This is a genomic window from Hirschia sp. (genome assembly GCF_058892565.1).
In genome coordinates, this window is record NZ_JBZXVU010000016.1 from 1 (window position 1) to 99,428 (window position 99,428).

A 99,428-nucleotide genomic window follows, 5' to 3' on the forward strand; every position below is an offset into this window, starting at 1 on the left:
AGCCCGCTTGGAAGCTCAAGCGCAGGCTGCGATTGCCGCACCTTCAGTCTCATCAGGAAGTGTTGACACAACGGCCAGTGCCGCACCTGTAGACCGTGCTGAAATTCTGACTGACACATCAAATGGTGGCCGCATTGATTTTGATGCTTCCAGTGTCGATGGTTCAATATCCCTAAAAGGTGCACGCTTGGATGATTTGTCCATGAAGCGCCACTTTGAAACAATTGAAAAAACAGAAGAAGTACACCTTCTATCACCTCAAGGATCCAAAGGCGCTTACTATGCTGCTTTAGGGTGGCGCGGTGATGCGGACCGCTTGCCTGGCGTTAGCACACTATGGAAGCAAACAGCTGGTTCCACACTAACACCTTCCACACCAATAACATTAAGCTATGAAACAGCTCAATTGTCGTTCTCTCGTAAGATAGAAGTCGATGACAATTATATGTTCACATACACAGACACTGTGACGAACAATAGCTCTGAAACACTTTCCATTCGTCCATTTGGTTTTATGCGTCAGTTTGGAATGCCAGACGACTGGAAACCATTCTACATCCTTCACGAAGGTGCTGTCGGAATGGCTGGCAACAAACTCAAGCTTCAAAAATACAAAAACCTTGATAAAGGCAAAGCCCTTGCTTACACGTCCCAAGGTGGCTGGATTGGATTAACCCAGAAATACTGGATGACAGCTTTCATTCCAGCCCAAACTGAAAACGTCGCAGTCCAGTCAAAGGTTGTTATGGATGGCCTGCGCCCAACATATGTCGCTTCAATTGAAGGAACAGACCGCGCGATTGAACCAGGTCAAACCGCAAGCTATTCTCAGCGTATATTTGCAGGCGCCAAGCGTGTTGAAGTGCTTGATGCCTACCAACAAGGCGCAACAGGTCAGGAAGCTATTCCACGCTTTACCGATGCCGTTGATTGGGGAAATTTCTGGTTTTTCACGAAGCCTTTTTTCTGGCTACTTAGCCATTTCAACAGTTGGTTTGGCAATTTTGGTTTAGCAATCCTCGCGCTGACGGTCATCGTCAAATTGGCCTTCTTCCCTATTCAAAACAAAGCATACGCTTCCATGGCGAAAATGCGTAAGCTTATGCCGCAAATGGAAGAGATCAAAAAGAAGTGGGCCGACGATAAAGAACGCCAACAAAAAGAAACAATGGAATTATACAAGCGGGAAAAAGCCAACCCATTCTCTGGTTGTTTGCCTCTCATCCCGCAAATGTTTGTGTTCTACGGCCTCTACAAAACCCTGTTTGTAACGCTAGAAATGCGCCACGAACCATTCTTTGGATGGATCAAGGACCTTTCAGCACCAGATCCAACCTCATTCTTAAATTTGTTTGGTGCGCTTCCATTTGATCCTTCCAGCCTTCCTCTTATTGGTGCTTTATCAATCGGTGTTTTACCAATCCTATATGGTTTCACCATGTGGCTCTTGCAAAACTTGAACGCACCGCCACCAGACCCAACACAGCGTATGATGATGCAATTCCTGCCAATCGTATTCACGTTTATTTTTGCAGGATTTGCAGCAGGCCTAGTTATTTACTGGACATGGTCAAACATTCTATCCATCGCGCAACAATACTACATCATGCGCAAAAATGGTGTGGAGACACAGTTTGATAAATTCATCAAAGCTAAATTCGGCAAAAGTGAAGAACCAGCCGAATAGCCCTAAAGAGTAGACGTACTCTAAAAAACAAGCCAATTTGAACGGGGCCATCTGGCCCCGTTCTCTTTTTCTAAACGACATAATCGAGCCACTAAATGACGAGCGATGAATACGAATACCCAGCCCTACAAATAGAAGATGGCCGCAAACTCTTTGCGTCTGAGGTCAATTTCGTCAAAGGTGTCGTAAACATGCAAGGGCTTCCCCCTGCTGATCGTCCCGAAATTGCATTTGCTGGCCGCTCAAATGTTGGAAAATCTTCTCTCATCAACGCATTGTTCAACCGCAAACAACTCGCACGCGCTTCTGGCCAACCGGGGCGCACACAAGAGATAAACTTCTTTACCATTCTTGAAGCTCTATATGTGGTGGACCTTCCCGGCTATGGTTTTGCAAAAGCACCCAAAGCCGTCGTCGATAAATGGACAAATTTCACCCAAACCTATCTGCGCGGACGCACAAATTTACAACGCGTATTTTTGCTCATTGATAGCCGTCGCGGTGTCGGCGATGTTGATAGAGGCATTATGAAAGTTCTCGATCGCGCTGCTTTAAACTATCAGATCGTTCTAACAAAAGCTGATAAGCTCAAGAAATCAGAGTTAGACAAAGTAATTGATGACGCTGTTGTTGCAATTAAAAAAAATCCAGCGGCCCACCCTCGCATCATGCTTACATCGGCAGAAAAAAACATCGGCCTCCCCGAACTCAAAGCTGAAATAGTCGCACTATTATAAACAATGCTGGCCTTTTCCAGACCACGAGCATTGTTCAAATATGGATGCGCGTTTTATCGCACTTATCATGAATGATTTAGGATGCTAGAGAGCGCCTCAACTCATTCTGAAAGTATGTGAAATCCAGCTAATCACAAAACATACGATCCGCTTCATCGCGTTATTGACGATGTGCTTTGTTGCCCTGAATGCAACAATAGCTGACGGCTATATGGTCGAGACAGACCCTGACAATCTCATTCGAGTAAAAATTTGTGGTGGCGGCCATAATGACCGTTTTGCAAACCTCGACATCTCAACTGGCAAATTTTTAGACTCGATCGAAGATCATCAAAATTCTGATGACAGCACTTCTTGTGAGTACGCATCCCTAACACACTGGACTCTTAACTCAGCTACCCTCAAACAAGATATAATTCTTCAAGTGATCCCACCTTCGGGTGGCATTCAGCCTAAAGATGTTGCTTTTATTTATTCAACGTCTCCACCGCTTCCTGCGCGTGGCCCACCAGCTCTGCTTTGGATTTAAACCTCACCGTAAAAATCTAACTCGCTCGATAATGCGAGAAAAGCATGAGAATTCAAATGACAACTATTTCAAGACTATCTGCAAGTGCAATCGCGCTTTGTGTTTCCATTTCAGCGCCTGCTTTCGCCCATGATGGTGATGGCGGTAAGGTAAATTACGCCACGGACCATGCCCCTATCGGTGTTATGGCGGACCATCGCCACAAAAAAGGTGAATGGATGACCTCCTACCGCTTTATGTACATGGATATGGAAGGCAATAGAAACGGCACAGACTCACTTTCCAATGAAGAAATAGTCACCACCATTCCCAATAAATTTGCTGGTATGCCTTCAATGCCGCCTACTTTGCGCGTTGTGCCAAACGATATGAGTATGAAAATGCACATGGTCGGTGGCATGTATGGTCTATCAGACCGCATCACACTGATGGCTATGGGTATGTATACAACAAATGACATGAACCACACCACGAATATGGGCGGAATAGGAACCAATATCCTTGGAGAATTCAACGTTGAGACATCCGGCTTCGGGGACACAACCATTGGTGCAATCATTGGCTTAGATGATGGTAAAACACCCCACCAACAATTCAATGTTGGTATAAGTCTTTCCTTGCCGACTGGTTCAATTGAAGAGTCAGCGCAAGTTCTCACACCTATGAATATGCAGCCCACGCTACGTTCACCGTATGCAATGCAATTGGGTTCAGGAACATTTGACCTAAAGCCATCCATCACAGCACGTACCCTCAAAGGACAATGGAGTTTAGGTGGTCAAGCAAGTGCCGTTATTCGGTTGAATGAAAATGATGAGAACTATTCATTGGGGAACAAATTTGAAGCAACAGCATGGGCTGCCTATGAATTTATTCCTTCGTTTTCAGTTTCTGGCAGAATCCGTGGTGAAACTTTAGGTGCAATTGACGGCCAAGACATCAATATAATGGCACCTGTTCAAACTGCTGATCCGGACAATTATGGTGGCGAAAAAATAGAAGCACTTATTGGCTTCAATTATGTTGGACAAACTGGGTTTCTCAAGAGTCAACGCATCGCTTTTGAAGCAGGTTTTCCCCTGTATCAGGACCTGAATGGCCCTCAAATGGAAACAGACTTAACGCTAAACCTTGGTTGGCAAAAAGCTTTCTAACTGGATAGTTCAGCGTAAAAATTAAAAGGGAGTATATCCACATATACTTCCTTTTTTTGACTGAAAAATCGAGCAAAAAGGAATTTTTATGAAATTGATAAAAATAAAATACTGAATATCCGCCTGATTGTGCAAATACCTACTTTTTACTTCTTCGCTTTGCAGTTAAACATATTCGCATGACACACGATACACTTTCAGAGGCTGGCGCATTGACAGTTAACACCTTGTCCGAAGCCCTTCCGTTTATTCAGCGCTATGACAAAAAAACGATTGTCATAAAATATGGCGGACATGCCATGGCAGACATCTCGCTCGCAAAAGGATTTGCTCGCGATGTCGTTTTGCTAAAACACATGGGTGTGAACCCTGTAATCGTGCATGGTGGCGGCCCTCAAATAGGTGATGCGTTAAAACGCTTGAATGTCACAAGTAAATTTGAAGACGGATTACGCGTCACAGATGCAGCAACGATGGAAATCGTTGAAATGGTATTGTCTGGATCTATCAATAAAACAATTGTACGCGCAATCAACATGGCAGGTGGTAACGCAGTCGGTCTTTCTGGTGCCGACTCAAATCTTATTCTCGCTGAGAAAGCCACAAAAACGCGTAAAGATCCCGACTCCAACATTGAAAAAATCTTGGACCTCGGATTTGTTGGCGAACCAAAACATGTTGATCCAACAATTTTAGAAACCCTCGCTTCACAAAACACAGACTTTATCCCTGTTGTTGCGCCTGTTGGATTCGGTCTTGAAGGCGAAAGCTACAATATCAACGCTGACACAGCAGCAGGTGCTATTGCCAGCGCATTGAAAGCGGAACGTCTACTCCTTCTCACAGATGTGAAGGGAGTACTTGATTCAGACAAAAACCTGATCCGAGAACTGGATCAGGAAATGGCTACACAATTAATCTTATCCGGCGCAATCAGCGGCGGCATGATCCCTAAAATCGAAACTGCACTCACTGCAGTTAAGAATGGCGTAAAAGCATCCGTTATCCTAGATGGACGCACCCCACACGCCCTTTTAACGGAGTTGTTCACTGACCATGGTGCTGGAACACTTATCTCTTAAATATTTTCGCACGGCTGTTTTTCTTGCATTTGCGACAACAATGTTCGCAATATTTTCACCGTTTGCTCAAGCACAGTCAAATGCCAATGGTTGGAGATTGTGTAACGAAACAAGTTTTGTTCTAGAGGCCTCAACCGGACGTCCAGAAAGTGCTGCAAGTGTTGTTGTAGAGGGCTGGACACGGCTACGCCCGGGTGAATGCCGAATAGCTATACCAGCACCACTTCGTGAAGGTTTACACTATGTTATGGCACGCTCATCCTCTGCGCATCATGGTGGACAACGCACTTGGGGCGGTGACGTACCACTTTGTGTCGATTCCACTGGATCATTTGCAGTTGAAAACCCACCATCATGTACCGCCATGGGGTTAGAAGAGCGTAGTTTTCGTACTGTAAAAATTGAGAACCGCAATAATTGGACAACTCGCCTAACCGAAACTGAACCTTATGGCATCAAAAGATCGGAAAGTGCAGGTCTTCAAAGGTTGCTAAAAGATGCTGGTGTCGCAAATACATCAATTGATGGTTATGTCGGAAGACGGACACGGGGAGCAATTGCCGCTTTCCTTAAAGCAAATAATCTAGACTCATCAACAAGTGATTCCACACTCATAGATATCCTAGAAGAAGTTGCGAATAACCGTTCCAGAGATGTCGGCATGACGATATGTAATCGCACACCTCATCGTATGTGGACAGCTATCGGACGTCGTCGTGGTAATGGTTGGGAGAGTCGCGGCTGGTGGTCACTCGATTCAGATGCCTGCGCTCGTACCATTGATGAAAGCCTCATCCCCACGCCGCACTATGTCTATGCTGAAATAGAAACAGACGAAGGCATGCGTCATCTGAAAGTTGCTGATCACATTTTCTGCATAGCAAGATCGAAGTTTGCAATTGTTGGACGCGAAGGGTGTGAAGTTCGCGCATATAAAGAAGCTGATTTCATTGTGACAGAATCACCCAAAGATGGAAAACTAATCTACGAATTCTTTGACCGCGATTTCAACGAAGAACCAACGGAGGCTTTCTAGCCCGCTATGACAAACACTCAACCTCTTCTGGTTTCCGCTGATTTTAATCACGTCGACAATTGGGTGTTTGACCTTGATAATACACTCTACCCTGCTGCTTGTGATCTATTTGCTGAAATTGACCAGCGCATGACCGCATTTGTGCAGAAAGAGCTAAATTTACCTCATGATGAAGCGCGGATCATTCAAAAAGACTATTACAAAAGATATGGCACAACGCTGCGGGGCATGATGATTGAGCACAAACTCGATCCTGCTATATTTATGAGCTATGTGCATGATATAGATCATAGTCCACTTGATGCTGCACCAGATTTAAAAGCACAGCTTTCTGCATTGCCCGGCAAGAAGTATATCTACACAAACGGCTCGACCTGCCATGCTGAAAAAGTGACGAAATACATGGGAATTGATCATCTTTTTCAGGATATCATTTGTATCGCAAAATCAGAATTTTTACCCAAACACGAAGACGGAGCTTTTGAACGCTTTATCGAGTTAACCAGCGTTGACCCCACAAAGTCTGCCATGTTTGAAGATCTACCGCGTAATCTCATACCTGCACACCAATTGGGATTCAAAACAGTATTGGTGACATCGGATAAGGATTGGAGCCATGAACCTGAAGGCGTCCGACCAGCTCATGCCAATGACATAAAGCCCGATCATGTTCACCATACAACTGATGATCTTCCCCGCTTTCTTGAAGAAATCGTCAAAGACATTGCACCGAACACTTAAGCGGGCTACCTCCTGCTGCTAAGCCTTATTAAAATTTAGACGAAAGCCTGACCCTATGACTGATATTTCCGCCCTTGAGCTTGCCATCAACTCTGCTTGGGATGCACGCGATACTGTATCCACAGCAACACAAGGTGACATTCGTGATGCTGTGACTGAAGCTCTTTTGCTAACAGACCAAGGTATACTTCGCGCTGCAGAACCAGACGGCAATGGCGGCTGGAAAGCCAATGAATGGGTTAAAAAAGCAGTTCTTCTATCATTCCGGTTAAACCCAAACGAAATCATTAAAGGTGGCCCAGGTGAAGCCACTTGGTTTGATAAAGTCCCGTCAAAATTTGATGGTTGGGGTGAGGCTGAATATAAAGAAGCTGGTTTCCGAGCAGTTCCCAATTGTACAGTGCGTCGCGGTTCATTCGTCGCAAAAAATGCTGTTTTGATGCCATCATTCATCAATATTGGTGCCTATGTAGACGAAGGCACAATGGTTGATACATGGGCAACTGTCGGTTCATGTGCGCAAATCGGTAAAAACGTGCACATATCCGGCGGTGCCGGCATTGGCGGCGTGCTAGAACCACTTCAAGCAACGCCTGTCATCATCGAAGATAATTGCTTCATTGGTGCCCGCGCTGAAGTCGCCGAAGGTGTTATCATTCGTGAAGGCTCCGTTTTGGCGATGGGTACTTTCATTTCTCAATCAACAAAAATCGTTGACCGTGCAACAGGTGAATTCACTTACGGCGAAGTGCCGCCATATTCTGTTGTCGTTCCAGGTGCCATGCCGGCGGCAAATGGTGGTCCATCCCTAGCGTGTGTTGTAATCGTTAAAACAGTGGATGCAAAAACTCGTTCTAAAACGGGCGTGAACGAATTGCTTCGCGACTAGACAAAAATCTATACCGGTGTCGCTTTAAGCAAACGAAACATCAACGTTTTGTTCGAGCATTTCAGCGGCACCAAAGATTGTCATAAAACTAATATCAGTTGCATCTCGGCCTACAGCCATGCGGGCCATATGATCAACCGGTGCCAATCCAGTTGGATCAACAAGAAACCACTCCCCATTCAACCAAACTTCAACAACAGCGTGAAAATCAGGTGGCATGACTTCGGGAGCATATACAGACACCATTCGCGCTGGAACACCAGCAGCGCGTACAAAAGCTATCAGTAAATGCGCAAAATCTCGACACACGCCACGACGTGAAAAGAATGTATCAGAGGCAGTCGTCGTTTCATTGCTTACACCATGCGCATAGGTCAGATTCTGATTTATCCATTGCGACATAGCATCAATTTTGTCACCAAGGCATTGTTGCGGAAATGTTGCCTGCACAAAAGCCACCATATTATCTGACTCGCAATACCGGCTGGCAAACAAATACGGGATCACATAGGGCGGTAATTCTTCATGCTCGCTACCATACACGCCTTGTGTGCTTTTAGCTTGGCGCAAAATATCGACTTCTGCTTGATAAGTTATCTCCAAAATACCTTCTGCATTGGTGATCCAAGTCCTGCGTCCAAGACCATCAACCCCTTCTGCCGTATGCAGACTTGGGCCAGAAGAAACATTCATCTGATCCTGTATTAAATGCTGGTCCGCCATAGGGATAACTTCTATCGCCAGCAGGACATCTGATGTCCCCGCGAAAGAGTATTTAAGATAATTATTGATTTTAATACGCATGACACCCATCCCGATATTGAACACCTACTCAGCCTTAAGGCTAAGTAACTACTATTCTTCACAGCCCATAAAGTTCCGCCTCTTTGGCCGAAACCGGAAAAGAAATATGTTAGTGAGTGAAGCTAAGCCGGAAAAAAACCGGAGCAAGAAAAGCTTGCTCCGGTTTCAACCAACATACCAGCTAAATAAAATTCTATTTTTCAAATTCAATTAATACATACCATCCTAAAAAGCGAACGCCTGGTATTTTAAAGAGTACTGAATCAAGCATTTCGCACGCACTCAATGCAATTTTATGGGCGGGTGTATTCCGTAAAGGTGTTGTACCAATAGTACTCAACCCATAAAACTTTGTATTTACCGTACTGAAGTGTTTTTTAAATATTTTCCAATCAGACACCAATAGTGGATGCTCATCAGGTGTACGCGCTTCAGGAGTGGCATTTCTGTACATATTGATGATTGGATTATGCCCAAGCGGCTCCATAAAAACAGCGCGACCATTTTCAGCTAACATACGGCCAATCTGGCTAATTGATTTTTCTAAATCCAAATGGTGAAGAATCCCAGCACCAAAAATAAAATCGAATGCTCCATCTTCAAAAGTTGGTTCTTCTGCATTCATGACGGACAGAGAAGCGTTGGTATAACCCAATTCATCTATTTTTCGTTGACCAATTACCACTGCATTGTCGGATATATCTATGCCCTTTATGTCAGAAGCGACGGGTGCGTATTTGGACACGTTGTCACCATAGCTACAACCATATTCCAATGATCTGCTATTTCTCACCGATGATTTTATCTGCGAGTAATAATCTCCAAAACATCCTCGAATTGAATCATAATATTTATCCTGGATGTCTCTTGCATCATGCTCTTCTGCAAAACGCTGATTATGAAAAGCTTTTTCTCGCGCAATTTTATCTAGAATATCAGTCATTGGCAATTTCCCCCTTGCAAAAGTGATTGTTTCATCACGATTGAAAAGCAGCAAAAATTATGCCAACTAGAAATTGCTATTCTGAGTGTACAAAAAATTTTGAACTTTGAATTGATGATTAATTTGGATAATCAACCTGACTTAAATACAGGCCATCTGGTGGTGCAACTGTTCCACAGCGAGACCTGTCAGCCGCCTCCAATATCTCCTGCATCCAAGAAATCGGCTTTTTACCGCGACCTATTTCCATCAAAGATCCAGTGATAGAACGCACTTGCCTATGCAGAAATGAAGGTGCTGATACATAGATATTAATCTCGTCGCCATCGCGCATCACTTCAATTTTAGAAAGCGTTTTTACAGGGCTTTCAGCCTGACATTGAGCATCTCTAAATGTAGAAAAATCATGTTTCCCAACAAGGCATTGTGCCGCTTCATGCATGGCATCAGCATCAACAGGTGACATGGCGCGCCAAGCGAGATTTCGATCGAATGTCAAATCTGCACGACGATCAACAATGCGGTAAATATAATGGCGCGCATACGCTGAAAAACGCGCATGAAATTCGTCACCCACTTCTTCAGCAAGCAGGATTGATACGGGTTCATCCTTCATGAAATGGTTCATCGCATCGCGAACCTTGTCTGTCGTAAATTCCTTACTTAGATCAATATGCGCAACTTGCCCCATTGCATGAACGCCGGCATCTGTACGCCCCGCGCCATGCACGGTCACCGTCTCACCCGCAAATTTGGGAATGGCTTCTTCTAGCACTTGCTGAACAGAACGATGTGTTTTTTGACGCTGCCACCCCACATAGGGCGAGCCATCATATTCGATTGTGAGTTTGAAACGCGCCATAAGATTTAAGCGATGATCGCACCTTCTGGTAAATCATTGCCGCGCAAGAAGTTTTCGGCATTCATAACAGGCTTACCTGCCCGCTGAAGACGCTTAATGCGGATAGCATCCTTACCGCAAGCCACTAGCAATTTGTCATCTAACACCTCACCAGCATCTCCCTCACCAAGACTATCAGCCACTTCGAGCACCTTTACGCGCACAGGCCCTTTAGGTGTTTGCATCTCAAACCACGCACCCGGAAAGGGTGAAAGCCCGTGGATATGCTGGCGAACCTTGCGTGCAGGTAGGGACCAATCTATGCGTGTTTCTTCATTTGTCAGCTTATGAGCATATTCAATGCCCTCTTCTGACTGAGAGATAAATTTAGCAGTTCCAGCCTCAAGCTGTGCAACGGCCTCAACCAGCAATTTAGCACCTGCTTCGCACAATTCATCATGCAAACTGCCAACCGTTGTTTCCGGCGTGATATCCACCGAGACAGATGCCATCACAGGCCCAGTATCGAGCCCCGCTTCCATCTGCATTATTTCAACGCCGGTCACATCATCCCCTGCCATAATCGCGCGTTGAATAGGCGCAGCTCCCCGCCATCGCGGTAACAAGCTCGCATGTGCATTAATACAACCAAGTCGCGGAGCATCGAGCAATGCTTGTGGCAAAATCAAGCCATAAGCCACGACCACAGCCAGATCAGCTTCCAATGCTGCAAATTCATTCAGCGCTTCTTCCGATTTAACTGATTTAGGTGTGCGCACTTCAATGCCCAACTCTACAGCGGCATCATGAACCGGTGTATTGCGTTCATTTTTGCCTCGTCCTGCACGGCGAGGCGGCTGTGAATACACGCACACAACATTATGCCCAGCATCAACCAATGCTTTTAGGCAAGGCACGGAAAAATCAGGAGATCCCATAAAAACCAGTCTAAGGCTCATTCTTAGATCCCCTTTTTATATCATTCCATCTACAATCTAATGGTTGCAGTTAGGCCCGTGCACGTGTGGCACTGGTGCAAATTTCTTTGCTTTTTTCACTTTATCAACCGCACGCGTACGCTTTAGGCGCGATAGATAATCAATGAAAAGCTTGCCTTCAAGGTGATCCATCTCGTGCTGAATACAAGTGGCGTATAAGCCTTCAGCCCATTCAATCACTTCCTCACCTTTATAGTTGAGGTATTTGATCTGAACACGCTCAGGACGCTCAATCGTTTCATAAATCTCTGGCACAGAAAGACATCCCTCATCATAAGGAACAGTTGCCTCGACCTTTTCCAGAATTTCTGGATTTACAAAATACTGAGGATTTGGTTCTTCATCCTTATCAGCAATATCCATCACGATGACGCGCACAGGCTCACCGATTTGAATCGCCGCAAGGCCAATGCCAGGTGCATCATACATTGTTTCAAGCATGTCATCCATGAGCGCACGGATTTCATCGGTCACAGCATCAACCGGCTTGGAAACCTCTTTAAGTAGAGGGTTTGGAACTGTTAAAATAGGTCGTATTGTCATGTGTTTTAGCTAAGTGTGCAGGCCTAATTCGTCAAGCTATAGTCAACACAAAACCTATCAGTTTCTAGTTTTTGGTTGATATTTGCTTAGGCGGTGAAGGCATTTCATTCAAGTTAAAGAGCAAATCTCGTCCCCGACGTGGTTCGCGCATATGATCTTCTATTTCTTCAAGGTCAGGAATTTCTTTACCATCAGCACTCACGCCCAATGCATCGAATTTGCGTGCTTGGGGCAGCACTTTTGTTTCCAAAGTACCGACTAATTCGTTATATGCTGCGGATGCAGTGTTCAATCCGCGTCCCATTTTGACGACTTTGTCGCCCATCACTGCTATTCTGCTGTATAGTTCGCGTGCGAGTTCTGTGACTTCTTTGGTGTTTTGCGCCGCATTTTCTTGACGCCATCCAAACGCCACAGCTTTGGCCAAAGCCACCAAAGTTGACGGGGTCACAATGATCACTTTATTACGCGCTGCATAATCAAACAAATCACGATCTGCGCTCAACGCGGCTGCATAGAAATTTTCACCGGGCACAAACATCGCAACGAAATCCACAGTGTCGGGCAATTGTGCCCAATAGGCTTTACGCGCCAAAACCGTGACATGATCTTTCATTTTGCGAGCATGGGTTTGCAACAATAAATTCTGACGTTGTGGATCACTCTCTTCAGAGGCTTGAAGGAAATCATCAACACTGACTTTTGAGTCAATCACCAAATGGCGTCCACCCGGCATACGCACGACAACATCGGGCCGGATATTCTGCCCATCTTCAACATTGGCATGTACTTGTTCGGAAAAATCAGCGTGTTCAGATAGCCCTGCCATCTCCAGCACATTACGGAGTGTTTCCTCCCCCCAACGCCCACCCGATTTGGGTGCAGATAATGCGTTGGCGAGCTTACCCGTCACATTCTGGGTGTCCGCCATGGTCTGAGAGAGTTTTTCTATCTCGGTTCTTAATGATGCACGATCTTCACTGCGCACTTGCTCAAGGTTTTCAACCTTCTTGCTAAATTGCGAAAAGCTCTCTTTTATCGGTCCAATCATGCTGGATAGGTCGGCCTTGGAAACTTCCTTATGCTGGCGCATTTGTTCGTTGGCGATTTCCAGAAATTGCTTTTGCGATTGGCGAAGCGCATTATCGGCTAGGTGCTGAAATTTCTGATGAATTTCTGCATTGAGCGATTTCATCGTTGCCCGCTCAACCTCGAATGCCTTCTCTCGCTCTTCCTGTCCTGCTTCAAGTCCAGCAAGCTTGCGTGATAAAGCTTCGGCATGCGTACGATATTTTTCTAGTTGCGTTTGATATTGCTCAGCCTTTTCCTGCTGCGCATTGAAGTTTTGCTCAAACCGGAGTTTTTCATTGGCCCAAATATCTATTTCACGCTGATAAGTTTCTTGCAGATTTTTCAATCGTAACGCGCCAACCTCAACCTCACCTTTAAGAAAATGGCTCTCTGCTTCAAAATGCTCTTGCATCGATTTTCTTACACGCGATACGCGAAACCCAAGGATTAAGCATAAAATTAACGCAACTACCGCAACAGCGAAGAAACAAACATGATACAAATCAAATACGAGCGCGGTTTCGCCAAAAGAGAATGAGAACATAACGAGACCATATATCGTTTTTTATTCACCTACAAGGCGATATTTAACCAAAAACGAATCACTTATTCACAGATTGCAAGCAATCAGCGCCTTGAAGAGAAAGCCGCCGCTATCGTCCCATCATCAAGAGATCCGAGCTCGCCGCCGACAGGCACACCATGAGCCAGTCTGGAAACAATCACGCCACTATTTTCCAGTTGATCTGCCACATAATGCGCAGTTGTCTGGCCATCCACTGTTGCATTCAGCGCCAAAATGACTTCTTTGACCTGATCTTGGCCAGCTCGCGATATCAAGCTCGCAATATTGAGATCATCAGGCCCGATCCCATCCAGCGCTGACAGACACCCCCCAAGCACATGATAGCGCCCGCGAAAAACACCAGACCGCTCCATCGCCCAAAGATCACCAACGTCCGCCAGCACGCAGAGCACAGCCTCATCACGCCCTGTTGCCTGACACACAGCGCAGGGGTTTAAGGTATCGAAATTTCCACACACATCACATGCCGACACTTTTTGAGCCGCATCTGCCATAGCGCGCGCCATAGGAGCAAGCAATTGCTCCGGCTTTTTCAATAAATGCAGTGCAGCTCGTCTGGCAGAACGCGGCCCCATACCAGGCAGTTTAGACATCATCTCAATGAGACGTGTAATTTCAGGGCCAACAGATCTATTCGACATTTAGTTCAGCTTATGCTCGGGCCAATAAAAAACGTTTCAGAGCAGTTCTGATCAATAAAAGCAAAGCACCGCCACCAACAAATACGACAAGCCCCAAAAATAAATCTGCCATGAAGAACGCCGTCACAATGGAAAGGCCAACAGCACCACACCACATAAAGAAGAACACAACATCCAACCAGAATGGAATTGGCGTGTTGGACGGCAAAAAGCCCTCTTTTTTCTCGTCGCTCGGTTTAATCTTTTGGGATTTTTCCGGCTTTAACTTCTTCGCGAAAGGGTCATGATCTCTCTTAAATCCATCCAGTGGAATATCGTCAAAATCGCTTCTGCGTGTTGTGTCATTCATATTGAGCGTCCTATCCAAAGTGGCTCTAGCATATCGTAGACTTAGAAAGGCATTTTAAAACCAGGCAACATTCCCATGCCTGATGTTGCATCCTTCATCGCTTCTGCATGTGCTGCATCCAGCTTGCGGCGCGCATCATCATGAGCTGCTTTAACAAGGTCTTCAATAATTTCAGGATCATTTGGATCAATCAGGCTCGGGTCGATAGACATGCTCGCCATCTCGCCTTTGCCCTTAAGCGTCACCTTCACCATGCCACCACCAGATGTGCCTATAGCTTCGATCAGCTCAAGTTTTTCTTGGGCTTCTGCCAATTTGCCCTGCATTTCTTGGGCTTGGCGCATTATATCTTTCATATCCATGAGGTTTGTCCTCTAAAATCTAATTGTCATCTAACTTGGTGAAATCTCTACGCCGATTAAAGTCCACTCTGACCACATTTCCTTCAGTATCTGTGTCGAGTTTCTCAATCTTTACAACTTTTGCACCGGGCAAAAGCTCCAGCGCTTCGGCAATACGGGGTATTGCTGAAACTTCAGCAACACGTTCTTTTTCTTGACGCACACGGATTTCTTCAAGGCTCTCTTTTGTGGAATGCCCTAAATCTACGTTCCATTCTACGCCTGTTTTATCTTCCAACCAGTTTTTCATCCGCATTTGGAAATCAACCGGAATGCCCGGTGCGGCTGCATATGTGAATAATCCGTAGCGCACTTCAGCAGGTCTCACATAATGCTCCACATCATATAACAGATGGATTTGTTTATCCCCCTGCAATGCGGCACAAATTTGATTAAGCGAACCTAAAACAGGGCCCGGCGCTGCTTCTGCATATTTATCTGGTACAGCACGCGCCACAACAGATTGCACACCAGATTGTGCTCGCGCACCGCCGCCGCCATTTGCTTGATAGCTTTGCGCACCCGGCCCCGGATCACCATTAGAATACCCACCTCCACCAGATGGGCCGCCGCCGTTTGGATTATTCCCGGTGGGACCATTTTGCAGCATACGTGCTGCATCTTCCGGCGATGGCAAGGCCGCTGCCGCAGCCAGCCTCAACACAGCCATCTCAGCGGCCACATTAGGGTCTGGCGCACGCGTGCAATCTTCATAGCCTTGAAGGAGTAATTTCCAATACCGTGCAGATTGCGCATTGCTAATGCTGCTTGCTAGCTTTTTAGTACGCTGCGTCCACTCAACAGGGCCAGCAAAAACATAGGATTCGCCCATAGCCTGAGCACGCGCAATTTCAGCCATAGCATCAAGCAAATCCTTCATCAGAATTTGCGCCTCAGCACCTTCTTGCAATTGAGCATTTGTTTCTTCAAGCGCAACTTTGTGCTCGCCCGCAATTGCAGCATCAAGCAAATCAAACACACGCGCCCGATCGGCAAGCCCAAGCATATCCCGTACAGCATCCACGGACACTTCATCGCCGGTTGATTGGACAATCGCTTGATCCAGCACAGACAAAGCATCACGCGCTGACCCTTCCGCCGCACGTGATATTAGGGCCAAACCTTCTTCAGAAACTTTTGCACCTTCTTTCTCGCATATCCTGCCAAGGTGTGCGGCGAGCGCATCTGTCGTTAAGCGCGCCAGATTAAAGCGCTGACACCGTGACAGCACTGTCACAGGCACTTTACGAATTTCAGTCGTTGCAAAGATGAACTTCACATGCGGGGGTGGCTCTTCAAGAGTTTTTAGCAACGCATTAAACGCCGCTGTCGAGAGCATATGCACCTCGTCTATAATATAGACTTTATACCGTGCATTCACTGGCGAATAGCGCACGCCATCCAGCAGCTCGCGCATATCAGCCACACCCGTGCGCGATGCCGCATCTAGCTCTAAAACATCAGGGTGGCGACTTTCCATAATCGCCTGACAATGGCGTCCGACAGGGGATAATTGAACACTTGGTTCATCCACATCATCCCGCGAATAATTCAGCGCACGCGCAAGCAATCGCGCTGTCGTCGTTTTCCCGACGCCGCGAACACCTGTCAGCATAAAAGCGTGTGCAATACGTCCCGTTTTAAAGGCATTGGTGAGTGTGCGCACCATCGCTTCTTGGCCGACCATATCATCAAATGTGGTTGGTCGATATTTACGGGCTAAGACCTGATAGGCCCCCTCACCGCCAGAATTCTGGCCAGCATTGAGGTTTTCATCACCAAACATCGAAGATGTATTCGGGTCTGGGCCTTCATCGTGCATGTCATTTGAGTCGCTCATGCGCGGCAATCTATAGTGAGAGCTCGCGCTTGCCTATAGGTGTTAGGCGGAATTTGTCGGGAAGATACAATCCGTCAGTTAGAGACAAATATTGTTTGTGGATAAAAACACCATTCTGATAACAGTTTGGTCTTCACCAAGCCGTCAATATTGCAACACATCCTGCCTCCAGCGCCCCAAAGTCACAGGGGTATTGATAGACGTCAATCAAAACCCTAAGCAAGTTTTGCAGAAGATGCTTTGAGGCTGTAGGTCGCTTTTTCGATAAGCTCACTTGCATTCGCCATTTCGGCAATCGCTCGTCCGGTTGCTTCTACACCGCTCGCGACCTCTTGCACATTGGCAGTTACTTCCGCAGTTACGCTTGATTGCTCTTCGACTGCGCCTGCTGTAGCTGTCGCCACTTCACTTATCTGCATTATAGAATTGATTATCTCTTCAATCGCTTCAGCCGTTTGAGTAGAAACAGTCTGGATCTGCTCAACCTGTGCAGAAATATCTTCTGTCGCTTTACCTGATTGTAAAGCAAGTTGCTTAACTTCATTTGCAACCACCGCAAAACCCCGCCCTGCCTCACCAGCGCGCGCTGCTTCAATTGTTGCGTTCAGCGCAAGTAGATTAGTTTGGGCAGCAATATCGCTAATTAATTTCACAACACTCGTAATGCGTTCAGCCGACGTAGTTAAACCACTCACGACTTTGTCTGTCGATTTTGCCCTAATAACAGCTTGCTCTGTGCTCTCTCGAGATTGAGATATCTGATGACTGATTTCTAACGCGGATGCAGAAAGTTCTTCAACAGCAGCAGCAACGGACTGCATGGACGCAGACGATTTTTCTGAAGACGCAGCAATTACCAATGAATTGGCTGCTGATTGAGAAGCACTAGCAGCGACTTCTGTAAGATCATTATCTATTTGCCGCTGGATAATTTGACGCTCTTGGCGCAATCGCACTTGCTCCGTGATGTCGACTGCATATTTGACGACACGGTAAACATTCCCAGAAAAATCAAAAATTGGGTTGTAAGTGGCTTGAATCCAAACCTCGCGTCCGCCTTTACCAAGACGTCTATATTCCGCTGATTTAAAATTCCCTTTGCGCAACTCACTCCAGAACAATTGATAAGCTTCACTGCCTTTTTCATCCACTGCAATGAACAAAGAATGATGTTTGCCTTGCACCTCTTCTAACGTGTAACCAAGCGCGCTTAAAAAGTTCTCATTTGCATCTACGATGGTGCCATCGGGTTGAAACGAAATCATAGCTTGAGATTTTGAAATCGCTGCAATTTGACCTTCAGCATAAGCGGCTTCAAGTTTTCGAGACGTAATATCTGTTGCGATTTTTACGATTTTCTCGACTTTGCCGTTTTTGTGAAGAACAGGGTTATATGTCGCCTGAATCCAAACCTCACGTCCACCTTTAGCAATGCGCTTATATTCGGCGGAACTAAAATTCCCTTTGCGCAGCTCATCCCAGAACAAACGATACGCTTCGCTGCGCTGCTCATTAGGATCGATAAACAAAGAGTGGTGTTTACCTTGTATTTCCTGAAGTGTGTAACCGAGAGTTTTTAGGAAATTTTCATTTGCATTTATGATTTTACCGTCTGGGGTAAATTCAATAATTGCCATTGAGCGATCAAATGCATCAAAGGTTGCTTTAGCAAAAGAATTTCTCTTCATCACGGGTGTCACAGACTTACTCTAATTTTACTTTTTATCAAAAACCCTCAACGGATCTCACCCCATAAACTACGCATAGACACATTAATTAATAACTAAATGAATAACTTAGATCTTTAGGTTCTGGCCTCACAAATAGTTAAAGACTTTTTTGATGCCGGCCTAAATGCGCCCTCACAGACTAAAATTAAATTCAACAAATGCGTAAAATTACGCATAGAAAATGCTGCTTCAATGTCATAACATATACATTCATTTCATTATAAGCATCAAAATTAAAGATGCCGGAGTAATCTATTTTGTATATTTCTAAATTTCTCCAATTGGGGATTTCTAGCCTAATTTTTTTTACGCCGACCGCTTTGGCTTATGATGCAAATTCTTTAAAACTAGACACAGTGAAGATTTTTGGCCGAGCAGAAGGTCTCATAGGCAAAGCAAACTCAGCATCTGAAGGCATAGTTGGATACGCTGATTTCGAGAACCACCCTCTATCGCGCTCAGGCGAGCTTGTCGAAGTTATTCCGGGTGCCGTAGCAACTCAGCATTCAGGAGAAGGCAAAGCTAATCAATATTATTTACGCGGGTTCAATCTCGACCACGGAACAGATTTTTCTGTCTCCGTCGATGGTGTTCCTGTCAATTTGCGAACCCACGGCCATGGACAAGGCTATTTGGACATAAATTTCCTTATCCCTGAACTTGTTGAAAAAGTTGCCTATGATAAAGGCCCTTTCAATGCCTCCAATGGTGATTTTTCTACGGCTGGTTCAGCACGATATTTCACGAAATACGACCTTGCTCAAAATTTTGTAAAAATCGGCGCAGGTGAACACGGATATCTACGCGGCTTAGCCGCCGGCTCCACACATCCAACAGACAATTCCACCTTATTTGGTGCGCTTGAACTTCAAACCTATGATGGCCCGTGGGAATTGGAGCAGAATATCAAAAAAATAAACGGGCTCGGAAAGTATGTATATCAGGGGTTTGATACAAAATACGATCTGACCGCTTCAATCTATGACAACAAATGGACAGCGACCGATCAAATACCATCGCGCGCAGTTGAAAATGGTGATGTTGACCGTTTTGGTTATATAGACCCAGACCTTGGCGGTGAAACACATCGCTATTCAATCGCTGGAAATATGCAAATCCATCATGGGTTAGGTTCCAATACAAAACTCTCCGCCTATGCAGTGGATTACAGCCTCTCCCTCTTTTCAAACTTCACTTATTTTCTGGATGATCCAGTCAATGGAGATGAATTTGAGCAAGAAGATGAACGCACCTATTACGGTGCCTCCATTTCACATGCGCATAATCTGTCTGATAAATGGAATGTGTTAGCTGGCTTAGAGACACGCTATGACGATATCAAAAAACTCGGCCTTTATAAGACAACAGCGCGTGAACGCCTTTCAACAACGCGGCAAGATCAAGTATCTGAATTTAGCTATGCTGGGTGGGTGAAACTGCAAAATGATATAACACCTTCGCTTAGAGCCAGCTTTGGCTTGCGCGCCGATGGATATAACGCTGATGTCACCGCTCTATCTTTACCTCAAAATAGCGGCACCGCATCAGATAGCATACTTTCTCCAAGCCTATCTTTCGCATGGCAGGCTGCATCAAACTTGGAATTCTATGCCAATTATGGACAAGGGTTTCATTCAAATGATGTGCGTGGTGCAACGATACAAATTGATCCCGCAACGAATGAGACAGCCCAACAAGTGCCTATTCTTGTCAAAACGGATGGTGTTGAACTTGGTGCTCGCTATCAAATAAGCAATTTCAGCACGGCTATCTCAGTCTTCCAACTGGATGTAGATTCAGAGCTGGTTTTCGTCGGAGATGCAGGTACAACAGAGCCAAGTGATGCCTCGACACGAACAGGCATGGAAGCCAATCTATTTTGGCAACCCAATGACTGGCTCACGCTTGATATGTCAGGTGCGGTCACAGATGCTAATCTTGACATTGATGGGCCAGATAATGCGATTGCCGGAGCTGTCAAAAATGTATTTGCTGCTGGTGCGCTTGCTGAGATTGACAATTTCACACTATCTGCACGCGTAAGATATCTGGGGGAAGCGCCTTTAAATGATGATGCCTCCATTTCATCTAAATCAACAACTCTCGTAAATATCGGTGGTTGGTATGACTGGAAGAATATGGAATTTGCGTTAGAACTTTTAAATGCTTTTGACGCAGAAGATGCAGATATCACTTATCTTTTTGAATCTCAGCTTGCGGGAGAAACTTCCCCTGTTGAGGACTTTCACATCCACCCAGCAGAACCACGACAAATACGTGCAAGCATAAGCTTCCTGTTTTAAAACCCATTTCTTATAATTGGAAAGATTATTTACGCACTTCATTTGTCACCCGAAAGTGCTAAGGTTAATTGAAAACCGAATACGCGAGGGTGGGAATTGTGGACTACGATATTTTCTTAAGTTATCGGCGTGTCGATCAAGAACTGGCGCGAGCTTTAGTTACTGCACTTGAAGCTCGTGGTGTCGGAGTCTGGTGGGATCAAAAAATCGAAGGCGGAGTCGATTGGCGTGATGCCATCGTTGAAAACCTGATTTCATCGGACATGTTGGTGATTCTGTTTTCTGAGGAATGCAACAATTCCAAACAGCTCAAAAAAGAACTCGCCCTTGCTGATGATATGGATAAGGATGTTATCCCTGTTCTAATTGAAGACACAAAACCCAAAGGTCATTTCCTGTATGAAATGGCGGCAAGAAATTGGATACAAATCCATCCCAATCCTGAAAATAAAATCAATGAGCTTGCTGATCGCCTGACTTTATTGGCAGAGGCAAGCCCCGGCGGTTTAGCAGGCACCAAGCCAGAACCAATTCCTGAGGCCGCTCCGGTTGAGGCAGCAGCACAACCGGCCCTTTCACAACAAGACGCTGTCGACACCAACCAGCCCGACATACCTCAACAAACAGTCACAACGCCGCCGCCTAAGACAGCCGCCTCAACGCCTCCTGCCTCACCTTTTGCTGGTATTGATCCCAACGACCTCGTCGCACGCCGAGAAGCGCTAAAGCGCGAGGAAGCTTTATTAGAGATTGCTGAAAAGAAAGCCAAATTAAAGGCGGGTGGGGCAAAACCTGTCGCAAAAAAAGAAGCTGCATCACCGCAATCTAAAACAAGTCGGGGAAAGGTAAAAAAACAATATCGAAATTTCCTGCCCTTCAAATGGATTGATCTGATTTTACTAAGTCCTATCTTATATTTTATTGTCGAAGAAACAGGCGGTGGGTTTGATCGCCTAGATTTTACAGACATTTCAGAAATGACTGAATTTATGGCTATGATCTCAGTCAGTCTTGCAGGCGTCGGTGCGCTTGTGTTTCCGATTCGATATTACATGCGAAACCTCCGCATGAAAGAAGCCGCCAAAGAATACGCTAAATCCAGCCTAGCCCTTTATGCTCTGCTTTGGTTATCGGGGCTTACATTTGCGATAAATGAAGGCGAAATTGGCGAGGTCGTAGGCGTTTGCCTTGGTTTTGGCGGTCTCTGGGTCGCATTTGGTGTTGGCGCATTCGCACTTTATGGCCTGATGCACTTCCAGCGTTCCGTACGAAACTTCAAATCAAATGTAGATAAGATATAGTTTTCTGATGAAAATAAACTAGCAGCTCAATGTTGCTGAATTTCTCAAATGTATAGAGAAAGGTGAAACTGGCGACGACCCGAACGAAACCCGTTGCGGCTGCTTCCTTCCGGACCTGACCGAGTTCGCGAGCGGCTCGTCCGCCACCAGCTTCGGGTTGATATATCGCAATGCTCACGCCATTTAGCAAGAGTATGCTAGACTTTAATCACAAAGAATCTCAGAAAAATTATTCCTTATGCTGCTAAATCCAACCATTACATTTGCAAATGCCCCATTTGAGCGTAGCGCCCACCGCCGCACAGATACAGATTGGCTGGAACAAGCTAAGAAATCTCCGGACACACGTTTTTTGCCATTTTACAATGGAAAAATATTATGCATCGATAATGGTATCCCTGCCCATGAAGTCATTCCCGGCATTCCCATATCCAAAGAGCCCCGAAAAATAGCATGGCTATTTTCTGATGAAATACCACACTTCAATCATTGCAAATTCATATTCCTAAGCGAAGAAAATGGCGTTGCACGATTTGGCGTTCATATCCCCCCTTCTTTCCAGATAGAAACCTCTATACTTTCTGACCTAGTGTTGGGCGAACTGCGAGCCATTTCCGGCGGTATTAGCGCTGAAGATGCGCAATATGTTTCAACATGTGCAGCTGTGTTTAACTGGCATAGACGGCATCGCTTTTGTTCAAATTGCGGTACAGAAACTCACATATCAGAAGCAGGCTGGAAACGTGTGTGTGATGCATGTGAAGCCGAACATTTCCCCCGCATTGATCCCGTCGCCATTATGCTGGCAGTCAAAGGGGATAAATGCTTGATGGGCCGACAAGCCAGCTGGCACCCGAGCATGTATTCCTGTCTAGCAGGTTTTGTAGAACCTGGCGAAACCATTGCACAAGCAGGTGCAAGAGAACTTTTTGAAGAAGCCGGTGTCGTCGCAAGTGGTCGAATAGAATATCTATTTGAACAACCATGGCCATTCCCTTCATCTTTGATGATTGGCATGATTATGGAAGTTCAATCCAAAGAATTGAATATCGACAAAACCGAAATAGAAACAGCGCGCTGGTTTACCAAAGAAGAAGCGCGGCAAATACTTCAAGGTGAACACCCTGATATTTCCGCGCCAACTGATATTGCGATCGCTCATCACATTCTAAAAGCATGGGCCTATTCAGAAACTTGGTAAGATTACTTATTTAAAACTGCCGGCCATTGCTCATCAGCGGCACGAATGAAGCCCTCAATATCTGCTTCCCATTTTGATTTGATGGATTTGTTATAGTTGAGATATAATTTTCCATCGACGATGGACCAATATTTTGGGTCGCCTTTGGCAAATTTGCCATCGGCCATCGCCCAAGCACAATATCCGCCATATTGCGGCAGATACGCTTCTGGCGAAGATGTAAATTTATCTAGGTTTTCTGGAGAAGAAAACAAAAAGTCCGCTCCAAGATGTTGAGCGCTATAGGACTTATCGCCCTTTACTGGCTCCCCAGCTTCAAAAAACGACACAACATCATATCCATCAGCTCCCAAATTACTGAAAGCTTTTGTATAAATGGGTGCTTTGTCTGCATAAGCCGGCGCAACACTCAAAGCAGCAATAGACATAGCAATGGCAGTTATTAGGCGTTTCATGACAAGGCTCCATTTATCAATTTAATCTACAAAATAGCGCCTTGCCATATCACTCACCATACACGATTTCGCGATCTCGATACAAACGTCCTAACTTATATGAACACCTGTTTTGCGATACTGATCAGCATGAAACACCCCCAAAACATCCAAGCGCGTTGAAAAGAAACTCATTTCCTCCAGCGCCAATTGAACATTGCGGTCATCTGGGTGCCCTTCAATTTCAGCGTAAAATAAAGTCGCCGTGAATGACCCCTCAATGAGATAGCTTTCCAACTTTGTCATGTTAACATTATTCGTCGCAAAACCGCCCATCACTTTATAAAGCGCCGCTGGCACATTTCGAACTCTGAAAACAAAAGCTGTAATAAAGCTCTCATCTTCTGATTTTCGTTCAAGAACCGCAGGCTCTTTCGCCATAATCACAAAGCGAGTTGTGTTGTGTGCATGGTCCTCAATATTTGATGCAACAATATCAAGGCCATAAACTTCAGCGGCAAGCTCTGGTGCAATAGCAGCTAGATTTTCATCAACTGATTCGGAAACTTCGCGGGCTGCTCCTGCCGTATCAGCTGATGTGACTGCCTCTATTTGATGTTTTCTTAAAAAATTTCGACATTGCCCAAGCCCCATAATATGGGAACGCGCACGTTTTATCTGCTCTAACTTAACACCTTTTTTTGCCATCATGAAAAAACGAATCGGCTGAAAATACTCTGCATTTATGTGCAGACCAGACTCTGGTAAAAGGTGATGAATATCCGCTACGCGCCCCGCAATTGAGTTTTCCACGGGGATCATCGCTTCAGCTACATCCCCTTGTTTAACAGCACTAAACACGTCCTCGAACGTTTTGCATGGCACTGGCTCCAGATCAGGACGAGCTTGAGAACAGGCAATATGTGAATTCGCACCGGGTTCACCTTGATATGCAATTCGTTTAGTCATTTTGGCTTCTTTCATTGGGGTCAATCTTAGGCATATTCCACCCAAAACAGCTTGATTTTGAGTGCGACGGTTCGCCGCTTCTAAAAACGGGTCGATATTCCTGCAATACCCGCTATGTTGCAGTCTAAGCAATAGCGTGGCAAAAGGCCCGCGCATACCAATATATGAATCTACGACAAGGGCGTTTCATGAGCGACTTGGGCTTAAACAAAATTATGGCTGCGGCATTCTCAACGGGTCTTGCGATCCTTGGTCTAAACGCGGCAAGTGATGCTTTTTTCGAGCATGACGGACCAGAACAACCAGGATACCTCGTTGAGGTGGCAGCAACAGACGCTGGTCACGGCGATGACGAACCGAAATGGATTCCACCAACAGATTATGGTGTCCTTCTCGCGGAAGCTGACATTGCTAAAGGTCAGAAAAAAGTAGCTGCTTGTGCAAGCTGTCACAATTTCGAACCGAACGGACCAAATGGCACTGGACCGGGCCTATATGACGTTGTTATGCGTGATAAAGCCTCTCACGGTGGGTTTGGATATTCAGACGCCTTGATTAGCCTCGGCGGTCAATGGGATTACGCTTCTCTAGATGGCTTCCTGAAAAACCCGAAAAAATACGCTTCTGGTACAGCTATGAATTATGCTGGTCTTTCTAAGGAAACCGACCGCATGAACGTCATTGCATACCTGCACTCACTTTCCGCTTCGCCTGCTCCGCTTCCTGCTCCATTACCACCTGAAGCGTTCATCGAGCCAACAAGTGGTGAAGAAGCACATGGCGATGTTGTCGACGCTGCCCACGAAACAGCCGAAGACGCTGGACACGCTGTAGATGCTGCTCACGAAGAAGTAGAGAATGTAAGCGCTGATGCTGAAGCTGGGGTCGATGCACTCACAGATGCTGCTGAAGGTGCTCAATCGGATGTCGCAGATGCCGTCGAAGAAGCAACAGAGACAGCTTCTGACACAGCAAGCTCAATTGTAGACGATGTCACTGAAGCTGTAGAGTCAGCTACTGATGAAGTTGAAGAAGCTGCTGAAGAGGTTGGGGAGGAAGTTGATACAGAACACGGTCCTCACAACTAAAAAGCTTTAAACCTGAAATAATTGAGACGGCCGTTTGATTGTTCGAACGGCCGTTTCTTTTTGAGCAATACGTTCTATCGCCTCAACGACTGGCTCACTTGCACACATCATGTGATGTGCGTTCGCGTGAAGCATGAACTCATTATTCTGCATAATGCCGACATGCCCGGGCCAAAAAACCAAATCTCCACGCTGCAAATGATCAATACCATCCTCAAAGGGAATAGACTGCCCGAGGATATCTGCCGTCTCTTGCATGCTCGCATCTCTTGGAACACTTATGCCGACCGCCGCCATAGATGTTTGGACAAGCCCAGAGCAATCTAATCCGAAGCTATCTTTTCCGCCCCAAAGATATGGTGCATCTTGAAACATTTCGGCCACCGACACAAAGTCATCATAGGTTTCACCAATATTGAACAAATGGTCGCTAAAAACCCACCCTCCATTCACAATTTTACTGAACAAACCCTGCACTTCTTCAACAGCAACACGTGAATTTATGCTCAACATGTATAGAGGTTTTGTCTTCAAATCAGGCTTGGAAAATACGATTGTTCGCAAAACACCAACTTTGTGCGTCACACCATAATGCACATCCGATAAATCACGAGATTGAATCCATCCCACATATTTATCGTCTTGCAACTGCCCCCAAGACCAATCGCCAATTTTGTCGTAAACGATAAAACTCTCACCCATAAGCGCTTGAGTATCAAGCATAGCTTCATCGGCAGCATCTCGGTAAACACCTGTTATTGGTGCATTTATTTGAAAATGAGCGCCTTCAACAAAATTATCAGCTTCAACTTTTCCCTTTAAGTGTGCTGCTGCAATCCCGTCTTTGTAAGGGTTGAGTCTTGGATTAAGTGGAATATTCGCCAATGTCACAGCCCTGCTTTATTATTTGAACGAAGGTCACGACTAAACGTTAACATCAAAACTCAACTAATAAAACAAAGCACAACACGTTTTAAGCGGCATCTTTAGTCTCATTTGGCAATTGATGTTGAATAGCCTGAAACGCCTCACTAATCGTATCACCATACTCCGTTAGAAAGACAGACCCAGCGACAGTTCTTTGCACAAGTACATTGCGCAAATCATCAGCATCCTTGCGCCGTTTTAGCAAATTATGCCCTGAAAGCGTGTCCAATGCGCGCGTCACTGCAGGCTTACCCATATTTAAACTTAAGGCCAACCCGCGCACTGTATGCGGTGGCGGTGTCAAATACACCGCCATCAAAATCGCCATTTGGCGAGCAGATAAATCAGGCGAATCCGAGCGCACGGATTGCGCGAGCACATCCCGCCATAATTGAAGCGCTGTCGTCCGATCTAATTCCATCTCCAATAACTCTCCTACAAAGCGAATATGCCAGTAGAGAATCACCTAATTCGATTCGCGAATCAATGCCTTTTCGTTGTATTAATTCAAAATTCTCTCTTTAAATGATTAAATACAGCTCTCAGCGCAAATGCCGCTCCACCTTCAGGACGTCCATATTTGCTCAAACGCCATCCCCAAACATCAAAGTGAGTCCATGACGGTGCATCGACAAATTTTTGTAGGAATAACGCCGCTGTAATTGTTCCCGCAAACGGACTACTCGCGCCATTCACAATATCTGCAACAGAACTGTTTAACATTGAAAGATATGGCTTCCACAAAGGAAGGCGCCAGATGGGATCACCCATATCTACTCCACTTTGATAGATGCCAATTGCTAGCGCTTCGTCATTTGTAAAAAATGGAGCAACATCAGCGCCCATTGCAACTCTCGCTGCACCAGTCAACGTTGCAAAGTCCATCAAAATATCAGGCTTCAATTCACACGCACGCGTCAATGCATCTCCCAACACTAAACGCCCTTCGGCATCTGTATTGTCGATTTCTACAGTCAAACCCTTACGGCTATTTAATACATCGCCGGGTCGAAAAGCTGCGCGTCCGATAGCATTCTCAACGGCAGGTATGTGCAATGTCAAACGTACGTTTAAATTTGCTGCCATAATCATCCGCGCCAAACCAATAGCATGCGCAGCACCGCCCATATCTTTTTTCATAATGCGCATATAATTGCCGGTTTTGATATTCAGACCACCCGTATCAAAAGCAACACCTTTGCCTACCAATGCGATATGAGGTGCTTTTTTATTTCCCCAACTCAATTCAATATATCTAGGCGCTTGCACAGCAGCCCGCCCAACAGCATGAATCATTGGGTAATTTTCTTTGAGCAGGTCATCTCCAACAATCTGAGACACTTCAGCACCAAACTCTTTGCCTAGCTCTTCTATTTTTTCGGCTATTTGCGTTGGCCCCATATCTTCAGCTGGCGTATTTATCAAATCACGCACAAGATTAATGGAAGCCTCCTCTATTTGGGCAGCTTCTCTTTCTTCCTGCTTGGAAATCACCAATATAGCCGGCTCAGTAGCATCTTTTTTATAGCGATTGAAGCGATATGCCCCATCAGCCCATCCTGCCGCGATTTGCTCATCACTAAGAAATGGTACGGACGTAGCTATCTTGTACACCCCACTTGGCAGACTAGAAGATGCGCCAGCCAGCACCATCGGATCATCGCCCTCACCCACACCAAATATTACGTCCGCAACAACACCATCACTGTTTGGAATGAGCAGAAATTTTCCTGCTTGGCCTTTAAACCCAGCCGCTTCAGCAAAAGTTGAGAACCGCTTCTCTTGTGCTTGCATCCAGTCGTTTAAGGACTCCTTAGATAGAAGGTGAAGGCGAATGGCTTTTTTCGAAGACGCAATAAAAACAGAACTCATAAATTCATCCAAATTCAAACGCTGAACGTAGGGAAGCGTTAACTAATAATTGACTTGAAACCACGATAGTAAGGGCTTGAAACTATATCAACGCCCTTTCTCAAACTCTTAGGGGTCATGTCATGGCTACCAGCTCAATATCTCGTTTTATTCTACTATCAAGTAGCGCTCTTTTCCTTGCTTCTGCATGTACAAAACCGCCGACAAGCAAAGAAGAAGAGATGATGGAGCAAGTCGCCAATGAAAAGCAAATTCTTGCGGCATCCAAAGTTGAACGCCAAAAAATTAAAAACCACGACATGATCACTCAAGCCAAGTTTTGGGGTGATCAATTTGACCTAAACCCAAGCGATTACGAAGCCGCCGCTGAGTTTGCAAACGCACTTCGCGCCATCGGAAGCGCAGAACGTGCCGTTGACGTGGCCACACAAGCGCTTGCATTACACCCTGGCGATGTTGAACTTTCCAAAACGCTAGCAAAAGCACATATGGATACTGGACGCCCAGACCGTGCAACTAACGCACTCTATAATGCTGTCCCCGACGGAGAAGATTGGGTGTTATACTCCTTGTATGGAATTGCACTAGACCAATTAGGGGACCATAAAAAAGCTCAGCTTCGTTACACAAAAGCGCTCGATATATCTCCTGATAATCAAGTCATCCTCGCAAATTATGCGCTTTCTTTAGCTCTTGAGGGCAAACCTGAAGAAGCAGAAGCAAAATTGCGTCATGCCATTGCATCAAATGAATTTGTTGACCCCCGCGTGCGATTAAATTTAGCACTCATCTTGGGTGTGCAAGGTAAATTCAAGGAAGCGGAAGAAATATCAACCGCAGATTTACCGCCGCATATGGTGCAGGCGAATTCTGAATACTTCAAAAGACTTCTTACACCATCTTCGAGAAGCTGGAATGCATTGCGACACACGCAACAAGATTAACAAAATCAACAGCTTATAAAAGCTGCATATCGAATCTGTCGATATTTCAAATTCAGCTCACACATTAAAGCCGACACTATCAATCTGATATGTCGGCCTTTTCTATGATATTGTTTTATTACTATTTTTCAGAATTTACTGCACGGATTGAGCCACAGGATTCACACCTTCACCGCTTTGTTCAGCGTCTTGTTTCTTTATCTGAATATATGCAGGCGTTCCAATTACGATAAAGAGAACTGGAAGGAAAAACACAATCATAGGCACTGTAAGTTTGGCCGGCAAAGCGGCTGCTTTCTTTTCCGCTTCCAGCACGCGAATTTCACGATTTTCTTTCGCCATTGTTCTCAATGCTGTCCCCATGGGTGTCCCGTATTTCTCTGCCTGCACCAAAGCTGTAGCAACAGATTTTATACCTGGGTGATTGGTTCTATCAGCGAGATTCAAATAGGCTTGGCGGCGCTCCTGAAGATAAGACAATTCCGCAGTCGTCAAGCCAAGTTCCTCAGCAAGCTCAACAGAAGCAGTTCCAACCTCTTCTCCAACTTTGGCGAAAGCGGATTCAATGGACATTCCTGACTCAACACAAATCAACATCATATCCAAGCTATCGGGAAACGCCTTCATGATAGATGCTTTGCGTTTATCTGCCCTATTCGTCAAATACATGTTGGGCGCGTAGAAACCAGCGGCAGCCCCAAACATCACAGCACACATTTGCAATTGAAAATTCAAATCGAAATCATTCACGAAATGTAGATACAGAAACGTCAAAAGCCCGAGTAAAAATGGAAGCGCAAACCGCGCAAAATAGAAAGCAGATACGGGGCGCGGTCCGCGAAGACCTGCTTGAACAAGCGCTTTCTCAAGATTGTCGTCACGCAACAGCGATTGAAGATCAAGCTTATCAACGACATTGCGCATCATCCCCTCATCCTTACGGCGAAGAGATTTATCTTTAAGTTGTTCTCGGCTTTTCCGGCGTAGTTCTTCTCGGCGGTTGGATACCGATTTTAGCCGAGTCTCTAACTTATTGCCTTTGAGTGCTGGCGCAGCAATTGTCAAAATGGTGGCAAAGCTTGCAAGCCCAGCCAACAATGCAGCAAGAAATCCGGGATCTGTAAATGACTCAATCATTTTAACAACATTCTTTCTTGAGCTTGTTTTAAACGTCCAACTTCATCATCTGTTTCATCACGAAAATACCGGCCCCCATGAGCCCCGCTCCCACCATCAGCATGAAATGTCCTGTCGGATGGGTAAATAAGAGCGTGATATAGTCGGGTGAAGAAAAATAGACCAAAATCATAACGGCAATCGGCAAGGCACCAATAATCATTGCGGATGCTTTGGCTTCTGATGAAAGTGCTTTGACCTTTTCAGCCAACATTTTACGAGATCGAAGCACTTCAGACAAATTGCCCAACGCTTCGGATAGATTACCACCAGATTGCTGTTGAATGCCGATCACAATCCCGAAAAAATTCACTTCTGGCAGAGGCATCCGATTATACATATTGGATAAAGATTTCTCGACGGTCGTTCCCATTTGAATAGCATCAATGACACGCTTGAACTCAGTGCCTAACGGCGCAGGCGATTCAGAAGCAATAATCCTCAAACATTCAATAAGTGGTAATCCAGATTTCACACCGCGAACGATAACATCGATTCCATCAGAAAATTGCTGCGTGAACTTCTTTTGGCGTGCACTAATGCCCATGCCAACGACCCAACGAGGCAGCCCCAATGCGCCAGCAAAACCCGCACCAGCAATAATAAGTGGGGTCTGCCCCAGAACAAAAGTTATTCCGGCAACAACAACACCTGTAACAGCAGACAAAACCCAAAACATAGCTGGCTCAATCGTCCATCCAGCCTGTGCGAGCTTATCTTTTATCGTACGTCCTCGCGTATCCTTACGGCGTTTATTTTCACGTTCGCGCAAGGTCTTCATCGAATCTTGCATCTGCTTGCGACGCATCAGGGTCGCATCAACAGAAGAGTTTTTCTTACCACCGGATCCAGCACCGACGGCCACTTGCTTAAAGCGCTTTTGCTGGGCTTTGGTCGTGCCGCCACCAGTAAACGCAAATCCAACGCCGACTACACTCACAAAAGCCAAACCTGCAATGAGGTAGACTATCATCGTCTGATCCATCACGCTGTCTCCAACTGATCCAGTGCAAGCCCGAGCTCTGCTTCCAAATTATAATATTTGGCACGTTCCCAAAAACGAGGGCGACCAACACCGGTTCCACGGTGACGACCAATAAGCTTGCCGTTTTTATCTTCACCATCAATTTCATAGCGAAGAACATCTTGAGTCACGATGACGTCACCCTCGAGCCCCATCACCTCTGAAATAGATACAATCTTTCTTGACCCATCACGAAGACGGGTCGCCTGAATAACAACATCAATCGAACCAACAATCATTTCACGTATCGTGCGCTGAGGAAGAGCAAAACCACCCATCGTGATCATGGATTCCACACGTGATAAACCTTCACGCGGCGTGTTAGCGTGGAGTGTTCCCATTGAACCATCGTGACCTGTGTTCATCGCTTGAAGCAAGTCAAACGCTTCAGGTCCACGCACCTCACCCACAATGATACGGTCTGGACGCATACGCAGACAGTTTTTTACAAGGTCGGTCATTGTTACCTTACCCTGTCCCTCGATATTTGGAGGGCGTGTCTCTAGGCGAACAACGTGGGGCTGCTGAAGCTGAAGTTCCGCGGCATCTTCACACGTAATCACGCGCTCGCCCGGCTCAATAAAGGCAGTCAAACAGTTGAGAAGAGTTGTCTTACCAGAACCCGTACCGCCTGAGATCAACACATTGCAACGTGACGTCCCGATGATACGCAATATCTCTGCACCTGCAGGAGAAATCGCGCCAAATTCGACAAGGTTTTGAATAGTCAGCTTGTCTTTTCTAAACTTACGAATGGTCAGTGTTGGACCATCAATCGCGAGCGGCGGCGCAATAACGTTTACACGTGAACCATCTGCCAAACGCGCATCACAAATAGGGCTGGATTCATCCACACGACGACCAACCTGCGACACGATCCGCTGACAGATATTCATCAACTGGCCGTTATCACGGAAACGGATATTCGTGCGCTCAATCTTTCCGTTGACCTCAATGTAGGTACAATTTGCACCATTCACCATGATATCAGCGATATCATCACGCGCTAAAAGCGGCTCAAGCGGACCATACCCAAGAACATCATTACAGATATCTTCAAGCAGCACTTCCTGCTCGGCTAAAGACATCACCACATTTTTAATTGAAATGATCTCGATAACGATATCGCGAATTTCTTCGCGTGCGCTCTCTTGATCCAATTGCGCCAGTTGAGACAAATCAATTGTATCTATCAAAGCATTGAATATCTCTGTTTTTACCAGATAATATTCCTCAGAACGCCCTTCATCCTCAGATTTGGCAGGTTTGGCTTTTTCCTTTTTCACAAGCGGCGGCGCAGACTTTGCCTTCACCGGCGGAGGTGTAGGAGATGGCGAAGCTTGAGGCGCAGGAATTGGTGCAGAAGCCTCCTGCTTTTCAGAAACAACAGGTTTCGGCGGCTCAACACTTTCGGGCTTTACCGGCGGTGCTGCGGGTCTAGGAGGAGCCGTTTGGCCAGCACCAAATGATCCTGTTTTTTTTCCAAACATTCTCTACCCCTAACGCTTGAACAATTTGTTCAATAAGCTACCGCGCTCAACTTTGATTTCGCGGCCAGTCACCAATGAAGCCAAGTAATCTATGCCTTGCGAACACTTAGAATCTTCAGCAACATCGGCAATCATTTGCCCATTATTGGCAGCTGTTCCAAATAGTTGAGGATCAAATGGCAAAACAAGATCTGGCTCTAAATCCATTGCTTGCGCAAAATCTTTCACCGGTATCTCAGGCCGCTTAGGCACACCAACTTGGTTGATAACCAATCTTGGTTTGCTATCATTTGGACGAGCAGCTTTGAGGAAATCTATTAAATTCTTACCATTGCGAAGTGATGCCAAATCAGGCTGCACGACAACAACGATTTCATCTGCAGACACGACCGTACCTTTAAACCAATCTGTCCAGATATGTGGAAGATCGAGAACAACAAACGGCACAGTTTCACGCACTTTATTCAAAACAGTGCTGTATGTTTCTTCATCCACATCATAGGTGCGGTCCAGACTTGCTGGCGCAGTAAACAAGGATAGATTATCCGTTGCTTGCGTCAGCAAGCGGTTCATAACAGCATCGTCAAATCTGTCTGGTGCCATCAAAGCATCAGCTATTGTCTGGTTTGACTCACTGTTGAAATCGAGACCAGTCGTCCCAAAATTCAAATCAAGGTCGATAAGGGTCGTAGCTTGCTTCAATCGTTCAGAAATCGCCCACGCTAAGTTATGAGCGATGGTCGATGAACCCACGCCCCCCTTCACGCCAGTTACGGCAAGTGTTTTTCCAACAAATGGTTGCTCTGGATCAGCAAACTGACTTGAAATTGCGCGAATTAACTGCACCGTTTCAAGCGGAGGAACGATGTATTCAGACACACCTCTAGCCATCAATTCACGATACAAACGGATGTCATTTGCAGCACCAATGACAACCACTTTTACAGTCTCATCACATAATTGAGCGAGTTCATCTAGCTCAGCCAACAATTTTGCGGACTTTGCTGTAGACTCCACAACAATCATATGTGGCAAATCATGTTCTTGATAATAATTGATTGCTGCAACAACACCGCCTTCAACAATATCCGCAGTGACATTCACCATTCGGCGGTCTTGCATGGATTTGTTGAGCATTTGCTGACACATCTGAGTCTGACAAAAAGCATGGATAGTGATGCGAGGAATAACACGATCCCCACCTTCTGCATGGGTCAGAGCAAAATCAACATCCTCATCATCATCATCCATTGAAGCAGCATCTGTTTCTATGGATGGGATATATTCTTCGTTTTGAGCCGACGAAGTTAAGCCTAAATCAGATCTTGGCAGCACAGTTGAAGGCTGAACCGCTTTGGTCGGCGTTTCGAGGCTTTGGCTCACTTCCTCGCCAAAGTCATCAGCAAAATCTTCTAAACTAAAATGATTATCATCTGCATCAAAATCATCTTCAAATGCCGGCATTTCAGTTTCAACTGGACTAGAATGGCTTCTTGAAGAAGGAGAAGTTTCAGGCTCTTCAAATGCTTCAAAATCAGCACCAGTTGAAGACGTATCAGGTACTTCCAATTCGCTAAAATCTGGAGCAGGTGTAGAAGATATGTTTGATTGACTCAAACGGTCTGTATACTGGTCTGCATCGTCCAATGGCGGTTCAAAATCTTTTGATAGTGCATTTTCCAGAATACTGTCTAAATCTGAAAAACTGGACGAGACTTTATCTGACGCTGTATCAGATACCCATTCATCTTCGTTTTCAGTTTCGGGCTCAATGTCGAGTTCAAACTCGTCTGGCTCTCTGGACAAAGCTTCTTCTGATAGGTCAAGCCCGTCGAAAACGGAAACCTCTTCCTCATCATTCAAGTCTTCAAAATCATTTTCATCATCGAGATCAACCGCTTCGATGTCATGAGTTTTTTCATCTTTGACGACATGCCCCATCATTGCCGCAGCAAGGTCTACCGGTTTTGCATCACTAACTTCTCGGGACACTTGAATTGGATCTTCGGCAAACGTGGCCTCTTCGTTAAACTCAGAAGGAGTCAGCTCACTTCCACCAATGACACTTTGAAGTTCAGCCAATAAATCAGCCGAAATTTCAACACCATTTTCATCATCTCGAGGAGATGTGTCCACATCATTTTGAAACAGAATATCGCTACCATCTGCTTCACCTGCAGAAGAATGCAATTCATCTTTCTCAAACTGGCCAATTGGCTCATCAATGTCCAAATCGAGTCCTAGTTCTTCGATTAGAGACTCATATGTTTCATCATCAAGCGTGTCGTTGGGATCTGTCATATGAGCCCTCCTAAAATCTTCTACGGTCTATTGTTGCGTACTGCTACCATCGGCTTCTTGAGATGAAGCGGTACTCTGACCCAATCGGTATTTTTCATATACGGTTAGTTGGCGGGATGAATCTCCAGGACCAATTTCTCTTTCGCCCAACAGGTCTCCCGGCTTGGCAATCATCATCGCAATATTCTCATTCACCGCACAGCCAAAACTGCCTACCGAAGAATTACTTCTCAGGTCAGTCCAATCATGTTCATTCACAGTCGAACATCCGGGCACATGAGCTTGATAAGATTTATAAGCGAGAACAAGAGGTGCAGCATTACCCGCCGCCGGCTGATAGCCACCAACGGTTATATTGTCAGGCAGCACACCTGCTCTTGATAGTATGGAACGAATAGACGTAATGGCTCTAACAGCTTCACGTGAGCCATCTGGCGCACTTAGTACGATTGGGCCATATCCGTCATCAGCGAAATTTTCGACAAAGAGTTCAACACGTCTTCGATCTGCCGGTGTGAGATGTCCCACTCCAAGTTCGGTCAATTCCAAATAATGCGTTTGTTCTTTAACTTCGATTTCACGATGGTTACCCGTCGCAATATCAATATTTTCCTGAGACTGACTACATGCAGAAACAGCGATTATTGATGCGCCAAGAAGCGCGAGTGTTTTCCAGTTGCTCATATTCGCCCCTTTATCAATCAAAGATGAAACCAGCACCGTTAATGCCGGCAGTTTCTTCTACATCAGCGCCCTCGACTGCGTAGACTTCATTCATTTTACCGAAGAAAATAGCTTTCGCGTCTTTCGCAGCAACATATCCATCATCAGGAGAACGTAATTTTTTCGGATCTGTCGGGTCCACCAGATATGGTGTTACGATCACAACCAATTCGGTTTCGTTGTTCTGAAATTCCCGCGACCGAAACAAAGAACCGATAACTGGTAAATTTCCAACACCAGGAACCTTATCCATTGCTTGGCTCGTTTGTTCTTGAATCAACCCAGCAATAACAAGAGAACCACCAGAAGGCATTTCAACTGTTGTATCTGCACGTCTAACTTTCAATGCAGGAATAACAACGGCGGGCGTGGAAACAGTATTTCCCGCACCATCAACATAAGTTGTTCCACCAATTTGGTATCCGCCCGTACTGGTCAGCTCTGATACTTCCGTAGAAATACGCATGGAAATACGGCTTTCAGAAAGCACAACTGGCGTAAACCCTAGTCCCACACCGAAAGGTTTAAATTCTAGAACGACTTCACCATCGCTATCGACTTCAGAAGGGACAGGAAATTCACCACCAGCAAGGAATTTAGCACTTTCACCCGATAGAGCTGTCAGATTGGGTTCTGCTAAAGTTCGCACCAATCCGATACGCTCTAGCATATCCACAGAGAAGCCAGCCGAACTTTGTAATTTGTCTCCAACATAATTGTTGTAACTTGGGCTAAGGCTCATTCCACCAAGAGATTCACCAGATATACCCAATGAATTGGATGTTCCAAAACTGACAGACTGATCCCAAGGCGCTGCCGGAGCAAGAACTTGCAAAGCCTCTCCGGCGGCATCTAATAAGACTTCACCCGTCACAGCGTCATATGCTGTTTGAACACTTTTATTGGCCAATTCACCAATATTCATAGAGCCTGAAAGGTTTACACCCAACTGCTTTATTACGGACCGCTGCATCTCAACGATACGCACTTTAAGCAAAACTTGGTCTTTGCCCTCAATAGAAATCATATTGATAACAGGGCTATCATCGACAACAAATTGCTGCGCCAATTGAATGGCCATATCCGCATCTGAAAGACTTGGCGATTTTCCAGCCAAAACAATGGCACCATTCACAAATTCAGCTTTGATCGCTGAACGTGGAACATATTGCTCAATCAACGCTTGTAATTCACTGACGCCCTGACCAGCGACAATGACATCCAGTGATAAAATTTCTTTACCCTGAGCGTTTGTAAAGATGATACTGCTTTCGCCTTTTCCCTTGGCAAGAACAGCTATGCGGCGCTTGGAGCGGGCAAGTACGTCTGCTATCTCAGGATTAGCAACCAAAATGTCATCAACATCTTCTTCAAACTCAAGCACAGCCGTTTTGTTTTGAGAAAGGTTCAATGTTCGTGAAGTGGCACTTTGGCCCGGCTCAGTCACACGTACTCGGATAGTTTCACTGACACCGCCTGCAAGACTGTTCTGTGCAAACGCACTTTCACTGCCAAAACCGATGGCAGCAACACACGCAGATAATAGAATTTTTTTAATCATAGCTGTCATTCCCATAGCCACACTTACGCGCCATCCTCGGTATATTGAGGGCTAGGTAATTCGCTCCCACCCATACTTTTAAATTCACTATTTTCTGATGATTGTTGGTTTTGATTGCGCTGTACGACGCCAGCGGGTGCACTCATCGGTGATACACTCACGCCTTTTTGAAAAACTCTCACGCCATCAGAACCAGCACCACGGCGAGACGCCATAGCTAGACCATTAGCCGTCGCACCAGAAGGACCACTCAATTCACTAATAGATCTCAACACTAAAGAAAGGTCGCCCCGTTCTTGAGCGGCCATCAAAACCATAGCGTCCTGTTTACTGAGCTCCAAAGTCGCGCGATGTCCAACAACGGCGTCACCAGCTTCTTCTTCAACAGGTCTGTAATATCCATCAATTGCCAAAACACGTACATTGTTGAGTATTGTATCTATGGCGGTTTCTTCAGTGATACCAGTTGGGCGCTCTACATCCACTTCAAAAGTGAGAAGCACATCAACATGATCATTTGGAAAGATGAACCCACCTGCTGCTGTTTCAGCTGAGATCTCAACCGCAACAGCACGCATACCTGGCGTCAAAACAGCAGCCATAAAGCCTGCCTCACCTGGGTGCACAACTTTTTCAGAGGTCAAAGGCTCACCAGCCATCATATTTGTGCGTACAACCGCCCCCTGCATAGCCTCGATAGCATCAGGACTCATTTCTTCCGTAAAGAAGGAGGATGTATTAGATTCCTCGGGCCAAGACTGCCAACTTAACTGACCCTCTTTTACAAACTGGCCAACTTTTAAATCAGTTGTTGCAACAAGAACTTTTAAGACAGGAATTTGTTCTGCTTGCCCAACTTCACTCAAAGTCGCTGTTTGGATTGGAATAACAGCAGGCGTAGAGGAACTCTGCATCCCGTTAACGAGAAAAGCTGCAGACACTGCTGCAGCAGCTGCAATAAGCAATATAACGAGGCGCATTACTGGCATTTTATTCTCCTAAAGTCCCACGGACTCCATTTTTCTTCTCTACAATTCCACATATGTCCTAAACGCATCGTTAATTCTTGAGACTATTGAGACGCCCCAATAGAGTTAATTGCTTGCATAAGAACAAAAGATTGAGGCGCGGCCCAAAACGCTCCGGCCGCAATAGCAACTCCGTAAGGGACTTTTTTTGTATCAAGCATCTTCGCTAATCGGTCATTTTTGGGTTCAAATTTCATGCGGCGAATAATGATGAGGGGCAGAGCGATTAAACCGCCTGCGATCGCGAAGGCTGCTAAAAATGTAGGCTCGGCCTGTAGCCCCATCCACAAAGATACAGCCGCCACGAGTTTTGCATCACCGCCGCCCCAAATCCGCAAGTAAAATAGAGCAATACCAATGATTAAGGCGATTGCACCAACAAGCGCATGCCACCCAAATTGCTCCAAAGACAGTTCAGCAAAATAGGCAGTTGGCAGAAACAAAATTGCAATTAAGATCGAAACCCAATTGGGAATGGTGCGATCAAACACATCATGACAGGCCGCATAAACAAGCAATGCCGCGAATATTCCTGCAGATATTGGGATAATCATACGCCTTCTCACTTCCCCTATTGGTGCGACGACCAATTCATGAGCAAGGGCTTAAATAATTTTGGTGAATTTTAGGTTACTTCGCCTCTTAGCCAAGAGCAAACCAGAAGATCAGAACTTCGAACACAAAAAAGCCGCCGGAATAAACCGACGGCTTCAATGTCAGAACCCTAAAGAGTCCTATAAATTCATTATGTAGATGGAGCTTCAACCAATTTTTCAGAAACAGCATCAAACGTTGCACTTGTTTTTGTACCAACAGTAGAAACACCACCGATGATAGCAACAGAGATAAGAGCAGCAATTAGACCGTACTCGATAGCAGTTGCACCAGACTCGTCTTTAAAGAATTTTTTCATAAGGTTTTTCATTTTGTATTCTCCGCATTTTGTTTACATGGCATATGTTTTCCCACCCCGTTATTTATGTCTTCTCGGTGGCGGTTGAGTTGTTTATAGAATAGATTGATGAAATCGACGTTTATCTATACAAAAACTTGTCTGGTAAATGAGTAATTACTTGTTTACCATAAGATTATTGGCCAATTGAGTAAGGTTTGGTTTACCCTTTACTTATGGTTAACTTATTCATACTCCAAACAGTCGAATGTCATATTTTCGGTAGAATGTATGAGTAGATAAAAGACAGTCACGTTTATCACCCTCCCCCAAAGCTCTGTCCTATATAAGGGGGTCAAAAAGTGATTGAAAAACTCTCATGTCCCAATTCCTTAGGTTTTGATTCAATTTTAGGGGATATGATGCTTGTAAATTCGCTTTATGTGGCGAAAACAGGAGTTATTATGGCTTTCAATTTTTTTAAAATCGCCGCTATCGCTGCACTTGCCTCATCTATGACCATGGTGTCAGAAGCTGCAAATCCAGCCCAAGAAAATGAGATTGATGTATATATCGACCAAACTCAGCTTCTTCATTTAGGCACACCAATGGGAAGCATTATTGTCGGAAACCCAGATGTCGCGACGGTCGCTGTTCACGACAATCACACTTTGCTTCTGACCGGTTTGTCATTTGGCACAACAAATTTGATCGTATTGGACTCAGTAGGGCGCCCGATACACAAGAGCCAATTAATGGTTTCAGAACGTGCAGGCTCAGGCACTCTAACAGTCGCACGTGGCCAAGAAACAAACACGTACGCATGTAGCAATAAATGCCGCCCTGTAAATTCAGGCATGTAACTAATATAATGACTTTTCTTATGTTAATAAGAAAAGTCTAAATTCCACACACCCAAACAAGAATTACTTCATCTATTTTTGATATTCTGAAATACATATTGCAATTCTAAGGTGACGTGACGCCCCATGTGCACAAAACACATAAAAAAACCTCAACTGCGTCTTTGGCGAAATCGACTAAACGATTTTGCTAAAAACAAAGAAGGGATTGTTGCTGTTGAGTTTGCGCTGATTGCAGCTCCATTTTTTCTACTCGTCTTTGGTCTACTTGAAATAGCATTGATCTTTTTCATGACCACGACACTAGATTATGGGGTTACTCAAGCGTCTCGCCAAATTAGAACAGGCGAATTGCAAAGCAAAGCTGCTGTTAAAAGCGATTTTGCAACACTGGTCTGCGGAAATCTTTTTGATTTGCTGGATTGTAGCAACCGACTTCACATTGATGTTCAAAGATATGAAGATTTCGTCGCGAGCAATGCCGGAGACACCCTTCCCCTAAATGAGGACGGAACACTCCAAAATAATTTCAATTACAACCCAGGTGGCCCAAGTGAAATTGTGCTTGTTCAAGTCTATTATGAGTGGAGCCTAATCACTCCAATTATGTCGTCCGCTTTAAAGAATATGAACGACGGCAAGCGCTTGCTCCATTCAACAGCTGTTTTCAGAAATGAACCATTCTAATGTTGATTAACTTTATAAAACATTTCTGGAAAAATGACGAAGGTGTTGCAGCACTTGAGTTTGCACTATGTCTGCCTTTGCTGACCGTGTTATTTTTTGGCACAATCGAAATATCTTTACTTGTCGAAGCTGATCGCCGCGTTACATCCACAGCAAGCACAATTGCAGATTTGGTCGCAAGAACCAGTGAAGTAAATTATTGCGAAGTTGAAGACATTTTTTATGCATCCAGTCGCATAATCCGGCCTAAAAACGCTTCAACAGTCAAAATGAGACTTTCAAGCGTTGTAGAAGACAGTAAATCTGGAAAAGCCGTCGTGGAATGGAGCCAAGGCCGCAATGGTATGGCAGCTTACGCTTCGGGGAAAGAATTGACCGTCGATTCTGGTATTATGCCAAGCAATGGATCTGTAATATTCGCCGAGATAGAATATGACTATGACACACCTTTCCAATACGTCATTTCATCCGTTTCGAAACTCTCGCAACATTTCTATTTACGCCCACGTCAATCAGATAAAGTGGCTTGGATAGGCTCAAAATCCAATCCGGGAAATTGCTAATCAAAGCAATTAGCAATCTTCACCCCAACAATACTGCATTCATTATAGGCATTCGTACATTATCCACTGATGCGACAGGACGTACCCCCCACAGACTATTCAATCCAAAAATGTGATATTTAGCAGACAAAATGTCATCTATTGAAACAGAACGTTCCGTCACTTTTAGCGCCTGCTTATTCGCTTGCTGCAACACACGGGTACGCATATACCCCGCCCTTACCCCATCTTTGATAGGCGGCGTTATAATTTCATCTTGATGCACCAAAACAATATTTCCCATGGCGAGCCCCGCCACATTGTCTTTAGTGTTCAGCATCAACGCCTCATCGCCTCCATTGTCTTTGGCAAAACGCAATGCAGCCAGATGATCTCCATAACATCCAGCCTTAATGAAAGTGAGCGGAGAGGTTTCATTGCGACGAATGGGAGAAGTTATTAGCTTCAACGCGGAAAACGGGCGACCCGCGCCAATCTCAAACATTTGCAACACCATATTCGGTTTGCCGAGAACTTCAGCACCTCGTCCCAAACCACGGCTTAGAGTCAATCTCACACTCGCCTCTGTGATTTTCTCGTCTTTCAAGATGGTCTCAGCTGCCTCCAATGCTTTGAAGACAACATCATCCGCAAGAACATTCTCTATTTTAAGCACCTCAATAGATTTCTTCAAAAGCTGCAAATGTTCAGCTTTACCTTCAATTTCCCGCCCATTGAAATACAGAGTCTCAAAGCAGCTATCACCAAGTAGGAAACCTCTGTCATATGTCGAGATCTTAGCAATTTCAGGTGCTAGCCACTCACCATTTAGCCAGACTTGATCAATCATTGCGCTCTTCCTGTGCAGACATATCTGTTAGCGCGTAAACAAGAGCACGCCCCTTATCAATCGTCTCCAGATATTCCTCAGTAGGATCAGAATCCGCAACGATTCCACCGCCAACCCGAAATTCTCCGCGCCACCCACCTTCTTCTTCAACAAATGCAGTCGAACGAATGAGAATTGATGAATCCATACATCCATCTGGAGATATCCAAAGCAGTGATCCACAATAAGGCCCGCGCGCGGCATCTTCCAGCTCGGCTATAATCTGCATTGCCCTGATCTTTGGGGCCCCAGTTATCGATCCCCCCGGAAATGCGGCACGCAATAAATCGACCACACCTTTATCGGCCTGAACCCGCCCAACCACCGTTGAAACAAGGTGATGGACATTTGCGAAACTTTCCAATGCGCTCAATTTGGGCACTTTTACAGATCCCGGCACGCAGACTTTCGACAGGTCATTACGCATGAGATCAACAATCATGAGATTTTCCGCAAGATCTTTTTCGGACGCCAACAATTGGGACGCCAAAGCCACATCCTTGTCTGGGGTGTCACCGCGCGGCCGCGTGCCTTTTATAGGCTTGGTAGAGACATACAGCTCACCATCAATTCCGCGCCTCGTTTTCAAAAATCGTTCCGGCGAATTGGAAGCCAATGCCAAATTCTCTAGCCTAAAATAAGATGAAAATGGCGCAGCACTGCTTTGATTTAGCCGTTTGATCAAATGATAGGGATGAGCATCGCTTTTAAGCCTAAAATCAAATGCTTGTGAAATGTTGGACTGAAAACAATCACCCGCATGAATATATGCAACTGTTCTAGCTATCTTATTTTCATAATCTTGAATTTTCTCTCTTGGCTCTGGCGGCCTCTGACTTAAAGGCCCGCACCAATTATCCAACCCCGCCATCCCCGCCTGCAATACATCATGTAGAGACACGTCTCTTGCATTGACGCTCTCTCTTTGAGCCCAATCCCAGACATACAAAGTGGCCTTCTGCTCTTCATGATCAAAAGCAAGAACTTGGTCATACAGCGCCAACGCAAGATCAGGCCATTGACTGTGTTCTGGACCATTTTCAAGCTTTGGTAAAAGCTGACGCCCGTATTCATAACTTACCAAGCCGGCCCAACCACCACAAAATGGTGGTGCGCTCAATGGACGTTCAAAATCCAATTCTTTTAGACTGGCTTCCAATGTTTCTAGCGCGCAAACCTCCTGCACATCAGCACATTGAAAAATGATGGTTTGCAATGGCTGCGCACAAATATAACTCCACCTCTTACCCTTGCCATGCATCAACATTGCAAATGGCAGATCTCTCAAAGGTGCAAACACCTCGATCGGGTCAGCATATTGAAAGTCATATGTTGTAAAGTGCTTGTTCGCAGTATTTTGCATCAGGGATTCTAGCTTACAAACTTTCTAATCCAGCAATTTCGATTTCAAGCGCTCAATTTTTTGATCGTCAACTTTGAGCACATCGTTAGCGTATGATAATATAGAACCATGTTTTGATTTTATTTCATCCCATGCGCATTGAAGATATTCTGTACGCACAGCAATGAAAGGATAAAGTGCTTCATCTTCGATCACCAGTCCCAAGCGGCTTTCCCATTTTTCACGCGCCAACGGCAATATCTCTTCAATATTGATTGTTTCATTGGTAAGGACGTAATCTTCAAAAATCGTTTTTTCCGGCACACCCAATAATGACAATGTCACAGCGCACCCCAAGCCTGTACGATCCTTACCTGCTGCACAATTTATAAGGCCAGCTCCATCTGTTTCGGCCAAGCGCTGAAACCATCTCGTATAAAGATCGACATGTGCCTCCACCCAAGGGGCAACCTTATAATAGGCAAGCATGAAATTATGGGCCTCATCGCCTGTCAAATTTCCCTTATCCATAAACTCAAGGTGAGAGGCTTTATACGCATTGAGGTCATTAAAGGTGTGCACTTCATGTGGACCCCACAGATTTGGATCCTCCACACGTTCAGACTGGCGGCGCAGATCAACTTGAAACCCAATATCAAGCTTATTTAGAAAATCCAGATCAGCTGCTTGTGCTTTGTTTAAGGCTGCCGTGCGATAAAGTTTGCCCGTTTTGACGCGGCGTCCACACACTGTCTCATACCCGCCAAAGTCACGAAAATTCTTGACACCAAGCAATGGTTTGATCCGGTCCTGCATTTTATTCACCTCACGTTTTAAACGGTAAGATGCATGGTTAAGACCGGATCATCTATTGGTCTAGTATGAATGTTGTTTTCTACGCAGGATGCAGCATCACATTCATGCTTTTATAGCCTTTAACAAAGCTATTGGGCAGGCGTTCTGGTTCTTGCAACACTTCAATATAGCTATAGCGCTTGAGTATTTCTTCCCACAGAATGCTCATCTGCATTTCCGCAAGACGATTACCGACACAACGATGAATTCCAAAACCAAATGCAAGATGACGGCGCACATTTGGTCGATCAATCCAAATTTCATCTGGTCGCTCAATGGCGCGCTCGTCTCTATTTCCAGAGACATACCACATTAGGACTTTGTCACCCTTTTTTATCAACTTGCCGTGCATCTCAACATCTTCCACAGCCGTGCGGCGCATATAAGCAAGGGATGTTTGCCAACGCAGCGTCTCTGCTGCAAGGTTGGGAACAAGACTGCGGTCAGCTTTGACTTTTTCAAACTCTTTGGGAAATAAATTCCAAGCATAAACAGAGCCTGTCATGCTGTTGCGCGTGGTATCATTGCCGCCAACAATCAACAGGATCAAATTCCCTAACAATTCTTGCGGCGTCATATTCTTGGTGTTTGCATCATGCGCCAAAGCAGAGAGCAAATCATGTCCCGGCTCTTCGCGCTGTCCGCGCTCCTGCCAAAGCGTCATGAAATACATAAGACATTCGGTAAGCTCTTTTTGCCATTGCGCTTCACCGCCAGGGCAAATTTCAGGATTATATTTATTCGTCGCTATATCTGACCAGCGCGATAGCTTTCGGCGGTCTTTTTGTGGAAAACCAAACAATGTTGCTAACATCATCGTTGTTAATTCGACGGAAACTTTGTGCACAAAATCAAAAGGTTCGTGAATGGGTAAACTATCGAGTGTTTGAATAGTGCGCTCACGAATAAGATGCTCAAAATTTTTCAGACTTGCCGCATCCATGACAGGCTGCACTGCTTTGCGATATCTTGTGTGCTCGGGCCGATCCATTGCAATAAACATCGGCAATTGAAATCCTTGATTCAGATCAGCAATAGTGATCCCACCATATTTCGAATCAGATGAAAATTGCTGATGATTTTTATCCACTGCCACGATGTCTTCATATCGCGTGATCGACCAAAACGGCCCTTCAGGTGACTCAGCGGTGTAATGCACAGGCGAATTATCTCTGAGCCATTTAAAATATGGAAAATATTCTCCACGACGCCAAAGTTCTGGATGTAATAAAAAGACTTTATCCATGTCCAACTGGTCTGGGCCGGCAATAACGCCACCGGTATTGAAGCGTCCTCGCGAAACTGCTTCAAGAATTTCATTCCCACCACGCGATGCGCCAATATCAGGACCAATTACACAAGAACTATCAGGCATTTACAGCCTCCTATAACAACAAACTGGCACGCAATCATTTGCGGGTGAGCAAACAAATTCGCCGTTTTCTATCGTCAAAGATAGAATTTGTCAGCCAACGCATGCGTGTATTCACCACCCAACAAACAGTCAAACCAAAACACCTCAGATATAATCATAACAAAATTACAACTTCAACGTGTTTATTTATCAATCGCGTATTTTAATTTGCAGCGCTATAGCTTTTCAAGAAACCTATGGACGTCGATTCAATTCTTGGCGATACATTTTTCACAATTCACAAGCTCAAATTAAAATGTGAGAATGATACAATGTTGACGAGAGACGAAGCTGAAGCTTTCGCAAGAAGCTGGGTACAAGCATGGAATGACAGAGACATAGAAGCTGTCGCCAGTCATTACACTGAAGACATTGTCTATCACTCTCCCAAACTAGCGAGCGTCATAGAATATGATGGCCCCTTTCTTGAGGGGAAATCAGCATTGGTTGAATATTGGAATGCCGCCATGGAGGGGGCAAATACACTGTATTTTGAGATAAATTCTATTTTTCTATCATCAGATGCCATGACTTTGTTTTTTACAAACCATCGCGGACAAGACGTTGCCGAAACATTCATTTTCGATAAAAATTCCAAAATCAAAGAGTGCATTGCAGCGTATAATTAGGCACTTCAGAATTTCTGTTTTTAGCATTTTTCGTCCATATTGAGCAAAAAAAAAACAGCGCCGTATTTTCATCATTCAACAGAAATTCATTACAGCATAGTAATTCACTAAATAGGCGATCTGAATTGACCTTGCACATAAGTATACATGATAAAAGAGAAAACAAAGACCACAAGGTGATGAAATGAAATTGAAATTTACATTGAGCGCAATTGCTGCCGCTGTATTTGCATCAGCATGTCAATCCACTCTTCCAAGCGATATGCGTGTTGCTGAATACTGTGCAGCCGAAGAAAATGCAGCCAAAGGACTTTGTCAAATTAGTTTCGAAGTTGATGGTCAAAAAACGGCCCTTTCGGACACAAATCTACGTGTGAGTGAAGCGCGCACAATTGCAGATCAAGCCCTTATGATTTCACGCGAAGCACGCGAAGAAGCCAAATCAGCTCGCTCTTTGGCATCTGCTGCCCTCAACAAACAATCAGAACTCGCTTGTAAAACTGTAACCATTCAAAAATCAGACACAGGTAGCTGTGAAGCTGGCTATACGCTAATGGGCTGCACACAAACACGCTACACAACCCGCGCCGGCGGTTTGTCATTCCTGCGTGAAGTCAACAACAAGTCTTGCCGCTTCAACTCTCGTGTTCTTGAAATGCAAGTCCGCTGCTGCGCTGCTGGCGTTGAAACACAACAATATTCTTCAAACTACTAGTTTGTTCAGACTTCCGAATCAAAAAAGCCCGTATTGAGATAATCAATGCGGGCTTTTCTTTGATAGATTTCTTGCATTTCTATCTAAATGGCGGCTCATCAAACGCACGTAATTTACGTGAATGTAGCTTGGCATCGCCGCTAGCCAATCGCTCAAGCGTGTCAATTCCGATACGGATATGTTCACCAATTGCGCGCTCATAAAATTTGTTCGCTGCACCCGGCAATTTTAATTCGCCATGGAATGGTTTATCCGACACACACAGCAATGTTCCATACGGCACACGCATACGATAGCCATTCGCCGCAATCGTCGCACTCTCCATATCAACAGCAATCGCGCGAGACTGATTGATACGTTTCGCACTCTCAGTGTAACGAAGTTCCCAGTTACGGTCATCTGTCGTAAATACCGTGCCGGTTCTAAGACGCTTTTTAAGTGCCTCAGGCGTATCACCTGTCACAATCTCAGCTGACTCAGACAGAGCTTGTTGAATTTCTGCAATTGGCGGAACCGGAATATCAGCTGGCAATACAGAATCCAGCACATGGTCATCACGCAGATAAGCATGCCCAAGCACATAATCACCAATACGTTGAGATTGACGAAGTCCGCCGCAATGGCCAACCATAATCCAACATTCAGGCCTCAATACAGCCAAATGATCAGTGATTGTTTTCGCATTGGAGGGCCCAACACCAATATTGACCAATGTTATACCAGACGCATTATCGGGCCCCAGAATATGATAGGCTGGCATTTGATGCCGTCGCCATGGTCCGTCAGATACTTTCTTCGCAGCATTCTTCGTCTTCGCATCTACGCGAATCCCACCTGGCGCGACAAGCTCTTTATAAAGGCCATTTTCGTTTTTAATTTCTTCTACCGCCCAATCAACGAACGCATCAACATAACGATGATAATTGGTAAAGAGGATGTAGCGCTGAAAACTCTCAATCGGTGTACCCGTATAGTGGGCTAAACGCTTGAGTGAAAAATCAACACGGGCTGCATCAAATAATGCAAGTGGCTTTTCATAATCATCAATCCACGGCGTTCCATCGGGAACTTCATCTCCAATTTGAGATAATTTAGGTGTGGGAAAATAACTTGCGAAATCAGCGGGTGAAATAACATCCGCATCCACACCCTCAGCCCCATCCAGCACATAAGGATAAGGGATATTGGAATCAGACAGTCCGACTTCAAATTCCACCTTATGATCGTTTGTAATCATGGTGAGCTGAGAGATGAGATAAGCTCGGAAAAAATGCGGCTGCGTTATCGTTGTCACATACACGCCCGGCTCTGACAGCTTTCCAAAAGCTCGAGATACAACAGGCGGTGGACCATCTGGCCGATATATGACTTTAACTTGAGGATAAGAAAAGCGGCCATCTGTACGCCATGCAGGGTCTGGCTTTTTCCCTTTAGTGATGAAGTCATTGAGTGCAGATTGTAGAGATGCCACGGAGGCATCGTATAATTGTGTGACGCGGTCTACGACTTCTACGGGTGTCATTGCAAACTCCAAACATTCAAATCTAATTTAGATAGAGGTAATCACTATTTGAAATATCGAAAAGCAAAATCCGACAAATTTTCAAATAAACTCAATTCTATATTCTAGGACCAGAAAGAGAACCAACGCCAACGTAACCATTCATCTCCTTCAAACGGCATTGCAGTTAGCACGGGATAGAAGAATACAAAGAAACCAGCGGCGACCAAACCCCATATAAGCAAAGCGATATTTTGCAGATCTCGCTTTACGAACCGAGACACAAAAGCTGCAATTCCCATCCCCAACATAAAGGAAGACTGCTCATAATAATAAAAGAACATCAAATCTCTTGGAATAACCGCATAGACCAACCAAAACCCCAAAAATGCAGACGATATTGCCAACAAAGCTCCGTCCTGACGCAAAATTCCGTACACAAAGCACGCAATAATTGCCGGCAACCCCGCCCAATAAATTGCAGGGTTACCAATCAGAAAAATAGCAGTTGTATTTGGTAGGGTTTGCTTTTCAAAATAATACCAAACAGGCTCCAACATGAGTGGCCATTCCCACCATTGGCTCTGATAAGGGTGATTTTTCAGCTCACCCGTCACATCTGCGAGCATACGATTGTGAAGATCCACAATCGACCAATCTCCATCTATCAATAAAAATGGTGCAAATGTGAGCACATATATAATGAGTGCCGGAATTCCTTGACGAAACAGCGTGCCCATGAAGGAAAAACGTCTCCAGCTAGCAAAACCGCTTCCAAAGAAGCGCGGCAAGACCATGCCTTTTGGACTAGATTCCGTGCAGCGCCAGATAAAAATTCCAGCCCAGACCAGCACCATATATATGCCGCCGGACCATTTTGAAGACGCAGCAAGCCCTAGAAAAACTCCAGATATAATAAGGCCCGCACTTGCCCCAATTCTAGAGCGAATTCTTTTTCCAGACCAAACCAAGAATAATGCAGATAAAACGAAAAAGCCAAGACTATGAATATCTAGCATTGCAGTACGTGCCTGCACGAGCAAAGTCTGGTTCAGCAATGTCATCAATGCCGCAAACAGCGCCACAACAACTCTAAAGCCAAACATGCGCATGACTGCAAAGACACTGCACACACTCAAAGTTGCTAGGATCGCCCCCGGCAATCTCCAGCCCCATGCGGCGTTATTGGTCAAATATGAGCTGAGGCCAATCAGCCATTTTGCAAAGGGCGGATGAGAATTATTGCTCCACCCTTCAGCCCAAAAAAACTGCTGGCCAGCCGGCACATAGTGCACTTCGTCAAAAACCAGAGCATTGGGCACACCCAAACGCCAACAAATAAGAGTGCTGGCTATGACTGCAATCAATATCCCAACAAGCCAATCCGTTTTGCTTATGGAATGCGGTTTAGAGTTCACCATTACCTATGCCTTGACGAGAGAATAGCCATCCTATGTAGCGTTTAGTTGCTCAAAGAATTTTATTCAATCATCAAGGCACAATATAAAAGGTCGTTGGCTGCAATTCATTTTACCGCCTACGCTAAAATTTAGATTAAGCGCCCTGAGCTTCTTTTCGTGAGGCTACGCTCTGGTCAAATTTAGACCAAACACCAGAATCACCATGCCAATCGCCAGCCGTCGCACCTTTTGAATATTCCGTCGCACGCGCCTCAAAGAAATTCGCATGCTCCACACCATTTAGTATCTCTGTCAGCCATGGAATCGGGTGTTCATCAACGCCGTAAACAGGGTCCAGCTTAAGCTGTTTCAATCGCCAATCCGCAATGTAACGAATGTAATTCTTGATATCTTCCGGCGTCATTCCCTCAACTTCACCGGCTTCAAACGCAAGGTCGATAAATTTATCTTCAAGTTTGACCACAGTCTGACAACAATCGGTGATGTCATCCTTCACTGTTTTCGTCAGTGCACCCGTTTCTTCCGCATAAGTGTGGAACATTTTCATCATCCCTTCACAATGCAGACTTTCATCCCGCACCGACCAAGAAACAATTTGCCCCATACCCTTCATTTTATTGAAGCGCGGGAAGTTCATCAACATTGCAAATGAAGCAAACAATTGCAGACCTTCAGTAAAGCCACCAAAGACCGCCATTGAAGTTAGGATATCTGCTTCAGTATCAACGGAAAACTTACCAAGGTAATCATGCTTGGCAGCCATTTCTTCGTATTCCATGAAAGCAGAAAACTCTGAATCCGGCATACCAATTGTTTCAAGCAACAGAGCATAAGCTGCAATGTGAACAGTTTCCATGTTTGAAAATGCAGCCAACATCATGCGAACTTCTACCGGCTTAAACAGCGGCATATAGTTTTCCATGTAGTTGGCACCAACTTCCACGTCAGACTGCGTAAAGAAGCGGAAAATCTGCGTCAGCAAATTACGTTCTTTATCGTTTAGCTTGCCTGCCCAATCTTTACAGTCCTCACCGAGAGGCACTTCTTCCGGCACCCAGTGAACTTGCTGCTGGATTTTCCAAAAATCATATGCCCACGGATAACGAAATGGCTTGTACGACAAAGATGGCGTCATAAGGCCGGGTTTTTCAGGGAGAATTATCTTAGACATGACGTTAACCTGCTCGAATATGCGGTGTATATATTTTTGAATATGGGCGCGACTCGCCTCAACACAATATGTAGTGCTTTCCATACAATTGAAAGCAACATTTGGTGCCTAACTGAGTTTTATTGTATATCAAATGCTATCACAAAACTCGAAAAAACTCGACGTTTTACTTGTGAATAAAAAGCACAATGCCAATTTTTAAAGCATCTTCAATGGCTTGTGTATATTCTGATTTCAGAAGAAAAGTTTACACACCTCACAACAAAAGAAGCAGCATATTGCAAGCTGCTGTTTTTCTTTTTTGTGAGTAAAATGATGGCGAATAAAGATGATATAATTTATTCGCTAAATCGTCTCTAACCGATAGTTAGATATGATGTTCAAGCGTTCAAAAATTGCTTGATATGCTTATCGACGCATAGTGAAGGAAATAGCAGCAATATCGCTTGTCGTCTTAAAGTCCTCAAAGCGTGTCTCACGACGCGTTAGACCGATAGACAATTCTCCGCCCGCTTTGTGAAATGCGATTCCAGCTTGCCAATCACCAACAGTCACCTGATCACGTAAAGCGACACCTTTAAAGTTGGCTCCGTTATCACCGACATCCCAACACAATGCTTCATTGTCAGTACCAACAAACATATACCAACTATCGACACGCACGGCTTTTCCACGCTGATCTACACGGTCCGCGATTTGACCCAGGCGCACTTCCGCACCGGCTTGTCTAGATTCGTGAACTGCAGTTTTTTCAACGCGTGCATGTGGACTGACAGAAAGATCCAAATCAAATCCGGCCTTGTCCAAAGGCGCGCTAAATTCCCACGCACCCGCATAAACTTCCTCAGTTGCTCTTTTCAAAGTGGCTGGAGAAAGGTCCAAGCGCGATTTATAGCGAAGCACGTCATTGCTAACAGCCCAATTTGCTGAAGTAGAAACTAATTTAGAATGAGAATGCAGGCTTTGTTCTAATTGCGCAGCAACTATCTGAACTGGCGCTTCAGTCGAAATGTATTCAACAGGACCAGCATGAACAGATGTGCTTAAGGCTTCCGTTGACACTGTCGACGAACCACAACCGATACAAGAAAATGCGACAAACAGGCTCGCAACCATTGCTAACATCCTATTTTTCCCTGCAATATTTCATACACTATGGTAAGAATATCACACCCACTATTACTGATAGTATAATACTAAAACATAAAATATATCCATTCATGTTAACAAAAAAAAGTTAGTTTAATTTACAAACACAAACAAAAACAAATGGTTGCATAAAAAAATCATTTTTTTTGTTAATTAACATCACAAAAAAAACGCGCCACATCCGAAAATGTGACGCATTTTTTATAATTTTGATTCTTGAAATGCCCGTTCTAAATTCCTACTGACAAGCAAGACATTCATCATAATCAGTATCAGGTGTGTCCATTCCTTCAACTTTCACCTTGTCTTCGGCTCCAGCAAATGATGCACGCTGCACTGATTTGGAACGACAGTAATAAAGGGATTTCAACCCCTTCTCCCACGCACTCCAGTGAAGCATGTGCAAGTCCCACTTATCGATATCAGCCGGCAAGAACAGATTCAACGACTGAGCCTGACAAATATATGGCGTACGATCAGCAGCCAATTCAATCAACCAACGCTGATCAATTTCAAATGCTGTTCTAAAAGTTGCTTTCTCGTGCTCATCAAGGAAATCCAAGCCTTGAACAGAGCCCTCTGCTTCCAGAATAATAGCCCAGATTCCATCTGTATTTTTGCCCTTCGCCTCAAGAACCTTTTCAAGGTGCGGGTTTTTCACGGTAAACGAACCTGATAAAGTTTTGTGCGTGTAAACATTTGCTGGAATTGGTTCAATACCCGCAGATGTTCCTCCACATATAATCGAAATCGAAGCTGTCGGTGCAATTGCCATCTTGTGAGAGAAGCGCGCCATGACACCGCATTCTTCCGCATCAGGACACGGCCCACGCTCTTTAGCTAATTTCACAGACGCTGCATCCGACCCACGACGAATGTGCTTGAAAATCATATTATTCCAGCTTTTCGCTGTCGCAGATTCCATCGGCACATTCATGGATTGCAAGAAAGAATGCATTCCCATCAACCCAAGACCAACAGAGCGCTCACGCGTCGCAGAATATGCCGCGCGTGCCATTTCTGGCGGTGCACGATCAATAAAGTCTTGAAGAACATTATCCAAAAAGCGGAAGATATCTTCTAGGAAGTTCTCGTCATTTTTCCACTCAAGGAATTTCTCTGCATTCACAGATGACAAACAACATACAGCTGTACGATCATTACCAAGGTGATCTAGCCCAGTGTGCAGCATAATTTCTGAACACAGATTAGATTGCTTCACCTTCATACCAAGCTGGCGCTGGTGAGCTGGCATCGCGTTATTCACAGTGTCTGAGTAAATCAGATATGGTTCACCCGTTTGAATACGGACTTCCAGAATTTTCTGCCAAAGCTTACGCGCATTGATCTTTTTAACTTCTTCGCCCGTTTTCGGACTGATCAGACCAAATTCCTCGTCATTCTTCACAGCTTCCATGAAAGCATCAGAGATATTCAAACCATGGTGAAGATTTAAAGACTTACGGTTAAAGTCTCCAGACGGCTTACGAATCTCTAGGAATTCTTCAATTTCAGGGTGGTGAATATCCAAGTAACATGCTGCAGATCCACGACGTAGAGACCCTTGGGAAATCGCAAGTGTAAGCGAATCCATCACCCGAATGAATGGAATGATTCCCGATGTCTTACCGGCATTACCAATTGTCTCACCGATTGAGCGCACATTCCCCCAATAAGTTCCAATTCCACCACCATTGGAAGCAAGCCAGACATTCTCATTCCAAGTCTCCACAATACCATCCAGAGAATCGTTTACATCGTTTAGGAAACAAGAAATCGGGAGACCACGACCAGCTCCACCATTAGATAACACAGGCGTTGCAGGCATGAACCAGAGGCGCGACATGTAGTCGTAAATGCGTTGTGCATGCTCTGCATCATCAGCATAAGCCTCAGCAACACGCGCAAACATTTCCTGATAGCCTTCACCAGGTAGAATATAGCGATCTGTAAGTGTCTTTTTACCAAACTCAGTCAAAAGCTCATCGCGGCTCTCGTCGATCTTAACCTGCTGGACTACGCGCAATTCCGCTGTCTTTTGAGGCTTACCTCTACCGATTTTCTCGTTATTTTCTTTTGAAATTGCAGCATTTTCTACAGACATTAACCCAGGCTCCGCGATGTATATTAAACAGTCGGTTTTGCATTTGCTCATCATAATATATGGTGGCTAACACACTCCATGACCCCATATATAGTGGCTTAAGGGTTAATGAGACGTCAACACTTAGTTATTCAGAACGGTGATATTTCGGTGAATAACTCAGTCATCAGAGCAATATTCAATTAACCATAACATTCATTTTCCCGTTAAGTATGTGCATTCACTCGCTTTTCTGGAGAAAAGCACCAACTGCATAAATCTTAATCAAAAAAAACAGCGTTTCAAACGATCAACACCGATACGCTATTTCTACACAGCTTATCCACAGGCCCAGCCACGCAAATCTCCCTTTTGGGGTAAAATCGGCACAAAAAATCCAAACAGGCAGCCACTATATATAGTGGCTGCCTGCACAAATAGAATCTAGATTCGAGATAGATTTAGACTATATATTCATTTCAGCGCGAATTCTGGCACTCACACGAGAATCAATTTCGAGCTTATCGGCAAGTTCTGTTAAAAACACATTCTCTTCATCTGAAACCTGACACGCGCCTGCGCAAGCAGCCGCATATAGCTGAACAGCATGATTAGGTGTGATTGCTGCCTTGGAAATACGATTGAGAATATCTGCGCGGCTTATCGTTTCATCCAAAACTGTCTCGTTCAGTCCGCCATCTTTCAATGCTACCTTAATAGCTTCCGCTTCATCAGCATCGAGTTGACCATCAGCATGCGCAGCAGCGGCCATTGATTCAACAACAGCAATGGAAAAAGCAGGATCTTCTGAATCATTCCCGGCAAAACCATAGCTTGCAGCATCATTGTGAGAATCAGCGGTCGCACCATCTCGCTTTTGCCATGCATTCCAAGCCATCGCCCCCATTGCTGCGACAGCGCCTGTCTTGGCGACATTGCCGACCAATTTTCGTCCGCCACTCGATGCCATCAATACAGCAAGCAATGCACCGCCGCCTATTGCAGCATTGCGCGCATTTTCATCTGTTTCGATTCTATCTTGTACCTTTTTCGCCATTTCTTTGGCGCTTTCAACTGATGCATCCACATCAATTTCATCTGCGATCTGCGTGGCTTTTTCTTGTACTTGTTTTAGAATTTTTTCGATATCAAACATAGCCAAATCCCCAATAAATAGATTTCGTTAGCAACAATATCGACATGACTTATGTCAACTATGTGACTGACACTGCCAAAAATATTTAGCTATTTTTGTATTACTCGAAGGAAAACATAGACAAATTCACATCAGGCAAAGTATGCAAGTGCTCTAAGCATTTGAAACGACCCAAAAGGATTCCTCATGCGCATCATGTTAGTTACCGACGCTTGGGAGCCTCAGGTAAACGGCGTTGTCCGAACAATGAAACGCGTTATCGCGGAATGTGAGGCAATGGGACATGATTGGGATATCGTTTCTCCAAATGATGGTTTCAGGACAATCCCCCTCCCAACATATCCTGAGATCAAACTCGCTTTTGGGGCAAAGCCACAAATTGAAGAACGCTTGCTAGAATTTGAACCAGATGCTGTTCACATTGCAACAGAAGGTCCACTCGGATGGGCGGCACGTAGCATTTGCCTCAAGCATAAAATGCCATTTACGTCCTCTTACCACACGCGCTTCCCAGAATATTTAAATGCCAGATTACCAATCCCTCTTTGGGCTGGCTATAAATATGTTCGTCAATTTCATCGCTATTCTGGGCGGGTAATGGTTGCAACAGTCTCCATGATTGAAGAACTCCAAACACGCGGTTTCAAAAATATTGCAGCCTGGTCTCGCGGTGTCGATACTGACCTTTTCCACCCAAGTAAAAGAACAGAGGATCGTGGCCCATATAAAGGCATGAAAGGTCCTATATTCCTCAACGTAGGACGTGTCGCCGTTGAGAAAAACATAGAATCCTTCTTAAAACTGGATCTTCCCGGCACAAAAGTGGTTGTAGGTGACGGGCCAGCTCGCGAAGAATTAATGCAAAAATACCCTGATGCAATATTTCCGGGTTCTAAATTTGGAGATGAATTAGGCACCTATTTTGCCAATGCTGATGTATTTTGTTTTCCAAGCCTCACAGACACTTTTGGATTGGTGATCTTAGAAGCAATGGCTGCTGGCACGCCTGTAGCTGGCTTTAACGTTTCGGGCCCAAAAGATCTAATTCCGGGCACCAATGCAGGCGCTATCAATGATGACCTTGCTCAAGCCTGCTTAGACTGTCTCGAGCTGGACCGAGAAACCGCCCACAAACATGCGCAAGCTTTCTCTTGGACAGCATGTGCAGAGCAATTTCTAGAAAATCTTGATCCACTGCCCGTTCCAGAGCGCAAACGTTTCTGGCAGCGCTTCCGTCGCTTACGTCGCAAAAAACCTGTAGAATAGCACTATCAATCTAACATTTCAGTGTAAGCGTCAGACCAGAAATCACACATTTTTGTATCAAAAAATGTGATGAGATAACTCGCATTTATCGCCAATGGTCAAACTTTCTCGGAACTTTTTCTTCCCTTCCCCGTTGTTTAAGCAACTACAACACGAAAGGAAAATCCGATGAATATCTTGAAAGTGCTATTAGCCATCCTTCTTCCACCATTGGGTGTGTTTCTTCAAGTTGGTATTGGTGTACAATTCTGGATCAACCTTGTTCTAACATTGTTTGGTTACATTCCAGGTATCGTGCACGCAATCTGGATTATTGCACGTCGCAGCGATCCTGTAACAACACCATAAATACAGTTGAAAAAACGATTTTTTATCGAGCAGCGAATTTTTTAACTTTACACGAACGCATATACATTTTATGTGGCTGGCTCCGGCGGACATCGGCTCGAGGCTTTGCCGCCCTGATTCCACGTGGCGTCTGAACTTCCCTAACAGGGGTTTGGATGACGTGTGCGGGTTGAGGGGCAGACTTAACGAGACGAAAGCCCGTACTAACGCCGGATTGGGTTTAATTTAATACAGAGGGGACAGTGAGATGATCACTTTCCAAACACCTCTGGACCTAGTCCGTGTGCTTCACCCTGAATCTCCAGTCGCTTGTGTGCGACCAGAGAGGGTGTCAACAGCTGCTGCTTGGTTCCAGAACCACTTTCCGGGCGACGTGCTATATGCCGTCAAAGCAAACCCATCACCATGGGCGCTTGATGCTATGTATGAAGCTGGCATGCGCTGGTTTGATGTTGCGTCTCTGGAAGAAATCGAGCTTGTAGCAAACCGCTTCGACGATGCGGTATTGGCATACATGCACCCAATCAAAAGCCGCAATTCAATTGAGCGCGCCTATTTTGACTATGGTGTCAGAATCTTTGTGCTCGACTGTGAAGCTGAGCTACAAAAAATTCTTGAAGCAACTGACTTTGCCAAAGACCTAACATTGGTCGTGCGTATGGCTGTATCCAATGATGGTGCATCCATGCCCCTATCTGGCAAATTTGGCTGTTTTGGCGATGATGCTGCACACCTATTGCAAGCTGCACGTTCATACGCAGATGAACTAGGCGTGAGCTTTCACGTTGGGTCTCAATGTATGGACCCGGGCGCATACCGCATTGCTATGGACACTGTCTCAAACACAATCGTGCAAGCGGCTGTGACTGTGGATATCGTTGATGTTGGCGGCGGCTTCCCAGCCCTATACCCCGGCATGCAACCACCAGAGCTTCAGTCATACATTGATGTGATCAACCAAGTGTTTGAAGAAATGCCAGTTTTGTTCAACGCAGACCTATGGTGCGAGCCAGGCCGTGCGCTTGTGGCCGATTCAACATCTATCGTCGCTAAAGTAGAATTAGTGCGCGATGGCCGTGTCTACCTCAATGATGGTGCATATGGTAACTTGTTTGATGCTGCCCACTGCAAATGGCCTTTCCCTATGGAAGTCCACCGCGGATCTGGCAAAACAAGTATTCACAGCAAACCCTTCACCATTTACGGGCCAACATGTGATTCCATTGATGTGCTTGATGGCGTTTTCGATCTACCCGCCGACATTCAAGAAGGCGACTATATAGAATTTGGCATGATGGGCGCATACGGCACAGCTATGTCAACACGCTTTAACGGTTTTGGAGACACCAAAACCTACCGCGTACGCAATAGCATCAGCCAAACAATGTACGAAACACAAGCAGAAGAACAACGTCGTTACGAAAACAATGTTATCTTCTTGCCGCGCCGTGAAGCTTAGTCGTGAAGCATAGCGGCTGCTTTCAGCATTATTCCGCTTAAAATTTTCTAGATTTCTGTACCGAATAGACCTTCGGTACAGAGCTTTTTCCTGTTAAACATAATTATCACGCCGTGAACGCGCATGCCTGCGCTTTGGCATTAGAGGATATATTCTCATGACAAAAGTTCTTCAAATAGGTGCCGGCGGCGTCGGCACAGTGGTTGCTCACAAGCTTGCTATGAGCCCGGTCTTCACAGACATCATGCTCGCCAGCCGCACAGTTTCTAAATGTGACGATATCGCAGCATCCGTAAAAGAAAAAACCGGCGTCACAATCGCAACAGCTTCCGTTGATGCAGACAATGTCGCGCAAACAGTTGAGCTGATTAAAAGCTTTGGACCAGACCTCGTCATTAACGTCGCGCTTCCATATCAAGACCTCACATTAATGGAGGCTTGTTTGCAGGCCGGTGTCCACTATCTGGACACAGCCAATTATGAGCACCCAGACACAGCAAAATTTGAATATAAAGAGCAATGGGCTTTTCAAGAGCGCTTCAAAGAAGCTGGCCTAACTGCCCTGCTTGGCTCTGGTTTTGATCCGGGCGTCACCAACATGTTCTGTGCCCACGCGCAGAAAAACCTATTCGACACAATCGAAACAATCGACATTCTTGACTGTAATGGCGGCGATCACGGCCACCCATTCGCGACCAATTTCAACCCTGAAATCAACATTCGCGAGATCACAGCAAATGGCCGTTATTGGGAAAATGGCGAGTGGATCGAAACAGAACCATTAGAACAATCCATGATGTTTGATTTCCCCGGCGTGGGAGAGCGCAAAGCCTTTCTTCTTTACCACGAAGAAATGGAAAGCCTGTGCCAAAACATTAAAGGCCTAAAGCGCATTCGTTTCTGGATGACATTTGGTGAAGCCTATCTCAAACACCTAGACGTTATCCAAAACCTTGGCCTCGACAGCATCAAACCGATTGAGTTCCAAGGCCAGCAAATTGTGCCAATCCAATTTTTGCAAGCTCTATTGCCAGACCCTGCCAGCCTTGCGCCAAACTATACAGGTAAAACCTCTATCGGGTGTCTGGTAAAAGGCACAAAAGACGGCAAAGAGCGCACAAGCTTCATTTACAATATTTGTGACCATGAAGAGACTTACAAAGAAGTTGGCGCACAAGCTGTTTCCTACACAACAGGTGTCCCTGCTGTTGTAGGCGCTGAAATGATCGCGACTGGCAAATGGCGCCAGCCCGGCGTGTGGAATATGGAACAAAACGACCCTGACCCATTCCTAGAACGCCTCGGCCCATCTGGCCTACCATGGCACGTCATGGACATGTAAAAATTATAGAGGGCAGCTTACAGGCTGCCCTTTTTGTTTGGTGGAAAAAAAATCGTCAAAACATCCCTCTCATTCCGATTTTCCTGCGTAGGCAGAAATCCAGTCTAAGAATACGGACGGCAACTATTCGCCAAAAGCAAACACTTATAGATATGGCATCCACATAGAGTTGATCGTTCCGAAAACTCCAAGGCCGGTAAACACTATTGCAATACACACCAATATGGTCGTTGCTATTTTGACCCCAATTGATGGAATTTGTCTAGAAATTCGGTAAAGCTCATACAGCGCTAAAGGTATAAGATAACAACCAAATGCCATCACATGATTAGCCGGACCTGACATATCTTGGTTCATCCCAACGGGTCCACCCGCAATGATCATCCACGCCATAATTGAGACGCGCATAAACCACACACCATTTGCAACCATAAACAGGCGCATTGCCCAGCGCTGATGCGTTTTTATATCTCTACGAATAGCATTTTTTACCGTGTTATATGCACACACTAAGATCAGAATCGCATTTAATGTGATCGCATATGCACCAATAATGTTTAGATGAGTCCCTCTGATCCATGTCATCCAAAGTCCGCCAACAGCCAAAAAGCAAGCTGTGACGAGATAGATCCGACCAGAAATTCGATGAATATGAGGGGCACGTTTACGGATTTGGGGTGTAAGTTGTATTAACCCCGACAAAATCATAACAGCCGCTATAAGCACGTGAATAGCAAACATCAAATTGCCTGCCAAATCACCTTCAATATAGCCGTCAATCAGATTTTTATCATTCCAAGCGGCAATGTTCCTAGAAAAAATGCGGGTGCCGTAGAAACCGATGATAAAGACGATAAAACCCAACTGACCAATCGCGGCGGTTATAAACCAAGCACTTTCCGACCAATCTAAGAGATTTTGAAATACACGCGATTGCTTTAAAGTTGAAGGCTTTGTCATGTTACGTCCCTAGTGTAAGATTGCAAAATTGAACCTAGGGACTAATTGTTGTTTTTAGGCGATTGAGTCTTACTGATTTCGAAATCGGCTATTAAAAAACTAATTTAGTACGAGAAATTACCATCAGACTACCATTTACCCACTCTGAGAAGCGGATACTGAAATCGACAGCTTGGGAAAAGCGGCCCCTCGATATTGTTGCCATTGCATTTTTTATATCGATAAGCTCGTATATTCTTTCCACCACATTTAATTGGGGAAGTTGGGGTATACTCATTGGCGCTGCCGGAACTGCTAGCTGTGGTTTTTCCTGGTTGCTAGCCAGAGCTTTATTCAAGCCCGATTTCCAAAAAGACGCATGGCCAATCTGTGTGGTTGCCTTGCTCGTGACAACTGGGATTTTAATCGATGCATTTGCCACGAAACGAGCTGAAACTGGAATCCTTTTTACTGGGATTAGAATGGCGGCTAGCCTACATACTCTCTTAAGCTCGGCAGTATTACTACTCGCTCCACTGGAAGCTTGGTCTAATTATAGTAAAGATTTTCCTCTTAGTGAAAAACGGTTCCGGTTAGTTTACTCATCAATTTATGCGGGATTAATGGCTATTTCCGTCATATGGCTGAACGGTGTATCGGATAATTCTTGGGCTGATAGATCAAGTGATACGATAAAATTACTTTGTGCGGGAATTGTTATTCTTCTAAATGTGTGGGGGTGGAGATATCGCAACAAACACCATCACCCAAAAGCTAAGCGAAAACAACGCGTCCTAACGGATGTGACCGAAGAGGAGCAAGTCCTATCTCAACGTATCCTAGAGCAACTGAATACAGAGAAATTATTCCTCAATCATGATTTAAAGCTTTCAGGCTTGGCCAACGCACTCGGTGAAAGTGATCATAATGTAAGGAATTGTATAACTGGCTTGCTTGGTTTTCGAAACTTCAACCACATGATCAACCATTACCGTATAGAAGCAGCGAAAAGCATGCTGGAATCAGAGGGTAGCAAAGATGTCTCTATTCTAGTGATCGCATTTGAATGTGGTTTTTCCTCAATTGGACCTTTTAATAGAGCCTTTAAAGAGGAGACTGGGGAAAGTCCAACTTCATACCGTAACAAGAGGTCGCCAGACAAAAATTAGACCCAAAACACCTGATGACAGCATCTGTCAAAACGGCATGTAGTTCCCAAAATTGTTCTGTTCATCCGTCGCCTTTGGGCAAACACCACCTCTCGCATTTGTGACTGGACTAAATACAAAACACCCTTATTTTAGGCATTATGAAATTTCTGATCGCCCTTGCGTTTTTAGTCTCTGGCCTGCTTGGAACAAGCAGTGCTTGCGCGCATGCAATGGGTGTTAAATCAGCATCTCCTCATTCAACCACACGTGATGAGCAAACAAGCCGCACGCATGCAGCACACCCTGATCAGCATGATGGCCACAATGCAGCACCAACAGCCCAACATGATATGCATGGAAAATCACATGGAAGCTGTCCTGAAGATTGTGATGGCGGACCTGATTGTGCTGGCTGTTCAGCTATTCCCGTCAGTGTCACTGTCGGTGATTTCGCCCTCTACATCCCCTTAATATCCGCTCATTTCAGCTTGAGCGATGAGGCTGGTTTTGAAAAAACCTACGCCCTAGAACCTCCCCCACCGCGAACCATTTGAACCCGTTCAATTCACAGGCGGACTCTGTCCGCCATTCTGAATAAACTTGTTCAAAAGGAAATATCATATTGCGAACACTCGCGACGATGACAGCTTTGGGAACGGCTTTAAGTGTTTACGCAGCCTCACCCGCATTTGCACGCCCCGTCTCCTATGAAGGCGGCTGGACAGTCATCGAAGAAACGGACCGGCAAAGCACATCGCTTTTAGTCCATTACACACCAAACGCTTCATACTCTATTGGGTGGAAAAGCGAATGGGACCGTCAGGAAGATATCGCCCTGCATGGCCCTCAACTTACCTATCTTGCTAAACGTTGGTTTGGTGAAGATTACCAAGCCAATCTCTATGCCTTTGCGGGAGCAGGCTGGGCAGAAGGTGTCAACAACAATCCAATCGACCAAGACGAGATGGCCTATGTCGGCCTGTTGGCAGATTGGGAAACACGCACATTATTTGCCTCTTATAAAGCACGCTATCTAGAGGGTGGACAAATTGATGGATCAGTCATGCAAGCCGCACGCGCCGGATGGGCACCCTATGAGGGTGACACCGGCGATCTGCACACATGGCTGATGGTCGAAGTCGATCATCGTCCCGATAATGAAGAAGAAGTCGGCGTCACACCTTTAGTGCGCTTGTTTAAAGGCGCTGCCCTTTTTGAACTTGGCTGGAGCGTCACAGACGACGAGCCGCTTATCAATTTTACCTACAGATTTTAGATCGGAACCAGATCAATGAAATATTCAATTATCACTTGCGCAATGCTTCTCTCAATTTCGCCAGCTTTGGCTCAGGAACAATCGCATAAAATGCATTCAGAGCATGAAAATGCCGCTCACGACATGCATGAAGACCATAATCACAGCGACCACGCACATGATGCACATCAGGACGACACGCACACCACAGAAAGTGAGCACACAGCACACACTAAATTGGTAAAATCACCTGAAATACTGGCAGCTTTATCACAAGGCGGAGACGCTGCAGTGGTCAATGTTTTAGGTGTTGTGTGTGATTTTTGCGCAAAAGCCATGAACAAAACGTTCGGCAAAAAAGACGAAGTCGCTGCTGTACATGTCGATCTTGATACAAAAACACTCAATCTTGTGTTTGCTCCAAATCAATCATTATCAGATGAAGCCATTGAAAAGCTTGTAAAAAAAGCAGGATACCGCACTTCCAACATCACTCATATCGCATCAGAAAAAGTTGAATCAACGCAATGAAACTCTGGTTACGAGAAGCAACAGCGCCGTCTTTAGCGCTATTTGCAAGCGCCTCAACATTGGTATGCTGCGCCCTGCCAGCCCTTCTCATCACACTCGGTGCAGGCGCTGTCATGGCTGGCTTAACCGCTAATATTCCAGGACTTATATGGTTAACAGCTCATAAAAAAGAATTGTTCATCATATCGGGAATAATGCTTTTGCTGGCAGCTTTAGTGAAATGGCTCAACCGGAATGCTCCATGTCCAATTGATCCCAAACTCGCAAAAACCTGCACTTTCTGGCGACGTGCAGGAACCATCATATTAAGCGTCGCAGCAATTTGTTATCTCGTCGGAGGCTTTTTCGCCTTCTTCGCAGCTGACCTTTTGCTCTAAGCTGAAATGAATGACTTGGAGAAAGTCTAATTCTTAGATAAAAGCCAATCTGATATAAACAACGGATTGGCTTTTATGTCCCTTTATCCCAACCGCCCATTTGAATTCGATATCTCAAACATCGAAACGCCAGTTTTTATTGTAGATAAAGGCGCACTAGAAGGAAATCTTGCCATTCTAAAAGACGTGCAAGACCGCTCAGGCGCAAAGATATTGCTGGCCTTAAAAGGCTTTGCGATGTGGGCATTTGCTCCCACAATCATGAAATACCTCCCCGGCGTCACATCCTCCTCTACCGCCGAAGCCCGCCTTGGCGCAGAAGAATTTGGCGGCGAAGTCCACGCATGCGCCCCCGCCTATTCAGAGGCTGATTTTCGTGAACTCCTAACCCTATGTGACCACATCGTTTTCAACTCGGTGAATCAAGCCAAACGTTTCCTGCCAATTTACGAAGAAGCCAAAGCAAATGGGGGACGCAAAGTGTCATTCGGCTTGCGCGTCAATCACGGACACCGTGAAACGGAAGTTGAACTGTATGATCCAGCCGCCCCCAAATCGCGCCTTGGTGCACCGCGCGACCAAATTCCTGCTGACGGTTTAGAAGGACTAGAAGGCTTACACTTTCACACATTGTGCGAACTAGATTCGGATTCACTTGAACGTTCCTTAGAAGTGTTCGAACGTGATTTTGGTGATCTCATCCCCGGTTTAAAATGGCTGAATTTTGGCGGCGGTCACCATATTACACGCCCAGATTATGATGTGGAACGCCTCGTTCACCTTGTAAAACGCATCAAAGAAAAATACGGCGTTGAAGTGTATTTAGAACCAGGTGAAGCGATTGCGATCCGTACAGGTGTCCTCGTCACAGAAGTGATGGATATCATGCACAATGCAATGGATATCGCTATCCTAGACACAAGCGCCACAGCCCACATGCCTGATATTTTGGAAATGCCATACCGACCCGATATTGTCGGCGGCGACGAACCCAATGAGAAAGTACACACATACCGATTGGGCGGCTTATCATGTTTAGCCGGCGATGTTGTAGGTGATTATTCATTCGATAAGCCGCTAGAAATTGGCCAAAAGCTGATTTTTCTAGATATGGGCCACTATACGATGGTTAAAACATCCACCTTTAATGGTGTGCGCCTTCCTTCTATAGCGATTGCGGACCCTGCCACTGGAAAAATCGAGATTGTTCGGCGTTTTGGGTATGAAGACTATAAGAATAGGCTGAGCTAAAATTATAGCTGTCACAAAGACTTACTTTGACGCAAAGTCTTTATTGCGTCTTAATACTGTCTGAATTCAAGGTCAGGCTTGGATCAAATCAATCTTGAGAGGGACACTCATGAAAAAAGTTCTATTATTTTCAGCAGCTTTGATCGCACTGTCTGCATGTGGTGGTAGCGATGAAAAAGCCAGCGGTGCCATGAATATGGAATATTCTGAAGCTGACTTTGCTCCAGCTGCAATGGTTCAGGCATCAGAAGACATGATGGAACGAAAAATGGCGTCTCCTTCGCCAGTACCCGTTCCAACTGACGGAGCAACAGCTTCCACTGGACCAATGCTAGCGTACACGCATAATCGCTCAATCGAGTCACCAGCAAAAGACGTTGAACGCGTGGTCACATCTCACCAAAAGATGTGTGAACAAGCTGGCTTTCAAAAATGTATGGTGGTCAACTCAAATCAAAATGGAATTGGCGAAGAATGGGCAAGTGCAAACCTGCACATTCGTGCGACACCTGAATGGATTACTGAATTTTTTCAGGACCTTCCAAAAGATCTCAAGAAAACCGACTCTAAAATCACAAGCGCCAGCACAAGTGCACAAGATTTATCAACGCAAATTGTGGACACAGATGCACGCCTAAAAGCGCAACTCACTTTACGTGACCGCCTACAGGCATTGCTCACAGATCGTCCAAGCGAGTTGGGTGACCTTATTGAATTAGAACGTGAGTTATCACGCGTGCAGTCAGATATTGATGCAAATGCAAGCATATTGGCGGCCTTACGTCAGCGTGTAGCAATGTCAAATCTTCACATGAATTATTCAGCAAAATCAACGGTTACATCACGTTCTGTCTGGGCACCTCTCGCGGATGCTTTTGGCAATTTCTTTAAGAATTTTGCGGGCGCACTTGGAGCGGTCGTTACAGCAATTGCCGTGATTATACCTTGGTTACCCGTCATAGGTGGATTGTTGTGGTTTGGCCGTTGGGTCTATCGCAAAGTCTGGCGTAAAAACAAACAAGAAAAAGCTGTATTGGTAGACAATGCCAGCCCAGCACCGACACCACCAGAAGCAAACTCATAATCCTCTAGTCAAATCACCCCTTCATTCCTATTTGAGAATGAAGGGGAACTACATACTGTTTTCAATAGCAGTAAAAAGGCCGCTCAATTGCTTGAGCGGCCTTTTTTAAAACTGATAAACTCTCGGTTTATTAATTTCCAGCGATTTCAGCTTGTTGTTCAGCCAATGTATCAAGAGCAGAACGCGCTTCTTCATCTGGTTTAGATTCAGTTGCTTCAACAGGTTTACGACGCGGACGACGCACACGCTTCTTAGGAGGTGCTTTTTCTGCTTCTTCAGCTTCATCATTGGACAATTCATTATCAGAATCACCACTAGCATCAACAACTTGAAGCGGATCTTCCACAGCTTCATTCGTTGTCGTGGATACAGCAACTGCTTCAGTCGTTTCTTCTGCATCTGAAGATTGCTCTGCATCATCACGATTATTCTGATGCTGAGGCCGATCTTTTGGCATATTTGCCTGCATGATACGGTAATAGTGCTCAGCGTGCTGAAATAAATTTTCAGCCTTCACACGATCCCCCGCAGTTTGCGCATCTCGCGCATACTGAACATACTTTTCATAAATTTGGCTGGCTGAGCCACGGATCTTAACTTCAGGTCCGTTGCTTTCGAGCGAACGATTGCCCGAATTATTGGGCTTCCGCCCGCGCCCACGCTGACGCTTCATATATCCATATCCTAATCTAGTTAAAGCTGGCCCGATTAGAGGCCCTTTGCGCGATAGTCGTATTCTGATGTTGCGCCGTCAAAGCGAGAAATCCAGTGATTCGCTTACTGACTGTTAGGAGCCTAGCGTGCGATAGTTCGCTTTCCAAGCCCCGCTTGCATATATTTGTATTACACGCTTGAAGCGTAGCCGTAAACACATCTTTTCACGCCAGATAGGTCCTTACGCACATTTATATGGATAAACTTCTCATTTTCGAGGAGTTCGCATACTTTTTCAGCTTGATTAAAGCCAACCTCAAACGCAATCAGCCCATTTTTATTCAAGTGCACTTTGGCTTTTGAAATTATATGCCTGTAATCATCATACCCATCTTCGCCGCCATCAAGCGCGGATAGCGGATCGTATTTTTTTACGTCGATATCTAACACTTCAATATCAGCAGACGGGATATAAGGAGGATTTGACACGATAACATCGAACTTTTGTTCAGGCGTTAGCGCATCAAACCAATTTGAATTCTGAAAGCGAGCACATTGCTTAAGTTCTAATTTTTCAGCATTTTTAGTTGCAACTCCCAAAGCTTTTTCGCTTTGATCCAAACCCAAGCCTTGCGCACTTAATTTTTCGCTGAGTATGGATAAAAGAATACATCCGCTGCCCGTTCCCAGATCAAGAACATTCTTATAATCGCTTTTCCATTCACTCAGCACTAGCTCGACGAGCGTTTCAGTGTCTGGGCGCGGATCTAAAACGTCAGATGTTATGACAAATTCTAATCCCCAAAACTCTCGTCTACCCGCAATTCGAGAAACAGGTTCCCCCTCAAGACGCCGTTGGATAAAAGCGCTGAACTTAGCACTGATTTGAGGCGGTATTTGGGTATTTTCTTCTGCTATGAGGTCCGTTGTAGACATCCCAGCAGCAAGCTCCATCAACCGCCGTGCATCCCTGAGAGGCCCCTCAACATCCGCACTTGCAAGCTTTTGAGCAGCTAATCTCAAAGCATCAGAATAAGTCTGCACAGTTTCATTCATTTATTCGAGAACTTCCAATTTATCTCCAATAGCGACAAAACCAGTCTTCACTATTTGTGCATAAATTCCCATTGTTCTGCGTTTAAAGTGTTGCATGAGTAACGAAACAGTGTCGACATCGTATCGAGCTGTTTCAGGGTTGGCATGCGTGGCCTTACAGCGCACAGTTGGTGCTAAAATTTCCAATTCCGTACCACCAATTTTTAGCCTTTGCCCTTTGCTCCAATGATCTTCCATCCAAACATCTGCACTAAAAACGATGTTCGGACGAAAACGTTGAAAACCAATTTCAGTTTGTGATGCAGCGGCCAAAGCCTCAACCGAATTTGAATTTATGAGCGATACAAATCCAGCAGTAAAATGATCAATAAAACGATGGTCATTAGGTGCAGCAATTACTTTCAAAGGACCGTTAAATTCATCCCCCAACCTGTTTGTTAGCCAGTCAGATAAATCCTCAAAGCCTTCATCAGACGACATGTCAAAACGGCAAATGCAGTTTTCGTCTCGTTCAAAAATTTCTAACTCTTGGCGGTCATCAAGATACATTGTTTCAAAATTAGCAATTTTGGCAGACCGCGCCAAAACCGCGAAACGCATTTTAGAAATATGTTTGGGTTCGTCAGGATCAAAACCGGATGGACCATCTTCAATGGCAAACATCCGATCATTGGGAAAATATCCACCTGCTTCGAGAAAAACCTGTTTTAAAGATTCTGGTGTAAACCCTTTAATTGGGTGACGCCACAAACTCTCAACATGTGCTGTAGAAGAAGTCATAACTCATCTCCAGTCAGGTGACTTTAGAATCAACCTTCTTCCATAGCGGCAAGTCTAGCGGCCTGATCTTCTGCAATTAATGCATCAATGACTTCAGAAATCGAGTCGCCCGCTAAAATTTGTTCTAATTTGTAGAGTGTCAGCTTGATACGGTGGTCTGACACACGATTTTCAGGAAAATTGTAAGTCCTGATTTTTTCAGACCGGTCCCCTGAGCCAACTTGGGTTTTACGCGCATCTGCCATAGCGGCATCTTTTTCAGCACGCTCTTTTTCATAGAGGCGAATTTTCAACATTTCCATCGCGCGGGCGCGGTTGGCATGTTGAGATTTCTCGGAAGATGTCACCATTATATTCGTGGGCAAGTGAATAATACGCACAGCAGAGTCGGTTGTATTGACGTGTTGTCCACCCGCACCAGAAGACCGCATCGTATCAATACGAATTTCTTCGGGTTTAATCTCAATATTCACCTGTTCAGGAGCTGGCAAAACAGCGACACTTGCAGCAGATGTGTGAATGCGCCCAGCACTTTCAGTTTTGGGAACGCGCTGAACTCGGTGAACACCCGATTCAAACTTCATTTTACCAAACACACCCTTACCGGTAACGGATGCGATAATCTCTTTATATCCACCAGCATCACCTTCAGACTGGCTTTCTATGTCCAGCTTCCAACCTTGAATCTGGGCATAGCGCTGATACATACGGAATAAATCACCAGCAAACAAAGCAGCTTCATCGCCACCTGTTCCAGCCCGCACCTCAAGCATGGCGTTTGCTTCGTCATCTTCATCTTTGGGCAATAGCAATAGCTGCAAAGATTGCTCAAGTTCGGGCAAACTTGATTTTAATTCTTCGCGCTCTTCTTGCGCTAGTTCTTTCATGTCAGCGTCAGAATCTTTATCGCTTAAAATAGCATCCGCTTCAGCCAATGCTTCACGCGCATCCATAAGCTCTCGTGCTTTATCAGCAACAAGCTTTAGCTCAGCATGATCTTTAGAAAGCTGGACAATTTCTGTGGGGTCTGTCGCAACAGACATCCGTGCCTCAGTTTGTTCAAATCTATCAATTACCTGCGTTAGGCGCTCTGCAGAAACTGCTGCCATGAATTACGTCTTTCTAATAGCTAATCGCGAAGGTTTATATCGACTAACGGCCTACGTCACTCCCCTTGGACAAATTGTATGCGCAAATAAATCCGGCTAAGCGCAAATGCTAATCAATTCATATAATTGCAGTCGAAGATTATTAACTAAACGCAAGTAACAATTTATGATGAATTGATATTTTGATGAGGCAGACGCTTGGCTAGCTTAATTGCAGATATAAAAAGTAAATTTCAAGCTGCCGCACCGGACAAGATGCGTGAAGTACCGATGAAATCCCTTCTGATTCTAGTCGGAATATCAATCAGTCTTATTTTCGTGGTATTATGGCTCGTCAGTTTTAAAGGCGATGAGATCGCTCAAAAAAGGCAAAACGTTTTATTTGGCGCTATTTTAGAATCACAGACCAGCATAACCCAAGACATGACGGAATCTCTGTTAGCGCTTCCTGGAACAACAGATATGTTCTTTGATTCTCTGAGTAAAAGAGAAATTCATACAAAACTAACACAACGCTTTGCCGATAGACTCGGAACCACGGATATTCTCATTTCCGATATAGAAGGCCATATTCTATTTCGTGATGCATCCGACATCTCAATTTATCCTACAGACTTACAAATTTTATCCCCGAGCCTCAAGCGCCTAAGAGATAAAATCCAATTGTCTCCAAATCAAAATTTTGCGTCTGATAAACTCATTCTCAATGACGAAGTCTATCATGTATCAGCACGCGAAATCTCTATGTTTGACCGAGTCAGATATCTATACATTGCGACACCGGTCGAAAGCATATTCTCACATTCTTTTTTAATCCCACTAAATCTAAAAGTTATCGCTGGAACTCATCCACCAAAGCAGCGTGCTGACCTTTATGTTTTAGACTTAAAATCCTCCGACGGTAAAATTGTTGGCTGGTTGTCATGGCAAAGACATTTACCTGGAATTACTGCCATCAAGCATTTCCTTCCGACCATACTTTTAGTGGCCGTGATCATTGGTATTATTTCATTTCTTGCTTGGAAACGGGCAACAGCTTTATCAAATGACATTATATTCAGCCATCAAGAAGCTCAAAAACTTGCCCTTCACGACCCGTTGACGGGCCTCGCCAACAGAATGCTGCTGAAAAAACAAATCGAAACAGCCAAGGCTGATGTAAAACGCGGTAGAGAAGGGTTTGCGCTGCATCTCATTGATTTGGATAAATTCAAAGATATCAATGACACGATGGGCCATCCGGCAGGTGATGAATTAATCCGTCAAGCAGCAACCCGCTTGAAAGATGCATGCCGCGCCAATGATACCGTCGCCAGAATTGGTGGAGATGAATTTGCCGTTATCCAGATTGAAGCCACATCAACCAATACAGTATCCAGATTAGCGCGGCGCATAAACGAACAAATGGCCCGCGCATTCGTCATCAACAATACTGAAGTTTATGTCTCGGCCTCAATCGGTATCGCAATAGATGCAACCGGAGAATCTCAACAAGAAGAAATTCATCGTCGCGCGGACATAGCCCTCTATAAGGCTAAAGAAGCCGGACGCGATCAATATTGCTTCTTTGAAGACGAAATGGATGCTGAATTAAAGCACAAACACAAAATTGAGCGCGATCTACGGCAAGCTTTGCAAGAGCCAGATAAAAATGGACTAAGAGTTGTCTATCAGCCTCAAGTTTCTGCCAATGGTCGGCACATACGTGGATTTGAAGCCCTGATACGCTGGGAACATCCGGTACGTGGCAATGTATCTCCAGTTGATTTTATACCCGTCGCTGAAGAAACCAATCTGGTTATTGCACTTGATGAATTTGTGATGAAAGAAGCCTTTAAAACAGCGCTTAAATGGCCAGAAGTCACAATGGCCGTGAATGTATCTGCCAAAGAGCTTCATCAAGACAATTATCCACATAAAATTATCGCACTTGCATCTGAGTATAACATTCGTCCAGATCAGATTGAGTTGGAAATCACTGAATCTGTTTTACTAGAGGATTCACCTCGCGTCGCTAAAACGCTCAAAATTCTCAAAGCTGCAGGCTTCAAAATCGCGCTGGATGATTTTGGTACTGGGTATTCTTCCCTCTCCTATTTGCGCCGTCATCAAGTTGATAAGCTGAAAATAGATCAGAGTTTCGTGGCGTCTATTGGTGTGAGAGAAGATGCTTCAGCAGTCGTTCAGGCCATTCTCAGCCTCGGAGAAAGCCTTGGACTGTCCGTGACTGCAGAAGGCGTGGAAACCATCGAGCAACGCGATTCCTTGCGAAAACGTGGATGTGCTTATCTGCAGGGCTATCTCTTCTCCAAACCGCTTGAAGAAAAATCTATCGTGCAGATTATGAAAAAATTCAAAGATCGCAATGATCAACAAAGGCTGCAAAAAATCTCTTAAACGAGATATCCTGCAAATAACGCCCATACATTTCTAAGTGCGATAATCATTAAAATGGCCGTGCCCGTCATAAATACCCGGAAACGCCAGATTATATTGTTTGTGCTTGTTTGGATTATCGAGTGGATCACACGCAAAACAACATAAGCAAACGCCAAGCCTATATTGATATTATCTGCGACACCAACGAGATGAGAATACAAACATAGCGCATAAAAAAGCGTTGGTTGCTCATGCAGGTGAGTGTGATTATCGGACGTCCAAATTGATTTCTCTGGCAGGCCCGCTAATTCCTGAGTTCGCTTAGACGGATATATACCTTTTTTGGCATTGGCTATAATGGAAGGAAGCCGCCTAGAAGCCAACAACACAAGGATGATTAGCGTCCAAACGATTAGCAGCAAGACAGGCGTTAACATCGTCATTTTCAAACTCCCCAGATATAATGATTCTTTTTATGACATCACATTAGCTGGTTTGAGCGATCTGCCTAGTTCTCGCTAAGTAAGAAGTGCGCATCTAGGAAGCTTAGAAAGTCTGTCCAATCCTGTGCACGAATACCGTGTCGACCTTTAGATATCTGAAAGACCAGCTCACCTGAGGTGATATCTGTATCCTGCAAGCCTGTTTGCACCAGCCCGTTCTTTCCCAACAATTTATAAGCAGGGTCAGCACCTTGCGCAGCTCTGAATGCACCGTTTGGATCAGACCAGACATCATTCCAACTATTGCCTAAAAACACAGGCCTTGGCGCTGCTAAAGCAATTAGAAAATGCTGATCAATAGGGCTTTCCTCTTCACGCTCGGAATATGATGCAAACCTGTCATTAAACCAATATGGATAGCTATCGGTGATTTTTTTAACAGATTCGCCATTCAAACTCTTGGTGAGCGTCGCTCCGCCAGTGCCAGATTGGTGCGCAATAACAGCCTCTAAACGCGCATCATTTGCTGCTGCCCACAAAACAGCTTTGCCCTGTCTTGAATGTCCCCAACCCACAGTTCGATTTGCATCTAGCCGTAAGTCTTGATCAAGCACATCCAGCGCCCAACCAAAACCAGCAGCCCAGACAGACAACACACCAACAGGTGCGTTTTCTGAACTTGTCTCTGCAGCAATCTTCTCTATCCCGATATATGCGCTCGTTTCACTGTCTGCCGCGATTTCAGTTGAATATATCGTTGCGTACGCATACCCACGATCGAGCACATCATTAATAGGCGGACCTTCAATATATTCGCCAAACACCCATTTAATAATGGATGCCATAATGCCACCGCCACCGCATACGCCGCCATTTTCTGGATCGTGTAGACGTTCATCATGTAGAGCTGCAGAATTTTGGCAGAAACTTTGAGCCACAATCATAGGTGCCGGCTGCTCTTTTGATGCCGCATTAGGTATTGCCAGCCCAATCCAGAATTTAGGGCCGTTTTCACCAACTTGCACTTGATATTCTTCTAAGCGTCCACGCCCATCAGCAAATGCTTCGTCGATAACATTATGCGCAACAAGCTTGCCTTTTAGCCCATGCGGATACGGCCCATAAACATTTTCTATAAGCGCCTTTTTTAACAACTCGCGACGCTGTGGCCAGTCTTGGGCATCTTCCACCGACGATTGACCAAACATAGCAGACAAGATAGGTGGCTCGGCAATTGGAGGACCGCTCAAATCAGTATCAGCTTTTTTAAGGCCCAGCTGAACAGCACATGATGATGTGACCAACATCATGCCGATACCCATTGCACCTATAAACCCCAAGCCTAAGCGCTTTTTCCAACTCATTTGCTCTGCCATGGGAATTTCCTCGTATTTAGAATCTATTCTCTATACTCATCCGTTTTATTGGTAAAATTGCGAGCAAATAATAGTCAACTCATTGTGAAGCGATTGAAAACTTCAAATCAGGTGCGAGGCCACAAAACCATTTGAGTGCAGGAAAAATGAGCGATTACTTTATCAGTCTCTATATGAATAACTTTCGCTTCCCACAATTGCGTTGTTTTTCCGCTATGTAACACTTTCGCTATAGCTCGAATTCTGCCGTCTCGCGCCGTACCTGTAAAATTGGATTTCAACTCAATAGTCGTAAACCCTGTCGCGCCTTCAGGAAGATTTCGTACGCACGCATATCCGCATGCCGTATCTGCCAAGGATACAACTGTTCCGGCGTGTAAAAAACCATTGGGAGCCATCAGTTTCTCACAGACATCAGCTTCAGCTTCCATCCAGCCATCTCCGGCCTTGGTAACTTTAACCCCAATTAGCCCGGGCAAGTTTTTGCTACCAAATGCATTTAAACTATCGACATCAATTTCCATGATTTATCCATCTCAAAAGCAAAGCTTAAAAGTGTGTTTGACATTACACTAAATCAAGGTGCCTCTAGGGAACGTAAATATTCAGCACGTTTTTCAACTTGTTCCACAATATGCTCGACCATATCCGCGTTTGAAAGTTTGTGATCTGGCCTGCCGCCAACATACATCATGCCAGCATCCTTACCGCCACCAGTGAACCCCAAATCAGTTCCTGCCGCTTCACCCGGACCATTCACAACGCACCCAATAATGGACAAGGTAATAGATTCGCGAATGTGCTCTAAACGCTGTTCCAGTTTCTCAACTGTGGCGATCACATCAAACCCCTGACGCGCGCACGATGGACACGCGATGATATTCACACCGCGCGTTCTTAAGTTTAGGGATTTAAGCATATCAAAGCCGACTTTGATTTCTTCAACTGGGTCAGCAGACAAAGAGACACGGATCGTGTCACCTATTCCTGCCCATAATAAATTACCCATGCCTATCGCCGATTTAATACCGCCTGTGCGTAGCGGACCAGCTTCAGTCACTCCCAAATGCAGAGGCGCATCCGTGGCTTCTGCAAGGCCTTGATAAGCTGCGACGGTAAGGAAGACGTCGGAAGCTTTGACGGAAATCTTATATTCATGAAAATCATGATCGTCGAGAATACGGGCATGATCGAGTGCACTTTCAACCATGGCTTCAGGACAAGGCTCACCGTATTTTTCTAAGAGATGTTTTTCTAACGACCCGCCATTCACCCCGATACGAATGCAAGCGCCATTATTTTTAGCGGCATTCACAACTTCACGTACACGGTCTGGAGAACCAATATTACCCGGGTTAATCCGCAAACATGCAGCACCAGCTTCAGCCGCTTCAATTCCACGCTTATAATGGAAATGAATGTCCGCCACGATTGGTACTTTTGCAGCTTTGACAATTTCTTTGAGTGCAGCAGTGGATTCTTCATCAGGGCAAGACACGCGCACAATATCTGCACCCGCATCTTCCAAACGCCGGATCTGATCAATCGTTGCGCGTGCATCAGAGGTTGGGGTATTGGTCATGGACTGAACACTGATTGGTGCATCACCACCAATTTCTAGATCACCCATTTTGATTTTGCGGGATTTGCGGCGCTCAATTGTACGCCACGGTCTGATTTGATCAATATTCATGAACCACTCTCCGCTCTTAAATATTTGCCACTGGTATAAAGTCTAACTGGCAAATTTTCATACCATCTGGCGCGAAGAGTGCCAGTGGTAAAGAGCAAAAGAAAAATAACACTTATTTTTAAATGGAACGCATCGTCTCAACGACGCATATCAATCCGTCAATTCATTCCCAATTATAGGCTGGCGGTCCATTGCCTCATCAACTGCTGCTGAATAAACAGGCAAGCCAGTTTCAGCCAATGTTCCAAGAGATTGACCTGACAAATACCATTCAAATGCACCGCCATCTCTGGCAGTAATTGTCCAACCTGCACCAACACGAGGCACATAAACGTCTCCAGGAGCTAATTCTCTGGAAAGGTAAACTGTGCCATCTGATCCGCGAACTTCTATCCATGCACGCGATACGGCACGTAAAGTCAAATCTGAAGCAGATGCAGGCGCGAGAATTTCTGAATTTGAATAAACAGTGTTGTCTTGAGCGGCAGGACTTGCAGCTGCTGTCCGAACATCTTCATCGGCTTGCCAAGGCTTAAGCACATATGCCCCACCTGCGGCACAAGCTATCAGCGTGGCCACAACAGACATGACGACAGGAGCGACCCAACCACGTTTTTTGCGATCTTCCGTTTTTTTAGCTTTTTGTGCTAGCTCTTCTTTTGTCGGCTCCATCGCCAACAAACCACATTCATTGAGATAGCGTTGAACGACATCTTGCGGGTCTGGCAAGCCAAGTGAGCGTGCATAATTGTTCAAATAGCCACGTAAGTATGATTGTGATTTTGGCATGCCCGGCAAAAGGTTTGGCATCATATCTTCGATAGCACCGAGATAATCTTTATGAATACGCGTTTCTTTTGCGGCGGCTTCCAATGTCCAGCCTCTAGCTTCGCGCGCGGCGCGCAAACGCGGCCCCATGCGTTCTGCATTTAAAGCATCAGGTGAAACGACGACAAGATGAGGCGCTTTGGTCGGCTGAGTATCCGGTTTGCTGGCAGGCGTTTCTGACACAGCATCTTTGGTTCCTTTAGCAGCATCTGCTAAAGTTTTCTTTGTTTCATCCGAGATCGAATTCAAAACAGCTAGTGACTCCGACTTTTCTCCGTTTTTATTCGCAGCATTACTCATAAAACGTTCCGTTCCGGGAAATGACCCATTATTCGTGGCTCACCCTCAACCCACAATACTAGTTAACAATTCAAAGCGTCTAAAGCAACGCTTTAAGCTTGTATGTCAGATTGCTGAATGATCTTTAATAATTCTTTACGAAGATCGACACTTCCCGAATCAATCAACAAATTGACCTTTTGACTGACTTTCGCAAAATCCATGCCGCGTAAAAGTCGCTTCATCGGGCCGATTCTGGCACCTTGCATAGATAAGCGTCGATATCCAAGACAGGCCAATGCTAAAGCCTCCACAGGTCTCCCTGCAGCTTCCCCACAAATAGAGATTGGAATTTCTGCCCGATTTGCACTGTCGACAATGTTCTTCATTAACCTTAACGCAGGCGGGCTAAGAAGATCGTAACGTTCTGAGACAAGCTTGTTTTCACGATCCGCCGCAAAGAAAAATTGCATGAGATCATTTGTTCCCACAGACAGAAAATCTACTTTGCCTTTCAATGCCTCGATAGAAAAAGCAAATGACGGTGTTTCAACCATCGCACCAACGCGCAATTGGGATGGGGTTTCACGATTAAACTTCTTAGCCCAAGCAATTTCAGCATCAACAAGCTCGCGTGCTTGCACAAACTCTTCAACGGAACACACCATAGGGAACATTAAACGCAATGGATTGCTCTTTGATGCCCTTATCAACGCACGCAATTGGCGACGGAAGAAATAAGGACGATCCAAAGCCAAACGCAAAGCACGCCATCCAAGGGCTGGATTTTCTTCGCGATCCCCGCCCATAAACGGAGCAACTTTATCGCCACCAAGATCTAAAGTGCGAAATACCATCGGCTTTGTACCAGCACGACGCATTGCATCTTCATAAAATGCAGCCTGCTCATCAAGTGTGGGAACAGTTTGCGAAGACATAAACTGAAACTCAGTACGGAAAAGCCCGACACCTTCAGCGCCAGTTGCGTCTAAATGGTCCAAATCGAAAGACAGACCTGCATTCAAGAATAAATTGAATTTTACACCATCTTTTGTCGTTGCAGGCAGATCTGTTAGCTTGGCGTATTCAGCACGCTCATCGCTGGAAATCAAAATACGTTGACGATATGTCTCGACAACATCATTCGTCGGACGAATGAGAATAAGCCCCCAATCAGCGTCGACAATGACTTGATCGCCTTGCTCGATGCGGCTGACGATACCTTCAGCATCCCCGATGGCCGGAATACCTATTGCCCTTGCAACAATAGCTGCATGAGATCCTGCACCACCTTCTTCAAGGATAACACCAGCAAGCTCACAATCGCGATATTCTAGTAATTCAGCTGGCCCCAACCGACTTGCGACAAGAATAGACCCAGGAACAGGCTTGTGGTCGGATGCAACTTCTCCCGATAAGTGGCGCAATAGCCGGTTTTCCAAATCTTCAAAATCGTGCAGGCGTTCCCGCAAATAGGCATCACGCGCATTTTGCAGTCTCGCACGATGCTCGCGCCGTGTGCGATCAACCGCCGCTTCTGCGGATAACCCAGATTGTATCGCATCATGCAGACGCGTCTCCCAAGAAGGATCATGCGCGAATAACCGGTATGTTTCCAAAACATCCCGGCTTTCACCAAATAAGACAGGTGTCGCCCGATTGAGCATTGTGTCGATAGATTTGCGTAAATCAGCCAAAGCGGCGTCCAAACGCTCGCCTTCAGCCTCAGGATCTTGAGAGAAAAACCGCGCTGCTGAAACGATTGGGTCATGGAGATGGACTGTCCCCAAACCAACACCTTCATTTAGCGTGCGTCCTTTGAGTTCTCCGGGAGGAAGCTCCCGAATGTCTAAATCATTGCCTTCATCCAAAGCCGATGCGACGATTTCAGCCAGAACCATCGCAATTGTCTGCAATGACTCCATCTCTTCATCATCATAATTTCGTTCGGTTCTGTTTTGAACGACCAACACGCCAAGGACGCGGCCACCCCTTAATATCGGGACACCAAGAAAACCGTGATAAGGGTCTTCACCTGTTTCTGGCCGATATGAGAAACGTGGGTGTTTGGGGGCATTACTAAGACGTTTTGCTCGCGCAGAGGATGCGATAAGCCCCACAAGACCTTCATTTTCAGCAAGACGGGTGCGTCCAATTGCTTCAGGCAATAAGCCTTCAGTTGCCATCAATACAAGGCTATTGTCACCAGAACGAACATAAATAGAGCACACATCAGCAACCATCGTTGTCGCAATCAACTGAACGACGCGCTCAAGTCTCTCTTGTTGCTGTGCTTCGCTGGCCATAAGCTCACGAAGACGGCTCATCAAAAGGCGTGCAGTTCCTGCGGCAACAAATGTCCTGTTGTGGCTCATATAGTGCGCTTCCCTAAATAACCGATCACAACAGCCTACACCAAAAAAGTGCGTGCTGATTGTATATAGTAGATGATATCACGCAAACCACGTTAAACGGGTCTGCGTGACACGGGACCCAGTATTATTCTGTATCTAAACCATATGCAGTGTGCAAAGTACGCACAGCAAGTTCAGTATATGCATCATCAATAAGCACTGAAATCTTGATTTCAGATGTCGAGATTACCTCGATATTGATAGATTTTTCAGACAACGCCTTAAACATAAGTGTTGCGACACCAGTGTGACTACGCATACCGACACCCACAACTGAGACTTTCGCCACATTGCGGTTTACTTCCAATTTATCAAAACCAAGACGCTCTTGTTCATTTTCCAATGTCTGGCGCGCGAGTTCTGCATCACGGTCAGCTGTGGTAAAAACCATGTTCTGCTCGCCGTGCGTTCTTGAATTTGCCTGAACGATCATGTCAACATTCACGCCTGCATCTGAAAGTTTTTGAAACAATTCAGCCGCGACACCCGGATTGTCGGGTAGACCTAAAAGCGTAAATTTTGCTTCATCACGAGAATACGCAATTCCGCTAACAACTTGTTTTTCCACGATCTCTTCCTCATTACAGACCAATGTACCCGGGAATTCATCACCATCTTTAGTGAAACTTGTGCGGACACGGATTGGAACATTGTGATTCATACCAAGTTCTACACAGCGCGTCTGTAGAACTTTGGCACCAAGAGAGGCCAATTCGAGCATCTCTTCATAAGATATTTTTTCCATACGGCGCGCTTTGGGCACAATGCGAGGATCAGTTGTGTAAACACCATCTACATCGGTGTAGATATCACAAACCTCAGCATTCAAAGCCGCAGCTGCTGCAACAGCGCTTGTGTCTGAGCCACCACGCCCAAGTGTTGCAATCCGGCCTTCACCGCTCACACCTTGGAAACCAGCGATCACAGCGATTTCACCGCTGTCGACGCTGTCGCAGAATTCATCACCCTCAAAGCCCAAAATGCGAGCTTTTCCGTGTGCTTCGTCTGTGCGCATTGCCAATTGCCATCCAAGCCACGAACGCGCCTTGAAGCCGCGTTTGCGTAGAGCCAATGCAAGCAAGCCTGATGTGACTTGTTCTCCTGATGCAACAACAACATCATATTCATCATCAAACTGATCACCAACTAGCTTACCGCCAGCGGCTTCATCAGCATATCCAACGAGCTTGTTTGTCTCGCCGGACATTGCGGATACAACAACAGCGAAACCGCCGCCATCATCTTTCACACGTTGCGATACAATATCTGCAACATGCTCAATCCGCTCCATATTGGCGACAGAAGTGCCGCCGAATTTTAAAACTGTACGTTTCATGGGGTCGGGTTATTCCAAAGTAGTATTGATTGCCAAAGCAATTTTATTCTTATCTAATGATCCACTCATCAAAGCCAAAACAATCGGCTTTTCAAAGTTAGCTTGCTGGTCTTTTATGCCGCAGATCGCAAACACGCAAATGTTGATATTTCTGGAACACGAAAATGAAAGTGGATTTTATAAAGGCTAAGGCAGAAACGTACAGCTTTTGTACAAAATTTTCTTATTTTGTTTCAATATATTCTCCGATAAGAGGCAAAAAATGACCTTGAAAAGCCCTAGTATTGACGAAAATGAAATTGAAAAATTTCGTGCCATGGCCTCAGAATGGTGGGACCCTAAAGGAAAATTCAAGCCACTTCACAAATTCAACCCTGTTCGGCTAGCATTTCTTAGAGATAAAATTGTTTCTCATTTCAATCTAAACAACACCTCACATACGCCTCTTGAAGGCCTTAGAATTCTCGACATTGGATGCGGTGGCGGATTGGTGTCCGAACCTATTGCACGGCTGGGCGCAAAGATGACGTCTGTTGATGCAGGTGAAGCCAACATAAAAACGGCAATGACGCATGCGCAAGAAACGGGCGTTAAAATAGATTATCGCGTTGGCACTGTTGAAGAACTTATTGAAAATGGCGAACCACCATTTGATGTCGTGTTAAATCTTGAAGTGATCGAACATGTTGCCGATCCTCATCAATTTATCAAAGATACTGCCAGCTTGGTAAAACCCGGCGGAATGATATTTGTGGCGAGTATAAACCGGACTTCCAAAGCATTCGCACTGGCTATTGTGGGAGCCGAATACATTATGGGCTGGCTGCCCAAAGGCACACATGAATTTCACAAGCTTGTTAAACCAACCGAAGCCAAACAAGCATTAAAAGCGGGCGGTATCAGCATTCAAGAAACCACTGGGGTGAGCTACAATCCCCTATCAGGAGAATGGTCCTTGTCTTCTGATACAATGGTCAATTACATGTGTGTCGGAACGCGATCAGAATAACACATATCATGTGTTTTATTTTAGCGCATTCGATCCTATAAGCTATGAAGCTGAACAGCCGATTTGAGCGCTAATATACGATACATAACCGGAAGAAAAAGGACTGAACGACCATGTACACAGATAACGCAGCTATTGGTCGCGACTTGATCGAGAAAAAACGTTCAACACGTCCGCTTCAAACACCCGGTGATGTATTGAATTTCTGGTTTGATGATGCTGCAAGTGATCCAGAAAAACTTGAAGGTCGCAATCAACTTTGGTGGTCTGGAGACGAAGAAATTGACAGGCTGGTCGCGACACGCGGTGTCACGCTTCTTGCGCGCCTTGCATCTGGGCTCGCTCAAGATTGGGCCAAGCGCGGCGCAGCTGAGAGACTTGCAGCCATTGTCGCGATTGATCAATTCACTCGCAATATTTTCCGTGACACAGAATTCGCATTTGAAAATGATGCGCTAGCTTTAAAACTTTGCAAGGATGGATTGCTCAAAGAAGAAGACAAAGTTCTTGCTCCGGTGAAGCGCTGGTTTTTCTATCTTCCGCTGATGCATTCAGAAAACCTTGCTGATCAAGATCGCTGTGTTGAGTTGTTCGAAAATCTACTCGAAGACACAGACGACGCATATTATAGCACCATCAAAAATGCGCTTGAGTTTGCGATCAAACACCGTGACGTCATTCAAAAATATGGTCGTTTCCCGCACAGAAATGCAGTGTTGGAACGCAAATCAACACCTGCCGAACTTGATTACCTAGCACAGCCGGGTGCTGGTTTTTAATGCAGCCTGATCTGACAATTTATATCGACGCGGATGCATGTCCCGTCAAAAACGAAATTTTCAAAGTCGGTGAACGCCACAACGCTCTAATTTGGGTTGTCTCCAACTCGTTCCTGCAAGTACCTCGCATGCCTTTTATCAAACAAATGGTTGTGGATGCAGGGCCAGACGAAGCTGACAACTGGATCGCTGATAATTGTGATGAAAAATCAATAGCGATCACAGCAGACATTTTGTTGGCTGAACGCGCATTGGAAAATAACGCTGTCGTTCTCAAGCCTGATGGGAAAGCTTTCACCAAGGAAATGATAGGTGCCGCCGTGGCAACACGCGCCCTGATGGAGCAATTGCGGTCCACTGGCGAGCAAATGGGCGGAGCAGCTCCATTTTCTCAAGCAGACCGGTCGCGCTTCCTTCAAGCCCTACATGAAGCATGCGTCAAAATGAAAGCTAGCTAGTTTAGTTTTTTCACATCTTTAGGTGCCGGCTCTGGCGGTGCGAATGTATCTGGAATAGGCACAGCAGATACACCTTCTTCAATCAGTGCTTTTGCTTCTTCTGGTGTTGCTCGTCCCCATACAGATCGCGTTTCTTGATCCCCATAATGCATGGCGCGCGCTTCATTGGCGAATTTATCACCGACATATTCATGCGTTTTTCCAATATGTTCTCGCACTTTGGAAGCAACGCGCTCAATTTCATCTGGTGTCGGCATGGAATCAGATTTCGGCATTTTCAATTTACCCGATTTGCTGCCCGAATCCCGAATCATAGGAGCCATAATCTGTTTATTGATTTTCGTAGATCCACAGACTGGACACTCTACCAAGCCACGCTCTGACTGATCATCATAAGCAGTAGAGGACGCAAACCATGCTTCAAACTCATGATCTCCCGGACAGCAAAGCGCATACTTTATCATTTATTGGCCTATGTATATTCCATTCAACGAATTGCTTTGTCTCCCCTCCTGAACAAAGCCGTCCCATTCATATTACCCTAGCATAACATCCAGAGCACCTTTGCTCTCTAAAGCCATCATATCATCACAACCGCCAATGTGTTCATTACCTATGAAAATCTGAGGAAATGTCGCACCGCCATTTGAGCGTTTTATCATTTCCTGCTTTTTTGCGGCATCCATACCAGCATCAATTTCTTCGAAGTCTACACCTTTTTTCTTAAGTAGCGAAACTGCTCGCGTACAATAGGGACACATCATGCGGGTATAGATAGTAACTTTGGCCATATAACTCTCCTTGGAGTTTTAATTGAACAGCAATTTCATATAGTAGGATCTGTAGGACTTACAACGCGAGAAAGTGTAATGACATCTACACTTGTCGCACCAGAACGCTTCAAAGCACGGCAACATGCCTCCACTGTTGCTCCTGTTGTATAAACATCATCAACTAATAGAATACGTTTTCCAGCTATTTTTTTATGATGTCTTTTAGCAATGTGAAAAGCGCCTTCTACATTCTTTTGTCGCCCGACTGCACTACGCCCCGCTTGAGATGGTGTATTTCTCCGGCGTTTCAAAATATGATGCGCGAGTTTCAAATCACGCCTTCGGGCAATAGCAGCTGCCAACCACAATGATTGATTATACCCGCGAGACCTCAATCGACTCGCATGCAATGGCACCGCCATCACAAAGTCGGCATCACGCACTAAATCCCCCGCAACGTCCACACACCATTGCGACATCAACTTTAGTCCATTGCGATCTGCACCATTCTTGAACCGCAAAATAATGCGACTGGTCAAATCATCGTAAATAAAGACGGCTCGCGCGCGATCAAATGCAGGTTTGCGAGCGATACAGGCTGCGCATTCCACCAATTCATAGGCGTCGCCAACATCATGCATCGCCTCAAAAGGTGCACCGCACCGACAACAAACGGGCATATTCAGAAATTTAATATCAAGCCAATATTCCACTTCGATCAAACCGGGGCCTGCTATCTGATCTCCCGTCACAAGAGAGCGCGGCGGCCAGATAAGTTGATCAATATTACGTAATACTCTTCGAGAGTGATTGCCTAGTGCTCGGAAAAAAGCATATTGGCCCAATGACGCTTTCATCTGATAAACACTCTTCCCCAGCAAACCAGCAAATTGGCTCTTCAAACAATTCGGGTGCCCCAATTGTTTTTGACCGCCTCTCTGTCAAAAAGCACAGAAATCGCGCTGCGCAAAATTTTGGTGACCATTCTTTTCTAAAGACCAGAGCTGCTGAAGATATCGCCGACCGACTCGAAGTCATTCCACGTCCATTTAAGAAAATTCTCGATATAGGCAGCCATACGGGTGAAGTAGAGGTAGAATTGCGATCGCGTCCATCCATCGCAGAGCGCCTTGGTGTCGTCATCAAGAGTGACCTTTCTCCAAAATTCGCAACACAATCGGGAGAGCTGTCTGTCGCTGCTGATGAAGAGTTTCTGCCATTTAAACCAGCCAGCTTTGATGCCGCCCTATCTAGCTTAGCATTGCATTGGGTCAATGATCTGCCTGGCGCACTTGTTCAGATAAGAAACGCGCTCATTCCAGATGGGCTGTTTATCGCACAACTACTGGGCGGTAGAACTCTCCATGAATTACGAACGAGCCTGATCGAAGCTGAAACGGAGATTCGCGGCGGTGCGGCAATGCGCATATCTCCATTTGCAGACGTGCAAGATATGTCAACGCTGTTGCAACGCGCAGGTTTTGTGATGCCAGTCGCCGACACAGAAACAATTACTGTGCGTTATTCAAACCCGATAAAGCTATTTCAAGATTTGCGCGGAATGGGTGAAACAGCAGCTTCAGCTCGCAGACCAAACGAAACAAGACAACCCAATCTAACGCGCTCAATCCTTTTTAAAGCGCTAGAAATATATGCGAATAAATTTTCAGATAAGGATGGGAAATTTATAGCAACATTTGAAATCGTCACAGCATCAGGCTGGTCACCCGGACCAGATCAACCCAAACCGCTTGCACGAGGTTCCGCCAAGGTTAGCTTAAAGGACGCATTGAATAACGTAAAAAACGACGACGAATAGAAAAATAACGCAGTGAAGTAACTAGTTTGCTTGAGAGGCAACAGCCTCGTCCCATTTGGTGGAGACATTATCAAAGTTTTTGCTGTTTTCAGTTCCAACAACTTCAACACTCGTGATTATAGCAACCGCTATCAAAGAGGCGATCAAACCATACTCTATCGCAGTCGCACCGGATTTATCCGCGCAAAATTTTTGCAGAAGAGTTTTGATTTTTATTCCCCACATTTGCGGCTTCCTATCCATCTTCTATAATCATCCATAAGCCTCACATCAGCCGGAGGCGTTGGATATTTCGCTAATTCGTCTACGGATACCCAAGCCAAATCTTGGCCTTCGCACCCTTCCGGTTCACCTTCCCAAGTTTGGCAAAGATAAACTGGCATTAGAAGATGAAAATCTTTGTAGGCATGGGATGCAAAAGTGAATGGCAAGAAATCTCGCTCATCAACTTTTATTCCCAATTCCTCTTTTAATTCCCGGACCAAAGCAGCTTCAGGATTTTCGCCTTCTTCTACCTTGCCACCTGGAAATTCCCAGAGACCCGCTAAACTCTTCCCTTCTGGACGCTGTGCCAATAACAATCTGTCTTCTTGATCTACAAGTGCGACAGCTGAAACCAACACCAACTTTTTGTCTGTCATATGCTTAGAACACTTTTTTCAAGATCAAATTAGGATAACCGGTTAAGTTCGATATGCCCCGTTAATATCCACGTAACCATGAGTGAGATCACACGTCCAAACCTGAGCCTGTGCATCGCCAACACCAACATCCACACGAATGCTTATTTCCTGAGCCTGACACGCTTTGCTTGCAGCGTCTTCGGAATAATCAGGCACACGCATACCATTGCGCGCAACTTCAACATCTCCAAAAGAAATACTCAACGCATCGCGATTAACTGGCTGATCTGTTTTCCCAACAGCCATTACGATACGCCCCCAATTCGCATCCGAAGCAGCTAAAGCTGTTTTTACCAATGGTGAATTGGCAATACTCGTTGCAATGATTTTAGCAGAAGAAACCGAGGCAGCACCCGTTACAGTGATGTCGACAAGCTTAGTCGCCCCCTCACCATCTCGGACAATCTGGATCGCCAAATCATGCATAACTTTATGAAAAGCAACTGAAAAATCTGCGATTCGTTCGTCATCTACATCTTCTATGAGCGGGCCAACTTTTCTGGTCGCAAATAACATGAATGTATCTGATGTGGATGTGTCACCATCCACTGTGATGCAATTAAACGTGCTATCAGTATAGCGCGCCAAAAGTGCCTGACATACAGACGGGGATAAATTAGCATCTGTAAAAACATATCCAAGCATGGTTGCCATATTAGGCATGATCATACCAGAGCCTTTGGCAATACCGCCGATCTGAACTTCCACCCCATCAATGCTGGCACTTGCCGTACTAGCCTTTGGAAAAGTGTCAGTCGTCATGAATGCTTCACCAGCATCATTCAAACTAGCCGTTCCCAGCTTTGGCCAGATTTCTCGCACTTTATCAGCAATAAATTCTGGCTCTAACGGTTCACCGATAACACCAGTGGCCGCCAGAAAAACACTGCTAGATTTACTATTATTCAATTGGGTAACGGCCGCGATCGTCGCATTATTTTTTGCAACACCAGCCGCACCAGTAAACGCATTGGAATTTCCAGCATTTACAACGAGCGCACTCGCCTCACCTTGGCCTGCACTTAATGCTTCACGGCACCAATCCACATCAGCAGAACAAGTTGATGAACGCGTGAAAACACCAGCTGCTGATGCTGGTTGTTCAAACCGCGCAATAAATACATCATTTCGGTTTCCATAGAAACCATTGCTGCCAACCGCAAATTCTACACCTGCTATTTGGGGTAAAATCGGCGTCGTTTCTGGAGCCAATGGCGATTTCGTCAGTTTCATACCGGCCATGCAACTATTCTTTCAAAGGTAAACTAGTCTGTAATTTCTTCATCTGGCAGAATAGGGCTGTTCTGCTCATCTATTTCCAACGCATTTGAAAAGGCATCATTAATTGGGCCTTCCACCTCTTCAAAAGAACGAATAATAGCCGAATCTTTATGAAGTTTCTTCAATAATCGTTCTAATTCGCTCGCAATCAGGAAATCCCATATTTGAGGTCTCAAATCCTGTAATGTCGGCAAGGGTTCGGGGCGCTTTTCTACGACCTTGATGACAACCCAACCTTTGCGCGTTTCAAATGGTTTGGATACGCCGCCCATCGCAGTATTCTGGATAGCATTGGCCAGCGGCAAAGGTGCTGTTTCAGGGTTTATAAATCCTAGATCACCACCTTCTAAACGTGTTTCTTCATCAATAGAGCGATTTGACGCTAGCACTGAAAAATCAGTTTCCGCTGTCATTTGTTTTATCATCGCGTTTGCAGCTTCAAGTGTGGGCAATACAATTTGGCGAACGCGATATTCCTCACCAAGCTGAAGCTGTTTTAAGTTGATAGATGTCTCATAATATTTCTGAATTGATGCTTCATCGACACCTTGAGAAAGCAACATATTTCCCAGCAACCGTTCTCTAATCACTTTCAAGCGATGCTGCACGTATGGGTCAGTATGCAAATTCTGTTTTTCAGCTTCTTTCGCCAACAAATGATCGTCGATGAGCGAATTGAGAATACGGGTAAATTCTGGCGTACTGGGATCAAGCGTACGCCCAGCTAAGAGGATACCTTGTGACTCCGCTTCCATTTCAATATCAGCGACATAAATAGGATATCCATCCACCGTTGCAGCAATTACCGCATCATCGGCTGCGGTCGGTGTGGGTTGAATCAATATGGCCTGCTCATCTTCACAAGCTGAAAGAACAATCAACGCCCCTAATAAACCAAGCATTCCCCGCACAGTTTTTAACACTGGAGACGGCTTCATTTCTTTGACTTGCATGATTCTGTTTCCCTGTATGGCACCCGAAAAATAAGGTTATTTGTAATATCGCATAGTCATCACGAACACCATTTGAACGCACTCAATACGAAGAGCTGTCGCTTTAGTCGAGATAAATTCGTCTAAAACACCCTTCAAGTGGGATAAAAAAGTCATAAAGCAGTGCAATGCTGTACCTAAGCGCCTTCGCCGCATTGACACACTAAGGGGGGCTGCTTACCTCTGCCTAACTGGTTTGACATATATCAACCTTTTTCAGGTAGTCATAACCGCGTCTTTACACGGTTTTGCAGTCGATTATTTTGTAGAACCATCTTTATTAGTTATCTATGCCCTTTGTGGCAGTCGAACGGTAGTATATTTATGTTTGGGATCGCCCAGAAACTTTTTGGTTCCGTCAACGACCGCAAATTAAAGCCTTTTCGTGCGCGTGTGCAGCAGATCAACGCACTAGAGCCCGTAACGGAAGCTTTATCCGATGATGCTTTGCGGGCCCGTACTGGTGAGTTTCGCCAGAAAATCGCCAACGGCGCACCACTGGATGATATTCTTCCAGAAGCTTTTGCAACCGTTCGGGAAGCAGCTAAACGCTCAATAGGCCTCCGTCATTTTGATACGCAGCTTATTGGAGGCATGGTCATGCATGCCGGTAATATTGCTGAGATGCGCACCGGTGAAGGTAAAACTTTGGTGGCAACGGCCCCAACCTACCTGAATGCGCTTGAAGGAAAAGGCGTTCACGTTATCACAGTGAATGACTATCTTGCTGCACGTGATGCTGAATGGATGGGTCAAGTCTATAATTTCCTAGGCATGAGCTGGGGCAGCATTGTTCACGGCATGGACGACAATCAACGCCGTGAAGCATACGCATGTGACATCACATACGGAACCAATAATGAGTTTGGCTTCGACTATCTGCGCGACAATATGAAATATTCGCTCGCAGATATGGTTCAACGCGGTCACCGTTATTGTATTGTTGATGAAGTTGACTCAATCCTAATTGATGAAAGCCGCACACCGCTTATCATTTCAGGTCCAACAGACGACCGTTCTGAGCTTTATATCAAATTAGACGCCATCATTCCTAATCTTGAAGAAGCCGATTTTGAATTAGATGAAAAACAAAAATCAGTTGTCTACACAGAAGAAGGCAATGAAAAACTAGAAGAATTGCTATCTCAAGCAGAACTTCTTGATGGCTCAATGTACGAACCATCAAATGTATCTGTTGTGCACCATGCGAATCAGGCTCTACGTGCCCACAAGCTTTTCAAGCGGGACATTGATTACATTGTACAAAAAGGTGAAGTTGTCCTGATTGACGAATTTACTGGACGTATGATGCCCGGTCGCCGCCTGTCAGAAGGTTTGCACCAAGCAATTGAAGCCAAAGAACGCACAAAAATTCAGCCAGAAAACCAAACACTGGCGTCTATCACCTTCCAAAACTATTTCCGACTATACGACAAACTATCTGGTATGACCGGTACAGCGTCCACTGAGGCTGATGAGTTTTCAGATATTTACAAACTCGGTGTGTTGGAAATTCCAACAAACAAACCCATTCAACGTATTGATGATGATGATGTTGTTTACCGGACTGCGAAAGAAAAATTCAACGCAATTATCGAAGATCTAGCTGATTGCTCAAAACGCGGCCAGCCTGTTTTGGTCGGAACAGTATCCATCGAAAAATCAGAACTTCTTTCAACACTCCTTGCCAATAAAGGTGTCAAACATCAGGTGCTGAACGCGCTGCATCATGAGCAAGAGGCTCAAATTGTTGCTATGGCGGGTGTACCTGGTGCCATCACCGTTGCCACTAACATGGCGGGTCGCGGAACCGACATTCAGCTTGGTGGTAATCTCGAAATGCGTATCGAGAAAGAAACTGCTGAAAAAGAAGAAAAACTTGGCCGTGAACTCACTGAAGTTGAAGCAAATGCTTTGGCAGAAGAAATTACAGCTGATGTCGCAGTCAAAAAACAACAAGCGCTCGATGCAGGTGGATTATATGTTCTGGCAACAGAACGCCATGAGAGCCGCCGTATTGATAACCAATTACGTGGTCGTACGGGCCGTCAAGGTGACCCTGGACGTTCAAAATTCTTCATCTGTCTAGAAGATGACCTTCTTCGTATTTTTGCCGCAGATAGACTAGATGCAATCATGCGTCGTCTAGGTATTGAAGAAGGTGAAGCAATTGTTCACCCATGGATGAATAAAGCACTGGAAACATCCCAGCGCCGCGTGGAACAACGCAATTTTGAAATCCGTAAAAATCTTTTGAAATATGATGATGTTATCAATGATCAGCGTAAAGCAATCTTTGAACAACGCATCGAATTTATGCACGCTAAACAAGTCACAGATGATATTCGTGAAATGCGTCATCAGACCATTGAAGCAATGGTTCACACTCACATGCCAGCCAAAGCATTCCATGAACAATGGGACATTGATGGCTTGGAAAAAACCTTACTTGAAGAATTCGCTCTTCAAGCACCTGTTCGTCAATGGGCAGATGCTGAAGGTGTCGCGACCGAAGAAGTTGTTGAGCAATTGATCGAATTTTGCGATGACGCCTACGCTAAAAAAGCAATCGGTGTCGGCGAAGAGCGCATGCGCTGGATAGAGAAACAAGTTCTGCTTCAAGAAGTTGACACCCGCTGGCGTGAGCACTTGTCAAATGTTGATCAGCTTCGTTCCGTTGTGCACCTTCGCGGTTATGCGCAACGTGACCCTCTCAATGAATTTAAGTCCGAAGCGTTTGCATTATTTGAATCTCTACTCACAGACATGAGAACAGCGGTCACAACAATGCTTATGCGTTTGCAAGTTGCATCTGAAGAAGGTGGCACGCAAGCAAGTGAAATCGCACCTGCTGAACCACCTAAAGCAGTGGTGCAAACTCACATTGACCCGCAAACAGGCCAGAATGAAATGGCGCAAGCACCGCGTCAGGACCCCGCGTGGGACAGAACGCCAAGAAACTCCGCTTGTCCTTGTGGGTCTGGTAAAAAGTATAAACATTGTCATGGCGATGTAAGTGCAGCAGCATCAACAAAGGGCGCTGTGTAGCTTCTACCGTACAATTTTCAGGAAAAACGCATATTTCTGCATTGGAATATGCGTTTTTTTGTGTTTCATGAACTTATTGTAATGTTACTTTATTAATTCGAATCCAGAACTGCACTCAGACTCTTGATCGATGCCTATAGCTATGATGGTTAATCGCAAAATGGAAAAGAGCGCCCTAGTAAGGCCAATTTTCCAATGTAGAGATCTGACTTTGATGTTTAAGAACAGTTCAATAATTTGTAGATTTAGAATACAGGGCCAATGAAATGAAGTTTTCGCCAATCCTAGCTATCAGCCTAAGTGCGATATCAACCTCTGCATATGCACAAGCCACCTACACGGGTGAAGGCTCATTTGCAGCTGGTTACACCACAGGAAACACGGAAACAACGAATGCCGGCATTGGATTAAAATTAGCGCGTGAAGCATCCACATGGCGACAATCAGGAGAGTTCAAAGCTGATTATGGTGAGAACGAAGGCTTAGAAAACCAGAACCGTATATTTGCTGCGGGCCAGTTAGACCGCAAATTTGATAGTCCACGATGGACAGCTTATGGACGAACAACCTATGAGCAGGACAAGTTTTCAGGTTTTGACAACCGTGCTTTTGTTGGGGGTGGTTTGGGTTATATTGCTCTTGATGGTGATAAAGCCACTTGGACAATTGAAGGTGGTCCAGGGTGGAGATTTGATACAATCGCGGAATCGACAAGCAATGATGTCGTCACACCTAGTTATAAAGAAGATAGTGTCGCATTACGTGCAGGTTCGACATTCAATTATCGCTTCAATGAAAACGTAACATTCTCGAACGATACCAACGCTGTTTATGCTGAAGCATCAACACAATTTGTGAATGGATTATCGCTTACTGCAAACCTGTTTAATGATATTTCAGCGCGGTTTTCCGTTGATGTGCGCTACGACACTGATCCACCGAGTAACAGAACAGAGAAAACAGATACGGCGACCAAAATCTCTTTTGTTTACGCATTTTCAAATCAATAATAAAAAAGGCTCCGCCATATGACGGAGCCTTTTTTCTATGAGTAATCTAACTTGAAAGCTTAATTCAAGCCTTCACGTCCAATCTTATAGAAGCGTTCTTTACGTTGTTTACGCAACGCTTCAGGAGATAAATCTTTCAACTCATCTAGTGAACGATCCAGCAAATCACTTACACGCGTGTAAACATCTTGAGGCGCACGGTGAGCCCCACCAATTGGCTCTTCGACAACCGCATCGACAATCTTCATTTTCTCAAGATCGGCTGCTGTAATTTTCATAGCTTCTGCTGCATCTTTCGCACGAGCAGCATCTCTAAATAAAATTGAAGCAGCACCTTCAGGAGAAATCACAGTGTAGATAGAGTGCTCAAGCATGAAAACCTTATTGCCAGAAGCAAGTGCAACAGCTCCACCAGATCCACCTTCACCCGTGATGATAGAAATCAAGGGTGTATTTAGCGTCAATCCTTTTTCGATTGATTTTGCAATCGCCTCAGCTTGCCCGCGTTCTTCTCCACCTCGTCCAGGGTATGCACCGGCTGTATCAATTAGGGCGATCACAGGAAGGTTAAAACGCTCAGCCAGCTCATATAAGCGGTAAGTTTTGCGGTATCCTTCAGGGCGCGCCATTCCAAAATTGTGTTTGATCCGCTCTTCAGTCGTGCGCCCTTTTACATGGCCGACAACCATCACAGGCGTGCCCTTAAAACGAGCCAAACCACCAACAAGTGCTTCGTCATTCATAAATTTACGATCGCCGGCCAGCTCCACCCAATCGGTGAATAGGTTTTCGACATAATCAAAAAAGTGCGGGCGCTCTGGGTGACGCGAAACTTGGGCCTTTTGCCAAGGGCCAAGGCTTGTATAGATGTCGCGCAATTGTTTGTCAGATTTCTCGCGGAGCTTTTGTACTTCTTCTTCGATCGACGCACCACCTTCAGCCGCAGCAGCTTCAAGCTCTGCGATTTTCTTTTCCATCTCGGCAAGTGGTTTTTCAAAATCTAAAAAAGTTGATGGTGTGGACACGTTAAATCCTTACATTCTCGGCATATTCCAACAACACAAGTACGCCGTGCAAGCACGTGATGCAAGTCTATAAGGTCAATAACCCTTTGGCTCTACATTGAAAATCAAGAATAGACTTCGCTGCTTAGGAGAAAAATTATCATCCGACACAATGAATAGACGAATAATGCCGTTTTCTTCTCTTCGAACCGTGATCCCCTCGAAATTATCAGTGATTCCGGGTGGCTTCAAATATAGAAGTTCTTTTGGCTCGCCCAATTGATATTCATCATTTTCATCAAGTTGAACATGCGTTTGCAAAAGCCGAATATATGTGCCCGTTACCGGATTATAATGCCGGTGAAGCGAATAAAGATCACCTTCTGTATCGCTTTGTGCAAGAAAATCACTTCCAGTCATTTTCTTATTACCACCCGCATTAAGACGGTGTTTGAAATCCGCCATCTTGCCTTTCGGGCTAATGGAAACTTGAGATGCCCCGTCAATGAGGGTTTCAATGCCCAATATCAAACCACCATCTCCCGTCAAAGCGAGTGCTTCCATGCCGCCATTTGGGGATATTTTCTCAACACCATGCTTGTCCAAGTCCAAATCTAAAATTCGGCTTGCTCTGGCATTGCTTCCACATGTTTCAAGATCAAAAGCTTCAATGCGATGATCCTGCTCAAATGAAACAAGCGCCAAACCATTGCTAACAGCAAGACCTTCAGAATCAGCAGCGCGCTTACTGTCGTATGGCGTCCCATTTGTATCGCGAATCGCACTTATCTGCGCAGATACTGGTTGAAGGTGATCATATTCATCCATTCCAATCCAAAGAAAATCACCTTGATCCGTAATCGAAAGAAGCGATCCATTATCTAGTGTTTCAATACCTGAAATGCCGCCAAAGCGCGGGTCATCGCTCGTTAGATGATATCCTGCCACATATTCCAAACCGTTGAGCTCTGCACTTTTCAGAAAATCAAAAGATGCCGCTTCACCCGCATTCACATTCCTCAGATTTATTGGCGCGGTATAAAGACTGATTTCCTCTGGGGGAATATAGAGGGTATTTGATGGGCATGATGCTTGATAATGCTGGTTTGCAACTTCACCCAACACCCATCGTTTTTGTTCAATTGTGGTCGTCTCAGCCACCACAATATCAGCACTGCTCTTTGAAACTGTTTCTTCTTTTACTTCAGCCGATTTAGGAGGAGAACTCTCGCATCCAGCAATGAGAAAAGCGGCAAGCGCCACGCAAGTAATAGATAGATTTTGACTAACTTTTAAACGCACGCTGAACATCCCCCGTGCCGCTTCGTTTCAATCCAGAAACCCCACTGGATTTTTTTAATGACTTACTTGATCCACGCTTCGGATTTACGACAGTTTCACCTTTTTGCGAGCCTTCTTCATCAAAAAGTTCGGCCAGTTTATCCGTCATTGCCCCACCAAGCTGTTCGGCATCAACAATCGTGACAGCACGGCGATAATATCGCGTCACATCATGGCCAATACCAATGGCAAGTAATTCCACTGATGAGCGTGTTTCAATATAACTAATGACTTCCCGAAGATGAGATTCTAGATAATTACCTGTATTCACAGAAAGCGTTGAATCATCAACAGGGGCACCATCAGAAATCACCATCATAATGCGTCGCTGTTCAGGCCGCGCCATCAAACGATCATGCGCCCAGATCAACGCTTCGCCATCAATATTTTCTTTGAGCAACCCTTCGCGCATCATCAAGCCAAGGTTTTTACGCACCCGCCGCCATGGCGCATCCGCACTCTTATAAACAATGTGACGTAAATCATTTAGCCGCCCGGGAGAAGCAGGCTTTCCGGCATTAATCCATTCTTCGCGCGCTAAACCGCCCTTCCACGCTTTGGTGGTAAAGCCCAAAATCTCAACCTTGACGCCACACCGCTCTAACGTACGTGCTAGAATATCGGCACATAAAGCCGCAATCATGATAGGCCGCCCGCGCATTGATCCTGAATTATCCAGAAGCAAAGTCACAACGGTGTCGCGGAAATTGGAATCATCTTCCTGCATAAATGAGAGCGGTGAAGTTGGATCAACTAGAACACGGGTCAAGCGCGCAGTATCTAGGATGCCTTCTTCCAAATCAAATTGCCACGACCGGTTTTGCTGCGCCATCAATCGACGTTGCAGGCGATTTGCCAAACGTGAGACAGCCCCCTGCAAACCTTGCAATTGTGTATCAAGATAGGCTCTCAACCGACCAAGTTCTTCGGGATCACATAAAGTTTCAGCTGGTGCGATTTCATCATGCGCCGTTGAGAAAGCCTTGTAATTACCCGCTCCCCAATCATCGCCGGGGCGATAATTGGGACGAATAGGTTGTGAACCTTCATCCATTTCTGGAGCATCTTCATCAGAATCCATATCAGCTTCGGCTTCCATAGCCATTGCTGATTCACTCTCTGTGTCGCTTTCACCTTCTTCTTCGTCGAATTCTTCGCTGCCCTGACTTTCTGACTGCTCTTCGCCAGAGTTTTCATTTTGGTCTTCTGCTTCGTCAGTATCCTCAGCATCTTCGACTTCTTCGCCCTGATCTTCAGATTCTTCAGCAGGTGAAATTTCGTCACTCATATCCAAATCAGTCAGCAAACGCTTCACAGCATCTGCAAATTTAGATTGATCTGACATTGCTTTTTCTAAAGCTTCAAGCGAACCGGAAGCTCTTTTTTCAAGATCAGCTCGCCAAAAATCAGCCACATGTTCAGCTGCAGTCGGCAAAGGCTTACCAGTTAGCCTTTCTCTTAAAAGAAACTCGATCGCATCTGCTTGAGATATTTTCGTTCTTTCCTGAATGCGCATAAATTCGGCGCGTTCACAGCGCTCCTCAAGCACAGCATCAAGATTTGAAGCCACGCCATCCATCGCCTTTGCACCAATGGAATCAATACGTGCACGCTCAGCTGCTTCATAAATCGCTACAGCTTCTTCAGATTCCGGCATATTCGCCGAAAAAGCTTTGGCATCATGATGGCGTTTTTTTAGCGCAAGCATGTCTGCTTCACCACGCGCCAATGCAGCACTCGCAGCCGTCAATTTTCGAGGTGGACTATTGAGAACAATACGATCCCCGGATGCATGACCACCATCAGCTGAAAATCCAACTTCCACATTTTTATCGGCCACCATAGCAGCAGTCGTCACGGCTAAGGCTGAACGAAAAATTTCGTGTTGATCAGCGGGCTTACTCATTTAGGGATAGTATCTTTCCGGTCCATTACAAATTTTATGCGCTAAATCCAGCCAAAGCGCTCTCAGGAAGATCTTCACCAAATGCGCGTTGATAAAATTCAGCAACAACCGGACGTTCCAATTCGTCACATTTATTGACGAATGTCATACGGAAAGCTGTCGGCACATCACCAAAAATAGTGGCGTTCTCAGCCCAAGTTATCACAGTTCTTGGGCTCATAACGGTTGAGATGTCACCATTTATAAATGCTGCTCTGGAAAGATCTGCGACATGCACCATTTTAGATATAATTTCGGTGTCCATATCAGGCACTTTAGCCGCAACAATATCAGCTTCAACATCATGTTCTAGATAATTCAAAGTCGTCACAATTGACCAACGGTCCATCTGACCTTGGTTTAATTGTTGAGTCCCGTGATAAAGCCCCGTCGTATCACCCAAACCAATAGTATTGGTTGTTGCAAACAAACGGAAAAAATTGTGTGGACGCATAACTTTGTTCTGGTCGAGCAATGTCAATTGTCCAGAAGCCTCAAGAATACGCTGGATCACAAACATAACATCGGGACGCCCTGCATCATATTCATCAAATACAAGTGCGATCGGCCGCTGCAAAGCCCAAGGTAGAATTCCTTCACGAAACTCAGTGATCTGCTTGCCATCTTTCAGGACGATCGCGTCCTTACCGACAAGATCAATACGAGAAACGTGACTATCCAAATTGATCCGCATTAAAGGCCAATTCAAGCGCGCAGCAATCTGTTCAATATGTGTGGATTTACCTGTTCCGTGAAATCCTTGCACCATAACACGACGATTGTGGGTAAATCCTGCCAACACAGCACGCGTCGTCAACGGATCAAAACGATATGTATCATCATAATCAGGCACATAAGATGAGCGCTCAGGAAAAGCTGGCGCAGTGCCGTCCATATCAATGCCAAAAGTGTCACGAATGGACACCTCAACACTAGGAGCTAAACCTTTTAATTCTTCGGAAGCATCAGTAACGGACATAGGACCACGCAATATCAAACAATTCAAATCTTGGGCACCATAGAGCGGCCCGCGAAATGTTTCAAACGGTTAGATCAAGTTAAATGACAACTTGATAGAAAAGTAGAGGTGACATCTTGGCTCAAATATATGAGCCAAGCGTATTTATTGAGTTAGCCCAGCCGCTTTTAGCGTCTTAAAGGCTCTCATAATTTGTCCTAGTCGATGCTCTTGTGACCGATCACCACCATTAGAGTCAGGGTGGCACTCCTTAATCAAGCGCGAGTAACTCACTTTAATATGCTTGGCATCAGCATTGTGAGGCAAACCCAACTCATCAAGCGCCTTAATCTGCAAACGCGTCCGTTCAGGAGCATCGCTCTTGGAAGAGGGGCGGATTGGATTACCAGCCGCATCAAATTGGTGGCGACCATTATATATGCGCGAACGCAATCCAGCAGCAGCAGCAGAACCACTCACAGGTCCTGTTCCAAATTTCCAAGTCTTCTGATGTCCAGCATCTTCAGAATTGCGAAATGACATATATTCCGCTTCTGTCATTCCATCGAAGAAATTATATTGTTTGTTAAACTCAGAAGCATGACGCTGGCAAAACCAGTGAAAGTCTTCATCGCGCTTACGTTTGCGTTTGATTGCAGCAGCCGTTTGTTTAGGCGCTTTACAGTCGCCCGGTTTATCACACCCCTTGTGTTCACATACTTTAT

Annotated in this window: 96 protein-coding genes and 1 other RNA gene; 36 read left to right on the forward strand and 61 right to left on the reverse strand. The window is 45.2% G+C overall.

All coding sequences use genetic code 11. The features are described from left to right. From yidC to dapD, 8 genes are all read left to right on the forward strand, one after another. On the forward strand, window positions 1-1,687 hold a 1,687-nt coding region (gene yidC, locus AC5EF3_RS06335), incomplete at its 5' end, for a membrane protein insertase YidC (RefSeq protein ID WP_493547435.1). A 95-nt stretch (window positions 1,688-1,782) separates the two neighbouring features. After that, window positions 1,783-2,424, forward strand: coding sequence for a ribosome biogenesis GTP-binding protein YihA/YsxC (gene yihA, locus AC5EF3_RS06340; RefSeq protein ID WP_015826722.1), 642 nt, complete (start codon window positions 1,783-1,785; stop codon window positions 2,422-2,424). 169 nt (window positions 2,425-2,593) lie between these two features. Continuing rightward, window positions 2,594-2,953, forward strand: a complete 360-nt coding sequence (locus AC5EF3_RS06345; RefSeq protein ID WP_493547436.1) for a hypothetical protein — start codon at window positions 2,594-2,596, stop codon at window positions 2,951-2,953. Window positions 2,954-3,009: 56 nt separating this feature from the next. Continuing rightward, on the forward strand, window positions 3,010-4,107 hold the full coding sequence (locus AC5EF3_RS06350) for a transporter (RefSeq protein ID WP_493547437.1): 1,098 nt from the start codon (window positions 3,010-3,012) through the stop codon (window positions 4,105-4,107). Between the two features lie 179 nt (window positions 4,108-4,286). Then, window positions 4,287-5,189, forward strand: coding sequence for an acetylglutamate kinase (argB, locus tag AC5EF3_RS06355; protein WP_015826719.1), 903 nt, complete (start codon window positions 4,287-4,289; stop codon window positions 5,187-5,189). Further along, complete coding sequence (locus tag AC5EF3_RS06360) at window positions 5,164-6,225, forward strand: DUF1036 domain-containing protein (RefSeq protein ID WP_015826718.1); 1,062 nt, start codon at window positions 5,164-5,166, stop codon at window positions 6,223-6,225. Before argB ends, AC5EF3_RS06360 begins: the two co-directional genes overlap by 26 nt. A gap of 6 nt (window positions 6,226-6,231) precedes the next feature. Next, on the forward strand, window positions 6,232-6,966 hold the full coding sequence (locus tag AC5EF3_RS06365) for a pyrimidine 5'-nucleotidase (RefSeq protein WP_493547438.1): 735 nt from the start codon (window positions 6,232-6,234) through the stop codon (window positions 6,964-6,966). 55 nt (window positions 6,967-7,021) lie between these two features. After that, the gene (gene dapD, locus AC5EF3_RS06370) at window positions 7,022-7,855 is read left to right on the forward strand and encodes a 2,3,4,5-tetrahydropyridine-2,6-dicarboxylate N-succinyltransferase (protein WP_015826716.1); all 834 of its coding nucleotides are present in this window, start codon (window positions 7,022-7,024) and stop codon (window positions 7,853-7,855) included. A gap of 24 nt (window positions 7,856-7,879) precedes the next feature. Here the strand turns inward: dapD and AC5EF3_RS06375 are convergent, their stop codons facing one another. From AC5EF3_RS06375 to AC5EF3_RS06425, 11 genes are all read right to left on the reverse strand, one after another. Next, on the reverse strand, window positions 7,880-8,659 hold the full coding sequence (locus AC5EF3_RS06375; protein WP_015826715.1) for a transglutaminase-like domain-containing protein: 780 nt from the start codon (window positions 8,657-8,659) through the stop codon (window positions 7,880-7,882). Window positions 8,660-8,852: 193 nt separating this feature from the next. Then, a complete protein-coding gene (locus AC5EF3_RS06380; protein WP_493547439.1) occupies window positions 8,853-9,602 on the reverse strand; it encodes a class I SAM-dependent methyltransferase in 750 nt (249 codons plus the stop codon). Between the two features lie 118 nt (window positions 9,603-9,720). Continuing rightward, window positions 9,721-10,464, reverse strand: coding sequence for a tRNA pseudouridine(38-40) synthase TruA (gene truA / locus AC5EF3_RS06385; protein ID WP_493547440.1), 744 nt, complete (start codon window positions 10,462-10,464; stop codon window positions 9,721-9,723). 5 nt (window positions 10,465-10,469) lie between these two features. Then, entirely contained in the window at window positions 10,470-11,402 is a 933-nt protein-coding gene (gene fmt / locus AC5EF3_RS06390; protein WP_493547441.1) for a methionyl-tRNA formyltransferase, read from the reverse strand. Between the two features lie 36 nt (window positions 11,403-11,438). Next, window positions 11,439-11,984, reverse strand: coding sequence for a peptide deformylase (def, locus tag AC5EF3_RS06395; protein ID WP_015826711.1), 546 nt, complete (start codon window positions 11,982-11,984; stop codon window positions 11,439-11,441). A 64-nt stretch (window positions 11,985-12,048) separates the two neighbouring features. After that, window positions 12,049-13,467: a DNA recombination protein RmuC gene (locus AC5EF3_RS06400; RefSeq protein WP_493547442.1), complete on the reverse strand. Its 1,419-nt coding sequence runs from the start codon at window positions 13,465-13,467 to the stop codon at window positions 12,049-12,051. Window positions 13,468-13,682: 215 nt separating this feature from the next. Further along, window positions 13,683-14,282, reverse strand: coding sequence for a recombination mediator RecR (gene recR / locus AC5EF3_RS06405; protein ID WP_015826709.1), 600 nt, complete (start codon window positions 14,280-14,282; stop codon window positions 13,683-13,685). 10 nt (window positions 14,283-14,292) lie between these two features. Further along, on the reverse strand, window positions 14,293-14,631 hold the full coding sequence (locus AC5EF3_RS06410; RefSeq protein WP_015826708.1) for a hypothetical protein: 339 nt from the start codon (window positions 14,629-14,631) through the stop codon (window positions 14,293-14,295). A 41-nt stretch (window positions 14,632-14,672) separates the two neighbouring features. Then, on the reverse strand, window positions 14,673-14,993 hold the full coding sequence (locus tag AC5EF3_RS06415) for a YbaB/EbfC family nucleoid-associated protein (RefSeq protein ID WP_015826707.1): 321 nt from the start codon (window positions 14,991-14,993) through the stop codon (window positions 14,673-14,675). 19 nt (window positions 14,994-15,012) lie between these two features. After that, window positions 15,013-16,872, reverse strand: a complete 1,860-nt coding sequence (locus AC5EF3_RS06420; protein ID WP_493547443.1) for a DNA polymerase III subunit gamma/tau — start codon at window positions 16,870-16,872, stop codon at window positions 15,013-15,015. Window positions 16,873-17,087: 215 nt separating this feature from the next. Then, window positions 17,088-18,560, reverse strand: coding sequence for a methyl-accepting chemotaxis protein (locus AC5EF3_RS06425; RefSeq protein ID WP_493547444.1), 1,473 nt, complete (start codon window positions 18,558-18,560; stop codon window positions 17,088-17,090). Between the two features lie 299 nt (window positions 18,561-18,859). Here AC5EF3_RS06425 and AC5EF3_RS06430 point away from each other — a divergent pair, with 299 nt between their 5' ends. Continuing rightward, window positions 18,860-20,905, forward strand: coding sequence for a TonB-dependent receptor (locus AC5EF3_RS06430; RefSeq protein WP_493547445.1), 2,046 nt, complete (start codon window positions 18,860-18,862; stop codon window positions 20,903-20,905). 98 nt (window positions 20,906-21,003) lie between these two features. Beyond that, the gene (locus tag AC5EF3_RS06435; protein ID WP_493547446.1) at window positions 21,004-22,206 is read left to right on the forward strand and encodes a toll/interleukin-1 receptor domain-containing protein; all 1,203 of its coding nucleotides are present in this window, start codon (window positions 21,004-21,006) and stop codon (window positions 22,204-22,206) included. Window positions 22,207-22,266: 60 nt separating this feature from the next. On the opposite strand, the gene ffs is transcribed toward AC5EF3_RS06435, so the two are convergent. After that, window positions 22,267-22,361: signal recognition particle sRNA small type (gene ffs / locus AC5EF3_RS06440), an RNA gene on the reverse strand. An 83-nt stretch (window positions 22,362-22,444) separates the two neighbouring features. On the opposite strand from ffs, the gene nudC reads away from it, so the two are divergent. Then, the gene (gene nudC, locus AC5EF3_RS06445) at window positions 22,445-23,407 is read left to right on the forward strand and encodes an NAD(+) diphosphatase (protein WP_493547447.1); all 963 of its coding nucleotides are present in this window, start codon (window positions 22,445-22,447) and stop codon (window positions 23,405-23,407) included. A 2-nt stretch (window positions 23,408-23,409) separates the two neighbouring features. Here nudC and AC5EF3_RS06450 read toward each other — a convergent pair whose 3' ends face one another. Beyond that, window positions 23,410-23,862: a YHS domain-containing (seleno)protein gene (locus AC5EF3_RS06450; RefSeq protein WP_493547448.1), complete on the reverse strand. Its 453-nt coding sequence runs from the start codon at window positions 23,860-23,862 to the stop codon at window positions 23,410-23,412. A 90-nt stretch (window positions 23,863-23,952) separates the two neighbouring features. Next, window positions 23,953-24,810 carry a prephenate dehydratase gene (locus AC5EF3_RS06455; RefSeq protein WP_041301955.1) on the reverse strand — a complete coding sequence of 286 codons (858 nt, stop codon included), beginning with the start codon at window positions 24,808-24,810 and terminating at the stop codon, window positions 23,953-23,955. A 188-nt stretch (window positions 24,811-24,998) separates the two neighbouring features. Between AC5EF3_RS06455 and AC5EF3_RS06460 the strand changes: the two genes are divergently transcribed. Continuing rightward, on the forward strand, window positions 24,999-25,898 hold the full coding sequence (locus AC5EF3_RS06460) for a c-type cytochrome (protein WP_015826700.1): 900 nt from the start codon (window positions 24,999-25,001) through the stop codon (window positions 25,896-25,898). Between the two features lie 6 nt (window positions 25,899-25,904). Here the strand turns inward: AC5EF3_RS06460 and AC5EF3_RS06465 are convergent, their stop codons facing one another. The 3 genes from AC5EF3_RS06465 to AC5EF3_RS06475 all read right to left on the reverse strand — a co-directional run bounded on the left by AC5EF3_RS06465 (window position 25,905) and on the right by AC5EF3_RS06475 (window position 28,697). Continuing rightward, window positions 25,905-26,783 (reverse strand): C40 family peptidase, encoded by an 879-nt coding sequence (locus AC5EF3_RS06465; protein ID WP_493547449.1) that lies wholly within the window; start codon window positions 26,781-26,783, stop codon window positions 25,905-25,907. A gap of 88 nt (window positions 26,784-26,871) precedes the next feature. Continuing rightward, window positions 26,872-27,246, reverse strand: coding sequence for a MarR family transcriptional regulator (locus tag AC5EF3_RS06470; protein WP_493547450.1), 375 nt, complete (start codon window positions 27,244-27,246; stop codon window positions 26,872-26,874). An 86-nt stretch (window positions 27,247-27,332) separates the two neighbouring features. Beyond that, the gene (locus AC5EF3_RS06475) at window positions 27,333-28,697 is read right to left on the reverse strand and encodes a leucyl aminopeptidase family protein (protein WP_493547451.1); all 1,365 of its coding nucleotides are present in this window, start codon (window positions 28,695-28,697) and stop codon (window positions 27,333-27,335) included. 122 nt (window positions 28,698-28,819) lie between these two features. Here AC5EF3_RS06475 and AC5EF3_RS06480 point away from each other — a divergent pair, with 122 nt between their 5' ends. Continuing rightward, window positions 28,820-29,641: a tetratricopeptide repeat protein gene (locus AC5EF3_RS06480; protein WP_015826696.1), complete on the forward strand. Its 822-nt coding sequence runs from the start codon at window positions 28,820-28,822 to the stop codon at window positions 29,639-29,641. A gap of 135 nt (window positions 29,642-29,776) precedes the next feature. Here AC5EF3_RS06480 and AC5EF3_RS06485 read toward each other — a convergent pair whose 3' ends face one another. The 9 genes from AC5EF3_RS06485 to AC5EF3_RS06525 all read right to left on the reverse strand — a co-directional run bounded on the left by AC5EF3_RS06485 (window position 29,777) and on the right by AC5EF3_RS06525 (window position 39,869). Then, complete coding sequence (locus tag AC5EF3_RS06485; RefSeq protein WP_493547452.1) at window positions 29,777-30,778, reverse strand: type II secretion system F family protein; 1,002 nt, start codon at window positions 30,776-30,778, stop codon at window positions 29,777-29,779. A 28-nt stretch (window positions 30,779-30,806) separates the two neighbouring features. After that, entirely contained in the window at window positions 30,807-31,802 is a 996-nt protein-coding gene (locus AC5EF3_RS06490; RefSeq protein ID WP_015826694.1) for a type II secretion system F family protein, read from the reverse strand. After that, complete coding sequence (locus AC5EF3_RS06495) at window positions 31,802-33,331, reverse strand: TadA family conjugal transfer-associated ATPase (RefSeq protein ID WP_493547453.1); 1,530 nt, start codon at window positions 33,329-33,331, stop codon at window positions 31,802-31,804. Before AC5EF3_RS06495 ends, AC5EF3_RS06490 begins: the two co-directional genes overlap by 1 nt. Before the next feature lie 9 nt (window positions 33,332-33,340). After that, window positions 33,341-35,632: a CpaE/TadZ family protein gene (locus tag AC5EF3_RS06500; protein ID WP_493547454.1), complete on the reverse strand. Its 2,292-nt coding sequence runs from the start codon at window positions 35,630-35,632 to the stop codon at window positions 33,341-33,343. A 27-nt stretch (window positions 35,633-35,659) separates the two neighbouring features. After that, window positions 35,660-36,316, reverse strand: coding sequence for a CpaD family pilus assembly protein (locus AC5EF3_RS06505; RefSeq protein ID WP_493547455.1), 657 nt, complete (start codon window positions 36,314-36,316; stop codon window positions 35,660-35,662). Window positions 36,317-36,329: 13 nt separating this feature from the next. After that, window positions 36,330-37,916, reverse strand: a complete 1,587-nt coding sequence (locus tag AC5EF3_RS06510; RefSeq protein WP_049763187.1) for a type II and III secretion system protein family protein — start codon at window positions 37,914-37,916, stop codon at window positions 36,330-36,332. A gap of 23 nt (window positions 37,917-37,939) precedes the next feature. After that, the gene (gene cpaB, locus AC5EF3_RS06515; RefSeq protein WP_493547456.1) at window positions 37,940-38,905 is read right to left on the reverse strand and encodes a Flp pilus assembly protein CpaB; all 966 of its coding nucleotides are present in this window, start codon (window positions 38,903-38,905) and stop codon (window positions 37,940-37,942) included. Between the two features lie 83 nt (window positions 38,906-38,988). Then, complete coding sequence (locus AC5EF3_RS06520; RefSeq protein WP_015826688.1) at window positions 38,989-39,498, reverse strand: A24 family peptidase; 510 nt, start codon at window positions 39,496-39,498, stop codon at window positions 38,989-38,991. Window positions 39,499-39,689: 191 nt separating this feature from the next. Then, complete coding sequence (locus AC5EF3_RS06525) at window positions 39,690-39,869, reverse strand: Flp family type IVb pilin (protein ID WP_015826687.1); 180 nt, start codon at window positions 39,867-39,869, stop codon at window positions 39,690-39,692. 431 nt (window positions 39,870-40,300) lie between these two features. Here AC5EF3_RS06525 and AC5EF3_RS06530 point away from each other — a divergent pair, with 431 nt between their 5' ends. The 3 genes from AC5EF3_RS06530 to AC5EF3_RS06540 all read left to right on the forward strand — a co-directional run bounded on the left by AC5EF3_RS06530 (window position 40,301) and on the right by AC5EF3_RS06540 (window position 41,949). Next, entirely contained in the window at window positions 40,301-40,699 is a 399-nt protein-coding gene (locus AC5EF3_RS06530) for a pilus assembly protein N-terminal domain-containing protein (RefSeq protein WP_493547457.1), read from the forward strand. Window positions 40,700-40,825: 126 nt separating this feature from the next. Further along, the gene (locus AC5EF3_RS06535) at window positions 40,826-41,386 is read left to right on the forward strand and encodes a TadE/TadG family type IV pilus assembly protein (protein ID WP_493547458.1); all 561 of its coding nucleotides are present in this window, start codon (window positions 40,826-40,828) and stop codon (window positions 41,384-41,386) included. Next, on the forward strand, window positions 41,386-41,949 hold the full coding sequence (locus tag AC5EF3_RS06540; protein WP_493547459.1) for a TadE/TadG family type IV pilus assembly protein: 564 nt from the start codon (window positions 41,386-41,388) through the stop codon (window positions 41,947-41,949). Before AC5EF3_RS06535 ends, AC5EF3_RS06540 begins: the two co-directional genes overlap by 1 nt. A 19-nt stretch (window positions 41,950-41,968) precedes the next feature. Here the strand turns inward: AC5EF3_RS06540 and AC5EF3_RS06545 are convergent, their stop codons facing one another. The 4 genes from AC5EF3_RS06545 to AC5EF3_RS06560 form a co-directional block, all read right to left on the reverse strand. Continuing rightward, window positions 41,969-42,778 carry an aminotransferase class IV gene (locus AC5EF3_RS06545; RefSeq protein WP_493547460.1) on the reverse strand — a complete coding sequence of 270 codons (810 nt, stop codon included), beginning with the start codon at window positions 42,776-42,778 and terminating at the stop codon, window positions 41,969-41,971. Continuing rightward, window positions 42,771-44,180 carry an anthranilate synthase component I family protein gene (locus AC5EF3_RS06550; RefSeq protein WP_493547461.1) on the reverse strand — a complete coding sequence of 470 codons (1,410 nt, stop codon included), beginning with the start codon at window positions 44,178-44,180 and terminating at the stop codon, window positions 42,771-42,773. Before AC5EF3_RS06550 ends, AC5EF3_RS06545 begins: the two co-directional genes overlap by 8 nt. A gap of 24 nt (window positions 44,181-44,204) precedes the next feature. Beyond that, on the reverse strand, window positions 44,205-44,975 hold the full coding sequence (locus tag AC5EF3_RS06555; RefSeq protein ID WP_493547462.1) for a tyrosine-protein phosphatase: 771 nt from the start codon (window positions 44,973-44,975) through the stop codon (window positions 44,205-44,207). Between the two features lie 79 nt (window positions 44,976-45,054). Beyond that, window positions 45,055-46,389: a cytochrome P450 gene (locus tag AC5EF3_RS06560; protein ID WP_493547463.1), complete on the reverse strand. Its 1,335-nt coding sequence runs from the start codon at window positions 46,387-46,389 to the stop codon at window positions 45,055-45,057. Between the two features lie 236 nt (window positions 46,390-46,625). Between AC5EF3_RS06560 and AC5EF3_RS06565 the strand changes: the two genes are divergently transcribed. Beyond that, window positions 46,626-47,057: a YybH family protein gene (locus AC5EF3_RS06565; protein WP_233356739.1), complete on the forward strand. Its 432-nt coding sequence runs from the start codon at window positions 46,626-46,628 to the stop codon at window positions 47,055-47,057. Between the two features lie 184 nt (window positions 47,058-47,241). Then, window positions 47,242-47,772 (forward strand): hypothetical protein, encoded by a 531-nt coding sequence (locus tag AC5EF3_RS06570; protein WP_015826678.1) that lies wholly within the window; start codon window positions 47,242-47,244, stop codon window positions 47,770-47,772. Window positions 47,773-47,851: 79 nt separating this feature from the next. On the opposite strand, the gene AC5EF3_RS06575 is transcribed toward AC5EF3_RS06570, so the two are convergent. From AC5EF3_RS06575 to AC5EF3_RS06600, 6 genes are all read right to left on the reverse strand, one after another. Further along, the gene (locus AC5EF3_RS06575; protein ID WP_015826677.1) at window positions 47,852-49,294 is read right to left on the reverse strand and encodes an AMP nucleosidase; all 1,443 of its coding nucleotides are present in this window, start codon (window positions 49,292-49,294) and stop codon (window positions 47,852-47,854) included. 104 nt (window positions 49,295-49,398) lie between these two features. Then, window positions 49,399-50,694, reverse strand: a complete 1,296-nt coding sequence (locus AC5EF3_RS06580) for a phospholipid carrier-dependent glycosyltransferase (RefSeq protein ID WP_493547464.1) — start codon at window positions 50,692-50,694, stop codon at window positions 49,399-49,401. 133 nt (window positions 50,695-50,827) lie between these two features. Continuing rightward, window positions 50,828-51,865, reverse strand: coding sequence for a ribonucleotide-diphosphate reductase subunit beta (locus AC5EF3_RS06585; RefSeq protein ID WP_015826675.1), 1,038 nt, complete (start codon window positions 51,863-51,865; stop codon window positions 50,828-50,830). Between the two features lie 408 nt (window positions 51,866-52,273). Further along, a complete protein-coding gene (locus AC5EF3_RS06590) occupies window positions 52,274-52,990 on the reverse strand; it encodes a lipid A-modifier LpxR family protein (RefSeq protein WP_149037357.1) in 717 nt (238 codons plus the stop codon). Window positions 52,991-53,252: 262 nt separating this feature from the next. Further along, window positions 53,253-55,118, reverse strand: coding sequence for a ribonucleoside-diphosphate reductase subunit alpha (locus AC5EF3_RS06595; RefSeq protein WP_015826673.1), 1,866 nt, complete (start codon window positions 55,116-55,118; stop codon window positions 53,253-53,255). Window positions 55,119-55,563: 445 nt separating this feature from the next. Continuing rightward, window positions 55,564-56,253 (reverse strand): DUF533 domain-containing protein, encoded by a 690-nt coding sequence (locus tag AC5EF3_RS06600; RefSeq protein WP_493547465.1) that lies wholly within the window; start codon window positions 56,251-56,253, stop codon window positions 55,564-55,566. Window positions 56,254-56,439: 186 nt separating this feature from the next. On the opposite strand from AC5EF3_RS06600, the gene AC5EF3_RS06605 reads away from it, so the two are divergent. The 4 genes from AC5EF3_RS06605 to AC5EF3_RS06620 all read left to right on the forward strand — a co-directional run bounded on the left by AC5EF3_RS06605 (window position 56,440) and on the right by AC5EF3_RS06620 (window position 60,668). Next, window positions 56,440-57,519 (forward strand): glycosyltransferase family 4 protein, encoded by a 1,080-nt coding sequence (locus tag AC5EF3_RS06605; protein ID WP_493547466.1) that lies wholly within the window; start codon window positions 56,440-56,442, stop codon window positions 57,517-57,519. 168 nt (window positions 57,520-57,687) lie between these two features. Then, window positions 57,688-57,867, forward strand: coding sequence for a YqaE/Pmp3 family membrane protein (locus tag AC5EF3_RS06610; RefSeq protein ID WP_015826670.1), 180 nt, complete (start codon window positions 57,688-57,690; stop codon window positions 57,865-57,867). Between the two features lie 247 nt (window positions 57,868-58,114). Next, a complete protein-coding gene (locus AC5EF3_RS06615; protein ID WP_493547467.1) occupies window positions 58,115-59,326 on the forward strand; it encodes a type III PLP-dependent enzyme in 1,212 nt (403 codons plus the stop codon). Between the two features lie 157 nt (window positions 59,327-59,483). Then, the gene (locus AC5EF3_RS06620) at window positions 59,484-60,668 is read left to right on the forward strand and encodes a saccharopine dehydrogenase family protein (RefSeq protein WP_493547468.1); all 1,185 of its coding nucleotides are present in this window, start codon (window positions 59,484-59,486) and stop codon (window positions 60,666-60,668) included. A gap of 144 nt (window positions 60,669-60,812) precedes the next feature. On the opposite strand, the gene AC5EF3_RS06625 is transcribed toward AC5EF3_RS06620, so the two are convergent. Further along, window positions 60,813-61,628: a DUF2306 domain-containing protein gene (locus AC5EF3_RS06625; protein ID WP_493547469.1), complete on the reverse strand. Its 816-nt coding sequence runs from the start codon at window positions 61,626-61,628 to the stop codon at window positions 60,813-60,815. A gap of 91 nt (window positions 61,629-61,719) precedes the next feature. Beyond that, the gene (locus AC5EF3_RS06630) at window positions 61,720-61,965 is read right to left on the reverse strand and encodes a hypothetical protein (protein ID WP_493547470.1); all 246 of its coding nucleotides are present in this window, start codon (window positions 61,963-61,965) and stop codon (window positions 61,720-61,722) included. Between the two features lie 265 nt (window positions 61,966-62,230). On the opposite strand from AC5EF3_RS06630, the gene AC5EF3_RS06635 reads away from it, so the two are divergent. The 7 genes from AC5EF3_RS06635 to AC5EF3_RS06665 all read left to right on the forward strand — a co-directional run bounded on the left by AC5EF3_RS06635 (window position 62,231) and on the right by AC5EF3_RS06665 (window position 67,256). Then, window positions 62,231-62,776 carry a helix-turn-helix domain-containing protein gene (locus AC5EF3_RS06635; RefSeq protein ID WP_493547471.1) on the forward strand — a complete coding sequence of 182 codons (546 nt, stop codon included), beginning with the start codon at window positions 62,231-62,233 and terminating at the stop codon, window positions 62,774-62,776. A 140-nt stretch (window positions 62,777-62,916) separates the two neighbouring features. Beyond that, entirely contained in the window at window positions 62,917-63,312 is a 396-nt protein-coding gene (locus AC5EF3_RS06640) for a hypothetical protein (RefSeq protein WP_493547472.1), read from the forward strand. Window positions 63,313-63,380: 68 nt separating this feature from the next. Next, window positions 63,381-64,034 carry a hypothetical protein gene (locus AC5EF3_RS06645; RefSeq protein ID WP_493547473.1) on the forward strand — a complete coding sequence of 218 codons (654 nt, stop codon included), beginning with the start codon at window positions 63,381-63,383 and terminating at the stop codon, window positions 64,032-64,034. A 15-nt stretch (window positions 64,035-64,049) separates the two neighbouring features. Continuing rightward, a complete protein-coding gene (locus AC5EF3_RS06650) occupies window positions 64,050-64,544 on the forward strand; it encodes a heavy-metal-associated domain-containing protein (protein ID WP_493547474.1) in 495 nt (164 codons plus the stop codon). Further along, window positions 64,541-64,921, forward strand: a complete 381-nt coding sequence (locus AC5EF3_RS06655; protein ID WP_493547475.1) for a hypothetical protein — start codon at window positions 64,541-64,543, stop codon at window positions 64,919-64,921. The genes AC5EF3_RS06650 and AC5EF3_RS06655 overlap by 4 nt, the downstream gene beginning before the upstream one ends. A gap of 75 nt (window positions 64,922-64,996) precedes the next feature. Then, complete coding sequence (gene nspC, locus AC5EF3_RS06660) at window positions 64,997-66,172, forward strand: carboxynorspermidine decarboxylase (RefSeq protein ID WP_493547476.1); 1,176 nt, start codon at window positions 64,997-64,999, stop codon at window positions 66,170-66,172. Between the two features lie 109 nt (window positions 66,173-66,281). Beyond that, window positions 66,282-67,256 carry a DUF4349 domain-containing protein gene (locus AC5EF3_RS06665; protein WP_493547477.1) on the forward strand — a complete coding sequence of 325 codons (975 nt, stop codon included), beginning with the start codon at window positions 66,282-66,284 and terminating at the stop codon, window positions 67,254-67,256. A 130-nt stretch (window positions 67,257-67,386) separates the two neighbouring features. On the opposite strand, the gene AC5EF3_RS06670 is transcribed toward AC5EF3_RS06665, so the two are convergent. From AC5EF3_RS06670 to prfA, 4 genes are all read right to left on the reverse strand, one after another. After that, a complete protein-coding gene (locus AC5EF3_RS06670; RefSeq protein WP_015826660.1) occupies window positions 67,387-67,929 on the reverse strand; it encodes a DUF4167 domain-containing protein in 543 nt (180 codons plus the stop codon). Window positions 67,930-68,099: 170 nt separating this feature from the next. Then, complete coding sequence (gene prmC / locus AC5EF3_RS06675) at window positions 68,100-68,966, reverse strand: peptide chain release factor N(5)-glutamine methyltransferase (RefSeq protein WP_493547478.1); 867 nt, start codon at window positions 68,964-68,966, stop codon at window positions 68,100-68,102. Continuing rightward, a complete protein-coding gene (locus tag AC5EF3_RS06680) occupies window positions 68,967-69,746 on the reverse strand; it encodes an MOSC domain-containing protein (protein WP_493547479.1) in 780 nt (259 codons plus the stop codon). 29 nt (window positions 69,747-69,775) lie between these two features. Next, window positions 69,776-70,855, reverse strand: coding sequence for a peptide chain release factor 1 (gene prfA / locus AC5EF3_RS06685; protein ID WP_015826657.1), 1,080 nt, complete (start codon window positions 70,853-70,855; stop codon window positions 69,776-69,778). 198 nt (window positions 70,856-71,053) lie between these two features. Here prfA and AC5EF3_RS06690 point away from each other — a divergent pair, with 198 nt between their 5' ends. Then, window positions 71,054-73,252: a putative bifunctional diguanylate cyclase/phosphodiesterase gene (locus AC5EF3_RS06690; RefSeq protein WP_493547480.1), complete on the forward strand. Its 2,199-nt coding sequence runs from the start codon at window positions 71,054-71,056 to the stop codon at window positions 73,250-73,252. Here AC5EF3_RS06690 and AC5EF3_RS06695 read toward each other — a convergent pair. The 7 genes from AC5EF3_RS06695 to AC5EF3_RS06725 all read right to left on the reverse strand — a co-directional run bounded on the left by AC5EF3_RS06695 (window position 73,249) and on the right by AC5EF3_RS06725 (window position 81,603). Continuing rightward, window positions 73,249-73,677, reverse strand: coding sequence for an MAPEG family protein (locus AC5EF3_RS06695; protein ID WP_015826655.1), 429 nt, complete (start codon window positions 73,675-73,677; stop codon window positions 73,249-73,251). The two genes, AC5EF3_RS06690 and AC5EF3_RS06695, sit on opposite strands and share 4 nt — an antisense overlap. 65 nt (window positions 73,678-73,742) lie before the next feature. Further along, window positions 73,743-75,053 carry a glucuronyl esterase domain-containing protein gene (locus AC5EF3_RS06700; protein WP_493547481.1) on the reverse strand — a complete coding sequence of 437 codons (1,311 nt, stop codon included), beginning with the start codon at window positions 75,051-75,053 and terminating at the stop codon, window positions 73,743-73,745. A gap of 107 nt (window positions 75,054-75,160) precedes the next feature. Next, complete coding sequence (locus AC5EF3_RS06705) at window positions 75,161-75,577, reverse strand: PaaI family thioesterase (protein ID WP_015826653.1); 417 nt, start codon at window positions 75,575-75,577, stop codon at window positions 75,161-75,163. A gap of 53 nt (window positions 75,578-75,630) precedes the next feature. Next, a complete protein-coding gene (ispG, locus tag AC5EF3_RS06710) occupies window positions 75,631-76,746 on the reverse strand; it encodes a flavodoxin-dependent (E)-4-hydroxy-3-methylbut-2-enyl-diphosphate synthase (RefSeq protein ID WP_493547482.1) in 1,116 nt (371 codons plus the stop codon). 150 nt (window positions 76,747-76,896) lie between these two features. Beyond that, window positions 76,897-77,874 carry a helix-turn-helix domain-containing protein gene (locus AC5EF3_RS06715; RefSeq protein ID WP_015826651.1) on the reverse strand — a complete coding sequence of 326 codons (978 nt, stop codon included), beginning with the start codon at window positions 77,872-77,874 and terminating at the stop codon, window positions 76,897-76,899. A 92-nt stretch (window positions 77,875-77,966) separates the two neighbouring features. Then, window positions 77,967-80,228: a phosphoenolpyruvate--protein phosphotransferase gene (ptsP, locus tag AC5EF3_RS06720; RefSeq protein WP_493547483.1), complete on the reverse strand. Its 2,262-nt coding sequence runs from the start codon at window positions 80,226-80,228 to the stop codon at window positions 77,967-77,969. A gap of 124 nt (window positions 80,229-80,352) precedes the next feature. Further along, the gene (locus AC5EF3_RS06725; protein ID WP_015826649.1) at window positions 80,353-81,603 is read right to left on the reverse strand and encodes an aspartate kinase; all 1,251 of its coding nucleotides are present in this window, start codon (window positions 81,601-81,603) and stop codon (window positions 80,353-80,355) included. 262 nt (window positions 81,604-81,865) lie between these two features. Here AC5EF3_RS06725 and ubiG point away from each other — a divergent pair, with 262 nt between their 5' ends. The 3 genes from ubiG to AC5EF3_RS06740 all read left to right on the forward strand — a co-directional run bounded on the left by ubiG (window position 81,866) and on the right by AC5EF3_RS06740 (window position 83,849). After that, a complete protein-coding gene (gene ubiG, locus AC5EF3_RS06730; RefSeq protein WP_015826648.1) occupies window positions 81,866-82,612 on the forward strand; it encodes a bifunctional 2-polyprenyl-6-hydroxyphenol methylase/3-demethylubiquinol 3-O-methyltransferase UbiG in 747 nt (248 codons plus the stop codon). Window positions 82,613-82,725: 113 nt separating this feature from the next. Beyond that, window positions 82,726-83,391 (forward strand): DUF924 family protein, encoded by a 666-nt coding sequence (locus AC5EF3_RS06735; RefSeq protein WP_015826647.1) that lies wholly within the window; start codon window positions 82,726-82,728, stop codon window positions 83,389-83,391. Beyond that, window positions 83,391-83,849 (forward strand): YaiI/YqxD family protein, encoded by a 459-nt coding sequence (locus tag AC5EF3_RS06740; RefSeq protein WP_015826646.1) that lies wholly within the window; start codon window positions 83,391-83,393, stop codon window positions 83,847-83,849. Before AC5EF3_RS06735 ends, AC5EF3_RS06740 begins: the two co-directional genes overlap by 1 nt. Here the strand turns inward: AC5EF3_RS06740 and AC5EF3_RS06745 are convergent. From AC5EF3_RS06745 to AC5EF3_RS06755, 3 genes are all read right to left on the reverse strand, one after another. Then, entirely contained in the window at window positions 83,846-84,313 is a 468-nt protein-coding gene (locus tag AC5EF3_RS06745; RefSeq protein WP_493547484.1) for a DUF1178 family protein, read from the reverse strand. The genes AC5EF3_RS06740 and AC5EF3_RS06745 overlap by 4 nt on opposite strands. A 72-nt stretch (window positions 84,314-84,385) precedes the next feature. After that, window positions 84,386-84,640 (reverse strand): glutaredoxin 3, encoded by a 255-nt coding sequence (grxC, locus tag AC5EF3_RS06750; protein ID WP_015826644.1) that lies wholly within the window; start codon window positions 84,638-84,640, stop codon window positions 84,386-84,388. Between the two features lie 35 nt (window positions 84,641-84,675). Beyond that, window positions 84,676-85,479, reverse strand: coding sequence for a ComFC family protein (locus tag AC5EF3_RS06755; RefSeq protein WP_493547485.1), 804 nt, complete (start codon window positions 85,477-85,479; stop codon window positions 84,676-84,678). Between AC5EF3_RS06755 and AC5EF3_RS06760 the strand changes: the two genes are divergently transcribed. After that, complete coding sequence (locus AC5EF3_RS06760) at window positions 85,467-86,441, forward strand: methyltransferase domain-containing protein (protein WP_493547486.1); 975 nt, start codon at window positions 85,467-85,469, stop codon at window positions 86,439-86,441. The genes AC5EF3_RS06755 and AC5EF3_RS06760 overlap by 13 nt on opposite strands. Before the next feature lie 21 nt (window positions 86,442-86,462). Here AC5EF3_RS06760 and AC5EF3_RS06765 read toward each other — a convergent pair whose 3' ends face one another. From AC5EF3_RS06765 to AC5EF3_RS06780, 4 genes are read right to left on the reverse strand one after another with little or no spacing between them, the layout of a single operon-like run. Next, window positions 86,463-86,666, reverse strand: a complete 204-nt coding sequence (locus AC5EF3_RS06765; RefSeq protein ID WP_015826641.1) for a Flp family type IVb pilin — start codon at window positions 86,664-86,666, stop codon at window positions 86,463-86,465. Continuing rightward, window positions 86,654-87,082, reverse strand: a complete 429-nt coding sequence (gene mutT, locus AC5EF3_RS06770; protein WP_015826640.1) for an 8-oxo-dGTP diphosphatase MutT — start codon at window positions 87,080-87,082, stop codon at window positions 86,654-86,656. Before mutT ends, AC5EF3_RS06765 begins: the two co-directional genes overlap by 13 nt. A gap of 42 nt (window positions 87,083-87,124) precedes the next feature. Further along, on the reverse strand, window positions 87,125-88,366 hold the full coding sequence (gene argJ / locus AC5EF3_RS06775) for a bifunctional glutamate N-acetyltransferase/amino-acid acetyltransferase ArgJ (RefSeq protein WP_493547487.1): 1,242 nt from the start codon (window positions 88,364-88,366) through the stop codon (window positions 87,125-87,127). 23 nt (window positions 88,367-88,389) lie between these two features. After that, entirely contained in the window at window positions 88,390-89,358 is a 969-nt protein-coding gene (locus AC5EF3_RS06780; protein ID WP_015826638.1) for a peptidylprolyl isomerase, read from the reverse strand. Window positions 89,359-89,721: 363 nt separating this feature from the next. On the opposite strand from AC5EF3_RS06780, the gene secA reads away from it, so the two are divergent. Both secA and AC5EF3_RS06790 read left to right on the forward strand, forming a co-directional pair. Next, on the forward strand, window positions 89,722-92,445 hold the full coding sequence (gene secA, locus AC5EF3_RS06785; RefSeq protein ID WP_493547488.1) for a preprotein translocase subunit SecA: 2,724 nt from the start codon (window positions 89,722-89,724) through the stop codon (window positions 92,443-92,445). A 266-nt stretch (window positions 92,446-92,711) separates the two neighbouring features. Continuing rightward, entirely contained in the window at window positions 92,712-93,455 is a 744-nt protein-coding gene (locus AC5EF3_RS06790) for a DUF481 domain-containing protein (protein ID WP_015826636.1), read from the forward strand. Window positions 93,456-93,514: 59 nt separating this feature from the next. Here the strand turns inward: AC5EF3_RS06790 and AC5EF3_RS06795 are convergent, their stop codons facing one another. From AC5EF3_RS06795 to AC5EF3_RS06815, 5 genes are all read right to left on the reverse strand, one after another. Further along, window positions 93,515-94,480: an acetyl-CoA carboxylase carboxyltransferase subunit alpha gene (locus AC5EF3_RS06795; protein WP_493547489.1), complete on the reverse strand. Its 966-nt coding sequence runs from the start codon at window positions 94,478-94,480 to the stop codon at window positions 93,515-93,517. 75 nt (window positions 94,481-94,555) lie between these two features. Next, window positions 94,556-95,761 carry an esterase-like activity of phytase family protein gene (locus AC5EF3_RS06800; protein ID WP_493547490.1) on the reverse strand — a complete coding sequence of 402 codons (1,206 nt, stop codon included), beginning with the start codon at window positions 95,759-95,761 and terminating at the stop codon, window positions 94,556-94,558. Beyond that, a complete protein-coding gene (cobT, locus tag AC5EF3_RS06805; RefSeq protein WP_493547491.1) occupies window positions 95,745-97,706 on the reverse strand; it encodes a cobaltochelatase subunit CobT in 1,962 nt (653 codons plus the stop codon). The genes AC5EF3_RS06800 and cobT overlap by 17 nt, the downstream gene beginning before the upstream one ends. 34 nt (window positions 97,707-97,740) lie before the next feature. After that, window positions 97,741-98,724, reverse strand: coding sequence for a cobaltochelatase subunit CobS (gene cobS, locus AC5EF3_RS06810; RefSeq protein ID WP_493547492.1), 984 nt, complete (start codon window positions 98,722-98,724; stop codon window positions 97,741-97,743). Window positions 98,725-98,868: 144 nt separating this feature from the next. Continuing rightward, window positions 98,869-99,428: DnaJ domain-containing protein (locus AC5EF3_RS06815; protein ID WP_493547493.1), on the reverse strand; the 560-nt coding region annotated here is incomplete at its 5' end.

Coding starts and splice junctions, on each gene's coding strand:
- yihA (WP_015826722.1), top strand. CDS start 1,783: ATGACGAGCGATGAATACGAATACCCAGCCCTACAAATAGAAGATGGC.
- AC5EF3_RS06345 (WP_493547436.1), top strand. CDS start 2,594: ATGTGCTTTGTTGCCCTGAATGCAACAATAGCTGACGGCTATATGGTC.
- AC5EF3_RS06350 (WP_493547437.1), top strand. CDS start 3,010: ATGACAACTATTTCAAGACTATCTGCAAGTGCAATCGCGCTTTGTGTT.
- argB (WP_015826719.1), top strand. CDS start 4,287: ATGACACACGATACACTTTCAGAGGCTGGCGCATTGACAGTTAACACC.
- AC5EF3_RS06360 (WP_015826718.1), top strand. CDS start 5,164: ATGGTGCTGGAACACTTATCTCTTAAATATTTTCGCACGGCTGTTTTT.
- AC5EF3_RS06365 (WP_493547438.1), top strand. CDS start 6,232: ATGACAAACACTCAACCTCTTCTGGTTTCCGCTGATTTTAATCACGTC.
- dapD (WP_015826716.1), top strand. CDS start 7,022: ATGACTGATATTTCCGCCCTTGAGCTTGCCATCAACTCTGCTTGGGAT.
- AC5EF3_RS06375 (WP_015826715.1), bottom strand. CDS start 8,659: ATGCGTATTAAAATCAATAATTATCTTAAATACTCTTTCGCGGGGACA.
- AC5EF3_RS06380 (WP_493547439.1), bottom strand. CDS start 9,602: ATGACTGATATTCTAGATAAAATTGCGCGAGAAAAAGCTTTTCATAAT.
- truA (WP_493547440.1), bottom strand. CDS start 10,464: ATGGCGCGTTTCAAACTCACAATCGAATATGATGGCTCGCCCTATGTG.
- fmt (WP_493547441.1), bottom strand. CDS start 11,402: ATGAGCCTTAGACTGGTTTTTATGGGATCTCCTGATTTTTCCGTGCCT.
- def (WP_015826711.1), bottom strand. CDS start 11,984: ATGACAATACGACCTATTTTAACAGTTCCAAACCCTCTACTTAAAGAG.
- AC5EF3_RS06400 (WP_493547442.1), bottom strand. CDS start 13,467: ATGCAAGAGCATTTTGAAGCAGAGAGCCATTTTCTTAAAGGTGAGGTT.
- recR (WP_015826709.1), bottom strand. CDS start 14,282: ATGTCGAATAGATCTGTTGGCCCTGAAATTACACGTCTCATTGAGATG.
- AC5EF3_RS06410 (WP_015826708.1), bottom strand. CDS start 14,631: ATGAATGACACAACACGCAGAAGCGATTTTGACGATATTCCACTGGAT.
- AC5EF3_RS06415 (WP_015826707.1), bottom strand. CDS start 14,993: ATGGATATGAAAGATATAATGCGCCAAGCCCAAGAAATGCAGGGCAAA.
- AC5EF3_RS06420 (WP_493547443.1), bottom strand. CDS start 16,872: ATGAGCGACTCAAATGACATGCACGATGAAGGCCCAGACCCGAATACA.
- AC5EF3_RS06425 (WP_493547444.1), bottom strand. CDS start 18,560: ATGAAGAGAAATTCTTTTGCTAAAGCAACCTTTGATGCATTTGATCGC.
- nudC (WP_493547447.1), top strand. CDS start 22,445: ATGCTGCTAAATCCAACCATTACATTTGCAAATGCCCCATTTGAGCGT.
- AC5EF3_RS06450 (WP_493547448.1), bottom strand. CDS start 23,862: ATGAAACGCCTAATAACTGCCATTGCTATGTCTATTGCTGCTTTGAGT.
- AC5EF3_RS06455 (WP_041301955.1), bottom strand. CDS start 24,810: ATGACTAAACGAATTGCATATCAAGGTGAACCCGGTGCGAATTCACAT.
- AC5EF3_RS06460 (WP_015826700.1), top strand. CDS start 24,999: ATGAGCGACTTGGGCTTAAACAAAATTATGGCTGCGGCATTCTCAACG.
- AC5EF3_RS06470 (WP_493547450.1), bottom strand. CDS start 27,246: ATGGAATTAGATCGGACGACAGCGCTTCAATTATGGCGGGATGTGCTC.
- AC5EF3_RS06475 (WP_493547451.1), bottom strand. CDS start 28,697: ATGAGTTCTGTTTTTATTGCGTCTTCGAAAAAAGCCATTCGCCTTCAC.
- AC5EF3_RS06480 (WP_015826696.1), top strand. CDS start 28,820: ATGGCTACCAGCTCAATATCTCGTTTTATTCTACTATCAAGTAGCGCT.
- AC5EF3_RS06485 (WP_493547452.1), bottom strand. CDS start 30,778: ATGATTGAGTCATTTACAGATCCCGGATTTCTTGCTGCATTGTTGGCT.
- AC5EF3_RS06490 (WP_015826694.1), bottom strand. CDS start 31,802: ATGGATCAGACGATGATAGTCTACCTCATTGCAGGTTTGGCTTTTGTG.
- AC5EF3_RS06495 (WP_493547453.1), bottom strand. CDS start 33,331: ATGTTTGGAAAAAAAACAGGATCATTTGGTGCTGGCCAAACGGCTCCT.
- AC5EF3_RS06500 (WP_493547454.1), bottom strand. CDS start 35,632: ATGACAGATCCCAACGACACGCTTGATGATGAAACATATGAGTCTCTA.
- AC5EF3_RS06505 (WP_493547455.1), bottom strand. CDS start 36,316: ATGAGCAACTGGAAAACACTCGCGCTTCTTGGCGCATCAATAATCGCT.
- AC5EF3_RS06510 (WP_049763187.1), bottom strand. CDS start 37,916: ATGATTAAAAAAATTCTATTATCTGCGTGTGTTGCTGCCATCGGTTTT.
- cpaB (WP_493547456.1), bottom strand. CDS start 38,905: ATGCCAGTAATGCGCCTCGTTATATTGCTTATTGCAGCTGCTGCAGCA.
- AC5EF3_RS06520 (WP_015826688.1), bottom strand. CDS start 39,498: ATGATTATCCCAATATCTGCAGGAATATTCGCGGCATTGCTTGTTTAT.
- AC5EF3_RS06525 (WP_015826687.1), bottom strand. CDS start 39,869: ATGAAAAACCTTATGAAAAAATTCTTTAAAGACGAGTCTGGTGCAACT.
- AC5EF3_RS06530 (WP_493547457.1), top strand. CDS start 40,301: ATGGCTTTCAATTTTTTTAAAATCGCCGCTATCGCTGCACTTGCCTCA.
- AC5EF3_RS06535 (WP_493547458.1), top strand. CDS start 40,826: ATGTGCACAAAACACATAAAAAAACCTCAACTGCGTCTTTGGCGAAAT.
- AC5EF3_RS06540 (WP_493547459.1), top strand. CDS start 41,386: ATGTTGATTAACTTTATAAAACATTTCTGGAAAAATGACGAAGGTGTT.
- AC5EF3_RS06545 (WP_493547460.1), bottom strand. CDS start 42,778: ATGATTGATCAAGTCTGGCTAAATGGTGAGTGGCTAGCACCTGAAATT.
- AC5EF3_RS06550 (WP_493547461.1), bottom strand. CDS start 44,180: ATGCAAAATACTGCGAACAAGCACTTTACAACATATGACTTTCAATAT.
- AC5EF3_RS06555 (WP_493547462.1), bottom strand. CDS start 44,975: ATGCAGGACCGGATCAAACCATTGCTTGGTGTCAAGAATTTTCGTGAC.
- AC5EF3_RS06560 (WP_493547463.1), bottom strand. CDS start 46,389: ATGCCTGATAGTTCTTGTGTAATTGGTCCTGATATTGGCGCATCGCGT.
- AC5EF3_RS06565 (WP_233356739.1), top strand. CDS start 46,626: ATGGACGTCGATTCAATTCTTGGCGATACATTTTTCACAATTCACAAG.
- AC5EF3_RS06570 (WP_015826678.1), top strand. CDS start 47,242: ATGAAATTGAAATTTACATTGAGCGCAATTGCTGCCGCTGTATTTGCA.
- AC5EF3_RS06575 (WP_015826677.1), bottom strand. CDS start 49,294: ATGACACCCGTAGAAGTCGTAGACCGCGTCACACAATTATACGATGCC.
- AC5EF3_RS06580 (WP_493547464.1), bottom strand. CDS start 50,694: ATGGTGAACTCTAAACCGCATTCCATAAGCAAAACGGATTGGCTTGTT.
- AC5EF3_RS06585 (WP_015826675.1), bottom strand. CDS start 51,865: ATGTCTAAGATAATTCTCCCTGAAAAACCCGGCCTTATGACGCCATCT.
- AC5EF3_RS06590 (WP_149037357.1), bottom strand. CDS start 52,990: ATGTTAGCAATGGTTGCGAGCCTGTTTGTCGCATTTTCTTGTATCGGT.
- AC5EF3_RS06595 (WP_015826673.1), bottom strand. CDS start 55,118: ATGTCTGTAGAAAATGCTGCAATTTCAAAAGAAAATAACGAGAAAATC.
- AC5EF3_RS06600 (WP_493547465.1), bottom strand. CDS start 56,253: ATGTTTGATATCGAAAAAATTCTAAAACAAGTACAAGAAAAAGCCACG.
- AC5EF3_RS06605 (WP_493547466.1), top strand. CDS start 56,440: ATGCGCATCATGTTAGTTACCGACGCTTGGGAGCCTCAGGTAAACGGC.
- AC5EF3_RS06610 (WP_015826670.1), top strand. CDS start 57,688: ATGAATATCTTGAAAGTGCTATTAGCCATCCTTCTTCCACCATTGGGT.
- AC5EF3_RS06615 (WP_493547467.1), top strand. CDS start 58,115: ATGATCACTTTCCAAACACCTCTGGACCTAGTCCGTGTGCTTCACCCT.
- AC5EF3_RS06620 (WP_493547468.1), top strand. CDS start 59,484: ATGACAAAAGTTCTTCAAATAGGTGCCGGCGGCGTCGGCACAGTGGTT.
- AC5EF3_RS06625 (WP_493547469.1), bottom strand. CDS start 61,628: ATGACAAAGCCTTCAACTTTAAAGCAATCGCGTGTATTTCAAAATCTC.
- AC5EF3_RS06635 (WP_493547471.1), top strand. CDS start 62,231: ATGGCTATTTCCGTCATATGGCTGAACGGTGTATCGGATAATTCTTGG.
- AC5EF3_RS06640 (WP_493547472.1), top strand. CDS start 62,917: ATGAAATTTCTGATCGCCCTTGCGTTTTTAGTCTCTGGCCTGCTTGGA.
- AC5EF3_RS06650 (WP_493547474.1), top strand. CDS start 64,050: ATGAAATATTCAATTATCACTTGCGCAATGCTTCTCTCAATTTCGCCA.
- AC5EF3_RS06655 (WP_493547475.1), top strand. CDS start 64,541: ATGAAACTCTGGTTACGAGAAGCAACAGCGCCGTCTTTAGCGCTATTT.
- nspC (WP_493547476.1), top strand. CDS start 64,997: ATGTCCCTTTATCCCAACCGCCCATTTGAATTCGATATCTCAAACATC.
- AC5EF3_RS06665 (WP_493547477.1), top strand. CDS start 66,282: ATGAAAAAAGTTCTATTATTTTCAGCAGCTTTGATCGCACTGTCTGCA.
- AC5EF3_RS06670 (WP_015826660.1), bottom strand. CDS start 67,929: ATGAAGCGTCAGCGTGGGCGCGGGCGGAAGCCCAATAATTCGGGCAAT.
- prmC (WP_493547478.1), bottom strand. CDS start 68,966: ATGAATGAAACTGTGCAGACTTATTCTGATGCTTTGAGATTAGCTGCT.
- AC5EF3_RS06680 (WP_493547479.1), bottom strand. CDS start 69,746: ATGACTTCTTCTACAGCACATGTTGAGAGTTTGTGGCGTCACCCAATT.
- prfA (WP_015826657.1), bottom strand. CDS start 70,855: ATGGCAGCAGTTTCTGCAGAGCGCCTAACGCAGGTAATTGATAGATTT.
- AC5EF3_RS06695 (WP_015826655.1), bottom strand. CDS start 73,677: ATGACGATGTTAACGCCTGTCTTGCTGCTAATCGTTTGGACGCTAATC.
- AC5EF3_RS06700 (WP_493547481.1), bottom strand. CDS start 75,053: ATGGCAGAGCAAATGAGTTGGAAAAAGCGCTTAGGCTTGGGGTTTATA.
- AC5EF3_RS06705 (WP_015826653.1), bottom strand. CDS start 75,577: ATGGAAATTGATGTCGATAGTTTAAATGCATTTGGTAGCAAAAACTTG.
- ispG (WP_493547482.1), bottom strand. CDS start 76,746: ATGAATATTGATCAAATCAGACCGTGGCGTACAATTGAGCGCCGCAAA.
- AC5EF3_RS06715 (WP_015826651.1), bottom strand. CDS start 77,874: ATGAGTAATGCTGCGAATAAAAACGGAGAAAAGTCGGAGTCACTAGCT.
- ptsP (WP_493547483.1), bottom strand. CDS start 80,228: ATGAGCCACAACAGGACATTTGTTGCCGCAGGAACTGCACGCCTTTTG.
- AC5EF3_RS06725 (WP_015826649.1), bottom strand. CDS start 81,603: ATGAAACGTACAGTTTTAAAATTCGGCGGCACTTCTGTCGCCAATATG.
- ubiG (WP_015826648.1), top strand. CDS start 81,866: ATGACCTTGAAAAGCCCTAGTATTGACGAAAATGAAATTGAAAAATTT.
- AC5EF3_RS06735 (WP_015826647.1), top strand. CDS start 82,726: ATGTACACAGATAACGCAGCTATTGGTCGCGACTTGATCGAGAAAAAA.
- AC5EF3_RS06740 (WP_015826646.1), top strand. CDS start 83,391: ATGCAGCCTGATCTGACAATTTATATCGACGCGGATGCATGTCCCGTC.
- AC5EF3_RS06745 (WP_493547484.1), bottom strand. CDS start 84,313: ATGATAAAGTATGCGCTTTGCTGTCCGGGAGATCATGAGTTTGAAGCA.
- grxC (WP_015826644.1), bottom strand. CDS start 84,640: ATGGCCAAAGTTACTATCTATACCCGCATGATGTGTCCCTATTGTACG.
- AC5EF3_RS06760 (WP_493547486.1), top strand. CDS start 85,467: ATGACGCTTTCATCTGATAAACACTCTTCCCCAGCAAACCAGCAAATT.
- AC5EF3_RS06755 (WP_493547485.1), bottom strand. CDS start 85,479: ATGAAAGCGTCATTGGGCCAATATGCTTTTTTCCGAGCACTAGGCAAT.
- AC5EF3_RS06765 (WP_015826641.1), bottom strand. CDS start 86,666: ATGTGGGGAATAAAAATCAAAACTCTTCTGCAAAAATTTTGCGCGGAT.
- mutT (WP_015826640.1), bottom strand. CDS start 87,082: ATGACAGACAAAAAGTTGGTGTTGGTTTCAGCTGTCGCACTTGTAGAT.
- argJ (WP_493547487.1), bottom strand. CDS start 88,366: ATGGCCGGTATGAAACTGACGAAATCGCCATTGGCTCCAGAAACGACG.
- AC5EF3_RS06780 (WP_015826638.1), bottom strand. CDS start 89,358: ATGCAAGTCAAAGAAATGAAGCCGTCTCCAGTGTTAAAAACTGTGCGG.
- secA (WP_493547488.1), top strand. CDS start 89,722: ATGTTTGGGATCGCCCAGAAACTTTTTGGTTCCGTCAACGACCGCAAA.
- AC5EF3_RS06790 (WP_015826636.1), top strand. CDS start 92,712: ATGAAGTTTTCGCCAATCCTAGCTATCAGCCTAAGTGCGATATCAACC.
- cobT (WP_493547491.1), bottom strand. CDS start 97,706: ATGAGTAAGCCCGCTGATCAACACGAAATTTTTCGTTCAGCCTTAGCC.
- cobS (WP_493547492.1), bottom strand. CDS start 98,724: ATGTCCGTTACTGATGCTTCCGAAGAATTAAAAGGTTTAGCTCCTAGT.